Source organism: Kosakonia sp. PSU_27 (genome assembly GCF_039409795.1).
In the GTDB taxonomy this organism is placed as follows: domain Bacteria; phylum Pseudomonadota; class Gammaproteobacteria; order Enterobacterales; family Enterobacteriaceae; genus Kosakonia.
This window is the reverse complement of record NZ_JBCIVK010000006.1, coordinates 229332-343919: the sequence shown is the minus strand read 5'-3', so window position 1 is coordinate 343919 and position 114588 is coordinate 229332. Positions and strand designations below refer to the sequence as shown.

106 protein-coding genes, 2 tRNA genes, 1 other RNA gene and 1 pseudogene (2 of these 110 running past the window's edge) are annotated in these 114588 nt (G+C 55.1%); 48 read left to right on the top strand and 62 right to left on the bottom strand.

All coding sequences use genetic code 11. The features are described from left to right. From AAIG26_RS17320 to AAIG26_RS17310, 3 genes are all read left to right on the top strand, one after another. Positions 1–387 carry the end of an oligopeptide/dipeptide ABC transporter ATP-binding protein gene (locus tag AAIG26_RS17320; RefSeq protein WP_313626997.1) on the top strand. It extends 591 nt beyond the left edge of the window, so only the last 387 of its 978 coding nucleotides appear in the window; its start codon lies beyond the left edge, outside the window; it ends in the stop codon at positions 385–387. A gap of 52 nt (positions 388–439) precedes the next feature. Further along, the gene (locus tag AAIG26_RS17315) at positions 440–970 is read left to right on the top strand and encodes a hypothetical protein (protein ID WP_343181082.1); all 531 of its coding nucleotides are present in this window, start codon (positions 440–442) and stop codon (positions 968–970) included. 186 nt (positions 971–1156) lie between these two features. Further along, complete coding sequence (locus AAIG26_RS17310) at positions 1157–2350, top strand: zinc-dependent alcohol dehydrogenase (protein ID WP_020455784.1); 1194 nt, start codon at positions 1157–1159, stop codon at positions 2348–2350. A gap of 88 nt (positions 2351–2438) precedes the next feature. Here AAIG26_RS17310 and nfsB read toward each other — a convergent pair whose 3' ends face one another. Further along, the gene (gene nfsB / locus AAIG26_RS17305) at positions 2439–3092 is read right to left on the bottom strand and encodes an oxygen-insensitive NAD(P)H nitroreductase (protein ID WP_020455783.1); all 654 of its coding nucleotides are present in this window, start codon (positions 3090–3092) and stop codon (positions 2439–2441) included. 203 nt (positions 3093–3295) lie between these two features. Here nfsB and AAIG26_RS17300 point away from each other — a divergent pair, with 203 nt between their 5' ends. The 3 genes from AAIG26_RS17300 (at position 3296) to AAIG26_RS17290 (ending at position 6640) form a co-directional block, all read left to right on the top strand. Further along, on the top strand, positions 3296–4231 hold the full coding sequence (locus AAIG26_RS17300; protein WP_343181081.1) for a LysR family transcriptional regulator: 936 nt from the start codon (positions 3296–3298) through the stop codon (positions 4229–4231). 79 nt (positions 4232–4310) lie between these two features. Then, the gene (locus tag AAIG26_RS17295; RefSeq protein ID WP_020455781.1) at positions 4311–5264 is read left to right on the top strand and encodes an aldo/keto reductase; all 954 of its coding nucleotides are present in this window, start codon (positions 4311–4313) and stop codon (positions 5262–5264) included. Between the two features lie 482 nt (positions 5265–5746). Then, the gene (locus tag AAIG26_RS17290) at positions 5747–6640 is read left to right on the top strand and encodes a WYL domain-containing protein (RefSeq protein ID WP_160268369.1); all 894 of its coding nucleotides are present in this window, start codon (positions 5747–5749) and stop codon (positions 6638–6640) included. A gap of 102 nt (positions 6641–6742) precedes the next feature. On the opposite strand, the gene AAIG26_RS17285 is transcribed toward AAIG26_RS17290, so the two are convergent. The 3 genes from AAIG26_RS17285 to AAIG26_RS17275 all read right to left on the bottom strand — a co-directional run bounded on the left by AAIG26_RS17285 (position 6743) and on the right by AAIG26_RS17275 (position 9238). Next, the gene (locus AAIG26_RS17285) at positions 6743–7138 is read right to left on the bottom strand and encodes a cupin domain-containing protein (RefSeq protein WP_086872338.1); all 396 of its coding nucleotides are present in this window, start codon (positions 7136–7138) and stop codon (positions 6743–6745) included. 223 nt (positions 7139–7361) lie between these two features. After that, positions 7362–8525, bottom strand: coding sequence for a multidrug effflux MFS transporter (locus AAIG26_RS17280; protein WP_343181080.1), 1164 nt, complete (start codon positions 8523–8525; stop codon positions 7362–7364). A gap of 110 nt (positions 8526–8635) precedes the next feature. Continuing rightward, positions 8636–9238: an XRE family transcriptional regulator gene (locus AAIG26_RS17275; RefSeq protein WP_343181079.1), complete on the bottom strand. Its 603-nt coding sequence runs from the start codon at positions 9236–9238 to the stop codon at positions 8636–8638. A gap of 45 nt (positions 9239–9283) precedes the next feature. On the opposite strand from AAIG26_RS17275, the gene AAIG26_RS17270 reads away from it, so the two are divergent. Together AAIG26_RS17270 and AAIG26_RS17265 are read left to right on the top strand one after the other, a co-directional pair. After that, positions 9284–9976 (top strand): B3/4 domain-containing protein, encoded by a 693-nt coding sequence (locus AAIG26_RS17270; RefSeq protein ID WP_343181078.1) that lies wholly within the window; start codon positions 9284–9286, stop codon positions 9974–9976. A 10-nt stretch (positions 9977–9986) separates the two neighbouring features. Beyond that, positions 9987–10868 (top strand): dihydrodipicolinate synthase family protein, encoded by an 882-nt coding sequence (locus tag AAIG26_RS17265; protein WP_343181077.1) that lies wholly within the window; start codon positions 9987–9989, stop codon positions 10866–10868. A gap of 74 nt (positions 10869–10942) precedes the next feature. On the opposite strand, the gene AAIG26_RS17260 is transcribed toward AAIG26_RS17265, so the two are convergent. Next, positions 10943–12001, bottom strand: a complete 1059-nt coding sequence (locus tag AAIG26_RS17260; protein ID WP_343181076.1) for an AbrB family transcriptional regulator — start codon at positions 11999–12001, stop codon at positions 10943–10945. Between the two features lie 883 nt (positions 12002–12884). On the opposite strand from AAIG26_RS17260, the gene AAIG26_RS17255 reads away from it, so the two are divergent. Further along, a complete protein-coding gene (locus AAIG26_RS17255; protein ID WP_343181075.1) occupies positions 12885–13565 on the top strand; it encodes a LuxR C-terminal-related transcriptional regulator in 681 nt (226 codons plus the stop codon). Positions 13566–13673: 108 nt separating this feature from the next. Further along, a complete protein-coding gene (locus AAIG26_RS17250) occupies positions 13674–14777 on the top strand; it encodes an alkene reductase (protein ID WP_343181074.1) in 1104 nt (367 codons plus the stop codon). A gap of 48 nt (positions 14778–14825) precedes the next feature. Here the strand turns inward: AAIG26_RS17250 and AAIG26_RS17245 are convergent, their stop codons facing one another. Together AAIG26_RS17245 and AAIG26_RS17240 are read right to left on the bottom strand one after the other, a co-directional pair. Next, on the bottom strand, positions 14826–15107 hold the full coding sequence (locus tag AAIG26_RS17245; protein ID WP_343181073.1) for a hypothetical protein: 282 nt from the start codon (positions 15105–15107) through the stop codon (positions 14826–14828). Between the two features lie 240 nt (positions 15108–15347). Continuing rightward, a pseudogene (locus AAIG26_RS17240) lies at positions 15348–15661 on the bottom strand (SymE family type I addiction module toxin). A 133-nt stretch (positions 15662–15794) separates the two neighbouring features. Here AAIG26_RS17240 and AAIG26_RS17235 point away from each other — a divergent pair. Both AAIG26_RS17235 and AAIG26_RS17230 read left to right on the top strand, forming a co-directional pair. Then, complete coding sequence (locus AAIG26_RS17235) at positions 15795–15986, top strand: toxin-antitoxin system HicB family antitoxin (protein ID WP_020455768.1); 192 nt, start codon at positions 15795–15797, stop codon at positions 15984–15986. 295 nt (positions 15987–16281) lie between these two features. Further along, positions 16282–16857, top strand: coding sequence for a hypothetical protein (locus tag AAIG26_RS17230; RefSeq protein ID WP_343181072.1), 576 nt, complete (start codon positions 16282–16284; stop codon positions 16855–16857). 15 nt (positions 16858–16872) lie between these two features. On the opposite strand, the gene AAIG26_RS17225 is transcribed toward AAIG26_RS17230, so the two are convergent. The 8 genes from AAIG26_RS17225 to gmk all read right to left on the bottom strand — a co-directional run bounded on the left by AAIG26_RS17225 (position 16873) and on the right by gmk (position 26770). Next, positions 16873–16967: transfer RNA gene (locus AAIG26_RS17225), tRNA-Sec, on the bottom strand. A gap of 566 nt (positions 16968–17533) precedes the next feature. Further along, positions 17534–19270, bottom strand: a complete 1737-nt coding sequence (locus tag AAIG26_RS17220; RefSeq protein ID WP_343181071.1) for an AsmA family protein — start codon at positions 19268–19270, stop codon at positions 17534–17536. Positions 19271–19391: 121 nt separating this feature from the next. Next, complete coding sequence (locus AAIG26_RS17215; protein WP_020455765.1) at positions 19392–20777, bottom strand: uracil-xanthine permease family protein; 1386 nt, start codon at positions 20775–20777, stop codon at positions 19392–19394. 124 nt (positions 20778–20901) lie between these two features. Then, on the bottom strand, positions 20902–22983 hold the full coding sequence (gene recG, locus AAIG26_RS17210) for an ATP-dependent DNA helicase RecG (RefSeq protein ID WP_160268375.1): 2082 nt from the start codon (positions 22981–22983) through the stop codon (positions 20902–20904). Positions 22984–22986: 3 nt separating this feature from the next. Next, the gene (gene trmH / locus AAIG26_RS17205) at positions 22987–23676 is read right to left on the bottom strand and encodes a tRNA (guanosine(18)-2'-O)-methyltransferase TrmH (RefSeq protein WP_020455763.1); all 690 of its coding nucleotides are present in this window, start codon (positions 23674–23676) and stop codon (positions 22987–22989) included. Between the two features lie 4 nt (positions 23677–23680). Continuing rightward, entirely contained in the window at positions 23681–25798 is a 2118-nt protein-coding gene (spoT, locus tag AAIG26_RS17200; protein WP_020455762.1) for a bifunctional GTP diphosphokinase/guanosine-3',5'-bis pyrophosphate 3'-pyrophosphohydrolase, read from the bottom strand. A gap of 18 nt (positions 25799–25816) precedes the next feature. Beyond that, positions 25817–26092 (bottom strand): DNA-directed RNA polymerase subunit omega, encoded by a 276-nt coding sequence (gene rpoZ, locus AAIG26_RS17195; RefSeq protein WP_007369481.1) that lies wholly within the window; start codon positions 26090–26092, stop codon positions 25817–25819. Between the two features lie 54 nt (positions 26093–26146). Beyond that, positions 26147–26770, bottom strand: a complete 624-nt coding sequence (gmk, locus tag AAIG26_RS17190; RefSeq protein WP_020455761.1) for a guanylate kinase — start codon at positions 26768–26770, stop codon at positions 26147–26149. A 257-nt stretch (positions 26771–27027) separates the two neighbouring features. Between gmk and ligB the strand changes: the two genes are divergently transcribed. Next, complete coding sequence (gene ligB / locus AAIG26_RS17185) at positions 27028–28707, top strand: NAD-dependent DNA ligase LigB (protein ID WP_343181069.1); 1680 nt, start codon at positions 27028–27030, stop codon at positions 28705–28707. Here ligB and AAIG26_RS17180 read toward each other — a convergent pair. Further along, positions 28701–29318, bottom strand: coding sequence for a trimeric intracellular cation channel family protein (locus AAIG26_RS17180; protein ID WP_343181068.1), 618 nt, complete (start codon positions 29316–29318; stop codon positions 28701–28703). The genes ligB and AAIG26_RS17180 overlap by 7 nt on opposite strands. Positions 29319–29582: 264 nt before the next feature. Further along, on the bottom strand, positions 29583–30446 hold the full coding sequence (locus AAIG26_RS17175) for a YicC/YloC family endoribonuclease (protein WP_020455758.1): 864 nt from the start codon (positions 30444–30446) through the stop codon (positions 29583–29585). 122 nt (positions 30447–30568) lie between these two features. Here AAIG26_RS17175 and rph point away from each other — a divergent pair, with 122 nt between their 5' ends. Next, entirely contained in the window at positions 30569–31285 is a 717-nt protein-coding gene (gene rph, locus AAIG26_RS17170) for a ribonuclease PH (protein ID WP_017458165.1), read from the top strand. Between the two features lie 183 nt (positions 31286–31468). Beyond that, positions 31469–32110 carry an orotate phosphoribosyltransferase gene (pyrE, locus tag AAIG26_RS17165; protein ID WP_097406395.1) on the top strand — a complete coding sequence of 214 codons (642 nt, stop codon included), beginning with the start codon at positions 31469–31471 and terminating at the stop codon, positions 32108–32110. Positions 32111–32143: 33 nt separating this feature from the next. Here the strand turns inward: pyrE and AAIG26_RS17160 are convergent, their stop codons facing one another. From AAIG26_RS17160 to coaBC, 4 genes are all read right to left on the bottom strand, one after another. Continuing rightward, positions 32144–33160, bottom strand: a complete 1017-nt coding sequence (locus AAIG26_RS17160) for an SMP-30/gluconolactonase/LRE family protein (protein ID WP_343181067.1) — start codon at positions 33158–33160, stop codon at positions 32144–32146. A gap of 179 nt (positions 33161–33339) precedes the next feature. Next, on the bottom strand, positions 33340–33936 hold the full coding sequence (gene slmA, locus AAIG26_RS17155) for a nucleoid occlusion factor SlmA (protein ID WP_017458168.1): 597 nt from the start codon (positions 33934–33936) through the stop codon (positions 33340–33342). Between the two features lie 124 nt (positions 33937–34060). Continuing rightward, positions 34061–34519 (bottom strand): dUTP diphosphatase, encoded by a 459-nt coding sequence (gene dut / locus AAIG26_RS17150; RefSeq protein ID WP_045507484.1) that lies wholly within the window; start codon positions 34517–34519, stop codon positions 34061–34063. Beyond that, positions 34497–35708, bottom strand: coding sequence for a bifunctional phosphopantothenoylcysteine decarboxylase/phosphopantothenate--cysteine ligase CoaBC (gene coaBC, locus AAIG26_RS17145; RefSeq protein ID WP_343181139.1), 1212 nt, complete (start codon positions 35706–35708; stop codon positions 34497–34499). Before coaBC ends, dut begins: the two co-directional genes overlap by 23 nt. 173 nt (positions 35709–35881) lie before the next feature. Here coaBC and radC point away from each other — a divergent pair, with 173 nt between their 5' ends. The 4 genes from radC to mutM all read left to right on the top strand — a co-directional run bounded on the left by radC (position 35882) and on the right by mutM (position 38076). Beyond that, complete coding sequence (radC, locus tag AAIG26_RS17140; RefSeq protein ID WP_020455753.1) at positions 35882–36550, top strand: DNA repair protein RadC; 669 nt, start codon at positions 35882–35884, stop codon at positions 36548–36550. Between the two features lie 216 nt (positions 36551–36766). Then, entirely contained in the window at positions 36767–37003 is a 237-nt protein-coding gene (gene rpmB / locus AAIG26_RS17135) for a 50S ribosomal protein L28 (RefSeq protein WP_002436699.1), read from the top strand. Positions 37004–37023: 20 nt separating this feature from the next. Further along, the gene (rpmG, locus tag AAIG26_RS17130) at positions 37024–37191 is read left to right on the top strand and encodes a 50S ribosomal protein L33 (RefSeq protein ID WP_003024094.1); all 168 of its coding nucleotides are present in this window, start codon (positions 37024–37026) and stop codon (positions 37189–37191) included. 75 nt (positions 37192–37266) lie between these two features. Continuing rightward, entirely contained in the window at positions 37267–38076 is an 810-nt protein-coding gene (gene mutM, locus AAIG26_RS17125; protein WP_045507493.1) for a bifunctional DNA-formamidopyrimidine glycosylase/DNA-(apurinic or apyrimidinic site) lyase, read from the top strand. Between the two features lie 12 nt (positions 38077–38088). Here the strand turns inward: mutM and coaD are convergent, their stop codons facing one another. From coaD to AAIG26_RS17090, 7 genes are all read right to left on the bottom strand, one after another. Next, positions 38089–38568 carry a pantetheine-phosphate adenylyltransferase gene (coaD, locus tag AAIG26_RS17120; protein WP_343181066.1) on the bottom strand — a complete coding sequence of 160 codons (480 nt, stop codon included), beginning with the start codon at positions 38566–38568 and terminating at the stop codon, positions 38089–38091. A 3-nt stretch (positions 38569–38571) separates the two neighbouring features. Beyond that, positions 38572–39342 carry a glycosyltransferase family 2 protein gene (locus AAIG26_RS17115; protein ID WP_343181065.1) on the bottom strand — a complete coding sequence of 257 codons (771 nt, stop codon included), beginning with the start codon at positions 39340–39342 and terminating at the stop codon, positions 38572–38574. After that, positions 39342–40616 (bottom strand): lipid IV(A) 3-deoxy-D-manno-octulosonic acid transferase, encoded by a 1275-nt coding sequence (gene waaA, locus AAIG26_RS17110; protein ID WP_020455749.1) that lies wholly within the window; start codon positions 40614–40616, stop codon positions 39342–39344. The genes AAIG26_RS17115 and waaA overlap by 1 nt, the downstream gene beginning before the upstream one ends. 172 nt (positions 40617–40788) lie before the next feature. Further along, positions 40789–42423 (bottom strand): sulfatase-like hydrolase/transferase, encoded by a 1635-nt coding sequence (locus AAIG26_RS17105; protein ID WP_343181063.1) that lies wholly within the window; start codon positions 42421–42423, stop codon positions 40789–40791. Between the two features lie 19 nt (positions 42424–42442). After that, positions 42443–43414, bottom strand: coding sequence for a glycosyltransferase family 1 protein (locus tag AAIG26_RS17100; protein WP_343181062.1), 972 nt, complete (start codon positions 43412–43414; stop codon positions 42443–42445). A gap of 7 nt (positions 43415–43421) precedes the next feature. Further along, positions 43422–44405, bottom strand: coding sequence for a glycosyltransferase (locus tag AAIG26_RS17095; protein ID WP_343181061.1), 984 nt, complete (start codon positions 44403–44405; stop codon positions 43422–43424). Between the two features lie 159 nt (positions 44406–44564). Continuing rightward, positions 44565–45932, bottom strand: a complete 1368-nt coding sequence (locus AAIG26_RS17090; RefSeq protein WP_160268383.1) for an O-antigen ligase family protein — start codon at positions 45930–45932, stop codon at positions 44565–44567. Between the two features lie 245 nt (positions 45933–46177). Between AAIG26_RS17090 and AAIG26_RS17085 the strand changes: the two genes are divergently transcribed. Beyond that, the gene (locus tag AAIG26_RS17085; RefSeq protein ID WP_160268384.1) at positions 46178–47281 is read left to right on the top strand and encodes a glycosyltransferase family 4 protein; all 1104 of its coding nucleotides are present in this window, start codon (positions 46178–46180) and stop codon (positions 47279–47281) included. Here the strand turns inward: AAIG26_RS17085 and AAIG26_RS17080 are convergent. Genes AAIG26_RS17080 through rfaD form a run of 5 tightly spaced genes read right to left on the bottom strand, consistent with a single transcriptional unit; the run spans position 47260 to position 52430 of the window. Next, positions 47260–48369 carry a glycosyltransferase family 4 protein gene (locus AAIG26_RS17080; RefSeq protein ID WP_343181060.1) on the bottom strand — a complete coding sequence of 370 codons (1110 nt, stop codon included), beginning with the start codon at positions 48367–48369 and terminating at the stop codon, positions 47260–47262. The genes AAIG26_RS17085 and AAIG26_RS17080 overlap by 22 nt on opposite strands. Beyond that, positions 48366–49469, bottom strand: coding sequence for a putative lipopolysaccharide heptosyltransferase III (gene rfaQ / locus AAIG26_RS17075; RefSeq protein ID WP_343181058.1), 1104 nt, complete (start codon positions 49467–49469; stop codon positions 48366–48368). The genes AAIG26_RS17080 and rfaQ overlap by 4 nt, the downstream gene beginning before the upstream one ends. Beyond that, positions 49462–50445, bottom strand: coding sequence for a lipopolysaccharide heptosyltransferase RfaC (gene rfaC / locus AAIG26_RS17070; RefSeq protein ID WP_343181057.1), 984 nt, complete (start codon positions 50443–50445; stop codon positions 49462–49464). Before rfaC ends, rfaQ begins: the two co-directional genes overlap by 8 nt. 3 nt (positions 50446–50448) lie before the next feature. Then, positions 50449–51495, bottom strand: a complete 1047-nt coding sequence (gene rfaF, locus AAIG26_RS17065) for an ADP-heptose--LPS heptosyltransferase RfaF (RefSeq protein WP_343181056.1) — start codon at positions 51493–51495, stop codon at positions 50449–50451. 2 nt (positions 51496–51497) lie between these two features. Then, on the bottom strand, positions 51498–52430 hold the full coding sequence (rfaD, locus tag AAIG26_RS17060) for an ADP-glyceromanno-heptose 6-epimerase (RefSeq protein WP_017458185.1): 933 nt from the start codon (positions 52428–52430) through the stop codon (positions 51498–51500). 216 nt (positions 52431–52646) lie between these two features. On the opposite strand from rfaD, the gene kbl reads away from it, so the two are divergent. After that, positions 52647–53843: a glycine C-acetyltransferase gene (gene kbl / locus AAIG26_RS17055; RefSeq protein WP_343181055.1), complete on the top strand. Its 1197-nt coding sequence runs from the start codon at positions 52647–52649 to the stop codon at positions 53841–53843. Positions 53844–53852: 9 nt separating this feature from the next. Beyond that, positions 53853–54878, top strand: coding sequence for an L-threonine 3-dehydrogenase (tdh, locus tag AAIG26_RS17050; RefSeq protein WP_020455738.1), 1026 nt, complete (start codon positions 53853–53855; stop codon positions 54876–54878). 35 nt (positions 54879–54913) lie between these two features. Here tdh and AAIG26_RS17045 read toward each other — a convergent pair whose 3' ends face one another. From AAIG26_RS17045 to gpmM, 3 genes are read right to left on the bottom strand one after another with little or no spacing between them, the layout of a single operon-like run. After that, the gene (locus AAIG26_RS17045) at positions 54914–55855 is read right to left on the bottom strand and encodes a divergent polysaccharide deacetylase family protein (RefSeq protein ID WP_343181053.1); all 942 of its coding nucleotides are present in this window, start codon (positions 55853–55855) and stop codon (positions 54914–54916) included. 3 nt (positions 55856–55858) lie between these two features. Then, a complete protein-coding gene (envC, locus tag AAIG26_RS17040; protein WP_343181052.1) occupies positions 55859–57124 on the bottom strand; it encodes a murein hydrolase activator EnvC in 1266 nt (421 codons plus the stop codon). Between the two features lie 9 nt (positions 57125–57133). Further along, the gene (gpmM, locus tag AAIG26_RS17035) at positions 57134–58681 is read right to left on the bottom strand and encodes a 2,3-bisphosphoglycerate-independent phosphoglycerate mutase (protein WP_020455734.1); all 1548 of its coding nucleotides are present in this window, start codon (positions 58679–58681) and stop codon (positions 57134–57136) included. A 245-nt stretch (positions 58682–58926) separates the two neighbouring features. On the opposite strand from gpmM, the gene AAIG26_RS17030 reads away from it, so the two are divergent. The 5 genes from AAIG26_RS17030 (at position 58927) to cysE (ending at position 62064) form a co-directional block, all read left to right on the top strand. After that, positions 58927–59358, top strand: a complete 432-nt coding sequence (locus tag AAIG26_RS17030) for a rhodanese-like domain-containing protein (RefSeq protein ID WP_017458191.1) — start codon at positions 58927–58929, stop codon at positions 59356–59358. Positions 59359–59389: 31 nt separating this feature from the next. Beyond that, positions 59390–59641: a glutaredoxin 3 gene (gene grxC / locus AAIG26_RS17025; RefSeq protein ID WP_017458192.1), complete on the top strand. Its 252-nt coding sequence runs from the start codon at positions 59390–59392 to the stop codon at positions 59639–59641. 39 nt (positions 59642–59680) lie between these two features. After that, a complete protein-coding gene (secB, locus tag AAIG26_RS17020) occupies positions 59681–60148 on the top strand; it encodes a protein-export chaperone SecB (RefSeq protein ID WP_017458193.1) in 468 nt (155 codons plus the stop codon). Then, positions 60148–61158: an NAD(P)H-dependent glycerol-3-phosphate dehydrogenase gene (gene gpsA, locus AAIG26_RS17015; RefSeq protein WP_017458194.1), complete on the top strand. Its 1011-nt coding sequence runs from the start codon at positions 60148–60150 to the stop codon at positions 61156–61158. The genes secB and gpsA overlap by 1 nt, the downstream gene beginning before the upstream one ends. Positions 61159–61242: 84 nt before the next feature. Further along, complete coding sequence (gene cysE, locus AAIG26_RS17010; protein WP_017458195.1) at positions 61243–62064, top strand: serine O-acetyltransferase; 822 nt, start codon at positions 61243–61245, stop codon at positions 62062–62064. A 230-nt stretch (positions 62065–62294) separates the two neighbouring features. Here the strand turns inward: cysE and trmL are convergent, their stop codons facing one another. The 8 genes from trmL to AAIG26_RS16970 form a co-directional block, all read right to left on the bottom strand. Further along, positions 62295–62768 (bottom strand): tRNA (uridine(34)/cytosine(34)/5-carboxymethylaminomethyluridine(34)-2'-O)-methyltransferase TrmL, encoded by a 474-nt coding sequence (gene trmL, locus AAIG26_RS17005; RefSeq protein ID WP_020455732.1) that lies wholly within the window; start codon positions 62766–62768, stop codon positions 62295–62297. A 36-nt stretch (positions 62769–62804) separates the two neighbouring features. Next, positions 62805–63992 carry an FMN-dependent L-lactate dehydrogenase LldD gene (lldD, locus tag AAIG26_RS17000; RefSeq protein ID WP_343181051.1) on the bottom strand — a complete coding sequence of 396 codons (1188 nt, stop codon included), beginning with the start codon at positions 63990–63992 and terminating at the stop codon, positions 62805–62807. Then, positions 63989–64765, bottom strand: a complete 777-nt coding sequence (gene lldR / locus AAIG26_RS16995; RefSeq protein ID WP_045507534.1) for a transcriptional regulator LldR — start codon at positions 64763–64765, stop codon at positions 63989–63991. Before lldR ends, lldD begins: the two co-directional genes overlap by 4 nt. Then, positions 64762–66417, bottom strand: coding sequence for an L-lactate permease (gene lldP, locus AAIG26_RS16990; protein WP_020455729.1), 1656 nt, complete (start codon positions 66415–66417; stop codon positions 64762–64764). Before lldP ends, lldR begins: the two co-directional genes overlap by 4 nt. Before the next feature lie 263 nt (positions 66418–66680). Beyond that, complete coding sequence (locus AAIG26_RS16985; protein WP_313626945.1) at positions 66681–67043, bottom strand: YibL family ribosome-associated protein; 363 nt, start codon at positions 67041–67043, stop codon at positions 66681–66683. Between the two features lie 55 nt (positions 67044–67098). After that, entirely contained in the window at positions 67099–67686 is a 588-nt protein-coding gene (gene mtlR, locus AAIG26_RS16980; protein WP_044489524.1) for a mannitol operon repressor MtlR, read from the bottom strand. Continuing rightward, positions 67686–68834 carry a mannitol-1-phosphate 5-dehydrogenase gene (mtlD, locus tag AAIG26_RS16975; protein WP_020455726.1) on the bottom strand — a complete coding sequence of 383 codons (1149 nt, stop codon included), beginning with the start codon at positions 68832–68834 and terminating at the stop codon, positions 67686–67688. Before mtlD ends, mtlR begins: the two co-directional genes overlap by 1 nt. Before the next feature lie 107 nt (positions 68835–68941). Then, positions 68942–70852 (bottom strand): PTS mannitol transporter subunit IICBA, encoded by a 1911-nt coding sequence (locus tag AAIG26_RS16970; protein ID WP_020455725.1) that lies wholly within the window; start codon positions 70850–70852, stop codon positions 68942–68944. Between the two features lie 514 nt (positions 70853–71366). Between AAIG26_RS16970 and AAIG26_RS16965 the strand changes: the two genes are divergently transcribed. From AAIG26_RS16965 to AAIG26_RS16950, 4 genes are all read left to right on the top strand, one after another. Continuing rightward, positions 71367–71975 (top strand): glutathione S-transferase, encoded by a 609-nt coding sequence (locus tag AAIG26_RS16965; RefSeq protein ID WP_343181050.1) that lies wholly within the window; start codon positions 71367–71369, stop codon positions 71973–71975. Positions 71976–72066: 91 nt separating this feature from the next. Beyond that, on the top strand, positions 72067–73443 hold the full coding sequence (gene selA, locus AAIG26_RS16960; RefSeq protein WP_343181049.1) for an L-seryl-tRNA(Sec) selenium transferase: 1377 nt from the start codon (positions 72067–72069) through the stop codon (positions 73441–73443). Further along, positions 73440–75284 (top strand): selenocysteine-specific translation elongation factor, encoded by a 1845-nt coding sequence (gene selB, locus AAIG26_RS16955; protein WP_020455722.1) that lies wholly within the window; start codon positions 73440–73442, stop codon positions 75282–75284. The genes selA and selB overlap by 4 nt, the downstream gene beginning before the upstream one ends. 353 nt (positions 75285–75637) lie before the next feature. Further along, the gene (locus AAIG26_RS16950; protein WP_343181048.1) at positions 75638–76111 is read left to right on the top strand and encodes a 4Fe-4S dicluster domain-containing protein; all 474 of its coding nucleotides are present in this window, start codon (positions 75638–75640) and stop codon (positions 76109–76111) included. 184 nt (positions 76112–76295) lie between these two features. Here the strand turns inward: AAIG26_RS16950 and avtA are convergent, their stop codons facing one another. Together avtA and AAIG26_RS16940 are read right to left on the bottom strand one after the other, a co-directional pair. Then, positions 76296–77588: a valine--pyruvate transaminase gene (avtA, locus tag AAIG26_RS16945; RefSeq protein WP_343181047.1), complete on the bottom strand. Its 1293-nt coding sequence runs from the start codon at positions 77586–77588 to the stop codon at positions 76296–76298. A 107-nt stretch (positions 77589–77695) separates the two neighbouring features. Beyond that, the gene (locus AAIG26_RS16940; RefSeq protein ID WP_343181046.1) at positions 77696–79732 is read right to left on the bottom strand and encodes an alpha-amylase; all 2037 of its coding nucleotides are present in this window, start codon (positions 79730–79732) and stop codon (positions 77696–77698) included. A gap of 315 nt (positions 79733–80047) precedes the next feature. Here AAIG26_RS16940 and AAIG26_RS16935 point away from each other — a divergent pair, with 315 nt between their 5' ends. Beyond that, on the top strand, positions 80048–80875 hold the full coding sequence (locus AAIG26_RS16935; RefSeq protein ID WP_044489523.1) for a protein bax: 828 nt from the start codon (positions 80048–80050) through the stop codon (positions 80873–80875). A gap of 47 nt (positions 80876–80922) precedes the next feature. Here AAIG26_RS16935 and xylR read toward each other — a convergent pair whose 3' ends face one another. The 4 genes from xylR to xylF all read right to left on the bottom strand — a co-directional run bounded on the left by xylR (position 80923) and on the right by xylF (position 85975). Beyond that, a complete protein-coding gene (gene xylR, locus AAIG26_RS16930) occupies positions 80923–82101 on the bottom strand; it encodes a D-xylose utilization transcriptional activator XylR (protein WP_160268392.1) in 1179 nt (392 codons plus the stop codon). Between the two features lie 102 nt (positions 82102–82203). Continuing rightward, positions 82204–83385, bottom strand: a complete 1182-nt coding sequence (gene xylH, locus AAIG26_RS16925) for a xylose ABC transporter permease XylH (RefSeq protein ID WP_343181044.1) — start codon at positions 83383–83385, stop codon at positions 82204–82206. Then, complete coding sequence (locus AAIG26_RS16920; protein WP_097406417.1) at positions 83363–84904, bottom strand: xylose ABC transporter ATP-binding protein; 1542 nt, start codon at positions 84902–84904, stop codon at positions 83363–83365. The genes xylH and AAIG26_RS16920 overlap by 23 nt, the downstream gene beginning before the upstream one ends. Before the next feature lie 78 nt (positions 84905–84982). Further along, positions 84983–85975, bottom strand: coding sequence for a D-xylose ABC transporter substrate-binding protein (xylF, locus tag AAIG26_RS16915; RefSeq protein WP_343181042.1), 993 nt, complete (start codon positions 85973–85975; stop codon positions 84983–84985). A 350-nt stretch (positions 85976–86325) separates the two neighbouring features. On the opposite strand from xylF, the gene xylA reads away from it, so the two are divergent. The 4 genes from xylA to AAIG26_RS16895 all read left to right on the top strand — a co-directional run bounded on the left by xylA (position 86326) and on the right by AAIG26_RS16895 (position 90738). After that, positions 86326–87648: a xylose isomerase gene (gene xylA / locus AAIG26_RS16910; RefSeq protein ID WP_020455710.1), complete on the top strand. Its 1323-nt coding sequence runs from the start codon at positions 86326–86328 to the stop codon at positions 87646–87648. 49 nt (positions 87649–87697) lie between these two features. Continuing rightward, positions 87698–89152, top strand: a complete 1455-nt coding sequence (gene xylB, locus AAIG26_RS16905) for a xylulokinase (protein WP_343181040.1) — start codon at positions 87698–87700, stop codon at positions 89150–89152. 129 nt (positions 89153–89281) lie between these two features. Continuing rightward, complete coding sequence (locus tag AAIG26_RS16900) at positions 89282–89818, top strand: isochorismatase family protein (protein ID WP_020455708.1); 537 nt, start codon at positions 89282–89284, stop codon at positions 89816–89818. Continuing rightward, positions 89818–90738: a helix-turn-helix domain-containing protein gene (locus tag AAIG26_RS16895; RefSeq protein WP_343181039.1), complete on the top strand. Its 921-nt coding sequence runs from the start codon at positions 89818–89820 to the stop codon at positions 90736–90738. The genes AAIG26_RS16900 and AAIG26_RS16895 overlap by 1 nt, the downstream gene beginning before the upstream one ends. Here the strand turns inward: AAIG26_RS16895 and AAIG26_RS16890 are convergent. Continuing rightward, positions 90731–91726 carry an acyltransferase gene (locus tag AAIG26_RS16890; RefSeq protein ID WP_343181138.1) on the bottom strand — a complete coding sequence of 332 codons (996 nt, stop codon included), beginning with the start codon at positions 91724–91726 and terminating at the stop codon, positions 90731–90733. The genes AAIG26_RS16895 and AAIG26_RS16890 overlap by 8 nt on opposite strands. A gap of 172 nt (positions 91727–91898) precedes the next feature. Here AAIG26_RS16890 and AAIG26_RS16885 point away from each other — a divergent pair, with 172 nt between their 5' ends. From AAIG26_RS16885 to glyS, 3 genes are all read left to right on the top strand, one after another. Beyond that, positions 91899–92198, top strand: coding sequence for a YsaB family lipoprotein (locus tag AAIG26_RS16885; protein WP_020455705.1), 300 nt, complete (start codon positions 91899–91901; stop codon positions 92196–92198). A gap of 136 nt (positions 92199–92334) precedes the next feature. Further along, positions 92335–93246 (top strand): glycine--tRNA ligase subunit alpha, encoded by a 912-nt coding sequence (gene glyQ, locus AAIG26_RS16880; protein WP_020455704.1) that lies wholly within the window; start codon positions 92335–92337, stop codon positions 93244–93246. 9 nt (positions 93247–93255) lie between these two features. Then, the gene (glyS, locus tag AAIG26_RS16875; RefSeq protein ID WP_020455703.1) at positions 93256–95325 is read left to right on the top strand and encodes a glycine--tRNA ligase subunit beta; all 2070 of its coding nucleotides are present in this window, start codon (positions 93256–93258) and stop codon (positions 95323–95325) included. Positions 95326–95375: 50 nt separating this feature from the next. Here glyS and AAIG26_RS16870 read toward each other — a convergent pair whose 3' ends face one another. From AAIG26_RS16870 to AAIG26_RS16860, 3 genes are read right to left on the bottom strand one after another with little or no spacing between them, the layout of a single operon-like run. Next, entirely contained in the window at positions 95376–96353 is a 978-nt protein-coding gene (locus AAIG26_RS16870) for a GGDEF domain-containing protein (RefSeq protein ID WP_045507571.1), read from the bottom strand. Between the two features lie 2 nt (positions 96354–96355). Beyond that, positions 96356–96997: a chemotaxis protein CheC gene (locus tag AAIG26_RS16865; RefSeq protein ID WP_045507574.1), complete on the bottom strand. Its 642-nt coding sequence runs from the start codon at positions 96995–96997 to the stop codon at positions 96356–96358. Then, positions 96994–97365 carry a response regulator gene (locus AAIG26_RS16860; protein ID WP_020455700.1) on the bottom strand — a complete coding sequence of 124 codons (372 nt, stop codon included), beginning with the start codon at positions 97363–97365 and terminating at the stop codon, positions 96994–96996. Before AAIG26_RS16860 ends, AAIG26_RS16865 begins: the two co-directional genes overlap by 4 nt. A 412-nt stretch (positions 97366–97777) precedes the next feature. Here AAIG26_RS16860 and AAIG26_RS16855 point away from each other — a divergent pair, with 412 nt between their 5' ends. Further along, positions 97778–99397: an ATP-binding cassette domain-containing protein gene (locus AAIG26_RS16855; RefSeq protein WP_343181037.1), complete on the top strand. Its 1620-nt coding sequence runs from the start codon at positions 97778–97780 to the stop codon at positions 99395–99397. Between the two features lie 45 nt (positions 99398–99442). On the opposite strand, the gene AAIG26_RS16850 is transcribed toward AAIG26_RS16855, so the two are convergent. After that, positions 99443–99736, bottom strand: coding sequence for an HTH-type transcriptional regulator (locus AAIG26_RS16850; protein WP_020455698.1), 294 nt, complete (start codon positions 99734–99736; stop codon positions 99443–99445). A 390-nt stretch (positions 99737–100126) separates the two neighbouring features. Here AAIG26_RS16850 and AAIG26_RS16845 point away from each other — a divergent pair, with 390 nt between their 5' ends. Continuing rightward, positions 100127–100840, top strand: a complete 714-nt coding sequence (locus AAIG26_RS16845) for a DUF3053 domain-containing protein (protein WP_020455697.1) — start codon at positions 100127–100129, stop codon at positions 100838–100840. Between the two features lie 58 nt (positions 100841–100898). Here the strand turns inward: AAIG26_RS16845 and ghrB are convergent, their stop codons facing one another. The 5 genes from ghrB to AAIG26_RS16820 form a co-directional block, all read right to left on the bottom strand. Further along, positions 100899–101873 (bottom strand): glyoxylate/hydroxypyruvate reductase GhrB, encoded by a 975-nt coding sequence (gene ghrB, locus AAIG26_RS16840; protein WP_343181035.1) that lies wholly within the window; start codon positions 101871–101873, stop codon positions 100899–100901. Next, positions 101870–103159 (bottom strand): MFS transporter, encoded by a 1290-nt coding sequence (locus AAIG26_RS16835; protein ID WP_020455695.1) that lies wholly within the window; start codon positions 103157–103159, stop codon positions 101870–101872. Before AAIG26_RS16835 ends, ghrB begins: the two co-directional genes overlap by 4 nt. A gap of 81 nt (positions 103160–103240) precedes the next feature. Further along, positions 103241–104182, bottom strand: coding sequence for a sugar kinase (locus AAIG26_RS16830; protein ID WP_097406422.1), 942 nt, complete (start codon positions 104180–104182; stop codon positions 103241–103243). After that, positions 104175–104936, bottom strand: a complete 762-nt coding sequence (locus AAIG26_RS16825) for a sugar phosphate isomerase/epimerase (RefSeq protein WP_343181033.1) — start codon at positions 104934–104936, stop codon at positions 104175–104177. Before AAIG26_RS16825 ends, AAIG26_RS16830 begins: the two co-directional genes overlap by 8 nt. Before the next feature lie 112 nt (positions 104937–105048). Next, entirely contained in the window at positions 105049–106065 is a 1017-nt protein-coding gene (locus AAIG26_RS16820; protein WP_045507585.1) for a LacI family DNA-binding transcriptional regulator, read from the bottom strand. A 190-nt stretch (positions 106066–106255) separates the two neighbouring features. On the opposite strand from AAIG26_RS16820, the gene AAIG26_RS16815 reads away from it, so the two are divergent. Beyond that, the gene (locus AAIG26_RS16815) at positions 106256–108586 is read left to right on the top strand and encodes a molybdopterin guanine dinucleotide-containing S/N-oxide reductase (RefSeq protein WP_343181031.1); all 2331 of its coding nucleotides are present in this window, start codon (positions 106256–106258) and stop codon (positions 108584–108586) included. On the opposite strand, the gene AAIG26_RS16810 is transcribed toward AAIG26_RS16815, so the two are convergent. Both AAIG26_RS16810 and tag read right to left on the bottom strand, forming a co-directional pair. Next, a complete protein-coding gene (locus AAIG26_RS16810; protein WP_343181029.1) occupies positions 108549–108995 on the bottom strand; it encodes an N-acetyltransferase in 447 nt (148 codons plus the stop codon). The two genes, AAIG26_RS16815 and AAIG26_RS16810, sit on opposite strands and share 38 nt — an antisense overlap. Next, positions 108976–109554 carry a DNA-3-methyladenine glycosylase I gene (gene tag / locus AAIG26_RS16805; RefSeq protein ID WP_160268403.1) on the bottom strand — a complete coding sequence of 193 codons (579 nt, stop codon included), beginning with the start codon at positions 109552–109554 and terminating at the stop codon, positions 108976–108978. The genes AAIG26_RS16810 and tag overlap by 20 nt, the downstream gene beginning before the upstream one ends. Before the next feature lie 148 nt (positions 109555–109702). Between tag and AAIG26_RS16800 the strand changes: the two genes are divergently transcribed. The 6 genes from AAIG26_RS16800 to AAIG26_RS16775 form a co-directional block, all read left to right on the top strand. Continuing rightward, positions 109703–110392: an autotransporter domain-containing protein gene (locus AAIG26_RS16800; protein ID WP_020455688.1), complete on the top strand. Its 690-nt coding sequence runs from the start codon at positions 109703–109705 to the stop codon at positions 110390–110392. 242 nt (positions 110393–110634) lie between these two features. Then, positions 110635–111837, top strand: a complete 1203-nt coding sequence (locus AAIG26_RS16795) for an MFS transporter (protein ID WP_343181027.1) — start codon at positions 110635–110637, stop codon at positions 111835–111837. 115 nt (positions 111838–111952) lie between these two features. Then, positions 111953–112384, top strand: coding sequence for an organic hydroperoxide resistance protein (locus AAIG26_RS16790; protein WP_017458241.1), 432 nt, complete (start codon positions 111953–111955; stop codon positions 112382–112384). A gap of 213 nt (positions 112385–112597) precedes the next feature. Continuing rightward, a complete protein-coding gene (eptB, locus tag AAIG26_RS16785; RefSeq protein WP_343181026.1) occupies positions 112598–114280 on the top strand; it encodes a kdo(2)-lipid A phosphoethanolamine 7''-transferase in 1683 nt (560 codons plus the stop codon). Positions 114281–114371: 91 nt separating this feature from the next. Then, positions 114372–114448: transfer RNA gene (locus AAIG26_RS16780), tRNA-Pro, on the top strand. Between the two features lie 56 nt (positions 114449–114504). Continuing rightward, positions 114505–114588, top strand: a non-coding RNA gene (locus tag AAIG26_RS16775) — RtT sRNA (it continues 14 nt past the right edge of the window).

Here is a 114588-nt window from a genome sequence, read left to right as displayed (position 1 = left end):
CTCTTTGCCGACCTGCGCGACGATCGCGGCGTGACGTTCCTGTTTATCTCCCATGATTTAGGCGTGGTGGAACACCTGTGCGATGACGTCGCGGTGATGTACCTCGGGCAACTGGTGGAAACCGCCAGCCGCGACACGTTGTTTAACCGACCGCTGCACCCTTACACCCAGGCGCTGCTGGCGGCGGTGCCAACGCTCGACCCGAATAGCGAACCCGTCGCTGTGGTGCAGGGGGAAATTCCCGATCCGTCGCGCCCGCCGTCCGGCTGCCGTTTCTCGTCACGCTGCCCGCTGGCAACCGCCCAATGCCGCGCTGAAATCCCGGCGCTGCGTGAAGTGGAACCAGGGCATCATGTGGCGTGCCATTTGGTGGAAAGGATTGAGTGACAGCAAACGTGAGGGGTATTATTGAGCACTCTTCGTCAATCTGGCACTCGTGATGCAACATCCATTCGACATGATAATAAAGGGGGCGAATCTTCCTGGCCCCCTTTTTACACAGAAATTTTCCCGCTATTTCTTTTTTGATAACGACATCTGTACATCAGATTGGTTGATAACAGCAACGCAGCAAATTATTCGTGCCTGCTTTGGCGCGACAGGTTGCGCGCATGTTTTCGCCAGCACCAGCTATACGTATTTAGGCGTAATAGGTTCTCGCGAAGACTGGCTGGTGAACATCGCCGGGTTGTGCAAACAGATGCATGATAGCCGCGAGTATGGCGGCTTTATCATCGTGGATGCGCAGAAGCAGTGGGCACTATTTCAAAATACCCCTGTCGAAAACGGCGTGCTGGGGATTAACGGTGATAAGGACTTATCGGCGCTGAATGACACGATTTATGACATCTTTGTCGATTGCGAGATCATCAAAGGTTGGCTAAATGGGAGCGGTCAGCGAGAGAGAAGTTTAGTCGAGAGTATTGGCTTTGATTATTTAACCGCATTACTAAAATATTACGATAAATAACTCTCTGCCCGGCGATAACTATTTTTATTTTCTCCTGGCAAGCGAAACGGTAATTTCACAGGCAATGTTTTTGTGACCCCAAATAACCGTTTCGCTGACATTAAGAATTACTGCCTATTTTATTTTTCTGCTCTGGTCTGTTCTATGCTTATCAGTTCTGTCTGAACCTTATAAGGACCAGGATATATGAGAGCACTGACTTATCACGGCGCGCATAAAGTTAGCGTTGATAACCGCCCCGACCCGGTTATCGAATCTTCAGACGATATTATTCTTCGCGTTACCGCAACGGCAATTTGCGGCTCGGATCTGCATCTTTATCACGGGAAAATACCGGGCACCAATCACGGCGATATATTCGGCCATGAATTTATGGGTGAAGTGGTGGAAACCGGGCCGGGTGTTCATGCCGTCAGTAAAGGCGACCGGGTGGTGATCCCTTTTGTCATTGCCTGTGGGGAGTGTTTCTTCTGCAAACTTCACCAGTACTCGGCCTGTGAGCAAACCAATTCCGGCAAAGGCGCGGCGCTGAACCGCAAAGGCATCACGCCGCCTGCGGCGCTGTTCGGTTACAGCGATTTGTACGGCGGTATTCCCGGCGGCCAGGCCGAATATGTGCGCGTGCCGAAAGCGAACACCGGGCCATTTAAAGTGCCGGACACCCTGACCGATGAGAAAGTGCTGTTTCTCTCCGATATTCTGCCTACCGCCTGGCAGGCGGTGAAAAATGCCGAGGTGAAACCCGGCTCCAGCGTGGCGATTTACGGTGCCGGGCCGGTCGGTTTACTGACGGCGGCCTGTGCGCGTCTGGAGGGAGCCGAACAGATCTTTATGATTGATGACAGCGATTACCGGCTGGCTTTTGCCCGCGATCGCTATGGCGTGATACCGATTAACTTCGATAAAAATGACGATCCCGCGGCCTGGATTATTGAAAACACGGCGGGTCACCGTGGTGTGGACGCCGTTATCGATGCCGTGGGATTCGAAGCCAAAGGCAGCACTACCGAAACGGTGCTCAGTACGCTGAAAATCGAAGGCAGTAGCGGGAAAGTGCTCCGTCAGGCGATCGCCGCTACGCGACGCGGCGGGATTGTCAGCGTGCCCGGCGTGTATGCCGGTTTTATCCACGCGTTTATGTTTGGCGATGCCTTCGACAAGGGGCTGACATTCAAGATGGGCCAGACGCATGTGCATGCGTATCTGCCGGATTTGCTACCGCTGATTGAGTCTGGTCATTTGAAACCGGAAGAGATCGTCACACACCATCTGCCGCTGGAAGAGGCCGCTCGCGGCTATGAGATCTTCGATAAACATGCCGAAGATTGCCGCAAAGTGATCCTCGTGCCGGGCCTGAATGCAGAAAAAGCGACGATTTAACCTGTCGCTTTTTCGCTAACACCGGCGGGAAGTCGTGTGACGTGCCATGCCTCTCCCGGCGGGGAGAGGCATGCCGTAGCGCAGGTGCTTAAATAAAGGTGAAAATCTCGTCGCGCGGCAGACGTGATTTTGGTAGCGCGGCGTTGAAATCGCTGTCGCTGCGAACACCGAGCGACACCAGTACCACGCTGGTCAGCCCTTTTTCACGCAGGCCGAGGGCAAGATCCAGTTCGCGCTGGTCGAACCCTTCCATTGGTGTGGCGTCAATACCCAGCATCGCCGCACCGAGCAGCAGGCCGCCCAGCGCCAGATAAACCTGTTTTTCCATCCACTGCGGCAGATCGCGCTGCTCATAACGGTGAATCGCTACGTACGAACGGCGGCCCTTATCCTGGCCCGCTTTTGCCGCTTCGTCTTTAAAGCGACCATCTTTCTGCTCCTGCTCCAGCACATTTTGCAGGTGCTGCTCATCAAGATCGCTGCGGATGCACAAGGCAATAACGTGAGACGCATTGACGATTTTCGGCTCGTTATAGACGAACGCCGCGGTGGCGGATTTTGCCATTGCCGCGCGGCCTTCCGGTGTGGAGGCGACAACAAAGTGCCACGGTTGTGAGTTCACCGAAGAGGGGCTGTTTCGCAGCACGTTGAGCAAGGTATCGATTTTATCCTGCGGCAGCGTTTTGCCAGGTTCAAAGGCTTTCACGGTATGGCGGGCAATTACCGCATCATCAAGTGTCATTGTCGTTCTCCTGCGCAATAGATGAAAAATTCGGGGCGGACCGTCCCGTAGAGTGTGACGAGAATAAACAGAAAGCGACACAAGATAAATCGGTGTAAAAAGGCAGCACTTTCACTCACCGAGTGAAAATGGAGTTTGCCAGGGCGATGTTTTCTGGCAAAACAGAGGAGCCACTCGCCTGTTATTAATCCTGCGGAGAAACCATGATTCGGCTGGAAGATGTCACGCTGTTCGTCCGTTCAGCGCTACTGGGAAGTTTTTCAAACGCGGCGCGCGAAGCCGGGCTGTTGCCAGGCCAGGTGAGCGCGGCGGTACACCGGCTGGAGCGCGATCTGGATAAACGGTTGTTTGTACGATCCACACGCAGTTTGCGCCTTACCGCCGAAGGGGAAAAATATCTCCCTTTCGCCCAGGAGATGCTGGCGGTTGTCGCCGCCGGTGCGGAGAGTTTGCACAGCGGCGATAAAGAGATTCAGGGTGAACTGCGCGTGGCGGTGCCTTCCGATATTGGCCGCAATTTGCTGCTACCGCTGATTACGCGCTTTTGCGAGCAGTACCCCAAAGTGTCGCTGCGGCTTTCGCTTTCCGATCAAATCAGCGATGTCTTTCGCGATCCGGTCGATATCGCCATTCGTTACGGCGTGCTGGACAACAACAGTTATGTCGCCTTGCCGCTGGCGGAAGATAACCGTCGTGTGCTGGCGGCGTCACCGGCTTACCTGGCGCAGCACGGACGCCCGCACACCCTCGATGACGTGGTTAATCATCACTGTTTACTCTTCACCATGAACAGCCAGGTGTATGACAAATGGAGCTTTCCGGAAAACGGCATGCGCCGCCAGTTGATCGTCAAAAGCCGGATGCTGTGCGACGACGCCGATGTTGCCCGGCGTTGGGCGCTGGAAGGCATGGGTATTATTTATAAATCGTGGATCGATATCAGCGCCGATGTGCTGGCAGGCCGGCTGGAAGTATTGTTGCCGCAGCATCCCGGCGAACCCACGCCGCTGAACCTGATTTGCCCGCATCGCAAACAGTTTTCCCCGGCAATTCGCCATTTGCATAGCGTGCTGCGTGAACATCTACGGCCGATCACCGCGTTGCTGCAAACTCACCCGGCCTTTAAACCGCACGGATGACCAAAAAATGTACGCCACTGCGCGCCAGGATTAACCTCTTTGCACAGGACATTACGCACGCTTACGGAGGTATCAGCACATGGCTTTACGTTCACTGGGTACAACAGGGTTACAGATCCCGACACTGGTTTTCGGCGGCAACGTTTTTGGCTGGACGGTCGATGAAAAGCAGAGCTTCAGCTTGCTGGATGCGCTGCTGGAAAGGGGTTTTACCGCTATCGACACCGCCGATGTTTACTCGCGCTGGGCACCGGGCAATAAAGGCGGCGAATCGGAAACCATAATTGGCAACTGGCTGGCGGCGCATCCTGGCACGCGCGACAAAGTCACGCTCTTTACCAAAGTCGGCGCCGATATGGGCGAAGCGGGTAAAAAAGGCCTTTCCGCGCGCTGGATCACGCAGGCAGTGGAAGATTCATTACGCCGTCTGCAAACGGACTATATCGATCTCTACTTTTCACACTGGCCGGACAGCGAAACCGCCTATGACGAAACACTCGGCGCGTATGAAAAACTGCTGAAAGCCGGGAAAATCCGCGCCATTGGCGCATCCAACCTGAATGCTGAGCAACTGAGCGAATCGCTAAAAGTGGCAGACGCCAACGGCCTGCCGCGCTACCAGGTGCTGCAGCCGGAATACAATCTTTATGACCGTTCCAGCTTTGAAGGCGCGTTGCAGGATTTAACGATACGGGAAAACATTGGCGTGGTGACTTATTACAGCCTCGCGTCCGGTTTCTTGTCCGGTAAATACCGCAGCGAAAAAGATTTGAGCCAAAGCCAGCGCGGCCAGGGCATTGCCAAATATCTGAACCCGCGTGGTTTCGCCATTGTTGAGGCGCTGGAAAGCGTGGCGGCCAGCCATAACGTGAAACCCGCCGAAGTGGCGCTGGCGTGGCTGATTCAGCAACCGGGCGTTACCGCGCCGATTGCCAGTGCCACCAAACTGGCGCATATCGACAGCTTTGTCACCGCCGTGTCGTTAAACCTCTCTACCGATGAAATCGCCGCGCTGAATAAAGCGGGTGCCTGATCCCATCGCCCGGCGGCGCCTGCTGCCGGGCTGTATAACCTTGCGCAGTTGCGCGATAACCGCGCGCCATCCCAGACTCGCATACTTTTTAAAAAACAACGCAAAGCAAACCGCTTACTGGCGGCGCGAGCGGCACGGGTGTTGCGTTTTTTGCAAACGCCGGATCTTAGCCCTGAACCCTCATGTTTCTCATCGAACCGGCGTCGGTCACGCGGATACCTGCGTCATGAGCGCAGCGGTAACGCCCAAAAAACACCTGAGTGACACGCCCTGTCAGGGCGATCATTTATCTTTCCCTGAGCGAAATCATGGCATTGTGTAATTGTTGCGCTTTGGGCAGAAATTTCATTTTAGTTTTTCGCGTTCCTGCCGTTAACCACTATGAAAAAACAAGGTTTTACCTGAATAACAGGGCCGTGGCGCGAAGGTCAGGCCGTAACCGTTAACGTCTTCTGAGACTTTGTATTCCGGAACCCGTCACAATGAAGGAAAGTCACGACAGAAAACACGACCCGTTGATTGAGCGGCTGTGCGAGATCTTCGCGGCGTTGTATCAGGGAAAGATCATCGATAAGGCGTGGTTGTGCGAAAAATTCGGTATTACTGAACGTACGGCTTATCGCGATCTGGCTCGGCTTGGGCATATTCTCGATCAGGTTTCGCCGGGGCGGTATAAACTCAGCGTCCATCTTCTTCCTGCCTTACATAACGGCCATTTGGCGGAGTTCGCCGATTTTACCGGCGTAGCGCACCTTTTTCCGCGTAATGACGGTCAGTCACTGCGCAACAGTATGCAGCACCGCGGCAATATTACCTTTCACGCGCCGAGTAGCCGGGAGAACCGGCAAATCGAAGATCTGCTTAATCAGCTTAATCACGCGATTACCGGCCATTGCGAAGTGGAATATCACTATCGCGATAAACCCCGGTGCGCACAGCCCTATCGGCTGATTAACCAGTACGGTCTCTGGTATCTGGCGGCGGTGGAAAACGGGCGGCTGAAAGCGTTTGAAGTGGCGCGAATCGAAAACCTGAAAAGCACGACGCTTAATTTTGAACCCCACGCCGAGGTGCTGGCGGAGCTGGAAAACAGCGTCGGCATTCGCTTCGGTTCAAGGGTTGAAGCACTGCTGCGCGTTTCAGCCCACGCCGCCGAATATGTCACCCGTCGGGCGCTGTTTCCGGCACAACGCATTGTTGAACAGCATGATGACGGCAGCTTGACGCTTGCCACCGCCATCACCGATCCGCACACGCTGTTTCGCTGGTTGCGCTACTGGCTGCCGGATATTGGCATTCTTTCTCCGGCGTCGCTGCGCGAACAGTTCGAGCAGGATCTGCACCTGCGCTACGCCCACGGCGTGGCGCAGAGATAGCGTCCGCGTTTATCGCTCTTACTGGCTGGCACCTTACGATGTTGGGCCAGTAATCACGGGCCACGCCGCGAATACGCCACTAAGCGGCGGTTGTTCAGGTGCTCAACCGTGATACTGCTCGTCGGTAACATGCTCAAGCCAGGTAACCGGGCTGCCGTTGAGTGATTCGGCAATGGCGATATGGGTCATTGCGTTTGTGGCTGTTGCGCCGTGCCAGTGCTTCACATTTTCCGGGATCCAGACGATATCGCCCTGGTTCATCTCCTGGACGGCTTCGCCTTCGCACTGAATCCACCCTTTACCGTGGGTAATAATCAGCGTTTGGCCCAGCGGATGGGTGTGCCACGCGGTACGAGCGCCGGGCTCAAACGTCACCGTCGCACCGCCAACGCGTGCGGGTTCATCGGCTTTAAATGGCGCGTCGATACGTACGCGGCCGGTGAAATAGTCCTGCGGCCCTTGCGCAGAGGGAACCGATGCACTGCGGATGATTTTCATGCTGCTCTCCCGTGTTTGAATACATTTTAAAGCGTAGCTGGCAGGTGAGAAACCGTTGCAGGCAGACAGCGCCCGTGCCACCGGAACCGCGACTGACGCCGGTCATTACCCCGCTTGTCTGCGCCCTGTCCACTCCGCCAGGAAAAGTGACCGGGCGATGATAATCCTCACCGACTACCGGCACTATTGGGCTAAATCGGCATGAGCCTATGAGTAACGCTCATCAATGGCGGCGCAGCGCCATGACGGCACTGGCAAGGGTAAACAGCGCCATGATCCACGCCATCGTCCACGGCGTTCCGTCGCGAAACCACGTCAGCAGCAGCGACGAGATAATACCGCTGCCATATTGCAGCGAGCCAATCAACGCCGAGGCGGAACCGGCGATAGAGGGAACAGCGTCGAGCGCGGCGGCGGTTGAGGTGGCGGCGATGATGCCGTTCATCGAGAAGAACAGGAACACCGGAATGATCACCGCAGCAATACCGCCGAACTGCAACTTCACCGCCAGCGCCAGAGTCACCATTGCCAGCGCGGCAATGCTAACGGCAATTTTCAGTAACTTATCCAGCGGATGGCGCTGTACCAGCCGCCGGTTCAGAAAGCTCACCCCCATTAAGCCGACAATATTGATGGCAAACAGCCAGCCGTAATATTGCGGATCAATACCGTAATAGCGGATGTAAACGAATGGCGAACCGGTAATAAAGGCATAGGCAGAGACGTAGAAAAAAGTCACACACAGCGTGTAACGCATAAACGCGCGGTTACGCAGCAGCGCGAAGTAGTTACGAAACGCGCCAGGCAGCGAGGCTTTGGTGCGCTTTTCAGCGGGTAAGGTTTCCGGCAGGAAATAGAGCGAAAGAAACATCAGCGCGCCAATCCCCGCCAGTAACCAAAAAATGGCATGCCAGCTGGTGATTTGAATGATCTGCCCGCCTGCCAGCGGCCCAACGATTGGCGCAATCGCCATGATGATGGTTAACGTTGAGAGCATTTGTGCCGCGCGGGTGCGGGCAAACAGATCGCGGATCATCGCCCGCGCCAGCATTGGGCCGGTACAGGCACCGAAAGCCTGAAACACGCGCCAGAACACCATCTGATGGATTTCTGTGGCGAGCGCGCAGCCGGCAGAACCGATGACAAACAACAACATGCCAATAAACAGCGGCGTGCGGCGACCAACCGCGTCGCTAATTGGCCCCCAAACCAGCTGCGCCAGTGCGAAGCCGACCAAAAAACCGGTGATGGTCAGTTCGATATCACCCCGGAGCGCTTTCGCCATCTGGGGCATCGCGGGCAGGTAAATGTCCGTCGACAGGGAGGTAAAGGCCATCAGCGCGCTGAGGATCGCGAGAAATAGCGGCCCGTGGAGCTTGTTGTTCATAAGATCCTGATTAAGTCATGAAGGGAACGCCGACAAAGGCGGAACGGTATCTTAATCAGTGCGGCACAAATGATAACGCCATTAAATCATAATGACGTTATGAGCCAGATTCATGAATGGCGCTCGCTGACCGTCATGGTGAAAATAACGGGTTGGATGCTTTCATTAGCATAGTGGTGCGCGGTGTCGGTTTGCGCCACGGCGGAACAACCTTCGCCAATAATAAGCGCCGTTTGCCCAACCTGAATGTGCAGCGTGCCGCGCTCAACATGCAGAAGCTCAACGGTACCGGAAGGGTGGCCTGGCGAGGCGAACCGTTCGCCGGGGAACATCTCCCAGCGCCACATCTCCAGCATATCCGGCCCGCTGGTGCCTGCCAGCAACCGCGCAGTGCCGCCATTTTCACCCTGCCACAATGTGGGGATCTCATCTTTTGCTATCAGGTGCGCGGTTGGTTTACTGGCGACATCGACAATATCCGCCACGGAAACGCCCATCGCGGCGGCGATTTTACACAGCAGGGCGATGCTCGGGTTGGCGAGACATTTTTCGATCTCAACCAGCATGCCTTTGCTGACGCCCGCGCGGCGCGAAAGCTCATCCAGCGAAAGTTTTTGTTGCTTACGAAACGCTTTAATACGCGTTGCCACCGCTTCACTGACGCGATGAACATCGGCGCCGGAATCGGTCGGTTTATTGACTTTTTTGGTCATTGGTCGATACTGTGTAATAAAATGGTCACTAAAAAGGATTATCCGATGCTTTCCGTTCAGCCGTCAATCGATGCTCGTCTTGCCGTCATCGCCCCTGGTTTTCGCGCGCTTAGCGTTTATGTTGATGCCGCGCAGCTACTGAACCCGCAAGTGGGCGAAGCGGCACTGGCAAGTGCGTGTGAATTTGTCGCGGCGGGCGGCCCGGCTTGGGCGGAGGCGCATCTGACGGCATGGGATGAGGTCTTTAAGCGCTTTGGCGCGAAGCCAAAACGCACGCCCTGTTCGGCGCTGGCGCTGCGAAAACGCGTGCAGCGCGACGGCGTGGTACCTGCAATTGACCCGGTGGTGGATCTCTATAATGCCATCAGCCTGCGTTACGCTATTCCGGTCGGTGGCGAGAACATTGCGGCTTATCACGGCGCGCCGCGTCTGACGCTTGCGGACGGTACGGAGCTGTTCGACGTGATGAAAGAGGGTGAGCTGGCGCACGAGTCACCGGAGCCGGGGGAAGTTATCTGGCGCGATGACACGGGCGTAACGTGCCGCCGCTGGAACTGGCGGCAGGGCGTGCGCACCCGCCTGAGCGCTGCCGACAGCCAGATGTGGTTTATCCTCGAAAGCCTGCCGGAAATGCCGCTGGACGCATTATGTGAGGCAGGCGACGAACTGATCGCCGGATTGCAACGTATGATGCCGGGCTGTCGTGTTGAAAAAACCAGGCTCGGGTTTGATCTCTGAAGGGGGAAGAATGGATTTCACAGGATTGAGCGCATTTCCGCTGTCGCCGCTGCGCGACGAACGGCTGGATGAAGCGGCTTATGTGGAGTTGATTGAACGGCTGCGTGTCGCCGGAGTCGATTCGATTGGCGCACTGGGTTCGACGGGGTGCTACCCCTATTTCAGCCGTACGGAGCGGGCCAATGCGCTGCGCCTGGCGACGGAACACTCCGGCGCGATTCCGGTGATTGCCGGGATTGGCGCGTTGCGCACGCGCGATGTGCTGTGGCTGGCGGAAGACGCGCAGAAAGCGGGCGTTAGCGCCGTGCTGCTGGCACCGGTCTCCTACCACGCGTTAACCGAAGAGGAAGTGTTCAGCCTGTTTGCCGCCGTCACGCGCGAACTCTCCGTGCCGCTCTGCGTGTACGATAATCCCGGCACCACCCATTTCACCTTTAGCGACGAGCTGCTGCTTCGTATTGCGCAGTTGCCCAACATTGGCTCAATCAAAATCCCCCCGATTTCCGCACCCGAGCGGGCTGCGCGCCTGCGCCCGCAAATTCCGCAGAGCATTACATTGGGTATCAGCGGTGATGCCGTCGCGGTTGACGGTCTTAGCGCCGGATGCGGCGTCTGGTATTCGGTGCTGGGCGGCCTGTTCCCGCAAGCGGCGCTGGCCATTTCCCGCGCGGCGCAGGCCGGTGATTTAACGCAGGCGCGTGCGAACTCTGATGCGCTGCAACCCTTGTGGGATCTCTTTAAACGCTATGGCGGCAGCTTGCGGGTGATGGCTACCGCGGCAGAACTGCTGGGCTTAGCGGGTGCATCGTGTTTGCCTGCACCATTGCGGACGCTCACCGGCGATGCGCGCCGCGAGGTGGCGGAAGTGATCGAGCAACTACGGTTAGCCTGATGATTACTCTTTGAACGTTTCTTTTTGGTTCGTTGCAGGGGGTATTTTGTATATCCCATTGGTTAACCTGGAGATTACGCCCCCAGCCGTTTCGCCACAAAGCGGGAAATCGCCGGGCCGGTTATCAGCACCAGGATAAACCGCCCGGTCTGCATCGCCATCACAAACGAGATATCCACCTGGCTTGACGAGGCGATAATCGCCACCGTATCCGCCCCGCCGGGGCTGGTGGCGAGGTAGGCGGTGAGCGGATCGATCCCCGCGAACTGCACCAGTAACCAGGCAAAACCGCAGCACACCGCGACAAGCGTCAGCACCGACAGCAGCACACGTGGCAGCGCGCGGGCGGCATAGCAGACAATTTCCCGCGTAAAACGCAAACCGATACTCCAGCCAATCAGCGCGTAAGAGAGCGCCAGCAACCACGGCGGTAACTCAAGCGTCAGCAAACCGCTATCTTCAACCATTATCCCCAGCGCTAACGTTATCAACATTGGCCCGGAGGGAATTTTGACGCAGCGGGCAATCAGATAACCAACCGCAATCACCAGTAATGTTGCGGCAAACGGCAGCCAGCGCACCGGGGCAAACAGGGTAAAGGTGGCGATTGCGTGATCCGCGCCCTGTGTCCCCATCCACATGCGCGTCACCAGCACCGCGACCAGCGCCACGATCATCACCCGCAGATACTGCATAAACGCCACCAGGCGGACATCCGCGCCAAAGCTCTCGGCCATAATCGTCATAGCCGCCGCCGCGCCTGGCGACGATCCCCAAATCGCTGTTGAACCCGGGAAAACCTGCAATTTCGCCATGATCCAGCCAAGAATGGCGCTGGCGAAAATAACGGAGAAAATACAGCTAATAAACAGTGGCCAGTCGGCGGCGATGCGGCCAAACACGGATGGCGGGATCGCATGCGCAATCATCGCACCGACCACCGCTTGCGCGGCGGCGAAGCATTTTTTACTGACGGTAACGGGCCGGTTAAAGATGGCGAGAAGAATGCCGGAAAACATCGGGCCCAGCAGAAGCGCGGCGGGCAGATGGATCAGTTCCATCAGAGCAACGAAGAGCAATGAAAGGACGATAAGCTGTAACCAGTTGCGAAACCAGGGCGCGTGAGTCGCCATCAGCGGCACTCCCTGCACGCCACAGCAGCGGCGGTAAGATCAATCAACGGCATAGCGCTTCCCGAAAATAACATGTTGAAAAGCAAGGTACGGTCTTTGAATGTAAGGGTTCTTTATCAACCCTGCAAACATGTCAGTACAAAAACCATTTTTTATTTATGGTTACTGCCAGTGAATTTATGATTTTCAGCCACGCTGCGTCGATATACCGTCTAAAATGATTACCAGACAAAACGGAAATTCAGACACTTTTTAAGGTACTGCTAAATGTGCCTTTTTTAGCAGGCTGATATTTATCGATTATGAGAATATATTATATTTTACAAAAATACCGATACGTTTAAATATTAATTTAAAGGTATAGACTTTACTGCTATTGCGCATTTTTATGAAAATTCCTAAACTGTTACAAACAGCCTTGCGTTATCCATCCTGAGTAGCTAATTTTTTATTATTCTCTGCCATGGAAATATTTCACAAGTAGTCATTTGATTTACTTGGTTTTTTTTATATTTCATGGGGGTTGTTTTTACGTAAATTTTTTAAAGCGCAAAAAATAATACTTTTAGGTGATTGTTTAGAAAGATTTCATTCTTCCTGAACGTAACCTTTTATTCTTGTCATCATGCTTGATTCATGGATTTTATTGCTTTATTTATGGACTAATTGGCTATAACTCAGACTTGGGCGTTTGCTCTCTGTGGGTAAAGACCCATGGCGGTAGCGTGTGCTTTAATTAATGTCTGTAGTTAATTATTAGTGCAAATATTATTGAATATAAAAGGGGTCTTTTTATAACGTATCTTTAGATATATGAACCACGGGAATATAAGTGAGCGTACAATCGCTGTCGCTGACAAGTTACATGGTCTGGAGGTTGGTTATGTATATCATCTCTCAGGATAGCTATTTTGTCATGGGCATGGATAAGCTATTAAAAGCCATTAATCCTCATGCAACGCATACGTTAGTTGCATTTGATCGGGGAGATGGCAAGATATTATTTTTTAGTATGAACTCTCTGTTATATATTTTAGGTGATGAACAAGGATTTAACTCTTTTATCTGTACGCGTTTTATTGCGATTGATAAAAATTCTTCAGTATCATTGCTTCGTCACGAGATCAGAAAAATACTTAATTTCCTCAAGAGTCATGAGGATATTTATTCTTTTCGCGAAATCCATATTAGTGCGACAGAATATAAAATTATGGTACGTTTTCTGAATTATCAGTCCAGCGATACGATTGCAAAAGCGCTGGGACTTGATAAGAAAATTGTCAGCAATTACAAAAATGCCATTCTGCGTAAATTGGGTCTAAACAGCATGGCGGATCTCATTCATATCTATAACAACTGGAACGATTGTTTCTGCTGTATGGATGGAAAGATTATGCCGGATGCAACTTTTTTGCCCCGGATGGATACCAACGAATTAAAGATGATTAGGCGCGGGAATAAACCGACTCCTGATCCTGTTGCTCTGCATCTCTGTGCTGATAATTCATGGCGGATGCCAGCGATGAGAACAGACATGTGTTCTTTATTGATTAATGAGCAATAGTGAATTGCTTTTATTGCCGTATATTGAAAATTTCTTTGCGCTTATCCTGCTTCGCATCGGGTTGTTAACCGCAACCACACTGACCGAATCAAGAAAGGATAAGCCACCATGCTATTCGATAAATACGCCCTGAATGCGCTCGCATTGACTAACCGTATCGTTATGCCACCGATGACCCGCTCCCGCGCCGGAACGGGTGATGTGGCAACCGATATGATGGCGGATTACTACGCGCAGCGCGCCAGTGCCGGGCTGATTATCAGCGAAGGCACACAAATCAGCCAGCAGGGTCAGGGCTACGCCTGGACCCCCGGTATTTACAGCGATGCGCAAATCGCTGGCTGGAAAAAAGTGACCGATGCCGTGCATCAGGCTGGCGGCAAAATTTTTGCTCAGTTATGGCACGTGGGGCGCGTTTCCCACACTGTTTTGCAGCCCGGTAACGCGGCGCCGGTTTCTTCGTCGGCGATTCAGGCCGAAGGCGTAAAAGTGTTTGTCGATGTGGAAGGGCGCGGGCCGGAAAATGGCGTGGGTGATATGGTGCAGCACTCCATGCCGCGTGCGCTGTCAGTGGATGAAATTCCCGCTATCGTCAACGATTACGCCCAGGCCGCGCGTAATGCGATTGCCGCCGGTTTTGATGGCATCGAACTACATGGCGCGAACGGCTATCTGATTAACCAGTTTATTGATTCTCAGTCTAACCTGCGCGACGACGAATATGGCGGTTCGCTGCAAAACCGCCTGCGCTTTATGAAAGAGGTGGTGGAAGCCGTTTCGGCGGCGATTGGTAAAGAGCGTGTCGGTATTCGCCTGGCGCCGCTTACCACGCTGATGGGGTCTCGTGACGATACGCCGGAAGCCACTTATCTCGCGGCGGCGAGCGTACTGAATGCGATTGGCATTGCATACATTCACATCGCCGAAGCGGACTGGGACGACGCGCCGGTTATGCCGGCTGCGTTTAAAGAAGCGCTGCGCATTATTTTCCATGGCACGCTGATTTACTCTGGCAAATACACGCCGGAACGCGCCGAAGAGGCGCTGGCGAAAGGCTGGGCAGACTTAATTGGTTTTGGCCGACCGTTTATCGCCAACCCGGATTTGCCGTACCGCCTGCAACATAACCTGCCGCTGAACGAACCGATCAGGGAGAAATTCTTTGGCGGTGGCGCAGAAGGCTACCTGGATTATCCGCTGCTGAAAGCGTAATAACGAACGGGGGCAAATGCCCCCGTTTTTACGTGCTGCAAACCGCCGTCAGAAATCATAGGCATTAATAACTTTCATTAATGCCGCGTCATTCTTGTATTTTTCCCGCAGCGTTTTAAGCTGCACCACAGCTTTGCCGCAGGTGGCTTGCAGGCTGGCATCCAGCTCTTTCTGACGCTGCTCGTCGAGGTCTGAATCCTGCTCGCCGGCGAAATGCTCACACTCGTCAGCAAGGTTGCGAAAATCCTGAACGTCTTTCGGCAACGGGGCGGCAGCAAAGCTGGTGTTGAAAATAAAGGCGGTGGAGAGAATAAAAAGGAAACGCTTCATCGGTTGTTGTCTGTGGAATGTCGAGGCGCTTATCTTACTCCTTAATAATGGTGTTGCAGAGAGGGGAACGAACGACTTTTTACGCGTTGTTTGGCGGGCAATATTTAACCGATGCTGCTGCTTTTTACCGCGTTCTTCCCATCGTAAGACAACTTACTGGTTGGTCTTTTTATTTCCTTCCGCCCCGGCAAATACAGCCCGTGGGCAGGCTGTATTTGGCATGCTGCAAATCGACAGGATTTAGTCTGGCCGTGATTGCAGATACGCCTTTTTCATGACGTCCTTCACTTCCCTGAGCTGCTTGCGCGTTTTATCCAGCGCCGTCGCCAGCCACTCCTCTTTATCACTGTATTTCACCAGCACGATGCAGCCCTGCATCACTTTCACCAGAATATGTTGCCCGGTATTAAACCCGGCATCGCGTAACCACTTGCCGGAAAGCGTGATGCTCGGCGTGCTCGCATCACCCTACCCTGATTCGGGCGATATCGCACAATTACGTTGTGCTCGGTTCCGGCGATGGTGAAGTCTGAGGTAGAATGCGGATCAGCCATTATCAACTCCTTGATAGTTGGGGATGGTTAGACGCTCCGGTTGTGTTCCTGCACTTTCGGAGCGTTGTTTAGATAGGAAGGATTCCTTTTAGGTGGCCTCCTATAAGGTGAGAATAGTTAAATAGGTGGCTCCATGTCAACCATATCTCGCGAGAAAAAACCGAAAGGTGGCGGCCAGTCACCGCAGTTTAAAATGCGCATCGATCCGGCCTTGAAAGAACAGCTTGATGCCGTGGCGGCAGAAGAAGGGGTAAGCCTCGCCAGTTGGTTAAAGGAACTGGCGAGGGAGGCTTTACGGGCTAAGGGGATAGAGCCGAAGGGATAATACCTTCGATATCCTCATATCATTATTTTTGCTTCCATTCTATCATTGAGGGCAGTTCATACTACTTTTTGAGCAGGTCTCTCTTCATATTAAGAGAGAAATTATTATTTCCTGGTCGGCAAGGTAGTAGAAAATCAATTGCTTTAATTGCGTTAGATGTTTTGATATCTAATTTAGAAAATATAGTGTTTTTAATGGCTATTTTTATTGCTACGTGTCGACTGAAATTATGTGTGATATAGTGATTCGGTTTTTTCAATATAATCACTACATTAATGTATATTGAGGATGTGTCATGGATAGTAAAGAATTTATTGAAGCGCTAAAGACAAAAAAAGCGTTAATTGTTCACTTTTCAAATCTCGCCACCATGTCAAGAAATCCTCGATTTCCTGATGACCTTAAAACAGTGATCGATTCGCCCAGTTCAAATCCATTATCTTGTTGCATTGTCTGGCCTGGCCATACGATGAGTCTACCCGGTAGCGTTGGTGTAATAATTGATCCTGCTTCATCTAATATATATGGAATATGTGCAACAGATGCTGGAACTTCAATTAATAATGGGGAAATAAATTCATTTACAAAACCCCCTTCGCAGGAAGTTTTAGAAGAAATATATGCTTTTTCAGATCCGTATAACGAATGTGTCGTTATGAACCCTAAGGTCATAGGTATTTATATTGATAATATTAATCATATAACTGTCAGGAGGGAACAGATATTGCGATGTGATGATTATATTGAAACTAATATCGGTCCAGTGGGGGGATGCTTATCAGAAATTTTCGATTCTTTTGAAGATCTCAATATTTTTACTTTCATAGATGGCGAAATCGTTTCGCTCAACAGGCAAACGCCGTATTTATAATTCATCTCTAACTTTTGGCGGAAGATCACAGGAGTCGAACCTGCCCGGGACCGCTGGCGGCCCCAACTGGATTTGAAGTCCAGCCACCTCACCGGAGATGACGATCTTCCGCGCCTGCATTGCTACATGGAGGCGGGGCGCATTATAGCTACTTTCAGGCATTTACCACATACCTCCGTCATAAATTTTCTCATTGTGCTTCCGCCGCAAACGGTTGTTTAAGATAAATCCTCATCTTTTCCAAGGCTTAGCAATTCCCCCCTTCTCAGATAATCGCGATCGCAGAAAAGAATAAGGCTCATCGGCTCGCTCAATTTCGCCAAATCTGGCTTAAATTCCGTCGCTTAACGGCATCTGAAAATGCTTTCTGCCTGCTTTTCCGCCGGAAAGGAAACAAAAGTGGACAGTCAGATTTTTATCGTAAAAAAAGGTGGACTGCGGGATAAGCGATGCTAACGACCATATCGTTTTCCGGGAGAAGCGCGAGGCAAATACCATTCCTGCAGGCCGAAGCCAATCGGCATTACCTGAACAATACCGCGCCAATCGCGGATGGGCAGGAAGCCCGGAGGGCTCAGCAGAGAAACGTTGCGGTGAGCAAACCGCAACGCGCTAAGTGATGAGTGTGTGCTTTGCATAGCCCCTCTCCCGTGCGGCAGAGGGAAATATGAGGTATTTAAGGAGCGGGCTGAGGAGCGGGGGTCGGTGTGGATTCCGCCGGAGGCGCAACAACGCCGCCGGATACCACACCGCCATGCATGCTCTGTTTGATTTGCTGTTTTTGCACGTTAATGGCAGAAAGTTCGGCGTTCACCGACGGTTTAAGCGGCGCATCGGCGCGCACACTGCCGCTGGCGGTGAGCTGGAGATTACCGTCGCCGCTGATGGGCAGCGCCGGCCAGCCCCACTCCTGCAATACATTCACCGGCACGCCGCGACCGTTCAGGTTGAGGTTCACGCTACGATCCGGCGTTTGCGCAACCACCGCTTTGGCTTCCAGCAACCCTTGCCCGGTAAAGGCGCTTAGCTCGCTGATGGTGACGACATTGCTGTTGGCGTTCAGCGCCAGCGACGGGCGGCGCACGTCAACGCGATTAAATGTTGCGGCAGCGGCGTTCAGCTTCGCCGTTCCGCCCCATACGCCCCATTTGCGCTCGCGCACCAGTTGCAGGTTATCGCCGTAACCGTCCAGCGCCGTTATCTGCCACGGGAAAGCCGGGTCGATATCAATCACCAGATTGCGGCTGGCGCTGAATTTTTTCAGCGTCACGGTGTTCAGCCACGCGGGCAAATCATCCATCCATAGCTGCTTCCAGTTTTCCGGCAGCGTATATTCCAGCCCGGCAAAGGCGGTGTCGTCCAGCACCAGCGCGTGACCTGCGCGATACCAGTTGCCGGACGTGCGCACCATGCCGTTTTCCCAGCGCGAGGTGAACTGTTGCAGCGCAATGCCCTGCGGTGAGAAGTTGGCATTGAGGATCGGGTCGAACAGGTGCAGCGAGCCGTAAATAAACTCGCTGGCGTTCATCGACAGCCTGCCGTCCTCGCTTTTCCAGTCGCCATTCATCAGCGTCAGGTTGCGCAAACTCAAATCGAGATCGGTGACCGCCCAGCCAGGCCCTTGCAAACGGGCATCGGTCACTTCAACGCGGCCAATTTGCAGCGACGGCAATGTCGTCAAGGGAGTAAAGAAATCGAGCAACGACTTGTCGCTTTGCAGGCGGATATCATTCAGCCGCAAATTATTCACCACCCAGCTGCCATCGGCGGCGCGCTGCGCATCCCCGGTCAGAGAGCCACGCGCCATATCCGCACCAATGGTGGTCAGCGTGACGACATCTTTATCGATACTGCCCTGAATGAGCACATTACTGGCGGGAACGCCGTTTAACGTCAGCGAACCGGCGCTCATCTGAATTTGCGCTTTGCTGCCCAGTACACTTCCCGCGACGGGCTGCCACGGCGCAACACCGCCGGTGACACGCTGGGCGCTGAGATCCCAGCCGGTGGTCGGGCTGTTAAACGCCATATTGTTTAATTGCAGGCGGTCGGCCTGGAATGGCAGCGGTGCGGCCGCCGGGGAGAGGTTCAGCGTGCCGTCCTGCAACAAAATGGTATCGACATGCAGAGGGTCGGTAATTTGTCGGCTGCTCAGCCCGATATCCACCGTTTTGGCGACCAGCGTAGCCGGTTTGCCTTTACGGCCAAAATTCACGCCTTTCAGCAACACGTGGGAAGGGGAGGAGAAGCGGTGATCCATTGCTTCGAAAGTGAGGTGATAGTCACTGTTGTCGTTTACCCACTTGCTGACCTGCGTTGCGCCCCAGCGGGTTTGCAGCAGGAAATAGCAGGCGATGACCGCCACAAGCAGGGCGATAACAACGACAAGGAGCAGCTTTCCAAGAAATTTCATGATCTTCCATCCCCAGTTGCCAGTCTGGCAGTTATGCACGATTTATGCGCAATGCTCAAGGGCGGAATGATGAAAGGGCGTTACGGCGGCAACGGTTTTCGCCCCGTTGCCGCCGGGTTTATCAGTTTTTCTCTGGTGGAAAAATCAGATTCAGTACAATCGCGGTGATCCCGCCTGCGGCGATACCGGAAGAGAGCAGGTTTTTCAGCCAGTCCGGGGCAAATTGCAGGATTTGCGGCTGCTGAGAAACACCGAGGCCAACGGCCAGCGACAGCGCGATAATCAGGATCGCGCGGCGGTTCAACGGCTCGCGGGAAACAATGCGCACACCGGATGCGGCAATCGTACCGAACATCACCAGCGTTGCACCGCCCAGTACCGGCTCAGGCAGTTGCTGTACAAAAGCGCTGACCGCCGGGAACAGGCCGAGCACCATCAGCATCACCGCAATGAAGAAACCGATATAGCGGCTGGCAACACCGGTCAGTTGAATAACGCCATTGTTCTGGCCGAAGCAGGAGTTCGGGAAAGTGTTGAAAACAGCGGAAACAAACGAGTTGAGACCATTTGCCAGTACGCCGCCTTTCAGGCGTTTCATATACAGCGGGCCAGCGACGGGCTGCTCGGAAACGTCAGAAGTGGCGGTGATATCACCGATGGTTTCAAGCGAGGTGATCATAAATACCAGCATTAGCGGCAGCAGTAGGGTCCAGTCAATGCTCAGACCGTAGTAAAGCGGCGTCGGCACCATAAAGGACGTTGCCGGTGCGCTATATGCCGGCAGCATGCCCATAAACATCGCCAGCACATAGCCAACGGCCATGGCGATCACCAGCGACGCGATACGTAAATAGGGGTTGCGCTGACGGTTAAGCAGAATAATCAGTCCCAGCACCACGCCTGCCAGCAGCAGGTTTTTCGGCGCGCCAAAGGTGTGGTTGCTCATCGCGGCAAAACCGCCGCCTACGGATGTCAGACCCACCTGAATCAGCGACAGGCCGATAATCATGACCACCACGCCGGAAACCAGCGGGGTAATAATGCGACGCGCAAACGGCAGGATGCGGGAAACGACCATTTCGGTGCAGCTGGCCAGCATCAGGGTGCCGAACAGCGCAGCCATCATCGTGGGCACATCCGCACCGCCGGTTTTCAGCGCGGTACCACCCATGATCAGTGGCGCAACAAAGTTAAAGCTGGTGCCCTGAATCGAGAGCAATCCGGAGCCAACAGGTCCCCAGGCTTTGATCTGGATAATAGAGGCGACGCCAGAGGCGAACAGCGACATGCTGATAATGTGCTGAGTGTCCTGAGCCGGTAAACCCAACGCCTGGCAGATAAGCAGCGCGGGCGTGATAACGCCAACAAACATCGCCAGCAGGTGCTGGAGCGCGGCAAACAGGGTCTGCGGCAGCGGCGGGCGATCTTCAAGGCGGTAGATCAGTTCGCTGGGTTGAGTCTGCGCAACCGGTTGCGCACTTTCTGACTCGATGGTGTTTACGGACATCTCAAGCAATCCCCTGATGGAAAAGCGCTGATTTTATCGGACTGTTTGGTAAAAGCAAACGGTTGCTATGCTAAAAACATACTTTTCTAAGGGGTGTTCGTTTTGCGGGATAAGGTTCTAAAACTCAGGCGTTGGAGTAGCGTTCTGTTTCCGGCATCCAGCGGTCGATCAGCGCTTCGGCAAGCTGCGGATAACGCTCATGAATATGGCGGGCTACGCGCTGTACTTCCGGGATCATCGCCTGATCGCGCAGCAGGTCGGCAACTTTAAATTCCGCGTTGCCGGTCTGGCGGGTACCAAGCAGTTCGCCGGGGCCGCGAATTTCCAGATCTTTTTGCGCAATCACAAAGCCATCATTACTGTCGCGGAGCACTTGCAGGCGTTTTTGCGCGGTTTTTGATAATGGGGATTTGTAGAGCAGTACGCAATGGGAGGCCACTGCACCGCGCCCAACGCGGCCACGTAGCTGGTGGAGCTGCGCAAGTCCGAGCCGCTCCGGGTTTTCGATAATCATCAGGCTGGAATTTGGCACATCCACGCCCACTTCAATCACCGTAGTAGCGACCAGCAAATGCAGCTCGCCCTGTTTGAATGCCTGCATTACCGCCTGTTTTTCTGCCGGTTTCATGCGGCCATGTACCAAGCCAACATTCAGCTCCGGCAACGCCAGTTTCAGCTCTTCCCAGGTCGCCTCCGCCGCCTGTGCTTCCAGCAGGTCGGACTCTTCGATCAATGTACAAACCCAGTAGGCCTGGCGGCCTTCGCCGGTACAGGCGCTGCGTACGCGATCGATAATCTCGTTGCGGCGCGTATCGGGGATAGCGACGGTAGTGACCGGCGTACGGCCCGGCGGCAGTTCGTCGATCACCGAGGTGTCGAGATCGGCGTAGGCGGTCATCGCCAGCGTGCGTGGGATCGGTGTTGCCGTCATGATCAACTGGTGCGGGTGAAAACCCTGCTGCTGGCCTTTTTCCCACAGCGCCAGCCGCTGATGAACGCCAAAGCGGTGTTGTTCGTCGATAATTACCAGCGCAAGACCGTTAAACTGCACCTGTTCCTGGAAAATGGCATGGGTGCCCACCACCATTTGCACCTGACCGCTGGCAATTGCCTCTTGCTGTGCCTGGCGCGCTTTGCCTTTTTGCTTGCCCGCCAGCCAGCCCACTTCCACGCCGAGCGGCGCAAACCAGTTGCGGAAATTGTTAGCGTGCTGCTCTGCCAGCAGTTCGGTGGGTGCCATCATCGCCACTTGTTTGCCATTGGCTATCGCCCGCAGCGCTGCCAGCGCGGCAACCAGCGTTTTACCGGAGCCCACATCACCCTGCACCAGGCGCATCATCGGCATATCCAGCGCCATATCGCGCTCGATCTCCGCGACCACGCGCGCTTGTGCGCCGGTTGGTTTAAACGGTAGCGACGCCAGCAGGCGGTTTTTCAGTTCATCTTTGGCGCTGAGTGGTTGCGCATGATAACGCTGCGCGCCGGCACGCAACGCCAGCATACTGAGGTTGTGCGCCAGTAATTCTTCAAGGATCAAACGGCGCTGCGCCGGGTGCTGCCCGCTTTCCAGATCGCTTAATTGCAGTGACGGCGGCGGGCGATGCAGCGTATGCAGCGCCTCTGGCAGGCTCATCATGCCTTGCGCCAGCTCCGGCGGCAGCAGTTCGCTGATGGCGCACGTCGCCAGTAGTTCCAGCGCCTGGTCGGTGAGCTTTCGCAGTGTCGCTTGTTTGATGCCTTCGGTGGTGGGGTAAACCGGCGTCAGGGTTTCCTGTAATTCCGGGGTGCTGAGATCGCCCTGTACACGGTATTCGGGATGGATCATTTCCGCGCCATACTTCCCGCGTTTCGCTTCCCCATAGGCCAGCACACGGCGGCCAGTGGCGAGGCTGTTTTTCATCGCCGCGTTGAAGTTGAAAAAGCGCATGGTGAGAATGCCCGTACCATCGCTAATCTGGCAGGTCATCATCCGGCGACCGCCGAAGGTGATATTACAGTTCAGCACCTCGCCCTCCACCGTGGCGTAAACGCCCGGCAGCAGGTCTGCAATCGGATAAAGCTGGGTGCGATCTTCGTAGCGCAGCGGGAGGTGAAGCAGAAGATCCTGAACGGTATGCAGGCCGATTTTCGCCAGCTTGCTGCTCTGCGCCGCGCCGACACCGGTCAGCGAACTTAATGGCACCGCATCGAGCAGCTTACCTTTCATCGGTTATCCCGCCGCCTGCATGGTTGCCCACCACGTCGGGTCGGCTTCGATTTGGCCTTCCGTATTTACGTGGGGGTAAGGCAGGCCCTTGCGTTTCGCGACTCTCGCCAGCACCGGGTAGCCCCCCTCAAACAGCAGGCGTTGCTGAACTTCATCCGGCAACATGCTGTTTTCACGCTCATACATACCGGCGTTTTGCCGCTGGCGCTGTGCTTCGTAAAGGATCAAGGCAGACGCCACGGAAACATTCAGCGACTGCACCATGCCGATCATCGGGATGATAATGTCCCGATCCGCCAGATCCAGCGCTTCCTGAGTGATCCCGGTTTTCTCCTGACCCATCAGAATGCAGGTCGGGCGGGTGTAATCGATCTCGCGGAAATCAACGGCGTTATCAGATAAGTGGGTCGCGAGGATCTGCATGCCGCGCGCTTTCAGCACGCCGACAGCATCGCCAATGGTACGGTGGGTTTTCACTTCAACCCAACTGTTGCTGCCCGCAGCAGAGGAGGCCATGGTGCGCATGCGGTTGCCTGGCCAGACGGCATGAACTTCATGCACGCCGACGGCGTCCGCAGTACGGATAATGGCGGAGACGTTATGAGGTTTGTGAACCTGCTCCATGCAGACCGTCAGGTCCGGCTGACGCCTGGCGAGCATCTCGCGGATACGCGCATAACGCTGAGAATTCATAAAGTTAGTTTCGGTTGCGGGTGACTTTAATCACATCCGGCATCACGCGGATTTTGCGCATGATATTCGCCAGATGGACGCGATCGCGCGCCGTCAGACGGATAAACGCGCTGTAGACGCGGCCATCTTTTTCTTCGGTATTCAGGCTTTGAATGTTCGAAGAGGCCGTATTAATCGCTGCCGTCAGATTCGCCAGCGCGCCCTGATGGTTGAACATATCCACCTTGATCTCGGTGATAAATTCCTGCGCGGTCTCTTTATCCCACTCGACAGCCATGAATTTCTCTGGCTCTTTCTGGTAGCCACGAATGTTGCGGCAGGACTCATGGTGAATAACCAGCCCTTTGCCGGGGCTGACGTGCGCGACAATCGGGTCGCCAGGAATGGGGCGACAGCATTTGGCAAAGGTGATCAGCACGCCGTCTGCGCCTTTAATCGGCAGATGACCGCCGTTTGCGCCAGTCGGTGTTGGCGTGCTCTGTACGGCTTCCCCTTGCTGCAGGTTTTTGGCAACCACAACGCTCATGGCGTTGCCAAGACCAATTTCTGCCAGCAAATCGTCGAGCGACGCGAGCTTCATGCGATCCAGTTCGCGCTGCACATGTTCCTGCGGGATTTCGGCCAGTTTACGGCTTCCGCCCAGCGCGTGATTCAGCAGACGGCGGCCGAGGCTCACCGAGTCGTCACGCTTGAGGTTTTTCAGCATCTGGCGGATTTTGGCGCGTGCTTTCGAGCTGACGACAAAGTTCAGCCATGCGGCATTCGGGCGCGCGCCCGGTGCGGTGATAATTTCTACCGTCTGGCCGCTGGAAAGCGACTGCGACAGCGGATACGGCTGGCGGTCGACGCGCGCGCCAACGCAGGCATGGCCGATATCCGTGTGTACCGCGTAGGCGAAATCCACCGGTGTGGCGCCAGCGGGCAGCTCGACAATGCGGCCTTCCGGAGTGAAAACATAAATCTCATCGGGGAAGAGATCAGATTTAACGCTCTCGATAAATTCAAACGAACTACCGGCGCTCTGCTGCAGCTCCAGCAGGCTTTGCATCCAGCGCTGAGCGCGGATTTGTGCGGTGGTACTGCTTTCGCCATGCTCTTTATATGCCCAGTGCGCGGCAACCCCCATCTCTGCCATCTGATCCATATCTTCGGTACGGATTTGCACCTCGACCGGTACGCCGTGCGGGCCAATCATTGAGGTGTGCAGAGATTGATAGCCGTTCGCCTTGGGGATGGCGATATAGTCTTTCACGCGACCAGGACGTGGCTTGTATAAGCTGTGCATCTGGCCCAGAACGCGATAACAGGTATCCAGATCGTGAACAATTACGCGAAAGGCGTAGATGTCCATAATCGAGTGGAAACGCTGCTCTTTCAGCACCATTTTGCAGTAAATAGAGTACAGGTGCTTTTCGCGACCGCTAACGCGGCAGGGAATGCCCGCTTCCTGTAAACGCCCTTCGATTTCCGAGAGGATTTTTTGAATCATCTCTTTGCGGTTGCCGCGCGCGGCTTTGACCACTTCTTTGATCACGCGATAGCGGTTCGGGTATAGCGCTTCAAAGCCCAGCTCTTCAAGCTCGGTTTTGATGTGATGAATACCTAAACGGTGCGCCAGCGGGCTATAGATTTCGAGGGTTTCACGGGCGATGCGACGACGTTTGTCCGGGCGAAGAGAGCCCAGCGTGCGCATATTGTGGGTGCGGTCGGCGAGCTTGATAAGAATGACGCGGATATCCTGCACCATCGCCATAATCATTTTGCGAAAGTTTTCGGCCTGCGCTTCTTTCTTATCCTGAAACTTGAGCTTATCAAGCTTCGACACCCCTTCCACCAGCTCGGCAACGCTTTTGCCAAACAGCTGTTCCATATCCTGGTAGGTGGCTGGGGTATCTTCAATCACGTCGTGCAATAGCGCAGCCATCAGCGTTTCGTGGTCGAGTTTCATCTCGGCCAGAATGCAGGCAACCGCTACCGGGTGCGTGATATAAGGTTCACCGCTTGAACGTGTCTGGCCCTCGTGAGCGTCACGTGCAACGAGATACGCCTGCCTGAGACGTTTGATTTGATCTTCAGGCAGATAGTGTTGAATCAGCTGATTCAGGCTTTCAAACAGATACAAGGGTGACCTGCAGGTTAATTAACGACGACCTTCAGCAATGGCGGTTACGGCCTGCAGTTCTGCGGCTTCCTGCTCTTGCTGTTCCTGGCGCTCACGGACGTCGAGGATCTGGTTGTTGATCAGACCTTCTTCGATTTCGCGCAGCGCGATAACGGTGGTTTTATCGTTTTCTTCCGGGACTAACGGATCTTTACCGCCAACCTGCATCTGACGAGCGCGACGCGCGGCGACCAGCACCAGGTCAAAACGGTTACCAACTTTCTCTACAGCGTCCTGAACAGTTACGCGTGCCATACTTAAAATGCTCCACAGGTGAAGAAATGACTGGGCATGATACTGAAACCAGGCTCAGTCTGCCAATAGTTTGCTGATTAAAGCGTCATGTCGCTGCTTTTGGCGGCTCATGCGCAGACGTTCGGCGCGAATAATGGTTTTCAGATCGCCCAACGCGGTATCGAAATCATCATTCACAATCAGGTAATCATATTCCGCGTAATGGCTCATTTCCGCAACTGCCTGCGCCATACGTTTCGCAATGACCTCTTCGCTATCCTGGCCGCGCCCGCGCAAGCGGCGATCGAGCTCCAGCTTCGACGGCGGCAGAATAAAGATGCTGCGCGCCTGCGGCATTCGGGCGCGAATTTGCTGCGCACCCTGCCAGTCGATATCAAGAAACACATCTACGCCGGTTGCCAGCACTTGCTCAATGGCTGCGCGCGAGGTGCCGTAATAGTTACCGAAGACTTCGGCATGCTCAAGAAACGCATCCTCGCCAATCATGGATTTAAATTCATCATGATTAACAAAGAAATAGTGTTCACCGTGCACTTCACCCGGACGCGGAGCGCGCGTGGTGTGCGAAACAGAAACCTGCGTATCGTATAACGGTTGGGTTTTTAGCAAAGCCTGAATGAGGCTTGATTTACCCGCGCCGCTAGGGGCGGAAACAATATAGAGCGTGCCTTGAGCCATGAGAGTCTTTTGTATGTGAATTGCGAAAGGAAACTTACATACGTGCCTATTATACACATCGCCGCTATGTGACGTAGCCTTTGTCACACTTTTTCCCGCTGAGTTTGACATTTTGCGGCCTGCTTTCCTGTTTTATTTGCAAATTTTCACAGTAACCGTGAATTGCCGGAACCCTCCTCGCAATCTCTCTCTTTCCTTGTCGTCAGCACTGCGTAGGCCACGCTATAACAGCGGCGCTATCACAAGGAGAAGGGACAATGTGGAAAAGAACCGGATTCGCGGTGTGTCTGTTGCTATGGAGCCTGTCCAGCCAGGCGGTTTGCCCTGTCTGGTCGCCATCAAGAGCGCAAGACGAGGTTAACCGTCTTCAACAACAGCTTGCCCGGTGGAATGAGCACTACTGGAAGCAGGGAGCAAGCGAGGTAAGTGACACGGTTTACGACCAGCTCAGCGCACGGCTGGCGGCGTGGCAACGCTGTTTTGCGCTTGAACCAGCCAATTCAGCACCTGTCTTACCCGGCGGCAGTGTGAAACATCCTGTCGCACACACAGGGGTACAAAAATTGGCGGGTAAGCAAGCGCTGCAGCGCTGGATGTCAGGAAAAACCGATCTTTGGGCGCAACCAAAAGTGGATGGCGTCGCGGTGACATTAGTCTATCGCAATGGTGAACTGACGCAGGCAATCAGTCGCGGCGATGGTCTGGCTGGTGAGGACTGGACGGCAAAAATACGCGCTATCCCATCGATCCCTGAAAAGGTGAGTGGTGCGCTGGCGAACAGCGTATTGCAGGGTGAACTGTTTTTACGCACGGAAAACCATATTCAGAAACAGGCCGGTGGGCTTAACGCCCGTGCAAAAGTAGCCGGTGCGATGATGCGACGCGATGAGTCCGCCATTCTCAATGATTTGGCGTTTTTCGTCTGGGCATGGCCAGACGGCCCCGCAACGCTGGCGCAAAAGCTGGTGGAACTCAGCAAAGCCGGGTTTAGTGACGAAATGCAATACAGCGTGCCAGTGAGCACGGTAGAAGACGTCGAAAACCTGCGCAGCCGTTGGTTTACCTCTGAATTGCCTTTTGTCACCGATGGCGTGGTGGTGCGCTCGGGAACCGAACCCGCGGGAAATACGTGGCTACCGGGGCAGGGTAATTGGGTGGTGGCATGGAAATATGAACCGCCCGAGGAAATTGCAACCGTAAAAGATATTCAGTTTGCCATTGGACGCACCGGTAAAATCTCCGTGGTGGCTCTGCTGGAACCGGTGCAACTTGATGACAAACGCGTCCAGCGAGTCAATTTGGGTTCTGTCCGGCGCTGGCAAGAACTGGATGTTGCGCCTGGCGATCAAATCGCTGTCAGCCTTGCAGGACAAGGGATCCCGCGCATCGACAGTGTGGCGTGGCGTTCACTTGTTCGCGATAAACCTGTCCCACCAGCGCCACGTTTTACCGCGTTGACCTGCTTTTATGCTTCTGCAGAATGTCAGGAGCAATTCATTGCTCGCCTGGTGTGGTTGAGTTCGGCAAAAGCGCTGGGGATTGAAGGGGTTGGCGAAAGTAGCTGGCGGGGGTTGAATCAGGCGTATCACTTTGAACATCTCTTTTCATGGCTGGCGCTGACAAAAGAGCAATTACAGTCGACGCCCGGCATTTCGCCGGAACGCGGTTTACAGCTCTGGCATCGCTTTTCGCTGGTACGAGAAAAACCGTTTATTCGATGGCTTATTGCACTTGGAACACCGTTACCTCAGCCTGCTCTGAAAGTCACTGGCGACACAACGTGGCAGCAAATGCGCACGCGTAATGAAAAAGAGTGGCAACGTTTTCCGGCAATAGGTGCTGAAAAAGCCCGGCAGATCGTTGCCTTTATGCATGCTCCCGAGATTGAACAACTTTCGGCTTGGTTAGGCGAACAAGGAATAAAAGCGTTTCAGTGAGCGCTGTGCTTGTAGTGGAACACGGGCAAGCCAAGCTTCCAGCGGATAGCCAGTAACCGCGTAATGAAGCCAAACAACAACGTTGCAATTACCACCGTATCGTGGCTGGGAATCATATGACTAAGAACGATATAGAGCACGGCAGAGGCGAAGGCGATCCCAGCGTACAGCTCTTTCTGGAACACCAGCGGGATACGTTTACAAAACATATCCCGCAACACACCGCCGAACACGCCGGTAATCACCGCGGCAATCACGGCGATAACCGGGCTTTCACCCATGTCGAGAGCAATCTGCGCACCGATAATGGAAAATACCACCAACCCAAGCGCATCAAGCACCAGAAACAGACGGCGCAGATGCGGCATCACCGGCGCGAAGATCGTCGTTAATACTGCCGCGACGGCAACAATAACGACATATTCCGGGTGCTTTACCCAGCCGAGCGGGTAGTGCCCAAGCAGGATATCGCGTACCGAGCCGCCGCCCAGCGCCGTTGCTGTGGCGATAATTATCACGCCAAAGGTATCCATTCTGCGACGGCCTGCCGCCAGTGCGCCGGTCATTGCCTCGGCCGTGATGCCAATCAGATAGAGAATATGTAACAGCATGCCCGCTCCCGTAAATCAGAAGCGGCAGGGTAGCGATTTATATACAGGCAGACGATTGAGATTTTCTAAGGTGCGTTGTTTTGGATAAGTTTGACTAATGCGATATGGATGATTTGAATTGTTTTATATTATTGATTTTATTACTTAAATAGAGATTGTAATTGCTGGTAAATGGCAGCGTTTAATAAAATTAAGCATAAGTTAATTACAGGCGGCGTGATAAATAAAAAGGCCCTGCTGGGCCTTTTCAACATGCTGCAGAGATTACTCGATGTTCTGGATCTGCTCGCGCATTTGCTCAATCAGGACCTTGAGCTCGATAGCGGAGTTAGTTACCTCTGCGTTAATCGACTTGGATGCCAGCGTGTTCGACTCACGGTTGAACTCCTGCATCATAAAGTCGAGACGGCGACCCACCGCTTCTTTTTTCTTCAGAATGTTGTAGGTTTCTTTAACATGCGCTTCAAGGCGATCCAGCTCTTCGGCGACATCGATGCGCTGTGCCATCAGCACCAGTTCTTGCTCAAGGCGATTATTCTCAAGCTGCACCTGCGCCTCTTCCAGCTTGGCGACCAGGCGTTCGCGTTGCCATTGCAGGATTTCCGGCATATGGGCGCGGACTTTGCTGACTTCGGTGCTCACGCCTTCCAGACGCTGTTCGATCAGCCCTTTCAGCGCCTGACCTTCAGTTTCACGGGCGACGATAAAATCATCCAGCGCGCCGTCAAGTGCGGCGAGGATCTGCGCGGCGATGGCGTCCAGATCCTGCTCTTGTGCAGCCATTACGCCTGGCCAGCGCAGAATATCAACCGGGTTGATTTCCCCTTCGTCGCTCTGCATTTTGACCCAGTTCGCCGCATTCACCAGCTGTTTAGCCAGTTTTTCGTTCAGGATCAGTTCGCCCTGCGCACTGGCATCAGGCTCAAAACGGAGATTACACTCCACTTTACCGCGCGTCAGACGGCTACGGAGACGTTCACGGACAACCGGCTCGAGGCTGCGAAATTGCTCCGGCAGGCGGAAGTAAGTTTCCAGATAACGCTGGTTAACCGAGCGCAGTTCCCAGGAGGCAGAGCCCCATTCACCCTTGATTTCACGCCGGGCATAGGCGGTCATACTGCGGATCATAGACGTTCCCGTTTTCAAAGAGAGATGCGGGGATTATAGCTTTCGTGGCCTTATCAGGATAGGAATAACCTTGGTAAGCCAGTATAATGCGCAGCCACATTCGATAAGCCGGAGAAATTATCATGCGTCCAGCAGGCCGTAGCGCCAACCAGGTGCGCCCCGTCACCCTGACCCGTAATTACACAAAACACGCAGAAGGCTCCGTGCTGGTTGAATTTGGTGATACCAAAGTGCTGTGCACCGCGTCCATCGAAGAGGGTGTTCCGCGCTTTCTGAAAGGTCAGGGCCAGGGCTGGATCACCGCCGAATATGGCATGTTGCCGCGCTCGACTCACACCCGTAACGCGCGTGAAGCCGCGAAAGGCAAGCAGGGCGGGCGTACCATGGAAATCCAGCGCCTTATCGCTCGCGCGCTGCGTGCGGCGGTTGATTTGAACGCGCTGGGCGAATTCACCATTACGCTTGACTGCGATGTCATTCAGGCCGATGGCGGCACGCGTACCGCGTCAATTACCGGCGCGTGCGTTGCGCTGGCGGACGCGCTTAACAAACTGGTTGCCGCCGGTAAGCTGAAAACCAATCCGATGAAAGGCATGGTGGCGGCGGTTTCCGTGGGTATTGTTAATGGCGAAGCCGTTTGTGATCTTGAATATGTGGAAGACTCCGCAGCCGAAACCGACATGAACGTGGTGATGACCGAAGACGGTCGCATGATTGAAGTTCAGGGTACGGCGGAAGGCGAGCCTTTCTCCCATGAAGAGTTACTCACCCTGCTGGCGCTGGCCAGAGGGGGGATCGAATCGATTATCGCGACGCAGAAGGCGGCGCTAGAGAATTAATTTTAAGGGCGACTGATGAGTCGCCCTTTTTTTTGCGCTTTATACTTCATGCGGCTTCTTTGTCGGCTGTCGCGAGTCATGCCTGCGCTATTCACCAGGTATGATTTACGTGGTCTGCGCGAGGTCGCGCGACATATGTGGCGTAATCTGTAAATAATGAAAAGTGAGATGAGGAGCGGATCCATGAAAGCGTATCAGCGTCAGTTTATTGAATTTGCGCTTAACAAGCAGGTACTGAAGTTCGGCGAGTTCACGCTGAAATCCGGGCGCAAAAGCCCCTATTTCTTCAACGCCGGGCTGTTTAATACCGGGCGCGATCTGGCTCTGTTAGGGCGTTTTTACGCCGAAGCGCTGGTGGATTCCGGTATCGATTTTGATCTGCTGTTTGGCCCGGCTTACAAAGGTATTCCTATCGCGACCACCACGGCCGTAGCGCTGGCGGAGCACCACGAGCGCGATGTGCCTTATTGCTTTAACCGTAAAGAAGCCAAAACCCACGGCGAAGGCGGCAATCTGGTGGGCAGCGCCTTGCAGGGGCGTGTCATGCTGGTGGATGACGTGATCACTGCCGGAACGGCGATTCGCGAATCGATGGAGATTATCCAGGCTAACGGCGCAACGCTTGCCGGCGTGCTGATCTCTCTGGATCGCCAGGAGCGTGGTCGCGGTGATATTTCGGCAATTCAGGAAGTAGAACGCGATTATGGCTGTAACGTGATTTCGATTGTCACACTCAAAGACTTGATCGCCTACCTCGAAGAGAAACCGGAGATGGCCGATCATCTGGCCGCTGTGCGCGCCTATCGCGAGCAGTACGGCGTTTAAATGTATTCCCGGCAGGCGACTGCCGGGTCCGTTTTACACCAGCTTCGCGCCCTGAGTGTTTACATAAAGTGAATAGACCGAGGTGCTGGAAGCCATAAACAGGCGATTGCGCTGTTCGCCGCCAAAGCACAAGTTAGCGCAGCGCTCCGGCAGGTGGATCATTCCAATCGCTTTGCCTTGCGCATTGAACACGCGCACGCCGTCCAGCTCCTCGGTACCCATTCCCCACCCGCACCACAGGTTGCCATGTACATCGATGGCGATGCCATCTGCCGTGCCGTTACCGCAGTCGATATGTACCCGCCGGTTTTTAAGCTGATTACCTTCGATATCCCACGCCAGAATTAAGCGATTGGGCGTCGCGCGGCTTTCCACCACAAACAGCGTTTTTTCATCCGGCGAGAAGCAGATGCCGTTTGGCCCTTTAACATCGCCCAGCACCACTTCCAGCTTGCGGGTTTCAGGCTCCAGTCGATAAACGTTTTGCGGCAACTGCGGGGTAGCTTTATGCCCTTCATAAAAACCGGCAATACCAAATGGCGGATCGGTAAACCAGATGGAGCCGTCGGATTTCACGGCAATGTCATTCGGTGAATTCAGCGGCTTGCCGTCGTAGCTGTCTGCCAGCACGGTGATGGTGCCGTCGTATTCTGTGCGCGTAATGCGGCGGGTATCGTGCTCACAGCTGATTAGACGCCCTTGTCTGTCGCGAGCGTGGCCGTTAGCGTTATTGGAAGGCTGGCGAAAAACACTGGTTGTACCGGTGGCTTCATCCCAGCGCATGACCGCGTTGTTGGGAATATCGCTCCACAACAGCATGCGGGTATCGCCAAACCAGACGGGCCCTTCTGCCCAGCGGCATCCGGTCGCGATCTGCTCTACTTTGGCGCTGGAAACCATATAGTCGCGAAAGCTGTCATCCAGCGCCACGATGCTGGGATCGGGGTAGCGGGCTGAGGGTGCCCATGCGGCGATACTCTTCTGGCTTAGAAGCAGTGATGCGGTGGCGATACCGCTGAGTTTAAGCAGTTCCCGACGTGATGTTGCCATCAAGCGTCTCCTTATTTGTAGGGTTTTTATGAGGATATTTCGCTTAAGTGGAAAGATACTGCCAGAGGGAGGGTAGGGGATCCGCGACGCCACAACATCTGGCATCTTAACGAATTACGTTGGGCTTTTTTACAGAGTGCGGGGAAATGAGAATGCAGCCGCAAGGGCTGCATGAGGAATTACTGTAATTGTGCGGCCAACAGCGGCCAGCGGGCGTCGAAATCTTCGGTCGGGCTGTATTTAAACTCGCTGCGCACAAAACGTGACAGCATCCCTTCGCAAAACGCCAGCAACTGGCTTGCCAGTAACGTTTCATCGGTCGCGTAGGCTTCGCCTTCGCGCATCTTGCGTTCGCGCAGCACCTGGCGCAGCTGCGCTTCAATGCGTTCGAACAGCTGGCTAATGCGCCCTTGCAGGCGGTCTTGTTCGAACATCAGCGCATGGCCGGTCATAATGCGTGTCAAACCCGGATTACGTTCACCAAAGCCCAGAATCAGCAGCACAATCAGACGCAGACGCGCGGTTGTGTCTTTCTCGTCTTTTAAAATCAGGTTGATACGGGTAATCAGGCTATCTTCGATAAATTCAATCAGGCTGTCGAACATGCGCGTTTTACTGGGGAAGTGGCGGTACAGCGCCGCTTCAGAAACGCCAACGGACGCCGCCAGTTTTGCCGTCGTAATACGCTGGCTTCCATCGCTGGATTCCAGCATCAGCGCCAGAGATTGAAGTATTTCCTCGCGACGATTCCTTTTCGCAGTTTGTTTTTCTGCCATGTTCCAAAATACCCCTGAAAATAAGCACTTGTCAGGCGAGCAACCACAGGGCGGCCGCAAACGGAGTGCGTTTGCGGTGATGTTATCGCGTTATTTCGCCGTGTGATGCGTTAAATAGGGCTGCTTATTGGCGCCCGGAATGGCCGAAGCCGCCTTCGCCGCGCTCGGTCGCGTCAAAGGATTCCACCAGGTTAAATTCTGCCTGAACGACCGGCACAAAGACCATTTGCGCGATGCGTTCACCCGGCACGATGGTAAAGCTGTCCTGGCCGCGGTTCCAGACGGAAACCATCAATTGCCCCTGGTAATCCGAGTCAATCAGCCCCACCAGGTTGCCCAGCACGACGCCATGTTTATGGCCCAGACCGGAACGCGGCAGAATGACCGCAGCCAGTGTTGGATCGGCAATATGGATTGCCAGACCGGTCGGCAGCAACGTCGTTGCGCCAGGTGCCAGCTCTACGGCGTCATCGAGACAGGCACGCAGGTCAAGTCCGGCAGAACCGGAGGTGGCATATGTCGGCAGCGGGAATTCCTTGCCAACGCGCGGGTCCAGAATCTTAACGTCGATTTTTTTCATCATAACGGGTAACGATCTCGTCCAGTAATAGGTGTCCCAGAAGTTCTTTGCGCTCCAGCGGCAAGCGTTTGTCGCCATCCTGCCAGAAAAGGTGTAATGCATTGTTGTCGCTGTTAAATCCCTGATTTGATTGCGAAACATCGTTGGCGCAAATCAGATCCAGGTTTTTGCGGGCGCGTTTTTGCCGGGCATATTCTTCCACATTATTTGTTTCGGCAGCAAACCCAACAACATAAGGTCGATGAGCAGAAAGTGCGGCAACGCCAGCGACGATATCCGGGTTTTTCACCATTTTTATCGTGATTTCATCGCCTTGCTTTTTGATTTTTTCTTCAGCGACGCGGGCGGCGCGATAATCCGCAACGGCGGCGCAACCGATAAAAATATTCTGCTGCTGAACGCGGCTCTGGACCGCAGCCTCCATCTCCAGTGCCGTAGTCACATCCACACGTTGCACCAGCGGCGGCGTTGCCAGCGAGACAGGGCCGGAGACCAGCGTGACATTCGCACCGCGGCTTGCAGCAGCGGCGGCAATGGCGAAGCCCATCTTACCGGAACTGAGATTAGTGATGTAACGCACCGGATCTAACGGTTCACGCGTCGGACCGGCGGTAATCATGATGTTCAGATGTTGCAGATCTTTGACCGGCGAGAAATGCGCGGCGGCCATATCCACAATGGTCAGCGGATCGAGCATTCTTCCAGGACCAACATCGCCACAGGCCTGGCTACCGCTGTCCGGGCCCCACAGCAACAGCCCGCGCGAGGCCAGCACCTGCAAATTATGCTGGGTGGCGGCGGCGCGGTACATCTGCTGATTCATCGCGGGAACAACGGCGACAGGCGACGGTGTGGCAAGGCAAATCGTGGAGACCAGGTCGTTTGCCATACCGGCAGCAACGCGGGCGATCAAATCCGCGGTGGCGGGGGCGAGGATCACTAAATCAGCCCATTTGCCCAGCTCAATATGGCCCATTGCCGCTTCAGCGGCGGGATCAAGCAGGCTGTCGGATACCGGATAACCGGAAACGGCCTGCAGGCTCATCGGCGTAATAAAGGCTTTTGCCGCCTCGGTCATTGCGACACGGACTTCTGCTCCGCGATCGCGCAAACGGCGCACCAGTTCGGGCGCTTTATAGGCCGCAATACCGCCGCTCACGCCGAGGACAATCTTTTTACCCGCCAGACTGATCATGATTCTTTCCTGTTGGATTTCACCAGAAGCTGGGCATTTTATCACAATCCTGGTGTTGTCGTGCTGTTGCCCATAAACCACTTTGCGAGGCACTACGCAGAGATATGACTCCCTGGTCGAAGCGAGATGGCAGCTATGGCAGCATTGGCGGGAGCGAAGGAGAAATGAATATGGATATTGTTTTTACGCCTCAAAAACCGCGTGAAAAAATGATGAAGTTCGGTATTGAGTCACTGACTGACGTGGAACTCCTGGCGCTTTTTTTGCGCACCGGAACACAGGGAAAAAGCGTGCTCACCGTCGCGCGTGAAATGCTCAAGCAGTTTGGTTCGTTGTATACACTGCTCTCCGCCGATCTTGATGATTTTAAAGAGGTGCATGGCATTGGCCTTGCCAAATACGCTCAACTGCGGGGTATCGGCGAACTGGCGCGGCGCTATTATAATGCGCGCCTGCTGGAAGAGAGCTCACTGCTGAGCCCGGAAATGACGCGCGAGTTTTTACAAAGCCAGCTTGCGGGCGAAGAGCGCGAGATCTTTATGGTGATCCTGATGGATAACCAGAACCGGATACTTAAACATTGTCGGCTTTTTACCGGCACGATTAACCAAGTTGAGGTGCATCCGCGAGAAATTTTGCGTGAAGCGTTAAAAGTCAATGCGGCCGCCGTGATCCTCGCGCATAATCACCCCTCTGGTAACGCTGAGCCGAGCAAAGCGGACAGGCAGATCACTGAGCGGGTAATAAAATGCTGCCAGTTCATGGATATCCGGGTGCTCGATCATCTGGTTATTGGTCGCGGTGAGTACGTTTCTTTTGCCGAACGTGGCTGGATTTAGACCACTTTGCGCGATCCATCGGGATCTTTGTCTGTTCGGGACTTGAGCACACCGCCGACTCAGCGTATACTACGCCACCTTTGAGAATCTCGGGTTTGGCATTTGGGCCTGGCAATCGAGAGTTCACATAGAACTGCGATGACCGGGCTGTAAAGCCTGACGAGGCGCCGATACCCCATACGAAGCTCGAGCTAATTTGATTTTTGGAGAATAGACATGTCCCGAGTCTGCCAAGTTACTGGCAAGCGTCCGGTGACCGGTAACAACCGTTCCCACGCACTGAACGCGACTAAACGCCGTTTCCTGCCGAACCTGCACTCTCACCGTTTCTGGGTTGAGAGCGAAAAGCGTTTTGTCACCCTGCGTGTATCTGCTAAAGGTATGCGTGTAATCGATAAGAAAGGCATCGATACAGTTCTGTCTGAACTGCGTGCCCGTGGCGAAAAGTACTAAGTACTTAAAGGATATAAATCATGGCTAAAGGTATTCGTGAGAAAATCAAGCTGGTTTCTTCCGCTGGTACTGGTCACTTCTACACCACCACGAAGAACAAACGTACTAAGCCGGAAAAACTGGAACTGAAAAAATTCGATCCAGTTGTCCGTCAGCACGTGCTGTACAAAGAAGCTAAAATCAAATAATTTTAGTTTTCTTGCACAAAAACCCCGCTCTGTCGGGGTTTTTGCATTTCTGACCACCCATAAACCGGAGACGAGATGCCTGAATTACCCGAAGTCGAAACCAGCCGCAGAGGTATTGAACCGCACCTTGTTGGCGAAACCATTCTTCATGCGGTGGTGCGCAACGGGCGATTGCGCTGGCCGGTTTCCGAAGAGATCCACAGCCTGAGCGACAAACCGGTACTGAGTGTTCAGCGCCGCGCCAAATATTTGCTGCTCGAATTGCCCGACGGCTGGATCATTATTCACCTTGGCATGTCCGGTAGCCTGCGTATTCTTCCCCATGAGTTACCTGCTGAAAAACACGACCACGTCGATTTGGTGATGAGCAATGGCAAAGTGCTGCGCTACACCGATCCACGTCGTTTTGGCGCGTGGCTGTGGACGAAAGAGCTGGAAGGCCACAATGTGCTCGCGCATCTCGGCCCGGAGCCGCTCAGCGACGCTTTCAACGCTGAATATTTCCAGCAGAAATGCGCGAAGAAGAAAACCGCCATTAAACCCTGGCTCATGGATAACAAGCTGGTGGTCGGCGTGGGAAATATCTACGCCAGCGAATCGCTGTTTGCCGCCGGGATCCATCCCGATCGGCTGGCTTCGTCACTCTCGGCGCAGGAGTGCGAAATTCTGGTGCGGGTGATCAAAGCGGTGCTGCTGCGCTCTATCGAACAGGGCGGAACCACGCTAAAAGACTTTTTACAAAGCGACGGTAAACCGGGCTATTTCGCCCAGGAGTTGCAGGTATATGGTCGGGAAGGGGAACCGTGTCGCGTCTGCGGCACGCCGATTGTTGCCGCAAAGCATGCACAGCGCTCAACGTTTTACTGCCGACGCTGCCAGAAATAAGAGCCAGAAAGCTTACTTAAGCTTCTCTAACAGCGCCCGGTGAACATCAGGCGGCAGAAAGTGGGTGACATCGCCCTGATGGCGCGCCACTTCTTTGACCAGCGTGGACGAGATAAACGACCACTCTTTCGACGGCATAAGAAAGACGCTTTCCAGCTCCGGCATCAGGTGGCGGTTCATATGGGCCAGCTGCATCTCATATTCGAAATCCGCTACCGCCCGCAAACCGCGAATAAGGATATTTGCCTGCTGGGCACGGGTAAAATTGGCCATCAAATCGCTAAACCCCACCACGGAAACATTCGGTAGATGTGCCGTCGCTGCTTGCGCCAGTGCCACGCGCTCTGGCAGGTCAAACAGCGGTTTTTTGCTTGGGCTGGCGGCAATCGCTAATATCACCTCATCAAACATCGTGGCGGCGCGGGTCACAATATCAATATGCCCGTTAGTGATGGGGTCAAAGGTGCCGGGATAAATCGCTTTTGTGCTCATCGCTTATTCTTTCTCTGAATAACCGTGGTTCAGCGCCCACAGCTCGGTGTATTTATTGAAAGTATACTGCGCATTAACCACTGCCAGCAGCCAGCCCTGTTTGCCATCCAGCACGCCGCCACGCAGTAACAATGTTTTGACGAAGGCGCCCAAAGTATGCGCGAAAATTCCCGGTAGCGACGTTTTTTTACCGCACTGATGGCGTTCCTGCGCCCACGCCGTGGCGTAATTGAACTGTTTACGCTGAAAGCTGGCGAAATCCCGGCAGGTCAGATGCAGCAAATCACCACTGAGCGCAATGACCGGCGCTTGCGGCGCATCCAGCGATTCATGCACCAGATTACCGTTGTACTGATAGCGCTCGCGCTCGTACAGGCGGGTAACGCGATCCGGATACCAACCACTGTGGCGCATAAAGCGGCCAAGGAAATAGTTACGGCGGGCAATGCTGTAAACGGCGCCCGGCTGCGGTGCGGCGAGTGTCGCGCGAATGTGCTCTGCGAGTTCCGGAGTGACGCGCTCGTCGGTATCGAGCATCAGGATGTAATCGCCGCTGGCGTAGCGCTGTGCCAGCTGGCGCTGTACGCCGTAACCCGACCAGTCAGTATGGGTGAAGACTTTGGCGCCCGCGCGGCTGGCAATGCCCACTGTATCGTCGCTGCTGCCGGAATCCAGCAGCACAATTTCATCCGCCCAGGCAACGGATGCCAGACAATCGGGCAGCAGATCCGCCGCGTTTTTGGCGATCATCACCACCGACAAACGTTTGGACATTAATGGCTCCGCTGAGGCAAATACGGTTGCAGAAGTTGCAGCAGGCGCGCCAGCGCGCCCTGGTTCTGGTGCAGCACTTCCACCGCGTGGCGGCCGTACCATAAACGGTAATCTTCATCCGTCAGCAGGGTCGACACCTCTTTCACCAGCGAATCCGCATCGGTGACGGTGATCAACCCTTCCGCTTCCTGCAGACGTGCGCAGATATCTTTGAAATTAAACGTATGTGGCCCCATCAGCACGGGAATCGCGTGCGCGGCGGGCTCCAGCGGGTTGTGGCCGCCGCGTTCAACCAGGCTGCCGCCGACAAACGCCAGATCGGCGATACCATACAGCAACATCAGTTCACCCATCGTGTCGCCGATCACTACCTGTGTGCTGCTGGAAGGGATTTCGCCCGAGCTGCGCAAGGTGTAGCTGAAACCGGCTTTCTGCGCCAAATTGCGCGCATCCGGGAAGCGTTCCGGGTGGCGGGGCACCAGAATCAACAGTAAATCAGGGAAGGTTTCCAGCAGCTTGCGGTGCGCTTGTAAAATAATCGCTTCTTCGCCGTCGTGCGTGCTGGTAGCAATCCACACCTGGCGGCGTGGTGCCCACTGGCGGCGCAGCGTTATTGCGCGTGCAGCGAGTTCTGGCGTTACGGAGATATCAAATTTCAGGCTGCCGGTCACGGTCAACTGGCTGCGCTTTAAGCCTAATTGCAGAAAACGGTCGGCATCTTCCTGGTTTTGCGCGGCAATTAGGGTGATTTTGCTCAGCAGGCGGCGCATAAATTTGCCCAACTTGCCGTAACCTTTTGCCGAGCGTTCTGACAGCCGTGCATTAGCGATAACCAAGGGGATTTGGCGCGCTTTCAGCGCGGAAATCATGTTCGGCCACAGTTCGGTTTCCATCACGATCACCAGCTTTGGGCGAACATTGTTGAGAAAACGGTTCATGGCGCAGGGCAGATCGTAAGGGAGATAAACATGATGTACGTCTTTGCCGAACGCCGACATCACCCGTTCCGAGCCGGTTGGCGTCATGGTGGTCACAGTGATGGGCAGCGAAGGGTAGCGATGGCGCAGTGCGCGCACCAGCGGGATCGCCGCCAGCGTTTCTCCCACGGAGACGGAATGCAGCAGAATACCGTCCGGCTTCACTTTGTTACGACAAAAACCATAGCGTTCAGCCCAGCGTTTGCGGTAAGCGGGGGCTTTGCGGCTGCGAAGTAATAATCGCAACCACACCAGAGGCTGAATTAAGTAAAGCAGGGTGGTATACAACAATTCCAAGCGACTATCCGTTTTTTTAAGATTCGGCGGGCAAATTCTAAGCATTTAGGGCGGCTAAAGCTATACCTTTGGCGCGCCAGCCACTTCTTTTGAGGGTGTAACGTCCAGTAGGGAAATGATTCTGGTAGGAAATTAAGAAAAGACGGGCATTTCTGCCCGTCCCGGGCGGTGATTATGGTTTAACGTCCGAAAGTGAATCCAGATGATAAGTCACTTTTTCGGAAAGGCCGCGGATATCGCCGCCGGTGATGTAGTAGCTGTCATCTTTTTGGTTGGGGTTGCTCACATCAAAACCGATCATTTTGTTTATCAGGGTTGCCAGTTGGTAATGGTTGCGTGGCGTTTGTGGCGAAATAGCGCTTAGCGACATTGTGGGGTCGTTACTGAAATAGATAAATGGCACCTCAGCGATCGGCATTTCAACGACCGAATGCCCAAATAAACCACCTTCTCCAACCCGCTCGCCGTGGTCGGAAGTAATAAAGACCAGCACAGGTAGCTTCGATTTCGCCATAACAGTACGGATGGCGGATGCCAGCTCTTTGTCATAGAAGCGCACAGCGTCGTCATATTCATTTTTTTTCTGTGTCACGGTATCGCTAAGCGCTGGCGTCGAGAATTTAGCAAACCCTTGCGGGATATTGCTATCGTAAGGAATATGCGGTGCACGGCTGTTTAAGACCATTAAGAACGGCTTATCCCAATTCATTCCAGCGTCTTCAACCGACGGAGTTAACACTTGATCCGCGCCGATATCGGGTGCCGGGCGAATCTGCGTGTCTTCCCAGAGATCGATATCGTGTATACCGATCCAGTTACTCAAGCCTTCAAGTCCCTGCGCCGAAATAAACGCTGTTTCAAACCCCTGCTTGTTCGCATTAGCGAATATATTGGTCGCTTTCGACTTGTATGCAAAATAGTTATCTGGCTCGCGCAAATTATTCACCAGCATCGGGATCGCGACACGGGTAGAAACGGCATTGGAGACGATCAGTTTGCTACTGCCATGATATTGCTCCATCAATGCCTTCAACTCTGGCGTGGTATCGCGCTCATAGCCGAGAGCACTGATACGGTGCGGGTTCAGGCTTTCGCCAATCGCCAGAATGATTGAGTATTTACCAAACTGGAAATCACTTCTTGGTGTCACCTGATAAGGCTCGTAACTCGCGATATTCTGATTCTCACCGGATATAGCTTCAGGGATCAGGCGCATGGCGCTGAAGCTTACGGCAGACAAACCATTACGTAGCAATGAGTGGCGCAGATCCGGGTTGAATTTGTACATCTGCCCATCTTTGGCCTTATAAAACTGACCGACAAACATCACCGTAATAACTAACAGGCACGGTACCGCCAGTGAATTTCGCCACTGCGGCGCAAGGCGGCGAGCAAAACCGAGAATGAAGACAAGCGCGATCGCCAGGATAGAAAAGAAAATTCCCAGTGAACCCAGGCTGTCAAGCATGCCTCTGGCGATATCGTTTGTTTCAACAAAAGCCAACCAGACTTCGCTTGGCCCATAGAACTGACCGTAAAATTGGTAGTAAATGGCCTCTGTAACCTGAACGATAAAGGTTACGGACAGCAATAAACGCGTAATGATGAAACGCGCGCTGATAGCGGCCAGCAGAGCAATGATGAGATAAAGCGCAATATCATCACTTTTGGGGCGATAGACATGATCCTTCGCGATAACAATGAGTTCAGAAAAAGAAAAAAGCAGTACAAAAGATAACGTCAGGAGCAGAGTCCGTACGCTATCGCGCCCCACTTTTCCGTGGGCCGATAAAGAGTTACTTAACATTTAACTACCTGACTTCTTATTAAAACTTCCTGGTAAGCGGACGAATCGCCTTACTCAATACGAAGCGCAAAGCGCGCCCGGCGGTAGTGCGGTTGTGTAGCCCTTTTTTCCAGATACTTTCAAACAAGGCATTCCAGTTAGCTGCAACAGCTTCATGTGAATGCGCAAGTCGCCGTTTTTCTCCTTGTTCACGCATGCGGGCAAACAAGTCAGGAGAATTTTTCAACTTCATAATGGCGGCAAAGGTTTCATCGGGCGTTTTGGCGATCAAATAATCCAGTTCGCTTTCGCGTATAGCCCGAAAAGAGGGTTCGTCATCGCAGATCATGACGGTTTTGCCCAGCCAACTATTAATTAATTTACTGGCCGGTTTACGCGCCAGCCGGTGATCGTGGTGTTTGCGAAAACTCAAACATACGTCCACATCGCGGTAATCTGTCCAGTTATCAAACGAGATGCGCAGCGTAATACCTTGATCCGCCAGCCGCTGTTTAAATTCTTCGGTCTGGTACGCATCCGGAAGGCTGTCTTTACTGCCGAAGTAGGCAACGGTACGCACGGTGTTATCGTCACGTTCACGTGGTTGCAAACCCGGTTGAGGCCAATGTGGGATGAATATTCGTCCTGGTGTCGATAAGACGGCCGGATTTTGTTCAACCACATAATCTGCGCCGAGCACGGGTGGGCGATCGGTTCGGGCGACCACGGTGAGACCATTCCACGGTTTTATCCGGTAACCGAAATGATCGTTATGCAGCAAATTAATGGCGTCTGCACGACACTGAGTGCCCCATGAAAATCCTATTTCACCAGGGTAGTAATAATTCAGGCTGAGCATGGTTTGAAATGTCCATACGCCCCGGCCCCCACAATAAAACCGTTGGGGTATATCATCCGGATTGACGCTTTCATCCATCAGGGTCTGAAAATCGGCAAAATTTGCTGCGATAAAGTCGTCATGTGAGACGATATGTAACCTAAATCTGGTCATGGTTTAGTTATTTAATAAGTTTTTTAAGCCGAAAGTAGCGACGCCCAAGTCGCCAGTGTTGGCGGAATCCACGTGCGTTCTGCCAAATCATTGACCAAATCCCACGATCAAAAAGCTCCTGCGTGATCTCACGTTTTTTTGCCAGATCATCAATGTTGTTAATCTCATGCAAAATGCCCAACCCTTCTTTGGCGATTTGCCACTGACAAGCCGGAACACGTTTGACTTGTTCCGGATATCGACGGTTAATCGCGTCGAGCATTTCGAGGATTTTCATATAATGACGCGCTGAACGCATGCGCGTGTCATTGGTACCAGGAATATGTGATACCGATGCAGAATGGATCAAATAGTCGTAAAACGTTTCATCCACATATTGAACACGCTTCGCGGTAAGCAATATTTCAGTTGTCCAGGGAATATCCTGATGGCGCAAACCGTGTTCAAACGTAAAACCATGCTCTTTGATAAACGCATGACGGTAAATATTCAGCCAGGTGACATGCAGAAATTTGCGTGACGAGAGCGCCATTTGCAGCCAAACCGGCCCTTCCAGTACGCCTGTTGAGGAGAGTTTATCGGACGGAAAAATTTTCTTTGCCGGACGGCCGTCATCATAGATGTAAGTGCCATTACAGGTAGCGACATCCAGATTACCTTGCGTCGCTATCTCCAGCAGACGCGGATACATGCCGGGATAGATCACATCATCGATATCGGGGAAAGCAAGATATTCACCGCGCGCGACGGCAAGGCCAGTATTTCTCGCCGCTGAAACGCCCTGATTCGCCTGGTTGATCACCTGAAAGTGAGCAAACTCACTGGCGTAACGCGCGATCACTTCGGCAGAACCATCGGTTGAACCGTCGTTAACAACAATCATCTCGAGACTTTCAAGCTGTTGCTTCTTGATACTGTCAAAGAATGCGCTGAGGAATTTTTCGCCATTATAAACAGCAATAACGAGGCTCAGTTGCGGTGTATCAGACATGCTTTCTCCGTTAAAAGCGGGCTGTGCGAGGGATTTACCCTGATAGTTAATGGCCTTTTAAAGACCATCGAAGCGGCAGATTTGTTCCGTGGTGGTTGCGCCAGCGGTGCTCATTATCTACGAAGCGATAAAGAAAGCTACTGGCGCACGGGGAGACTGTTAGATTTTAGGGGGATCAGAGCGCAGCTGCTGTAAAGCACACATGCCAATCAAGAGGCCAGTAAGAAACATATATTGCTCAAGGTAGTGATCCAGCAGGTTATGATCAACCAACGTGCGTGAGAAGAAACCAATGGTAAACAGCAGCAAAAACATACCGATCATCGTGTTGCCATGACGAAAATGCCGCCAACCGATATACCAACATCCCGCCAACAGAATTAACCAACCCGCGATGCCCGCGAAGCCATTTTGCAGACCGAATTCAATCAAACCGTAATGGCTGTGTGGGATGGTAATGCGATCGGTATGTAAATCGCGATTCAAAATATAGTTGAAAGCTTCTTTGTGGGGACCCATCCCTGCAGGATACTTGAAGACCAATTTCCATCCCTGATGGAAGAAGCTGGCCCGGCAACCATTAGAGTGGTTCATCGGCGTATCCATGTCGTTTATGGGTGCTGCTGCGCTCTTGATATAGCAGAAACTGTCAAAAGGGGCATTCCAGCCGGTAATCGCATCGCTTTCCAGACTTTGCCAGCGCGGGTCTGTTTTCCACGAGGCGTAGCCCAGCGCCGCGGATGCTGCGATAATGGCGACTAAAATGCCACAGGTCAGCACTACCCGGCTGCGTTGCATATTGTGCAGCGTGATAAGGATGAAGGCAGAAAACAGGCCGCCAACCAGGCCGATAGTCCCCCAGCGTGTGTCCACTAATGCGGTACAGACAAGGTTAGACAGCAGTAATAAGCCAAGCACCGGTGTGTTAAGACGTAGAAAACGCTGGTGCATTAAACCGCGCGCCAACAGTTCTGCCAGAATAAAACCGGTGATCATATTGATCTGGAAACTCATGCGCGTGCGGTTAAACACAATACGTGTCTCACCCCAATGGATTATCCCATCACGCCAGTAAAGCCAAACCGTATCCAGCAAGTGAATGAGAATAACGCCCCAGAAAGAGAGCACGATCAACGTAAATAGCCGGGCAGCGGAAAAATTGGGGAAAGCCGATTGTACGGCTGGCAACAACACGATACCTGCACAAAAAAGTAGTGCAGGACGCACCCATTGCCCATCCCAGGTACCGATCATCTCTTTCAAATCTGGTGCGACAAACAAGCCGTTGATCAGCAGGAACAGGGTTAACGCGCCAAGCGTATAAAGGACAAAGCGCAACTGTTTGCCGTGCAACTGAGCGCGAGCTTGTGGGGAAGTGAAAAACAGGCCGAGTGAAAGCGCGATAACCGGATAGATGAATCCATTTCTGTGGAAAGGTAATTGACCGTTAGGCATTGGCCAGACAAAACACAAAGCCAGGGTAAACAGGACCAGGATCCCTGCCAAAAAAGTGCGAGTTTTAGTCATAATTCTCAGGCTGATTAATAAATTTGTGGCCTTATCGGCAAATTAACGTTCCAGAATGCATTCCCCAGGATCGCCAGGTCAGTGTGATGAAGCCCGGGGAAAACTACCACAGAAAAATTATGTTAAGAAGTGGCTTCTTTGTAACCAGGGCTTTCTCCTGGAAATAGCTCGCCGTGCACTTCGGCGCTACCGATGTATATAATGCCCCCATTTATGGCGTCTGTAAGCCAGGTTACAGGAAATCTATGCATATTGTTCACACCGAAGCAGATGGCGGGAAAGGCGGGCAGCCGCTGCGGATTATCAATGAATCGTTAGGCATGCTGGAACGCGGCCATCAGGTGACTATCCTGTGCCCGGAAACCGCGCCGCTGCACCAGATGGCGAGCGATGCCGGGCTAACGGTAGTGACCATGCCGCTGAAACGTAAGAATATCGCCAACCTGCTTGCGCTGCGCCGCTGGTTGCGAGCGAACCGCGACAGCATTGATGTGATTAATAGCCATAATTCTGCCGATACCTGGCTGGTGGCGCTGGCGAACCTCACGCTGTCCCGCCCGGTGCCGCTGGTGCGTACCCGCCACGCTTCCGGTACGCCGCGCAATAACTGGACCACGCGCTGGCTGTTCCGCCGTGCCTGCGCGCATATCGTCAGTACCGGAGAAGCGCTGCGCTATCAAATGGTCGACCTCGGCGTGCCGCTGGAACAAACCACCTCCGTGCCAAGCGGTGTTGATACCCGACGTTTTCATCCGGCTGATAAAATGGCTGCGCGTGAACAGTGCGGGTTAGCGCAGGATGCCCTGTGGCTGGGTGTGGTGTCCCATCTGCGCCCGAACAAAGGGCATAGCGTGTTGCTCAAAGCGCTGGCGCAAATTAACGACCCGGCGATCAAACTGGCGATTGTCGGTGAAGGGCCGCATCGGGCGACGCTGGAACAGGAAATCGTTCAGCTTGGTTTGCAGGATCGCGTGGTGATGGCGGGCCATCAAAGCAATCCTTCGCAGTGGTTTCCGGCGTTCGATATTGCGTTAAGTCCGTCGCACGATATGGAAGGTGTACCGCAAGGCGTACTGCAATCGCTGGCTTGCCGCATCGCGACTATCGCCACAGATGCAGGGGGCACGGCGGATGCCATTATCAATGAACAAACCGGCTTGCTGGTGGCACAGCGCGATATTGAAGCCCTGCGCGGCGCGATTGTTCGCCTGGCTGGCGACGCCGCGTTACGCGATACGCTGGCGCAACAAGGTTATGATTACCTGTGCGCGCATTTAACGCGAGAATGTATGCTGGCGGCGATGGAAAAGGTGTTCGCCGACGCCGCTCAGCGCAGCAGGTCGCGGTAAAGCGCCTGCAACTCCTGGGCCATCCGGTCCAGCGTCCAGGGTTCAGCGGTGGCGCGCGCCGCCGCCGCATAATCCACACCGCGCGTACGGCCAGTCAGCCACTCACCGACAGACGCGCTGTAACCTTCGCTATCCAGCGCATCGCGCACCCAGCCGTTTTCCCCTTCGACCACCCATTCGGCAGCACCGCAGCCAGGGCTGGTAAACAGTGGCAGCCCGCAAGCCAGCGCTTCAACGCAGACGTTCGGGAATGGATCGTAGAGCGTTGGCAGGATCAACGCGTCCGCTGAACCGTAGACCTGGCGAATATCCGCCACCGGGCCAAGAAAACGCACACGCTTCGCCACGCCCAACTGGCGCGCCAGCTTTTCAAACTTACGGGCGTGTTTATCGCGACCAGCTATCAACAGCCAGACGGATGGATGCGCGACAATCGCACGCAGCGCCGTCGCGACACCTTTACGGGTAAAACCGGAACCGACATACGCCAGTACCGGCGCGTCGGTAGGAATTGCCAGTGCCGTTCGCAGGGACAACTCACGCACGCTGGGGTGGAAATGGGCAGTATCGACACCGTTATAAATCACCGTCAATTGATCGTCGCGCAATTGAAAACGACGGGCGATATCATCGCGCACCATCCGCGAATTACAGATAACCTTGCGCAGCGCAGGATGCGCGAACATCTGGCGCTCCGCCTGCAAAATGTAGTGGTGATAGGGGCTGAAATTCTGCGACCAGCGTTTTAGCGGTGACAGAATGCGGCTGTACTGCTCAAGCCAGGTGGCATGTACGCCGTCTCCGGCGCGGAAAATGGTCGCACCGGGAATGCGCTCATGGCTTTGCACAATATCGAAATCGGCAAAGTGCGCCGCTGCGGCGTCAGCAAAACCCGCTTCGCGCATTTTGCGGTTACGAAACGGTGGATTGACCGTCAGGGTGTGCCAGCCAGCGGCGTTTTCCCATTCGCGGGCGATCAGGGTGACATCCAGCGAGGTATCCTGCGCCAGCACATTCAGGGCGCGGGAAACGAAACGTTCTGCGCCGCCGTTCGGGTTATAGGTTTGTCTGACGATAGCCAGCTTCATGCGGGGTTTTCCAGCAGTAAGGTATCAATCGCGCCGAGCACCTGCGCAGGCGTAATGGCGGTAATGCAATCAGAAACCTGGCTGTCGCCGCAGCCCGCTTTGCCGCAAGGCTGGCAGGTGAAACCGGCGGTAATGACCCGGTAAGTGACACCCCAGGGCGCCCATTTTATCGCGCCCGTCGGGCCGAAAATGGCGATGGTGGGCGTACCCACGGCGCTGGCCAGATGCATTGGCATGGAATCCACGCCGAAGTAGAGCCGCGCATGTTTCATCAACGCGCCTAGCTCTTTCAGATTTAGTTGCCCGCTTAAATCAAACACCGGCTGCGTCAGTGCGGCGCGCAGCTTATCCATATAATCGCTCTCTTCTTTCGACGGCGCGGCCGAGAGAATGATTGGTAAGCCACGGGCTGCCAGCGTGTCGATGGTCGCCGCCAGCTTGTCGATTTGCCAGGCTTTGAACATCCAGCGCGATGTCGGGTGCACCAGAATGTAGGATTTGCTGGCGAGACCAAAGCCCGCCAGTTTTTGCAAAATGGTGTTTTCCGCTTCCTCGCCTGGCGTAAACAACGTGCGTTTGTCCTCGGCGCTGGCCGGGTGGATGCCAATGCGGCGCAGGGCGTCCAGGTTCACTTCCACCATATGGCGGCTGTTATCCTGAATTGCCGGGTAGAGCGTGGTGAAGGATTTCACCCAGCGCCAGCGGGCGAGACCGCCGCGCTTATCCGGTTTGAAGCCGACAGAGACGCGGGGCTTCAGCTTGCGCGCCAGACGCGCACCGTGCCAGTGTTCAGTGAGATTTATCAGTACATCGTAATTGCGCGCTTTGAGCCGGTTGCGCAGACCGCGATAGAGGCTTAACTGCTTCAGCCAACCCTGTTTGCGCCATTTGCGCCCGATGGTATGCACCTGATCGATATACGGATGGTTGGTTAACATCGCCTGAGTATCGTCGTACACCAACGCATCCACTTCGACGCCGGGCCAGTTTTTCTTCAATACGGTAAACATCGGCGAGGTCAGCAAGACATCACCGTGGTGACGCAACTTGATAATCAGCACCCGTTTCGGCGGGCGTTCGGGCGAGAAAAAATCAGACATGGACACGCTCAGCTGTCAGCAAAGGCTGTATTTGGCGATAAACCGCAGCGGCAGAAAGGCTGCTCAACTGCGAAGAGTTTTCCGGGCGGCAAATGGTTTGGTTTTTTCCGTAGCCACCGATAAGGCCAGGATCCGTTGGGCCATAAAGTGTGACGTTCGGCCTGTCCAGCGCGGCGGTCAGATGGCTTAAACCGGTATCAACCGAGACGACAAACCGCGCGCCGGCCAGTTCTCGCGCCACATTCTCAAGGCTCATCCGCGGCAAGACGTCGACAAAATCCAGCCCTTGCGCCAGCCGTTTCGCGCGGGCTTCTTCATGCGGCGCGCCCCACGGTAATTTTATGCGTAAGCCGCTGTCAGCCAGCAAATTAAGTAGCTCGCGCCAGTGCGCTTCCGGCCAGTGTTTATCATCGCGGGTGGTGGCGTGTAAGAACACGGCATAGGGCGAATGCGCCGCGTCGGCGACGGCAAAATGGCGGGCGATGGCGTAATCACCCTGCGTTTGCGGTTTGGTATAACCGAGGCTTTTGGCGAATAATTCGCGGGTGCGCTCAACCGCATGTTGCTGTTTAGCAATGTGATGACGGCGATTGTAAAACAGGCTCGCTAAGGGCTCGCGCGCGGTGCGCCAGTCCATGCCGTGCTTCACACCATGCGCCAGTCGGGTGACCAGCGCGGCGCTTTTCACCAGCCCTTGCGCATCAATAATCGCGTCGTACCGCTCAGCCTGTACCGCCTGGCGAAAGGCTTTACGCTCGGCGGCAATGGGGGCGGAAAACCAGGCTTTGCGCCAGCGGCGGATCGCCACCGGAATAACGCGCTCAACGGCGGCGTGCCAGGCGGGGATCTGGGCGAAACCCTCTTCCACCACCCAGTCAAAACGGATGCCGGGAATCGCCTGCGCGGCGTCGGTGAGCGCGGGCAGCGTATGCAGTACATCACCCATCGACGAGGTTTTAACGATCAATACCCGCATCGGTTATCCTTCCGCGTCCAGCAACAGCGCGTTCAACTCTTCCAGTACGCGCTGCGGGGTAATGTCGATCAGACTCTGGTGATAACCTTCAGCGGCGTCGCCTTTGCGCACTTTGTGGTAGCCGGAAATCAGGCGGATCACGCGGGCTTTGTGCGACAACGGCGGAGTGAAATCCGGGCTGCTTGGGCCGTAAAGCGCCACCAGCGGACGATTAAGCGCGGCGGCGACATGCATCAAACCGGAATCATTGGTAACGATCGCTTTACAGGCAGCAATCAGCACAACGGCTTGTTCCAGCTGCGTTTCACCGGCCAGATTGCGGCACCAGGCTTGCTGCTCGGTGCTCAGCGAGGCCAGAATCTCGTTGCCCGCTTCGTGATCTTTCGCCGAACCAAACAGCAACACCTGGTAGCCTTCATCAATCAGTTGCTTGGCCAGTTCTGCGTAATGGTAGTGCGGCCAGCGTTTGGCCGGGCCGAATTCTGCGCCGGGGCAAAAACCAATAACCGGGCGTTCGGCAGAAATATCAAACGTCGCGCAAACTTGTAATTTCTCGCTGTCGTTAACCTGCAACTGCGGCCACAGCAGCGGCTGCGGCAGATCCTGCGCCGAGCGCATCACACCTTTGTCATAGGCCAGCGCCACATAGCGCTCCACCATTAACGGCCAGGCTTGTTTATCCAGTATGCGAGCGTCATTGAGCAGACCGTAACGCATTTCACCGCGCCAGCCGGTACGGTGCGGCACGTTGGCAAAGAACGGTACCAGCGCGGATTTAAACGAATTGGGCAGCACGTAGGCGCGGTCATAGCGGCGCTCGCGCAGGTTGTGGCCCAGCTTACGGCGTACGCCAATTTCCAGCGCACCGTGGCCGAGCGGCATTGGGATCGCTTCGTTGACTTCCGGCATGCGTGATAAAAGTGGACGGCACCACGCGGGTGCCATCACATCGATTATCGCCTGGGGAAAGCGCGCTTTGAGCGTGCGGTAAAGACTCTGCGACATCATCATGTCGCCGACCCAGGACGGGCCAATGACCAAAATTTTCATACTTACGCGTCGCGGTTCAGCCAGGCCATATACTCGGTTACGCCTTCGGCGACGGTTTTAAACGGTTTGTCATAACCCGCCGCGCGCAGGTTGGTCAGATCCGCCTGGGTAAACGCCTGGTAGCGGCCTTTCAGTTTGTCCGGGAACGGAATGTATTCGATGCTGCCTTTTTTGTGGAAAGCCAGCGTCGCATCAGCCACAGCCTGGAAAGATTCCGCGCGACCGGTACCCAGATTGTAGATACCGGAAACACCGTTTTCCCAGAACCACAGGTTGACCGCCGCGACATCGCCCACGTAGACGAAATCGCGTTTGAAGTTTTCGCTGCCTTCGAACAGTTTCGGGCTTTCGCCGTTGTTCAACTGGGTATTGAGATGGAAGGCCACGCTCGCCATGCTGCCTTTATGCCCTTCGCGCGGGCCATACACGTTGAAGTAGCGGAAGCCGACGATCGGGGAGTTCGCTTCCGGCAGGATGCCGCGCACATACTCGTCGAACAGCATTTTTGAGTAGCCGTAAACGTTAAGCGGCTTTTCGTATTCACGGGATTCGATAAAGTCCGAAGTCCGGCCACCGTAAGTCGCGGCAGAAGATGCGTACAGGAACGGGATTTCGCGCTCCAGGCAGTAGTGCAGCAGCTCTTTGGAGTACTGATAGTTGTTATCCATCATGTATTTGCCATCCCACTCGGTGGTGGATGAACACGCACCTTCGTGGAATACGGCTTCAATATCACCGAACTCTTCACCAGACATAATCTGGATCAGAAAGTCTTCTTTATCCATGTAGTCGGCAATGTGCAGGTCGACCAGATTGACGAATTTGGTGCCGTCTTTCAGGTTGTCCACCACCAGAATATCGGTGATGCCTTTATCATTCAGGGCCTTAACGATGTTGCTGCCGATAAAACCCGCGCCGCCGGTCACGATGATCATAACTGTACCTTTGAAAAGTGGAGCGTTGAGACGATCTCAGACACTAATGTCTCTTATCATATCATCACATTGACGACCCTTCAGCCATTCACCCAGTGAACGATATGCCTATGCGTGATTTATGCTACAAAATGAAGAATGGATGCTGTGTCATCTCGTATCACCGTATACCTTTCGGTAATATGTGCCGAAATTTGCCCAGTCTGGAGAATTGCGATGCGTGGGGATTTTTATAAACAGTTAACGAACGACCTGGAAACCGCGCGTGCGGAAGGGTTGTTTAAAGAAGAACGCATTATTACGTCGGCCCAGCAGGCTGATATCACCGTGGCCAATGGCGACCATGTTATTAACTTCTGCGCCAATAACTATCTTGGCCTTGCCAATCACCCTGATTTGATTGCTGCCGCGAAAGCCGGTATGGACAGCCACGGCTTCGGTATGGCCTCCGTGCGCTTTATCTGTGGCACGCAAGATAGCCACAAAGCGCTGGAGAAGAAGCTGGCCGATTTCCTCGGTATGGAAGATTCCATTCTCTACTCCTCCTGCTTTGATGCGAACGGCGGCCTGTTTGAAACGCTGCTTGGCGCGGAAGACGCCATTATTTCCGACGCGCTGAACCATGCTTCTATTATCGACGGTGTGCGTTTGTGTAAAGCGAAGCGCTATCGCTACGCTAATAACGATATGCAGGAGCTGGAAGCCCGCCTGAAAGAGGCGCGTGAAGCGGGCGCGCGTCATGTAATGATTGCGACCGATGGCGTGTTTTCCATGGACGGCGTGATCGCTAACCTGCAAGGCGTGTGCGATCTGGCGGATAAATATGACGCGCTGGTGATGGTCGATGACTCTCACGCGGTCGGTTTTGTTGGCGCGAATGGTCGTGGTACGCATGAATATTGCGACGTGATGGGGCGCGTGGACATCATCACCGGCACGCTCGGCAAAGCGCTTGGCGGCGCGTCCGGCGGTTACACCGCGGCGCGTAAAGAGGTGGTGGAGTGGCTGCGTCAGCGTTCCCGCCCGTATCTTTTCTCCAACTCACTGGCACCCGCCATTGTTGCCGCGTCCATTAAAGTGCTGGAAATGCTTGAGTCCGGTGCTGAGCTGCGCGATCGCCTGTGGGCAAATGCCCGTCTGTTCCGCGAAAGAATGACCGCCGCAGGCTTTACGCTGGCAGGGGCAGACCACGCCATTATCCCGGTGATGCTGGGCGATGCAGTGGTGGCGCAAAACTTCGCGCGTGAGCTGCAAAAAGAGGGGATTTACGTCACCGGTTTCTTCTTCCCGGTGGTGCCAAAAGGTCAGGCGCGTATCCGCACACAGATGTCTGCGGCGCATACGCCTGAACAAATTGAGCGTGCGGTTGCTGCCTTTACCCGCATTGGTAAACAACTGGGTGTGATTGCCTGAGGGCGTGAAATGAAAGCGTTATCCAAACTGAAAGCAGAAGAAGGCATCTGGATGACCGACGTACCGGAGCCGGATGTTGGTCATAACGATCTGCTGATTAAAATTCGCAAAACCGCGATTTGTGGCACTGACGTGCACATCTATAACTGGGACGACTGGTCGCAAAAAACCATTCCTGTACCGATGGTCGTCGGCCATGAATATGTCGGCGAAGTGGTGGGCATCGGCCAGGAAGTGAAAGGTTTTAAAATTGGCGATCGCGTTTCCGGTGAAGGCCATATTACCTGTGGTCATTGCCGTAACTGCCGCGCCGGGCGTACGCATCTGTGCCGTAACACCACGGGTGTGGGCGTCAACCGTCCGGGCTGTTTTGCCGAATACCTGGTGATCCCGGCGTTCAACGCTTTCAAAATCCCCGACAATATTTCTGACGATTTGGCGTCGATTTTCGATCCGTTTGGTAACGCGGTGCACACGGCGCTCTCCTTTGATTTGGTAGGAGAAGATGTGCTGGTCTCCGGCGCAGGCCCGATTGGTATTATGGCCGCGGCGGTGGCAAAACACGTTGGTGCACGCCATGTGGTTATCACCGATGTGAATGAGTACCGCCTCGATCTGGCGCGCAAAATGGGTGTTACCCGCGCGGTTAATGTCGCCAAAGAGAATCTGGCGGATGTGATGGCAGAACTGGGTATGACCGAAGGGTTCGACGTGGGTCTGGAGATGTCCGGCGCGCCGCCAGCGTTTCGCACGATGCTCGACACCATGAACCACGGTGGCCGTATTGCGATGCTGGGTATTCCGCCGTCCGATATGTCTATCGACTGGACTAAAGTCATCTTCAAGGGGCTGTTTATCAAAGGCATTTACGGCCGTGAGATGTTCGAAACCTGGTATAAGATGGCGGCGTTAATCCAGTCTGGTCTGGATCTTTCGCCGATTATTACCCATCGTTTCAGCATCAACGAGTTCCAGCAGGGCTTCGACGCGATGCGCTCGGGGCAGTCCGGCAAAGTGATTCTGAGCTGGGATTAATAACGAAAAAGGCGCCTGTGGCGCCTTTTTAATGCTTAAGGGTGGGTTGTTTTCCACCCTTGCCACTGATTCTGCATATAACGCACCAGCGTACTCTCGCCAACACTTTCACTGATTACGCTAAAGAAGCGGCTAGCGTAAACCGGTTCAGGTTTGTGCTTCGCTTTACACAGTTTTGCGCCGCGAAACGGATTACGCGGTGGCTGAACGGTACCGCCTGGTGGTGTGGCGTTGGGCGTTGAGGTATCTGTCTGCGGTTCATTGAGCAGATCGCTCGGGCGCACCAGCGTAATATCCGCCGGCAAATTGTAGAGAGACTGTTGCAGAACACGAACAGTGGCGGGATGCGGGTGACCAATAGCAATGGCGGAACCATTGCGACGCGCTAACTGTACGGCGCGGTCAAACTGACGGCGGATATCGCCTTCGTTTTGCGTATCGTCGAGGAACACCTTGCGCTTAATGACTTTTACCCCGGTACCGGAAGCGGCGCGCAGCGCCTGGCTATTGCCGATAGTCATGCTATCAAGGAAATAGAGGTTATAGCGCTCCAGCGCCTGCATCACTTTCTGCATGCCAAACAGACTGGACGTCATGGCGCTACCCATATGGTTATTCAGCCCGACGGCATACGGCACTTTGTTGACGGCGTCGCTGATGATGCGCTCAATCTCTGCGCTACTCATCTCCGGGCGCAGCGTGTCTTTTTCCAGCGGCTGTTTACTCAGCGGTGCCATTGGAAGATGGATCAACACTTCATGGCCACTGTTGTGCGCTTTGGTCGCCATTTCGTGAGCATGCGTTGCATTGGGCAGCACCGCGACGGAGACCGCCTGCGGCATGGCCAGCACCTGGTTTTCAGTTTGTGGGCGGTAGCCGAAATCGTCGATCACGATGGCCAGTTTCCCGGCGAATACCGGAGCGGAAAACGCCAGCGCACTGGCGAGCGTCAAAACAATACGACGAAATTGAAGCAAACCTTATCTTCCCAACCACGGCTGTGGATTGACCGCCTGACCCTGACGGCGAATTTCGAAATAGAGTGAAGGCCGGCCCTGACCGCCACTGCTCCCTACGAGGGCTATCGGCTGACCGGCGCGAACCTGGGTGCCTACGCTCACCAGCGCGCTCTGGTTGTAACCGTAAAGGCTCATGTCGCCCTTGCCGTGTTCCACCACCACCACCAGGCCATAGCCTTGCAGCCAGTCGGCGAGGATCACACGCCCGTCGGCGATAGCTTTCACTTCACTGCCTTCAGACGCGCCGATAACAATCCCTTTCCAACGTAGCTCACCCTGCAGTTGTTCGCCATAACGATGCAGCAACGGGCCGCGAACCGGCCAGACGGCCTGGCCAGACGGCGAACCTAAACCGCCGGTGCGGGACATCAGTGAGCGTTCGCTCTCGGTAGGTTTATACGTGGTGCCTTTGCGGCTGGCTTCATTTTGGCGGTCACGCACGGCTTGCGCTTCGCGGGCTTCACGTTCGGCACGGGCTTTAGCTGCCGCTTCCGCGCGGGCGAGGCGATCGCGCAAGCGAGATTCGTTGGCGCGCATTTCACCGAGCTGTTGCTGGCCTTCCTGAATGGAGGATTCCAGACCAGAAAGGGTTTTCTGCCGCTCACTGCGTGCTTGTTCAAGTTTGGCCTGCTGCGCTTTTTGCTCATACAGCAGCGTTTGTTGCTGGCTCTGCTTCTCTTCCAGCTCGGATTTTTGCGTGGCGACCTCTTCGCGTGTCTGTTTCAACTGAGCGATGGTTTCCTGTCGCGCCTGGTTGAGATAACCAAAGTAGGCCTGCAAACGCTGGCCGCGCTGGCTCTCTTCACCACTCAGAATCAGCTGGATCCCGGTGTGTGGCCCCTGCCGAAACGCCGCATCAAGCTGCGCCGCCAGGTTGTGTTCCTGCGTGGTGCGCTGACGTTCCAGTTTGGCAATCGAGGCGTTCATCTCGTCGATCTGCTTATTGAGCTGGGCGAGGGTGTTTTGCGTTTCCCGCAGTTGGCGAGTGGCGGCAGAGATGGCTTCTTCCTGTGCCTTTAACTGGGCAAGAAGGCCCGCGCGTTGCTGTTGTTGCTGGCGTACCGCGCGCTCTTTTTCAGCGATATCGGCCTGAATAGATTTGAGCTGATCGCGGTCATCCGCGTGGGCGGAAACGGCGCACAGCAATGCGCCAGCGCTGAGTGCGCTGGCGCAAAGAAAGGGTCGGAGCCCGACCCATGTAATTGAAAAAATCGCCTTTCCCCTCATGGGGAGCGATTATTCCACGATGAACAGCGGCTTACCAGTCATCTCTTGCGGGATTTCCATGCCCATCAGCGTCAGCATAGTCGGCGCGATGTCGGAAAGTTTACCGCCGGAAACGGCTTTCAGCGCTTTGTCGCCAACATAGATCAGCGGCACCGGCAGGTTGGTATGCGCAGTGTGTGCCTGACCGGTTGACGGGTCACGCATCTGCTCAGCGTTACCGTGGTCGGCGGTGATCAACATCTGACCACCTACGGATTCCACCGCTTTGCTCACCTCTGCAACGCAGTGATCCAGCGCTTCAACAGCGGCGACAGCAGCTTCAAACACGCCGGTATGACCGACCATATCGCCGTTCGGGTAGTTACAAATAATGGTGTCGTACTTCCCGCTGGTGATCGCACCCACCAGTTTCTCGGTCAGCTCTGCGGAGCTCATTTCCGGTTGCAGATCGTAAGTCGCCACTTTCGGCGAGTTGATCAGAATGCGGTCTTCGCCCGGGAACGGCTCTTCTACGCCGCCGTTAAAGAAGAAGGTGACGTGGGCATATTTTTCCGTTTCGGAAATACGCAACTGAGTTTTGTTGTGCTTCGCCATCCACTCACCGAGCGTATTCGCCAGAGAAGCTGGTGGATAGGCGACGGCAGTTTTGATGTCGGCGGCATATTCGGTCAGCATGACGAAATCGCCCAGCTTAACCACTTTCTTACGTGCGAAACCGTCGAAGTCTGCGTTAACGAACGCGCGGGTAATTTCACGTGCGCGGTCGGCGCGGAAGTTCATGAAAATCAGCGCATCGCCATCTTCCATTGCCGCATCGGGCTGGCCTGCGGCGCGAATAACCGTCGCTTTTACAAACTCGTCATTTTCGTCGCGAGCGTAAGCCGCTTGCAGACCCGCAACGGCGCTATCAAAGGTGAACTCGCCTTTGGCCTCGGTCATCAGGTTGTAAGCTTGTTCCACGCGATCCCAGCGGTTGTCACGATCCATCGCATAGTAACGACCAATAATGCTCGCAACACGGCCTTTACCCAGCGCGGCGAACTTGTCTTCGAATTTTTTCAGCGAGGATTCAGCGCTGCGCGGCGGCGTGTCACGCCCATCGAGGAAAGCGTGCAGATAGATTTTTTCCGCACCGCGTTCTGCGGCCAGTTCCACCATCGCCATAATATGATCTTCATGGCTGTGCACGCCGCCTGCGGAGAGCAGACCCATAATGTGCACGGCTTTGCCAGCGGCAACCGCTTTGTCTACCGCACCGGCCAGTACCGGGTTGCTAAAGAACGTACGCTCTTTGATCTCTTTATCCAGGCGAGTCAGATCCTGGTAAACAATACGTCCTGCACCCAGGTTAACGTGGCCGACTTCGGAGTTGCCCATCTGGCGATCCGGCAGGCCGACTTCGAGGCCTGACGCGTCAATCAGCGTATGCGGGCGGGTTGCCCACAGTTTGTCCATCACCGGGGTTTTAGCGTTGAAAATAGCGTTATCCTGCTGGTCTTCACGGTAGCCGTAGCCATCCAGAATCACCAGTACCATAGGTTTTTTAGAAACCGACATTGCGACAACCTCATGCTCAGAAGACAAAAAATTTGCGTAATTTTACTACAGCTGAATCGATAAAATAGCCGCAGAAGATCAAAGAAAGCGGCTGACCAGCCCCTTGTTTGCGCAGCGAGTATTTATTTTTTTTGTAACACTCCGCAGAAAATGCATTCCGTCGCGCTGGCTGGCTGTATTTGCCCCACTGCGCAGGTATACTCCTTGCTGGTTTTTAATCACTAAGTCCGGAGTTGTAACCCCAGATGCAAGAAATTATGCAATTTATTGGCCGCAACCCAATCCTGTGTATCGCCTGGATTGCGTTGTTCGGTGCTGTGCTGTTTACCACTTTCAAGGGCATTGCGTCTAAAGTGAAAGTGATTTCTCGCGGCGAAGCTACGCGCCTCATTAATAAAGAAGATGCCGTGGTAGTGGACTTACGCCAGCGTGATGATTTCCGTAAAGGTCACATCGCAGGCGCGGTGAATTTGCTGCCAAACGAGATCAAAGCCAATAATGTAGGTGAGCTTGAAAAACACAAAAGTGCGCCGATTATCGTTGTTGATGGTACCGGCATGCAGGCCCAGACCCCGGCGAACGAGCTGGTGAAAGCCGGTTTCGAGAAGGTCTTTGTGCTGAAAGACGGTATCTCTGGCTGGATGGGCGAAAACCTGCCGTTAGTTCGCGGTAAATAATTTACCTACGGGTAAACATCGGAGAAGAGATATGGCCAATATTGAGATCTACACGAAAGCGACTTGCCCGTTTTGCCACCGCGCAAAAGCGCTGCTGAAAAGCAAAGGTGTTGCTTTTGCTGAGCTGCCGATCGACGGTGATATGGTAAAACGCGAAGAGATGATTCAACGTAGTGGCCGTACGACGGTTCCGCAGATTTTCATTGATGCGCAGCACATTGGCGGCTGTGACGATTTATATGCGCTGGACGCGCGTGGCGGGCTGGATCCGCTGTTGCGTTAATGCTTTTAGAGCACTACAACACTTAAGGGTTATTCACTCATGTCTGAACAAAACAACACCGAAATGACTTTCCAGATTCAGCGTATCTACACGAAAGATATCTCTTTCGAAGCGCCGAATGCGCCACACATCTTCCAGAAAGAGTGGCAGCCGGAAGTGAAACTGGATCTCGACACCGCCTCCACCCAACTGGCGGAAGGTGTTTATGAAGTGGTTCTGCGCGTTACCGTGACCGCTTCTCTGGGCGAAGAAACTGGCTTCCTGTGCGAAGTACAGCAGGGCGGTATCTTCTCTATCGACGGTATCGAAGGAACGCAGATGGCGCACTGCCTGGGTGCATACTGCCCGAACATTCTGTTCCCGTATGCCCGCGAGTGCATCACCAGCCTGGTTTCCCGCGGTACTTTCCCGCAACTGAACCTTGCGCCAGTGAATTTTGATGCGCTGTTCATGAACTACCTGCAACAGCAGACTGGCGAAGGTGCCGAACAACATCAGGATGCCTGATGAACGCACTTAATGCTGCAATGACTGTGATCGGTGCCGGCTCTTACGGCACCGCTCTTGCCATCACGCTGGCAAGAAATGGCCACCCGGTTGTGCTGTGGGGCCATGACCCAAAACATATCGCGACCCTGCAACACGACCGTTGCAACGCCGCGTTCCTCCCCGATGTGCCTTTCCCCGACACGCTGCAATTAGAGAGCGATCTGGCCCGCGCGCTGTCCGCCAGCCGTAATATCCTGGTGGTGGTGCCAAGCCACGTCTTTGGCGATGTGCTGGCGCAAATCAAGCCGCTTATGCGCGATGACGCGCGTATCGTCTGGGCGACAAAAGGGCTGGAAGCCGAAACCGGGCGTCTGCTCGAAGAGGTGGCGCGCGAAGTGTTAGGCCCGGATATTCCGCTGGCGGTGATTTCCGGCCCGACATTTGCCAAAGAGCTGGCGGCGGGTCTGCCAACGGCGATTTCCCTCGCTTCTGCGGATCCCCAGTTCGCTGAGGATTTACAGCAGCTCCTTCACTGCGGCAAAAGTTTCCGCGTCTACAGCAACCCGGATTTCATCGGCGTGCAACTGGGCGGCGCGGTGAAAAACGTCATTGCGATTGGCGCGGGCATGTCCGACGGCATTGGCTTTGGCGCCAATGCGCGTACAGCGCTGATCACCCGTGGTTTGACCGAAATGTCACGTCTCGGTGCCGCGCTGGGTGCCGATCCAGCCACCTTTATGGGCATGGCGGGTTTAGGCGATTTAGTGCTGACTTGTACCGACAACCAGTCGCGCAACCGCCGCTTCGGCATGATGCTTGGCCAGGGCATGGACGTACAAAGCGCCCAGGACAAGATTGGCCAGGTGGTCGAAGGTTACCGCAATACCAAAGAAGTGCGCGCGCTGGCGCACCGGTTTGGCGTCGAAATGCCAATAACCGAGGAAATTTATCAGGTATTGTATTGCGGAAAAAATGCGCGCGAGGCAGCATTGACCCTATTAGGTCGTGCCCGCAAGGAAGAGCACTAACCCCTTAGTCGCAGGGACTCTTTTTGAACTCACGATAAGGCTGGCGCAGACCAGCCTGTCGTCTTATCACGTCTGGAGTAAGCAATGCCGTGTGAAGAACTGGATCTGGTCTGGAAAAATATTAAAGCCGAAGCCCGGGCACTGGCGGAATGTGAGCCAATGCTGGCCAGTTTTTACCACGCGACATTACTCAAGCATGAAAACCTCGGCAGCGCACTGAGCTATATGCTGGCGAATAAACTTGCCTCGCCGATTATGCCCGCGATTGCCATTCGTGAAGTCGTCGAAGAAGCCTATGCTGCCGACCCGGAAATGATCGCCTCCGCCGCCTGTGATATCCAGGCCGTGCGCACGCGCGACCCGGCGGTGGATAAATATTCCACGCCGCTACTCTATCTGAAAGGTTTCCACGCGTTACAGGCATACCGTATTGGGCACTGGCTGTGGACGCAGGGACGCGAGGCGCTGGCGATTTTCCTGCAAAACCAGGTGTCGGTCAGTTTCCAGGTCGATATTCACCCGGCGGCGCGAATTGGCCGTGGGATTATGCTCGACCACGCAACAGGCATCGTGGTGGGCGAAACGGCAGTCATTGAAGATGACGTGTCGATCCTGCAATCGGTCACGCTTGGCGGGACCGGCAAAACCAGCGGCGATCGCCATCCGAAAATCCGCGAAGGGGTGATGATTGGCGCGGGTGCCAAAATTCTCGGCAACATCGAAGTGGGCCGTGGGGCGAAAATTGGCGCGGGTTCGGTGGTATTGCAACCGGTGCCGCCGCATACCACGGCAGCAGGCGTGCCGGCGCGGATTGTCGGCAAGCCGGAAAGCGACAAACCGTCAATGGATATGGATCAGCATTTCAACGGGATCAACCACGGGTTCGAGTACGGCGACGGGATTTAATTGCCTGGCTATTTTACTCGCCAGTCTGAACCAGAGCCGTGCGCGAAACGCGACAGCGCGTTGAACATCCGCAGGAGGCGCGAAGCAAATAATCCCCAGGATTCTGTGTTCGCGCCGGTTTTCTTCGCTGCGCGTTTCGCCAGTAGCGCAGAAAAATAAATGCGTCCGTCATGACAGGCATCGCTATCCGCAGGTCGGATAACGTGTTGACGTCGCCCGTTAATTTCCCTTCAGCTACGCAGCACCGCGCCCGGGTAACCGAGCTGGCGCCAGGCTTCATACACCACCACCGATACGGCATTCGACAGGTTCATGCTGCGGCTGTCCGGCATCATCGGAATGCGGATTTTTTGCTCTGGCGGCAGTGCGTCAAGGATAGTCGCTGGCAGGCCGCGCGTTTCCGGGCCAAACATCAAATAATCACCATCCTGGTAGCTCACCGCACTGTGTGCTGGCGTCCCTTTAGTTGTGAGGGCAAATAAGCGTTGCGGCTGTTCGGCGTCGACAAACGCGGCGTAATCGTGATGGCGTTTTACCGCGGCGAACTCATGGTAGTCCAGCCCTGCGCGGCGCAGGCGCTTGTCGTCCCAGGTGAAGCCCATCGGTTCAATGATATGCAGACGAAAACCGGTATTGGCGCACAAACGGATGATATTCCCGGTATTTGGCGGGATTTCAGGTTCGAATAAAACGATGTTTAACATACTGCCCCCTTAATAGCGGGGGCAGGATAGCACTCTCTAAGCGGCGTCGCCATGCGACAACGGTGCCAGCCCGGCAGGTAACTGGTTCAGCCCCTGTACCAGCGAATCTTTGCTGATGTCGCGAATCGATTTCGCGCTGGTCAGCGTCATCGCTACGCGCATCTCTTTCTCAATCAGATCCAGCAGATTCGCCACGCCCTGGCGACCATGCGTTGCCAGCGCATACAGATACGCGCGGCCCAGCAGGACGGAATCTGCGCCAAGCGCCAGCATGCGCACCACATCCAGCCCGTTACGGATGCCGCTGTCGGCCAGGATGGTGATATCGCCTTTCACCGCATCGGCAATCGCCGGAAGCGCGCGGGCGGAAGAGAGCACACCGTCGAGCTGGCGGCCGCCGTGGTTAGAAACCACAATGCCGTCTGCGCCAAAACGTACCGCGTCGCGGGCATCTTCCGGGTCGAGGATCCCTTTGATCACCATCGGGCCATCCCAGAATTCACGGATCCACTCCAGGTCTTTCCACGAAATCGACGGATCAAAATTCTTCGCCAGCCAGCCAATGTAATCCTCCAGCCCGGTCGGCTTGCCGAGATAGGCGGAGATATTCCCCAGATCGTGCGGGCGGCCATTAATGCCGACATCCCACGCCCACTGCGGATGCAGCACCGATTGCAGATAACGGCGCAGCGCCGCATTCGGGCCGCTCATACCGGAATGGGCATCGCGGTAGCGCGCGCCTGGGGTAGGCATATCCACGGTGAACACCAGTGTTGAGCAACCGGCGGCTTTCGCCCGCTCCAGCGCATTACGCATAAAGCCGCGATCGCGCAGCACATATAACTGGAACCACATCGGGCGCTTAATCGTCGGCGCGACCTCTTCAATCGGGCAGACGGAAACTGTCGAGAGCGTAAAAGGAATGCCTTTCGCATCCGCCGCGCCCGCTGCCTGCACTTCACCACGCCGGGCGTACATGCCGCATAAGCCAACCGGGGCCAGCGCCACCGGCATCGATAACTTTTCATTAAACAACGTGGTTTCGAGGCTCAGTTCAGACATGTCTTTCAGCACCCGCTGGCGCAGCGCCACCTGGGACAGGTCTTCAACGTTGCGGCGCAGGGTGTATTCGGCATACGCGCCGCCATCGATATAGTGAAACAAGAACGGCGGCAAAATGCGTTTAGCCGCCGCGCGATAGTCGCTGGCTGCGGAAATAATCATGCTTTTTTCTCCCTGGAGTGAATGTGCTGCTCGTCGGGCAGGCGGGTGATGCGTGCCTGGCGGGCCTGATCTTCATCGAATTTGCGAATAGTGGTATGCACGAAGCCGAGATGCGCCATCATCGCCTGGCGCGCGCCATCGGCGTCTCCGGCAAGAATGGCGTTCATCACCGCCTGGTGCTGTTCGGTCAGTTGTGAAAACACTGGCGGAACGAGATACATACGCTGGCGGCTCTGTTTTACCGAGGATTGCAGCAGGTCGAAGAACCCGCGCATGGTTTGCAATAACACCACGTTATGTGAGGCCTCGGCGATGGCGAGATGGAAACGCACATCGGCCTGGGAGGCGAGATCCGGGTCGTCGGATTGTGTGGCTTCAAAGCACAGCACAATTTTCTCTTTATCGGCCTCGGTGGCGCGCATCGCCGCGTGCCAGGCGGTACTGGCTTCAATGGCGTGGCGCGCTTCAAGAATATCGAAACTGTAATCCGGGTCATCATGCAGCAGCGTTTTCAGCGGCTGGACGATGTTTTGCTCCGACCAGTCGTCATGCTGCCAGCGCACAAACGTACCGCCGCCGCGACGGCTGAGCAGCAGGCCTTCGCTGACCAGTTTTGATAACGCTTCACGCAACGAGTTGCGCGACACGCCAAGCTGTACGGCGAGCTGGCGCTCTGCGGGCAATTTCATGCCCGCTTCCAGTTGTTGTTCAGCAATCAGCGCCCGCACACGATCGGCAACCTCGTCTGTCAGGCGTCTGGGTAACACTTTCATGGGATCATCCAGGTCAGAACATAGGCCTGAAGTGTAGTAATCACCCCCACCATGCAGGTGAAAATCAGGCTGTGTTTAACAGTAAAACGGAACAGGTCGGACTCTTTGCCCACCAGCCCCACCGCCGCACAGGCAATGGCGATCGACTGCGGCGAAATCATCTTGCCGGTAACGCCACCCGTGGTATTCGCCGCCACCATCAGCACATCCGACACACCAATTTGCTGCGCCGCCGTGGCTTGCAGCGCCGCGAAGAGCGCGTTGGAAGAGGTATCTGAACCGGTCAGGAAGACGCCCAGCCAGCCGAGGAATGGCGAGAAGAAGGGGAAGGCACTGCCGGTGTGCGCCAGTGCCAGTGCCAGCGTCGATGACAGCCCGGAGTAGTTAGAGATAAAGGCGAAGGCCAGCACCATACCAATCGAGTAAATCGGCAGCGCCAGATCGCGCAGCGTGCTGGTAAAGGTCGTGACGGCATCTTTCGGCTTCATGCGTAGCCAGATAATCGACAAAATAGCGGCAAACAGAATGGCGGTGCCAGTGGCGGAGAACCAGTCAAATTTATATACCGCAGCGTAAGGCGTGGCGGCGCTCACCACCGGCGGCATACGCGCGACCAGCTTGTCGAGGTGCGGTACAGAAAGGGTCAATACCCAGTCATACAGTGCACCACCAGGGGCGAACAGCGCCTTAAACGGCGGCACGCTCCACAGCGTCACGGTAGCGGTCAAAAACAGGAACGGTGACCAGGCGCGCAGGATCTGCCCGCCGCTGTATTGGGTGCGTTTTAAATCGAGATCCACCTGCGATGCGCCCATATCGCCGAAGCGGAAGATGCGCACCGGACGCCAGCGTTTGAGGAACAACGTCAGGCAGACCAGCGAAACCAGCGATGAGATGATGTCCGGCAGTTCCGGGCCGATAAAGTTGGAGCTCAGATACTGGGCGATAGCAAACGAGCCACCCGCGACAATCACCGCCGGCCAGGTCTCTTTAATGCCGCGCCAGCCGTCCATAATCGCCATGATCCAGAACAGCACGATAATGGTCAGGAACGGTAACTGGCGGCCAACCATCTGGCCGATTTCAAAACTGTCCAGCCCGGTAACCTGTCCGGCAACCAGGATTGGAATACCCATTGCGCCAAAGGCGACCGGCGCGGTGTTGACGATCAGACACAAGCCCGCGGCATACAGCGGGTTAAAACCTAAGCCCACCAGCAACGCGGCGGTAATGGCGACCGGCGCGCCAAAGCCCGCTGCCCCTTCCAGAAACGCGCCGAAAGAAAAGCCGACAATCAGCATTTGCAGGCGCTGGTCGGGGGTAATCGACAAAATCGAAGACCGGATAATGTCGAACTGCCCGGTTTTGACCGAGATTTTGTAGACAAAAACGGCGGCGATAATGATCCACGCAATCGGCCATAGTCCGTAAAAGAAGCCATAAACCACCGAGGCCAGCGCGTGATCAAGCGGCATATGGTAAAACATCAGCGCCACGCCAAGGGCGATAACGACAGTCCAACTGGCGGCCACATAGCCTTTCAGTTTGAGCTTTATCAGCGCAAAAAAGAAAAACAGGATCGGTAGCGATGCAATTAAGCTGGAAAGCCAAAGGTTGCCAGCCGGGTCGTAATTCTGTTGCCAGAGATTCATGCAGGTCTCCTGAGAACCACAACAAAACCGGCGAGCGGCAAGTCTGCGCTTAGCTCTGCGTCACATGTTCTGTAAAAGTGGTCCTGCCAGTTGGGTTGTGTAGGGGTTGTGATAACGAATGGTTATCCAGATGTTGCTGGCAAGCAATATATCTGTGACGGGATTTGATGGATTTGTGAACCAGGGAGAGGAACAGCAGGGATTGGTAGGGCCAATTAAACAGCCCTGGCGCTAGCGTGTGGCCAGGGCTGTTAAAGAAAGGATCAGAACTCGCTGTTGGCGAAGCCGGTCATTGCATCAAGACCCATTTCGCGGCCCAGCGCAGTCATCGGGTGTACGACCACCAGACCACGGATGCTTTTCTTCAGCTTGCCGAGGTCGGCCTGCTCTTTTTTGCTGATGGCGCGGCGAAACGGCATTTTCATCAGTTTCTGCGCTTCTTTGCTCAGCTTTTGCGTGTACTGCTCACGCAGACGGGCGATTTCGCTTTCCAGCGTGGTTTTCTCTTTTTCCAGTTCCGCGTATTTTTCTGCTGCGTCAACTAAGGAGAGATCCGCCTGCTGGTGGCGAATTGCATCGAGGCGGTCGCTCAGACGCTTGATTTCGTTTTTTTCGACTTCTTTCATGGGGCTCAATTCGTTGGGGAGTAAAACGATAAGGATACAGTATTTATGGCGCAGGTTATTTCTGGAATGCTTTTTTTAAGCTGATACGGGAAATAAGCTCGGTCAGAGAGAGCACCATGGTTGAACGCACGACTTGCTGGTAGCGCTGTTTTTGCATGGCTAAAAGCCTGGCGTCACTGGTATCAAACACCGGCGTTGGCGGCAGGGCGGCAACACAGTGCAGCTCACCAAATGGCCCGAGGATCTCATCATCGGTAAATGCGTACTCTGTGCCATCGTGGTTGAGCTCTTCACGCAGCGCCATCAACAGCTCTGCGTCTTCGTATTCCGGGCGGGAAATGACACCCAGACCGTAAATCAGCTTTAAACGCACGGACAAATTGCCCAGCGGTCCATCTCCGTCAAGCAGCGGCTCTACAGCGTATTTCACCGCGTAGTCATCTTTGCGAAATACCTGCAACACCAGAATATTGATAGCTTCGTTGAGTAGCTCAACGGCGGCGATCAAAAAGCTTCGCACGGTTTTGCCAGCATTCAGACGCTCGAGAACACGGTTTTCGAAAGCCTGCGTTTTTTCCATTATTGCCTGCATATCTGACAATTTCGTTAACTGGCGCGGGATCTCCCGCGCCATCGTCGGCATCATGCCATGGCGTTATAGGCGCTGACGGCTTCGTTAACGACCGGACTGTTAGCATCCAGGCCGGAAACCTGCGCCAGCGCGGCTTGCGGGCCTTTCTCTTCGATAAGCTGAGCCAGCTCCTGCGCCTGCGGATCCTGCTCACTGCGGTAATGCATGGCAGCGGCAATGCCTTTCACCAGGTTGGCGTGCGGCAGGTTGTACTCCAGCGTGCCGAGCAGGGGTTTGATCAGGCGATCGCCCGCACTCAGTTTACGCAGCGGTTGACGACCAACGCGCTCAACATCGTCTTTCAGATAGGGGTTTTCAAAACGGCCCAGGATTTTCTGAATGTACGCAGCATGCTTGTCGGCATCGAAGCCATAACGTTTGATCAGCACCGCGCCGCTCTCTTCCATTGCGCCTTTCACAACCGCACGGATATTGGCATCCAGAATTGCGTCGCGAATGGTTTGATGGCCGGTCTGTTTTCCAAGGTACGCGGTTATAGCATGCCCGGTATTCAGCGTGAAGAGCTTACGTTCAACAAATGCCATCAGGTTATCAGTTAATTCCATACCCGGAATGTTCGGCAGCGCACCTTTGAACTGGGTTTTGTCGACAATCCACTCGCTGAAGGTTTCAACCGTTACTTCCAGCGGATCGTTAGTCGCGGATGCCGACGGCGGAACAATACGGTCAACGGCGGAATCTACGAAGCCAACGTGTTCTTCAACCCAGGCTTTGTCGGCGTCCGCCAGTGCGTTGATGACATGCCCTTTCAACTGCGTGGTGCCGCGCACCATATTTTCACAAGCGATAATGTTCAGCGGTGTGTTAATGCCCTGCGCTTTACGTTTTGCCAGACCTTTGGCGATAGCCGGGGCGATGCGTTCCAGCACCACCGGGCCGACCGCCGTGGTCACCAGATCAACGTGTGCAATCAGGTCGACAACTTCGTCGCCAATGCTGCTCACGGCGTTAACGCCGGAGACGGTATCGACCTGCTCTTTTTCACCAACCACATGCACCTGATAGCTATGACGGGCATTAAGGGCGTCGAGCACCACCTGATTCACATCGGCGAACGTCAGTTCAATCCCCGCGTCGGCGAGCAACTTGCCGATAAAGCCACGTCCGATATTACCTGCGCCAAAATGTAATGCTTTCATAGTCTTAACCTTTATCAATGTTTTTACCCGAGAGGGCTGGGGTGAGGAACCGCAAATATTTCCCCTCACCCTAGCCCTCTCCCCGTGGGGAGAGGGAGGAAAACCGATTACTTGCCGAGCAGTGCCAGCACTTCTTCAACGCTGGTGGTGTGCGCCAGACGCTGAATCACGGTCTCGTCATCCAGCGCGTTAGTGAGGCTGGTGATGACCTGAATGTGCTCATTGTTACGTGCCGCGATGCCGATCACCAGACGGGCGATGTCATCTTCGTCTTCACCGAAGCGAACACCTTCCGGATACTGGCAGAACACCACGCCAGTTTTCAGTACGCGATCTTTCGCTTCCACTGTGCCGTGCGGTACCGCGATGGACTCACCCAGATAGGTCGGGGTCAGTTTTTCGCGTTCCAGCATCGCATCAACATATTCCGGCTGAACGTAGCCGCCTTTCACCAGTTGCTCACCGGCAAAACGGATGGCTTCTTCTTTAGTGCTCGCCGTGCGGCCAAGGAAGATGTTATCCGCGCTCAACTTGAACAGGTTGCTGTCAGGCGCATCAAAGCTGTCCTGCAGGCTGCTGGTCACTTTGGCTTCGTTGTCCGTATGGCGCTGAGCAGCAACCAGACGTTCGGTCAGGCTGGTGTACAGGCCACTGTCGAGGAAGTTGGTCAGCGAAATATGCTGGGCCTGCGGCGCCTGGCGCATTGCGCGTTCGGTCAGATCGCGGTGCGTAATCACTAGGTCAACGTCAGACGGCAGGCTGTTAATCGCGCTGTTGGTGACAGAGATGTTGCTCAGACCCGCATCCTGCACTTTCTTACGCAGCACGCCCGCGCCCATGGCGCTGGAACCCATACCGGCGTCACATGCGACGATGATTTTACGCACGTGGCTCAGGTCGTTGGTCACGTCGCCAGCCGCCAGCGGGGTTGCGCCTTTAGACTGTGCTTTCATGTCCTGCATACGACGGGTTGCCGCTTCGATGTCTTCGTCTTCTTCTTTCACTTTGCTGGTTTTCAGCAGGATAGAAGAGATGACGAAAGAGACAATCAGGGCAGCAAAGATTGCCGTCAGGTTCGCGAAGTACGCGCCTTTTGGCGTCATCGCCAGCACCGCCAGGATGGAACCCGGAGAAGCCGGAGAGACCAGGCCGCCGTTCAGTACGCTCAGGGTGAACACGCCAGTCATACCACCGAGGATTACGGCAAGCAGCAGACGCGGGTTCATCAGCACATACGGGAAGTAAATTTCGTGGATACCCCCCAGGAAGTGGATGATAGCCGCGCCGCCAGCAGACTGTTTAGCGCTGCCGCGACCAAAGAACATATACGCCAGCAGTACGCCCATCCCTGGACCCGGGTTCGCTTCGATCAGGAAGAAGATGGACTTGCCGAGTTCATGCGATTGCTGAATACCCAGCGGCGAGAAGATACCGTGGTTGATGGCGTTGTTGAGGAACAGGATTTTCGCCGGTTCAACAAAGATAGACGCCAGCGGCAGCATTTCGTGCGCCACCATGAAGTTAACGCCGGCCGCCAGAATTTTGGACAGCACTTCAACCGCAGGGCCAATGCCGAGGAACGCCAGAATGGCGAGGATCATACCGATGATGCCAGCGGAGAAGTTATTCACCAGCATTTCGAAACCGGATTTGATCTTACCGTCGACCCAGCTATCAAAGTGTTTAATCGCCCAGCCGCCCAGCGGACCTGCGATCATCGCGCCGAGGAACATCGGCATATCCGCACCAACGATAACGCCCATGGTGGTGATCGCGCCGACAACGCCGCCACGATCGCCGCCCACCAGACGACCACCGGTGTAACCGATGAGCAGCGGCAGCAGATAAGTAATCATTGGGCCAACGAGTTTCGCCAGCGTCTCGTTAGGCAACCACCCTGTAGGAATAAACAATGCGGTGATGATCCCCCACGCGATGAACGCGCCGATGTTCGGCATCACCATATTGCTGAGAAAACGACCAAAGCTTTGCACCTTGATCTTGATATCGGATGACATAAAACACCCCTTCTTATGTTTGCTATCGCACAGGCCGGAAGCCCGAGGTTTGTTGTTAACGTGGCGGCAGAGGTAGCCGGACCTGGGTTATCTGTGAGGCGAAATCTCGCACCGAATCACGTGACTGTCCAGATGGTGGGTTTTTATGTGATTCAGATCACAATAAAGCAGGGGGTATGCCACCATTTTGTGTGATATTCATCACATAAAATCAGTGTAAAAAAAGAACAAAGCGCAAAATCTGGACGTTATGAGCCTGTAAGTGTGATGTTATTCACATTTTATGCTCGACGGTTTGTTATGTATTTGTGATATAGATCACAAGATATTTTCGTCAGGACTTTTCCGAATGTGATCGCCAGCAAACTGTGTTTTTGACGACCAGCAGAACCTGTAACTTCCTTTCACAGCCTGCGGCAATACGTACGTTAGCGGCAGAAGTTTTCATCGTGATGAAACATTCTGCGCCCGCTCGTTCATACTTAGGTTTTTGTTGGCGGAAACGGAGAAGGCAATGAAACTGATCGGCAGCTATACCAGCCCTTTTGTACGCAAAATATCGGTGATCCTGCTGGAAAAGGGCATCACCTTCGAATTTATCAATGAACAGCCTTATAACGCCGTTAATAGCGTGGCGCAGTACAACCCGCTTGGCAAAGTTCCGGCTCTGGTAACCGATGATGGCGAAGTGTGGTACGACTCGCCGATCATCGCGGAATACCTTGATTTACTGAATATCGCTCCGGCCATTCTGCCCACTGATCGCAAAGCGGCATTGAAAATTCGCCAACTCGAAGCGCTGGCCGATGGCATTATGGATGCGGCGCTGGTCTCGGTTCGCGAGCTGGCGCGCCCGGTCGAACAGCAGTCGGAGACTGAACTGTTACGCCAGCGGGAAAAGGTTTCGCGCGGGCTGGATGCGCTGGAAAACTATCTTAAAGATGGCACGCTGGGCGTGGACGACCTGAATCTGGCGACAGTGGCAATTGCCTGCGCCATTAGTTATCTCAATTTCCGCCATGTTTCACCCGGCTGGTGTGTTGATCGTCCACTGCTGGTAAAGCTGGTGGAAAATCTGTTCCAGCGCGAGAGTTTCGCCCGCACCGAACCGCCGAAGGCTTGATAAGCATGATGTTCGCCTGAGCAAGTCACTGTACAATCCCCTCACGTCAAACCCCCTGACGGGAGGGGGCAACTCATAGCCAGGCCTTTTCATGACAACTCTTTACAGCCAGATCCCTTCGACCGATCGCCTGTTACGTGACGAGGCGTTCGCCACTTTATTAGCCACTTTCGGCCACAGTCGCGTGGCGCAAACGCTGCGTCAGCTTCAGGACGAGGCGCGCGCGCAGATCCGTGAAGCACAAACGTTACCCGCCTGGTGCTCCGACTGGGCAGCGGCGGCGCAACAGCGGCTGGAACAGCGCGACAGCAGCGCGCTGCGCCCGGTGTTTAACCTGAGCGGTACGGTGCTGCACACGAATTTAGGCCGCGCGGTACAAGCGCAGGCCGCTATTGATGCCGTCGCGCAGGTAATGGGCTCGCCGGTGACGCTCGAATATGATCTCGACGGCGCGGGGCGTGGTCATCGCGATCGCGCCCTGGCCGATCTTCTCTGTCAGCTTACCGGCGCGGAAGATGCCTGCATCGTTAATAACAATGCCGCAGCGGTGTTACTGATGCTGGCAGCCACGGCGGCTGGCCGCGAAGTGGTGGTGTCGCGCGGCGAACTGGTGGAAATTGGTGGCGCGTTTCGCATTCCGGACGTGATGCGCCAGGCGGGCTGTGTGCTGCACGAAGTCGGCACCACCAACCGCACGCATGCGAAAGATTATCGCCAGGCGATTAACGACAGCACCGCGCTGCTGATGAAAGTCCACACCAGTAATTATTATATTGAAGGCTTTACCAAAGCGGTGGATGAAGCGGAGCTGGTGGCGCTGGGCGAAGAGCATGCGCTACCGGTGATTGTCGATCTCGGCAGTGGTTCGCTGGTCGATTTAAGCCGCTACGGTTTGCCGCAGGAACCGATGCCGCAAACGCTGATTGCCGCTGGTGTCAGCCTGGTGAGTTTCTCCGGCGATAAGCTGCTCGGCGGCCCGCAGGCGGGCATTATCGTGGGTAAAAAAGCGCTGATTGAGCAGTTGCAGCAGCATCCGTTAAAACGCGCGCTGCGGGCGGATAAAATGACGCTGGCGGCGCTGGAGGCGACGTTACGCCTCTATCTGCACCCGGAAAAACTCGCTGAGAGCCTGCCGACGCTGCGTTACTTAACCCGCCCGGAGGCGGAAATTCGCGAGCAGGCGCAGCGCTTATGCACGGCGTTGACGGCGCGTTATCACGAATTTGAGTTGCGCGTGGAAGCCTGCCTGTCACAAATTGGCAGCGGTTCGCTGCCGGTTGACAGGTTGCCGGGCGCGGCGCTGACGTTTACTCCGCGCGATGGCAGTGGCCGTCGTGTGGAGGCGCTGGCTGCGCAGTGGCGGGCGCTGCCGCAGTCGGTGATTGGCCGTATTTACGATGGTCGCCTGTGGCTGGACTGTCGCTGTGTTGATGATGAATCCCGCTTGCTGGAGATGTTGCTGAAATGATTATTGCCACTGCCGGGCACGTCGACCACGGCAAAACCACCCTGATTGAAGCGATTACGGGCGTGAATGCCGATCGCCTGCCGGAAGAGAAAAAACGTGGCATGACCATCGATCTCGGTTATGCCTACTGGCCGCAGCCGGATGGCCGCGTGCCGGGCTTTATTGATGTGCCAGGACATGAAAAATTCCTCTCTAATATGCTGGCGGGCGTTGGCGGCATTGACCACGCCCTGCTGGTGGTGGCGTGTGACGATGGCGTGATGGCGCAGACGCGTGAGCATCTGGCGATTTTACAACTGACCGGCAACCCGGCGCTGACGGTAGCGCTAACGAAGGCCGATCGCGTGGATGAGGCACGCATTGCCGACGTGCGCGCGGAAGTACAAAACACGCTCCAGGCCTTTGGTTACCCACAGGCGACGCTGTTTGTCACCGCCGCCACGGAACAGCGCGGCATTGCTGAGCTGCGTGAACATCTGTTGCAGTTGCCAGAACGCGCCCATCCTGAGCATCAGCGTTTCCGCCTGGCGCTCGATCGTGCTTTCACGGTGAAAGGTGCGGGGTTGGTGGTAACGGGAACGGCGCTTTCCGGCGATGTCCGCGTAGGCGATACGCTGTGGCTGACCGGGGCGAATACACCGATGCGCGTGCGTGGGTTACATGCGCAGAATCAACCAGTTGAACACGCTCATGCCGGGCAACGCATCGCGCTGAATATTGCCGGTGATGCGGAAAAAGAGGCGCTCAGCCGCGGTGACTGGCTGTTGTCGCAGCAGCCCGACGAACCGACCGAGCGGCTGATTGTCGCCCTGCAAACTCACGTTCCGCTGACGCAATGGCAGCCATTGCATATTCACCATGCCGCCAGCCACGTTACCGGGCGCGTGTCGCTGCTGGAAAATGGCCTTGCCGAACTGGTGCTCGATACGCCGCTGTGGCTGGCGGACAACGATCTGCTGGTGCTGCGCGATATCTCCGCGCGCACGACGCTTGCGGGGGCGCGCGTGGTGACGCTGAACTCGCCGCGTCGCGGTAAACGCAAGGCAGATTATCTGGCGTGGATTGGTGAACTGGCGCAGACCAAAGACGACGCCCAGGCGCTGGCCGTGCATTTATCGCGCGGCGCGGTGGATCTGCGCGCGTTTGGCTGGGCGCGCCAGTTAAGCAGCAGCGGTCTGGCGGCGTTACTCGATAACCCCGGTTTTATCCGGGCGGGTGATAACCTGCTTAATGCGCCGGTGGCGGCGCGCTGGCAGCGTAAGTTGCTGGACACGCTGGCGACTTACCATGAACAGCACCGCGAAGAGCCGGGTCCAGGGCGCGAACGCCTGCGACGTATGGCGCTGCCGATGGAAGATGAAGCACTGGTATTAACCCTGATTGAACTGATGCGGGAGAGCGGCGATATCCACAGCCACCACGGCTGGCTGCACTTGCCGGAGCATAAAGCGGGTTTCAGCGACGAGCAGGCCCAGCTTTGGCAAAAAGTCTCACCGCTGTTTGGCGACGAACCCTGGTGGGTGCGGGATTTAGCCCGTGAAATCGGTGTGGATGAACAGGTGATGCGCGGCGTATTACGACAGGCGGCACAGCAGGGGCTGATTACGGCGATCGTCAAAGATCGTTATTACCGCAACGATCGCATTGTGACTTTTGCCAGCATGATCCGCGATCTTGATGAAGCGCGCGGCTCGACCAGCGCGGCGGATTTTCGCGATACGTTGAATGTGGGGCGCAAACTGGCGATTCAGATCCTGGAATATTTCGACCGCATTGGTTTTACCCGCCGCCGTGGCAATGACCACATCCTGCGCGACAAGGCGTTATTCCTCAAAGAGTGATCAACTCTCAGGCTGGCGATTTTTCGCCAGCCGCATCCCCCTCGCAAAAGCGCCTCACCGACAGGACGCGCCGATTATCACCTTCAATCATTCCCCCCGATCCCCACGGAAAATCTGACGTTAAGCGCAACTAAGCCGGTATCGGGGGCGAATTCTCTGGAACGTGATAAGCAGGTGCCAAGCATACTGGCGAACGTTTTCTGCGTACATTTAGCAACATTTTGAGCGCGTGATACAGATTGCCGGAAATGTTCAGGCAAATGACAAAACTGGCGGCTTTCCCGCTTGCGATCAAAGCATTGCGGCGGTTTTTTCTGGCACCCTTGTCGTTTTCGTGCCCGGTGGAGTGGGGAATGAACCGTTTTATTATCGCTGATGCGGCCAAATGCATTGGCTGTCGCACCTGCGAAGTGGCGTGTGTGGTGTCGCATGAAGATAATCAGGACTGCTCGGGTGTGAAGCCCGCGACCTTTTCTGCACGCATCCGCGTGGTGAAAACAGGCGATTTCTCCACTGCCGTCACCTGCCATCATTGCGAAGACGCACCCTGCGCCAATGTCTGCCCGGTCGGTGCGATCGGTCGGGCCAATGGTGCGGTGCTGGTTGAGCAATCGCGCTGTATCGGCTGCAAAAGCTGCATGATTGCCTGCCCGTTTGGTGCCATGCAGGTGATGCGCGTTGAGAACCGGGCGCAGGCGCTGAAATGCGATCTGTGCCAGCATCGCGAAAACGGCCCGGCCTGTGTCGAAGCCTGCCCGACCAACGCGCTGTGTTGCATAAACCCGGCACAACTTCGCGAGAACCGGCTACAAAGCCAGCGGCTCTAGCCAGCAAATCGGTGTGAATGGCGCAAAGCAGCGGAAAACCCGCCAACCGTAAAGAAAAGCTGCTGCCAGTTCTGCGCGCGTTAAATCCGCAGACGTCAGGCAAAGCAAACTCGGTACTGATGCGCCCGTTTTCGTTAGTGATAAAAAAAGCCCTCGACAGAGGGCTTAATTCAGCATGTTTGCTTTAGTTTTCCTGCCAGGCTTTTTCAATCTCTTCGGCGAGGATCTTCACGCCCGCTTCGATAAGCTCCGGCTCCGGCACATAGTTCATGCGCATGCACTGATGCGTGTGCGGCCAGGGTTTATCCAGCCCCGGGAAGAAGTAATCGCCGGGTACCATCAGCACGCCGCGTTTTTTCAGCCGTTGATACAGCAGCTCGGTGCTGATCGGCAGGTCTTTAAACCACAGCCAGAGGAAAATCGCCCCTTCCGGTTTGTGAATAAGGCAGCGCTCTTCCGGTAAATAGCGACGCAGCGTGGCGATCGTTTCCTGTACCCGCTGGTAGTAAAACGGTTTGATCACCTCTTCAGAAAGGCGCAGCAAATCTTTACGCTTAATCATTTCGCACATCATCGCCGGGCCAATGCCGCCTGGCGCGAGGCTGATAATGCCGTTCATATTGCGAATGGCGGAGATGATTTTTTCGCTGGCGATGATGATGCCGCAGCGGCTGCCCGGCAGACCCAGCTTCGACAGGCTCATGCACAGAATAATGTTCGGATTCCACAACGGGCGCGCTTCGCTAAAGATAATGCCCGGGAAAGGGACGCCGTAAGCGTTATCAATCACCAGCGGAATGTTGTGCTGATTCGCCAGCATATCCAGCTTCATCAGCTCTTCGTCAGTGATCACGTTGCCGGTCGGGTTGGTCGGGCGTGAGACGCAGATCATGCCGGTCTCTTCGCCAATATGCAGGTGTTCAAAATCGACATGGTACTTAAACTGCCCGTCCGGCAGCAGTTCAATATTGGGGCGTGCGGAGACAAACAGATCTTCTTCCAGCCCGGAATCGGCATAGCCGATGTACTCCGGTGCCAGCGGGAAAAGCACTTTTCTGGTGCTTCCATCGGCGCGACGGCCAGCGAACAGGTTGAACAAGTAGAAAAACGCGCTCTGGCTGCCGTTTGTTAGTGCAATATTCTGTGGCTCAATATCCCAACCTAACTCTTCACGCAGCATACCTGCCAGCGCCGTCAGTAGCTCCGTTTTACCCTGCGGGCCGTCATAATTGCACAGCGCATCAGTCGCTTTGCCGTTTTCCACCATGTCTGCAAGCAGGTTGTGGAAGTAATCGGTCATCGCCGGGATTTGTGCCGGGTTACCGCCGCCGAGCATGATAGCGCCAGGGGTGCGTAAACCGTCGTTGAGATCCTCCATCAGGCGCGTAATGCCTGCATGGCGGGTAAATTTGTCGCCGAAAAGTGAAAATGTCATCGCTACTGCTCTGTCGGGCTGCGGATCAAAGTGGCTAACCATAGCGCTCCGGACGGCGAGGTGCAAATCGCCGCCGATGCGCCTTTTCCACTCTTAATTCTTATCGATAGCAGTTTAGCGATATATTATGCTGATATTTGTTTTATGGCTCAGTGGCGAGCCGCGCCCGCCCAGACCACCATCACTTTGTCATCACCCTGTTCACGCACAAAACCGTAGCCCTGCGGCAGCGTAAGCGTGGTCTGTTTGCCCATGCCCAGCGCCGGGTGGCGCGCGCGGAACTGGCCCAATGTTTGCCAGTGCCGCAGGCCGGCGGCACTTTTGCCGTCGAGATCCTGCCAGTTCATATCCGATCGCGTACCTTGTAGCGGATCGGATCCTGTCGGGCCAAACGGCCGCGCGCTTTCATCACCGTAAAAGATCTGCACCGCGCCGGGGGCGAGCAGCAAAAGCTCTGCGGCTTGCTGACCGCCCTCACGGAACAAGCGGGTATCGTGCGAGGAGAGATAGCTCAGCACATTAAAGCTTTGCAGTTTGTCGGCCATCTGTTGCCAGACAGTATCCATATTCGCCAGACACGATACCGCGTCGGCGGCCTGTTGCTGATAGTCAAAATTGATCATCGCATCAAAGCCATGGCGGTAGTAATCACTCTCCATCACACCGTGGCCCCAGGATTCGCCGGTCATCCAGAAAGGGGCGTCATCGATTTTTTTCTGCGGATTGGCCTTTTTCCATTCGGCGAGCGCCGCCGTGGCCTGCGTTTTTAATTGTTGCCAGGCTGCCAGCTCGACATGTTTAGCCGTATCAACGCGAAAACCGTCAATGCCGTACTCGCGCACCCACTCGCTGAGCCAATGGGTAAGGTAATCACGCGGTGTAAACCCTGCGATTTCGCGTGCGCGCGTATCCGGTTTGTGGCGATAAAACACCGGCAGTCCGGAAGGGGTGGCGGATTCGGTTTTCAAATCCGGCAAAAACGCCAGCGATATGGTGAGGTCGTCAAAACCGGGGTTGTCATAATCGCCGATATCGGTGCGGATCCAGTTTTTGCCCCACCAGTTCTGCCAGGCGGTTTTATCGCTAAAGTTGATGTAATCATTGAAGCTGTGCCAGCTTTGCCCGGCGGCGGGACGCCAGTCTGTCCAGTGCTCGCCGAGGATTTTCTTGCGCTCCTCGTCTTTCAGATACAGCGCGCCGAACTGGAAGGTTTGCATATCGGCCAGCGTCGCATAGCCGGTGTGATTCATCACCACATCAAACAGCACGCGAATGCCGCGCTGGTGCGCTTCATCAACTAGTTTACGCAGATCGTCTTCGCTGCCCATATTGGCGTCGAGGCGCGTCCAGTCCTGCGTGTAATAACCGTGGTAGGCATAGTGGGGGAAATCCCCTTTTGTACCACCGCCAACCCAGCCGTGGATCTGCTCCAGCGGCGAACTTATCCATAACGCGTTGACCCCCAGTTGCTGCAAGTAATCCAGTTTGCTGGTTAGCCCTTGCAGGTCGCCGCCGTGAAAAGTGCCAATCTCCTGCATCCCATCTTTATGCCGCCCGTAGCTGTTGTCATTGGCGGGATTACCATTCACAAAGCGATCGGTAAGCACGAAATAGACCGTGGCGTTATGCCACTCGAACGGAGCTGCACCCTGCGTTTGCGCTTTTTCCAGCAACAGAAGACCGTCACTTTCCGCTGCGGGTTGCAGGGTAATTTTCCCGTCGCGTACCGTGGCGGTTTGCTGGCTGTAGAAATCGCGTACCAGGCTGCCTTCCGGGAAGGTGTTGCCAACAGGCACGGTCAGCGGCTTATCGTCACGCACCGGACACTGGCGCGCTAGTTTGGCAGGTGTATCGCTGGCCTCGCTTTTGACACTGAGCAGCAACGTTGGTGTGCCGGAGCGGGTATCGAGCTGTATCTGGTAATCGCCATCACGGAATATCCGCCACTGCGGCGCGCGCCCACTGCAAGGCTTCAACGAAAGCATTTGGTTCAGCTTGATGTCGCTGGCGGGCTGCCAGCACTGCTGACCCTGCTGTAACGCGATTGGATGCTCGCCTTTTTTCAGCGCGGCCTGGCTGCGCCAGAGGCCGGTGCCGTCGTCAGTTAAAGGGGGAAAACCAGCGGCGGACCAGTCGGCGAGAGCGATGCCGGGAAGCAACAGCAGTAAAAACGCGGAGTGTTTCATTGGATGTCCCAGTGATGGCGATTTTCCCCAGTTTGCCACTCCGTTTAGCGGGGAAACTCCTCCCTGGTCGTAATCGCCAGGGAGGAGGGCGCAGGGTGAGCGATCGCGCATAGATTGTCGGTTTAGATTTGCGATAACCGCCACATTTATAAGAGATTGTCCGTTTTGTGTGCAGTTTCCTGGTGACATGATTTCAGAATTGGATTATTTCTGTACGTGCTCTTGCAGGCTATTTTTGGTATGATTTGAGATTCAGCTCTCAAAATCATGCAAAAAAGAAGGTGTTGGAATGTTCATATCCGACCAGGAGACCTAATGATATCGATACCCATGCGACGACTTGGGGCCACGATACTCATGTTTTCCACCTTGATATTTTCAGGTGGGGTGCTGGCGAAGACGCACACAGAAACAGCGAGTCACAAAGCCCACGTCACTAAGGCAAGCGTAAAAAAACAGGCAAGCAGTAAACAAGAGTATTCTCGCAATAGTGTAAAAAGTAGTTCACTTCCTGATTTGCGAAAATACCCTTCCGGAACACCAAGGAAAAAAGCGTTTCTCCGGACGGTAATGCCTTATATCACCAGTAAAAACTCTGCGATTACCGCCGAGCGTAACTGGTTGTTGTCAAAACAGTACAATAGCCAATGGTCGCCTGCCGAGCGCGCGCGTCTGAAGGATATTACGCAACGCTACAAAATCAGCTGGAACGGGAATACGCGCCGTATTCCATGGAACGCCCTGCTGGAGCGTGTAGACATTATCCCGGACAGCATGGTTGCGACTATGGCGGCAGCGGAAAGTGGTTGGGGCACGTCAAAACTGGCGCGTACCAACAACAATCTGTTTGGCATGAAATGTGCGAAAGGTGCCTGTAAAAACGGGGCTGGCAAAGTGAAAGGTTACTCTCACTTTAACTCCCTGCAGGAATCGGTGGATGCTTACGTCACCAACCTGAATACGCACACGGCCTATGCGTCATTCCGTAAATCCCGTGCGCAGCTGCGCAAAGCGGATCAGGAAGTGACGGCGACCAACATGATTCACAAGCTGAAGGGTTACTCAACCCGTGGCGAGAGTTACAACAACTACCTGTTTGCCATGTATCAGGACAATCAGCAGTTAATCGCCGCCCATATGTAATATCAGCTCTGTAAACGCCTTCCAGCCGGAAGGCGTTTTTCTTTGTGCTAGATAAGGATTTCGCTATAGCGGTCGCGATAGTCTTTTGGTGTGCTGTCGTACTCTTTACGAAACACCGAATAGAAATATTGCAGCGACGGGTAGCCGCACATCTGTGAGATTTCATTGATCGAGAGCGATGTCGATATCAACAGGCTACGCGCCTTTTCCAGTTTCTCCGCATGAATTACCGCGTGAATCGTCTCACCGACCTCTTCTTTAAAGCGCTTTTCCAGGTTTGAACGCGAGATGCCGACAGCATCCAGCACCTGATCCACTTTGATGCCTTTACAGGCGTGATTGCGAATGTAATGCATCGCCTGAATCACCGCCGGGTCGTTCAGCGAGCGGTAATCCGTCGAGCGCCGCGCCACCACACGTACCGGTGGCACCAGCAACCGCTGTAACGGCATGGTTTCGTTATCCAGCAGACGATGCAGCAGCTTCGCCGCCTGGTAGCCCATTTGCCGGGTTCCCTGTGCCACGGAAGAGAGCGCAACGCGCGAGAGATAACGGGTGAGTTCTTCGTTATCGATGCCAATCACGCACAGTTTTTCCGGCACCGGAATATGTAAATGGTCACACACTTGCAGAACATGACGTGCGCGGGCGTCGGTCACGGCGATAATGCCGGTCTGCGGCGGCAGCGTTTGCAGCCAGTCCGCCAGCCGGTTTTGCGCATGTTGCCAGTTCTCAGGCGCTGTGGTCAGCCCCTGGTAAACCACGCCGCGGTACTTCTCTTGCGCCACTAACTGGCAGAAGGCGTGCTCACGTTCTGCCGCCCAGCGTTTGCCGCTGGAGGACGGCAGGCCGTAGAACGCAAAACGGTGCACGCCTTTCTCTTTCAGATGCAAAAACGCGCTCTCCACCAGCGCGTGGTTGTCGGTCGCGATGTAATGCACCGGCGGGTAGTGCTCCGGGGTGTGATAAGAGCCGCCCACGCCGACAATTGGCACGTCGACATCCGCCAGCAGACGCTCAATGTCCCGATCGTCATAATCGGCGATCACGCCATCGCCCAGCCACTCTTTGATATTTTCAATGCGGGCGCGAAAATCCTCTTCAATGAAAATATCCCACTCGGATTGCGAGGCTTGCAAATACTCGCCGACCCCTTCGACAACCTGGCGGTCGTAGGCTTTATTGGCATTAAATAACAATGTGATGCGATGGCGCTTCTCAAACATGTTGGTTTGCTTCCTGACTTTCCATCCGATCTCATTATCATATTCATCAAACTGATGAATAAAAAAGATCCGGCCGTGTGATCGCGCCTTAATTCACAGTTTTCAGGCCCGCCGTTTGGTGGCGGAATCCATCCACACAGCCAGCAGCAAAATGGCCCCTTTGACGATGTATTGCCAGAACGTCGGCACATCCATCATGCTCATGCCGTTATCCAGCGACGCCATAATAAACGCGCCCATTACCGCACCCGCGACGCTACCAATACCGCCTGCAAGGCTGGTGCCGCCAATCACACAAGCGGCAATGGCGTCCAGTTCGGCGATATTCCCGGCGGAAGGTGAGCCTGCCCCGAGGCGCGAACTGAGGATCAAGCCGGCAATCGCCACCATCAGCCCGTTAATGGCAAATACCGCAAGTTTGGTGCGCTCGACGTTAATGCCGGAAAGCCGTGCCGCTTCCAGGTTGCCGCCAATAGCGTAAATACGGCGGCCAAACGCGGTGCGCGTCGCCATAAACATGCCCGCCAGCAGTAAAAAGGCCAGCAGCAGTACCGGAGTGGGGACACCCCGGTAATCATTCAGCAGCCAAATGGCTCCCAGCACGATCACTGCGATAATTGCCTGACGTCCAACCGCTGTTGATGAGGGTGACGTTGCCAGCCCCAGCGTCTGCCGACGCATACGCCCGCGCCACTGCCAGAGTACAAAAGCCACCAGGCCCAGCAAGCCTACGCCGAAACCTACGCCGTCTGGTAGATAGCTTTGGCCAATCTGCGACATTGCCGCGCTGGTGGGGGAAACCGTGGTGCCGTTAGTAATGCCGATCAGCACGCCGCGAAAAGCCAGCATCCCGGCCAGCGTGACGATAAATGAAGGGACTTTGCGATACGCCACCCACCAGCCGTTCCAGGCGCCAAGCAGCAGGCCGAGCACCAGTGTTACCGCCACGGTTAGCGGCAGCGACCAGCCCAGCCAGACATCGAAAATCGCCGCCGCACCGCCGAGCAACCCCATCATGGAGCCAACGGAGAGGTCAATTTCGGCAGAGATAATGACAAACACCATTCCCACCGCCAGGATGCCGGTGATCGCGGTTTGGCGCAGCAGGTTAGAGATATTACGCGCGCTCAGGTAGGCGCCATCGGTCATGCCGGTGAAAAACAGCATGATCACCACAATGGCGGCAATCATCACAAATACTTGTAAGTTAAGGGACTTCAGCCCGGAAAAAGCCCCTTGTGAGGCGGTAGTTAATTTAATTTCAGACGGGTTGCTTTTCGACATGATGTTCGCTCCTCAGCGCCGCTTCCATGACCTGCTCCTGGGTCAGATTACGATTGATGAGATCGGCTTTTAGCTTGCCTTCATGCATCACCAGCACCCGATCGCTTAATCCCAGCACTTCGGGAAGCTCGGATGAGATAACGATGACGGCGATCCCCTGCTGCACTAATTGGTTAATCAGTTTGTAGATTTCGTATTTCGCGCCGATATCGATACCGCGCGTAGGTTCATCGAGGATCAGGATGCGCGGGTTGAGCAACAGGCAGCGGGCGAGAATCGCCTTTTGCTGGTTGCCCCCGCTCAGGCGGCCGATTGCCAGCTCCGGGGAAGACGTTTTCACTTTTAGCCGCTGGAGCGACTGTAAAATGCACGCCTGTTCGGCGGCGTCGTCCAGGCTGCTTAACGCGCCGGTAAACTGGTTAAGCGCCGCCAGCGTGATGTTCTTACCCACCGCCATCACCGGCACGATGCCGTCTTTTTTGCGGTCTTCCGGCACCATGGCAATGCCAAAGTCGATAGCCTGCTGGCAGTTGTGAATCTGTACCGCTTTGCCATCAAGGAAAATTTGCCCTTCCCAGCGCCCCGGCCAGACGCCAAACAGGCACTGCACCGCTTCGGTCCGCCCTGCGCCGACCAGCCCGGCGATGCCAAGGATCTCGCCGCGCTTCAGGCTGAATGAAATATCGTTCACCCGTTTGATATGGCGGTTTACCGGATGCCAGGCGGTAAGATGTTCAACGCGCAGGATCTCCTCGCCTGTCGCATGCGGTTCATTGGGGTAGAGCGCGGTCAGTTCGCGACCTACCATCATCGTGATGATGTCGTCTTCGCTCATGCCAGCGGCATCACGCGTACCGATATGCTTGCCATCACGGATAACGCAGATGGTGTCCGATATCGCTTTGACTTCATTCAGCTTGTGGGAAATGTAAACGCAGGCGATATCGTGGTTGCGCAGGTCGCGGATGATATCCAGCAACACGGCGGTTTCCTGCTCGGTCAGCGAAGCGGTGGGTTCATCAAGGATAAGCAGCCGCACCTGTTTGTTCAGCGCTTTGGCGATTTCGACCAGTTGCTGTTGCCCGAGCCCTAAATCGCCCACCCGGGTATCCGGCGAAATCGACAGGCTCACCTGTTTGAGCAATTTTTCGCAGCGCAGCGTCATTTGGTCGTAATCCATCACACCGTGACGGGTGATTTCCGTACCGAGGAAAATGTTTTCCAGCACGGTTAAATGTTTCACCAGCGCCAGCTCCTGGTGAATGATGGCGATACCTTTCCGCTCGGTGTCGCGGATATGGCTGGCTTGCAGGGTTTCGCCCGCAAAAATAATTTCTCCCTCGTAACTGCCAGCCGGGTAAATCCCACACAGCACTTTCATCAGCGTGGATTTACCCGAACCGTTCTCACCGCACAGCGAGAGCACCTCACCCGCGTTAAGGTGCAGGCTGACGTTATCTATCGCCTTTACGACACCAAAAGTTTTGGTGATATTTTTCATTTCAAGTAAATAAGGCATGGCTGCTCCACGTCATTCGCTGATATACAGCGCCTGAAAGAGATGGCAGCCGACGCGCCCGCAGGCGCGCCGACGGTTTTAGAGCTGATTTTTCTGATGGAAGCCGTCTTTGATGACAGTAGCGTCGATGTTGTCTTTGGTGACTTCAATTGGCGTCAACAGGCGGGCAGGGACATCTTTCATGCCGTTATTCAGTGAAGCGTCCGCTTTTGGCGTTTTGCCGTTACCCAGTTCGACAGCGATTTCCGCCGCCGTATTCGCCAGTTGGGTGATTGGCTTATAGACCGTCATGGTCTGGCTGCCGTTAATCAACCGTTTCACCCCTGCGAGGTCGGCATCCTGGCCCGAAATCGCCACTTTTCCGGCCAGACCCTGGGCGCTCAGCGCCTGAATCGCGCCGCCAGCGGTGGCATCGTTGGAAGCAACCACCGCATCAATTTTGTTATTGTTGGCGGTGAGGGCGTTTTCCATAATCTTCAGCGCGTTTTCCGGTAACCAGCCATCGACCCATTGATCGCCGACAATTTTAATTTTCCCGCTATCAATATAGGGTTTTAATACCTTCATTTGCCCGGCGCGGAATAACTTGGCGTTATTATCTACCGGCGATCCGCCCATTAAAAAGTAATTTCCCTGCGGGACTTTGCTTACCAGGCTTTGCGCCTGTAATTCCCCGACTTTTTCATTATCGAAAGAGATATAGAAATCGATATCGGCATTATTAATCATGCGATCGTAAGCCAGGACTTTAATTCCTTCCTGTTTGGCTTCTTTTATTACGTTACTTAACACCTGGCCGTTGTAGGGAATAATAACCAGTACGTCGACGCCACGGTTGATCATATTTTCAATTTGCGACATCTGCGTTTCTTCATTTCCGTTTGCGGATTGAACAAACACGTTAGCGCCGAGCGACTCGGCTTTTTTCACAAAGATATCGCGGTCTTTTTGCCAGCGTTCAAGGCGCAAATCGTCAATCGCCATGCCGATTTTCACCTCTTTGGCATGGCCGAAAGCGCTTGCCAGCAGCAGGGAGGCGCAGAGTGTAAGGCAAAGGTTCTTTATCTTCATAATAGTAATACCTTTTGTAGGGTGAAGGGCGAGATAAAAGAAACATGCACTGCTATAGACGAGCAAATTCTTAACGCAGAATTCTGCTCTGGCAATTACAGATTTTTATCCGGGCATTACGTTTTTTGGTTTATTTGCTGATTTATGACCGCGATCTTATTTTAAAAAAAGCAAAACCGATTTTGCATAAAAAACAGGAAGGCGCCTCGCAGCCGCAGATATCATTATTTTGCGAGCCAGCGCACGTTTGTGCATTCTCTTAATAGCAGTGTGAAATAACGTAATTGAGCGAGTCAGAGAGAGAATCCAGTATTAACGTCAGATTTGTACACTCGCCAATGGAGCTCATTATGCAAGCTTATTTCGACCAGCTGGATCGGGTTCGTTTTGAAGGTCCAAAAACCACGAATCCTTTAGCGTTTCGTCATTACAATCCGGATGAGCTAGTGCTCGGTAAGCGCATGGAAGATCACCTGCGTTTTGCTGCCTGCTACTGGCATACCTTCTGCTGGAACGGCGCAGATATGTTTGGTGTGGGCTCCTTCGATCGCCCATGGCAACAGCCTGGCGAAGCCATTGCGATGGCGAAGCGTAAAGCCGATGTCGCGTTTGAGTTTTTTCATAAACTCAATGTGCCCTATTACTGCTTCCACGATGTGGACGTTTCGCCGGAAGGCGCGTCGCTGAAAGAGTATCTGAACAATTTTGCGCAGATGGTGGACGTGCTGGCGGAAAAACAGCAGCAGAGCGGTGTGAAGCTGTTATGGGGCACGGCGAACTGCTTTACCAACCCGCGCTATGGTGCGGGCGCGGCGACCAACCCGGACCCGGAAGTATTCAGCTGGGCGGCGACGCAGGTGGTGACCGCCATGAACGCCACTCACAAACTTGGTGGCGAAAACTACGTGCTGTGGGGCGGTCGCGAGGGTTATGAAACCTTGTTGAATACCGATCTGCGCCAGGAGCGCGAACAGATTGGCCGCTTCATGCATATGGTGGTGGAACACAAACACAAAATCGGTTTTCGCGGCACGTTGCTTATCGAACCAAAACCGCAGGAACCGACCAAGCACCAGTACGATTATGACGCCGCTACCGTTTATGGGTTCCTGAAACAGTTTGGTCTGGAGAAAGAGATTAAACTGAATATCGAAGCCAACCACGCCACACTTGCCGGTCACTCCTTCCATCATGAAATCGCCACGGCCATCGCGCTGGGGCTGTTTGGTTCAGTGGATGCAAACCGCGGCGACCCGCAGCTCGGCTGGGATACCGACCAGTTCCCGAACAGCGTCGAAGAGAACGCGCTGGTGATGTATGAAATCCTCAAAGCGGGTGGTTTCACTACCGGCGGCCTGAATTTTGACGCCAAAGTACGCCGTCAGAGCACCGATAAATACGACCTTTTCTATGGTCATATTGGCGCGATGGACACCATGGCGCTGGCGCTGAAAGTGGCGGCTCGCATGGTGGAAGAGGGCGAGCTGGATAAACGCGTAGCGAAACGCTATGCGGGCTGGAATGGTGAGCTGGGCCAGCAAATTTTGCAGGGGCAGCTTAGCCTCGCGGAGCTGGCGAAGTACGCTGAACAGCAGAACCTGGCACCGCGGCACCAGAGCGGTCATCAGGAGCAACTGGAAAACCTGGTTAACTACTACCTGTTTGATAAGTAAACCGTTCTGCGCCGCCGATAACGCGGCGCACTAAAAAGGAGTGGTCACTATGTATATCGGGATCGATCTCGGCACCTCTGGCGTGAAGGCGATTCTGCTCGGTGAGCAGGGCGAGGTGCTGGCCTCGCATACGGAAAAACTCAGCGTGTCGCGACCGCACCCGTTGTGGTCGGAGCAAGATCCCGAAGCGTGGTGGCAAGCGACGGACCGTGCCATTCTGGCATTGGGCGAGGCGCACTCGTTACAGTATGTAAAAGCGATGGGCCTCGCCGGGCAGATGCACGGCGCGACGCTGCTTGATAAAGATAACCAGGTGTTGCGTCCGGCCATTCTGTGGAATGACGGTCGCTGCGGCGAAGAGTGCGCGCTGCTGGAAGAAAAGGTCAAAAATTCCCGTGCGATTACCGGCAACCTGATGATGCCCGGTTTTACTGCGCCGAAACTTTTGTGGGTGCAGCGTCACGAGCCAGAAATATTTGCTCGTGTGGCGAAGGTCTTGCTGCCTAAAGATTTTCTGCGTTTGAAAATGTCTGGCGTATTCGCCAGCGACATGTCCGACGCGGCGGGAACCATGTGGCTGGATGTGGCGAAACGCGACTGGAGCGATGACATGCTGGCTGCCTGCTCGCTTTCACGTGCGCATATGCCTGCGCTGTTTGAAGGCAGCGAAATTACCGGCGAACTGTTACCCGAGATCGCCCGGCGCTGGGCGATGCCCGTCGTTCCGGTTGTCGCGGGCGGCGGAGATAACGCCGCCGGTGCTGTCGGCGTCGGTATGGCAGACGCAGGCCAGGCGATGTTGTCACTGGGCACATCCGGGGTCTATTTTGCCGTCAGCGAAGGGTTCCTCAGTAAACCCGAAAGCGCGGTACACAGTTTTTGTCACGCGCTGCCTGGCCGCTGGCATTTGATGTCGGTAATGCTTAGCGCGGCGTCGTGCCTGGACTGGGCGGCGAAGCTAACGGGGCTGGAGTCAGTTCCGGCATTGATTAACGCCGCGCAACAGGCGGACGATAACGCCGGGGATCTGTGGTTTTTACCCTACCTTTCCGGCGAGCGTACGCCGCATAACAACCCACAGGCGAAAGGCGTGTTCTTTGGTCTGACGCATCAGCATGGCCGCGAAGAACTTGCCCGCGCCGTGCTGGAAGGTGTCGGTTTCGCGCTGGCGGATGGTATGGATGTCGTCCACGCCTGTGGCGTCACGCCGCAGAGCATTACGCTTATCGGGGGCGGGGCGCGCAGCGCATGGTGGCGGCAAATGCTGGCGGATATCAGCGGATTGCAGCTCGATTACCGCACCGGCGGCGATGTTGGGCCAGCGCTTGGCGCGGCGCGGCTGGCGCAAATCGCCGTCAATCCGCAAACGCCTCTGGCGACGCTACTGCCGCAACTGCCGGTTGAGCAACAGCATGCGCCGGATGCTACCCGACATGCTCATTACGCGCCACGCCGCGAAACGTTCCGCCGTATCTATCAGCAGCTACTGCCGCTGATGTCCTGATTTTTCCTGCTTATCCGGCCCGCTGTTCAGGTGGGCTGGAATCACCATGATGTTGTCCTTTTTTGGTCTTAGCAGGCGCAAAACTCCTTGCCACAATAGCGTTAACCCTACTGAGCAAGGAGTCCTGAAATGTCCCGCACCGCGCTGATTAACATCGACACACAGCAATCTTTTTTCCATCGTGACTACTGGCAAGATACGGATTTCGCTGCGTTTCAGCAGGCCATCTCCACGCTTATCGCTGGCTGTGAAGCACGTGGCGTACCGGTAGTCGATATCTTTCATGTCGCTGACAGCGGGCCGTTTTCGCTGGAGAGCGGTTTTGTCACGCCGATGCCCTTCCTGCAACACCGCGCCGCCGTAACGTTTTATAAGCATGTGCACAATGCGTTTACCGATACCGGGCTCGATCACTGGCTGCGCAGCCGCGACATCAACCATCTGATTATTTGCGGTATTCGCACCGAGCAGTGCTGTGAAACCACCGCGCGCGTCGCATCGGATCTGGGGTATCGCGTGACCTTTGTCAGCGAAGCGACACTGACCTTCCCGATGACGCATAAAGGGGTTACGCTGGATTGCAACGCGCTGCGCCACCGCACTGAAACCGTGCTGGAAGGCCGCTTCGCTGCCATTAAAACCGTCCACGAAATTCTGGAACTGTAATGACCATAGATGTCTGGTTTGTGATGTTGCCCGGCGTTCTGGCGCTGGATATGACCGGCCCGGCGGAAACCTTCGTGCTGGCAGGGAACGCTTTTCGCCTGCACTACGTTGGGCCGGAAGCGAGTGTGTCGACCTCGATTGGCCTGACGATGGGCAATATTGCACCGCTACCGGATACCTTGCCGGAAGGCAGCCTGCTGGTGCTGCCAGGTGTGTCAGATTCCTCACGGTTATTTGATACGCCGCAGGCGAACGCGGTGCGGCACTGGCTGATGCGCCTGCAACCGCTGATCCACAGCCAGAGCATTACGTTGATGTGCGTCTGTTCCGGCGCGGTGCTGGCGGCGAAGGCCGGTCTGATGAACGGCATTCAGTGCACCACTCACCATGATGTCATTGCCCGTTTACGCGCGGTGGCGCCTGCGGCGCTGGTTAAAGAGAACCGTATTTTCATTGAGGATCGCAGCATCTGGACCAGTGCGGGCATCACCTCCGGTATTGATCTGGCGCTGCATCTGATTAACCGGTTTTGCGGGCCGGAGGCGGCGCTGGCGGTAGCGCGGGAAATGGTGGTCTGGTTCCGTCGTTCCGGGGAAGATCCGCAAATTTCACCGTGGCTGCGCTACCGTAACCACCTGCATCCGGCGGTGCATCGCGCGCAAGATGCGTTGACGGCGGAGCCGCAAAAAGCCTGGCAACTGAGCGACATTGCCGAGCGGGCGCACGTCAGCCCCCGACATTTAACGCGCCTGTTCCAGCAACATCTCGGGATCAGCGTGCGTGATTATCTGGAGCAGCTGCGGCTGGTGATTGCCGAACAGTATCTGTTGCAAGGGCGCGGCACCGAGCAGGCCGCGCTTGCCGCCGGTTTCTCCTCGCCGCGCCAGCTACAGCGTGCGCGCCAGCGTGCCATTAACTGACGAAACGGCGTTTGTCGAGGCGTTGCACCAGCATCGACAGCGCCAGGCTCGCCAGCAGCGTGGCAGTGAAAATCCATACTATATCGAGCAGCGGTGAAGCGTGGATTTCAACGCCGCGCGTGCGCAGGGCGTGAATAATCAGCGCGTGAAAACCGTAAATACCCAGCGAATGGTGAGAAATGAGCGTCAGCCCCGGCAGCGTACGGCTATTTAGCGTGTTTTTGATGAGCGTAAACAGCGCGATGGCGCAAAGAAAGACCATCGGCCCGCAGTAGAGATACCAGGTATCGGCGAAATTGCCGCGCCATTTCAGCTCATTGAGCGTACCGCGTGAAATCACAAACACCGCGGCTAAAAACAGGGCGGCGCAGGCCCAGCTTAATGCCCGTTTTTGCGTCTCCATCATGCCGATAGCGCGCCCCAGCATGCCATACAGAATGTAGTAAAACGTATCCCCGCCAATATAAAGATTGACCGGCAGCCACTCAAAACCGCCGATTTTCTGCGCCACCGTATTCGGGTTGGCCACAATGCCAATCACCACCACTAATGCCAGCAACATTTTGCCGCTGAGCGCTTTCACCTGAATCAATGGCGACACCAGGTAAATGACGATAATGGCGAAGAAAAACCACAGGTGATAAAACACCGGTTTTTGCAGCAGGTTTTTCAACGACAGCTCGCTGTTAATCGAGGTGAACAGCACGATATAGAGCAGGGCGATAAGGCTGTAGAACACCAGACAAAGCGCGATGCGCAAGAAGTGGCGCGGCTGTGCGCTGCGTTCGCCAAAAAAGAGGTAGCCGGAAATCATAAAAAACAGCGGCACGCTGACGCGGGAAGCGGAGTTGAGGATATTGGCGATATTCCAGTCGAAAGTGGTAATACTGGCGGGATTGGTGATGTACCAGGTAGTGGTATGGATCATCACTACCATTAAACAGGCTATCCCTCGCAGATTATCTATCCAGTAAATTTTCGACTGCATCAGTTCCTCTGTGTTCACGTTAAAGACAACTCCCTCAGACTGTAAGATTATCCGCCCATCTCATTAGATAATTCTGAGTTTTACCGCTCTTGCTTGTGCGTTTTGCGCAGATTTGCAAAATTTGCATTCCCCGCCTTTAAAAATAACAGCCCGCGAGCAGGCAGTGATAAAAATGATGAAGTGTATTGTCCCCGCGCTGGTGCTGCTATTAGCTGGCTGCAGCGCCTCTGCAGATATTCCCGCGCAGCAAGCGCAAAAAGCCAGACCTGGCCCCGAACATTCGCTGGATATGGAAAATTTGTGCAGACAAAACGCCGCTCGCCGTTACAACACCGGCGTACAGCAAATTGATGTCACTGGCTTTGAACAATTTCAGGGCAGCTATGAAATGCGGGGCATGACGCCGCGCCGGGAAGCCTTTGTCTGCACTTTTGACGCGGAAGGCCAATTTTTGCACCTTTCGATGCGCTAAACCGCCAGATTCCCGCCCGACGGCGCGTGCTTTCCCCAATTTTCCTTAAACAAACCCGTTTCGTACTGTATATCTTGCAGCCAGCGGGTATACTGGGCGCTTCCTTTAAATCCACACGTATCCAGCACGAAAGAATATGCAAAAGTTTGATACCAGGACCTTTCAGGGTCTGATCCTGACCTTACAGGATTATTGGGCTCGTCAGGGCTGTACCATTGTTCAACCTCTGGACATGGAAGTGGGCGCCGGTACATCGCACCCAATGACCAGCCTGCGCGCGCTGGGGCCAGAACCGATGGCAACCGCGTATGTGCAACCTTCCCGCCGTCCGACCGATGGACGCTATGGCGAAAACCCGAACCGTTTACAGCACTATTATCAGTTCCAGGTGGTGATTAAACCGTCTCCGGATAACATTCAGGAGCTGTACCTCGGGTCACTGAAAGAGCTGGGTATGGATCCGACCATTCACGATATTCGTTTCGTGGAAGACAACTGGGAAAACCCGACGCTGGGTGCCTGGGGTCTGGGCTGGGAAGTGTGGCTGAACGGCATGGAAGTGACGCAGTTTACCTACTTCCAGCAAGTTGGCGGTCTGGAGTGTAAACCGGTTACCGGTGAAATCACCTACGGTCTGGAACGTCTGGCGATGTACATTCAGGGCGTGGACAGCGTTTACGACCTGGTCTGGAGCGACGGCCCGCTGGGTAAAACCACTTACGGCGACGTGTTCCATCAAAACGAAGTGGAGCAATCCACTTACAACTTCGAATACGCGGATGTCGACTTCCTGTTCACCTGCTTCGAGCAGTATGAAAAAGAAGCGCAGCAGCTGCTGGCGCTGGAAAACCCGCTGCCGCTGCCTGCCTACGAGCGCATTCTGAAGGCCGCCCATAGCTTCAACCTGCTGGATGCGCGTAAAGCCATCTCCGTGACGGAACGTCAGCGCTATATTCTGCGCATCCGCACGCTGACCAAAGCAGTGGCTGAAGCGTATTACGCTTCCCGTGAAGCCCTTGGCTTCCCGATGTGTAACAGAAATAAATAAGAGGCGGCCATGTCTGAGAAAACTTTCCTGGTGGAAATCGGCACCGAAGAGCTGCCACCAAAAGCCCTGCGCAGCCTGGCCGAGTCCTTCGCTGCCAACGTTACCGCTGAGCTGGATGCGGCGGGTGTCACCCACGGCGACGTGCAGTGGTTCGCCGCGCCGCGCCGTCTGGCGGTAAAAGTCGCGAAACTGGCGGCTTCCCAGCCGGATCGCGAAGTTGAAAAACGCGGCCCGGCAATTGCCCAGGCGTTTGACGCGGAAGGTAAGCCGAGCAAAGCGGCTGAAGGCTGGGCGCGTGGTTGCGGCATCACTGTCGATCAGGCTGAGCGTCTGACCACCGACAAAGGTGAATGGCTGCTCTATCGTGCGCATGTCAAAGGCGAAAGCGTGGAAACGCTGCTGCCGAACATGATTGCTAACTCGCTTGGCAAGCTGCCGATCCCGAAACTGATGCGCTGGGGCGCGTCGGATGTGACGTTTGTTCGTCCGGTTCATACCGTTACGCTGCTGCTGGGCGACACCGTTATTCCGGCAACCATTCTGGGTATTCAGTCCGATCGCGTGATTCGCGGCCACCGCTTTATGGGCGAGCCGGAGTTCACCATCGATAACGCCGATCAGTACCCGCAAATTCTGCTGGAGCGCGGCAAAGTGATCGCCGATTACGACGCGCGTAAAGCGAAAATCAAAGCGGATGCAGAAGAAGCGGCGCGTAAGATTGGCGGTAATGCCGATCTGAGCGACAGCCTGCTGGAAGAAGTGACCTCGCTGGTGGAATGGCCGGTGGTGCTGACCGCGAAGTTCGAAGAGAAATTCCTCGCCGTTCCGGCGGAAGCGCTGGTTTACACCATGAAAGGTGACCAGAAGTACTTCCCGGTGTATGGCAACGACGGCAAACTGCTGCCGAACTTTATCTTCGTCGCTAACATCGAATCGAAAGATCCGCAGCAGATTATCTCCGGTAACGAAAAAGTGGTGCGCCCGCGTCTGGCGGATGCCGAGTTCTTCTTCAATACCGACCGTAAAAAACGCCTCGAAGATCATCTGCCACGTCTGCAAACTGTGCTCTTCCAGCAACAACTGGGTACGCTGCGCGACAAGACCGATCGTATTCAGGCGCTGGCGGGCTGGATTGCCGGGCAGATTGGCGCGGATGTGAATCACGCCACGCGCGCGGGCCTGCTTTCCAAATGCGACCTGATGACCAACATGGTGTTCGAATTCACCGACACCCAGGGCGTGATGGGCATGCACTATGCGCGTCACGACGGCGAAGCAGAAGATGTTGCTGTGGCGCTGAACGAGCAGTATCAGCCGCGTTTTGCCGGTGATGAACTGCCGTCAAACCCGATCGCCTGCGCGCTGGCGATTGCCGATAAGATGGACACCCTCGCGGGGATCTTCGGTATCGGGCAGCATCCGAAAGGCGATAAAGACCCGTTCGCACTGCGCCGCGCGGCGCTGGGCGTGCTGCGTATTATCGTTGAGAAGAACCTGGCGCTGGATCTGCAAACCCTGACCGAAGAAGCGGTGCGTCTGTACGGCGACAAGCTGACCAACGCGAAAGTGGTCGATGATGTGATCGACTTTATGCTGGGCCGTTTCCGTGCCTGGTATCAGGACGAAGGCTACAGCGTGGATACCATTCAGGCGGTGCTGGCGCGTCGTCCGACCAAACCGGCAGATTTCGATGCGCGTATGAAGGCGGTTTCGCACTTCCGTACGCTCGACGAAGCGGCGGCGCTGGCGGCAGCGAACAAGCGCGTTTCCAATATCCTGGCGAAATCCGATGAGACGCTGAACGATATCGTTCACGCCTCGGTGCTGAAAGAAGCGGCGGAAATTAAGCTGGCGGGTAACCTGGTGGTGCTGCGCGATAAGCTGCAGCCGTACTTTGCCGAAGGCCGTTATCAGGACGCATTAATCGAACTGGCGCAGCTGCGCGAGCCGGTGGATGAGTTCTTTGAGAACGTGATGGTGAATGCCGACGACAAAGACGTGCGTATCAACCGTCTGACATTGCTGTCTAAACTGCGTGAACTGTTCCTGCAGGTGGCGGATATCTCTCTGCTGCAGTAATCGTCATGGCAATAAAAAACCCGCTGCGGCGGGTTTTTTTATGTCTGGCGTCAGGGCTGTGGCGTGTTTTGTTCGCCGGGGTAAGGGTCGAACGTCGTAAACGTCGAATTGACGCGAACGTTGTTACGGCCTGCGCGTTTGGCTTCATACAGCGCATTGTCGGCGCTCTGGATAAGCTGCCCGTACTCAGTGTGGCTTTTCTGGCAAAGACTGGCGACGCCAATACTGACGCTGATGATACCGCCAGGGGAACTGGCGTGGGGCAAATCCAGCAACTGGACGCTGGTGCGGAGTGTCTCGGCGAGCTCAACGGCATCAGCACAGCGGGTTTCAGGTAACAGGGCGCAGAACTCCTCGCCGCCGTAACGGAACAGGACATCGGCAGGGTTTTTCAGCGCGCCGCGCATCGCGGTGGCGATTTGCTGTAAGCACTCGTCACCGCGCTGGTGACCATTGCAGTCGTTATAAAGTTTGAAATAATCCACATCAATCAGCAGCAGCGACAGCGGCTTGTTATTGCGCTTGCTGGCGCGCCATTCACGCTCAATGCACAGATCGAAATAACGGCGGTTACCCACGCCGGTAAGCCCATCGGACAGCGATTGCGATAAAAGCTCATGCGCCTGTTCACGCAGTAAGGATTCGCGGCGCACGGCGGCGGTAACATCGACTATCTGAATCAGGCAATAACGTTCCGTCTCGCCTAACGGCACAATGGTGACCGCCTGGCTCAGGCGCGCGCCGGGGCGTGACGGTTCGGCGTAGAGCGGGAAGGGTGAACGGTGCAAAGATTGCGAAAGCAGGGCAGATAAATTGTGGCCAATAGCCTGACGAATCGCATCGCCGACACGGTGATACACCAGGTCGGGAAATACGCTAAAAAAATCCTCACCAACCGTGTCGCAGGCCGCACGCCCGGTGTGCGTTTCTAACCACGCGTTCCACAGGGCGATACGGTAGTGTGCATCAACAATGATCACACCGAGGCTTAAAGATGAAAAGGCATCAAACAGCAACGTATCTTTCATTTTCAATGCATTCCGTCTGGAACACTGCCGGTTTCTACGCGGCTGATATAAAGCCGGATCTGTTCACGTAAGTCACGCAGCGCGGACATATCAAGGATAAAGGCGAGATATCCCTGAATCTGCTGGCGCTCAAGCGCAAAATCGATACGCAGCATCATCACCAGCGGGTCGTTGTCATCTTTATTCGGATTGAGGATCTGCTTGCTGCTGCCCACACGAACGACGGGCAGCGAACCTTGCAGCTCTTTCTGGAACATATTGGCCAGCGTCCCTACGCAGGCGTTGAGCACAATATTGCCGATTTCGCTTATCGCTTCGCGTTCCATCTCGCCCAACTCATGCGCGGGGATCAGGTCGCCGACCATCATGCGCACAATTTCAAAACTGGCGGCTTCAGGAAACATCAAAATCGCTTCGGTGGCATACGCGCCCTGATAGTGCTGGCTAATACCGAATAACGAGATGCCCGCGCCTAACTCTTCAGCGGCTTCAGAGCGCGGCGTAAAGCGGATCGTCGGCACCGACATACGCACTTCTTCATTGACGATATTGCTCATCGCGGCGGCGGCCTGACCGACACCGATGTTGAAAATCTCCATCAGGCTGTCGGTTTCAATTTCGCTGATATCCGGCAATTCGCTCATGGATGTGCCTCCAGATCGTTCAACAACGCGTGGAGTTGCGGCTCTTTCAGCGGTTTTGGCAGGAAGCCAAGACCGAGCGTTTGCGCAGCGGTTTGTATGGAGTGCTGAACGTTGGCGGTGAGCAGAATGATATGCGTGCCTGGGTGCGTCTGGCGGATGCGCGAAGCGGTTTCCATGCCGCCAATACCCGGCATGTTTACATCCAGCAGGATCGCAAAAGGTGTGTGCGCCGATGCCAGTTCGATCGCCTCTTCGCCCGTTCCGGCTTCGTCGATTTTCCAGTCCTTGTGCAGGCTGAGCACATACTGGCGTGAAATCATGCGTGACAGGCGGCTGTCATCGACAATCAGGATATATTTCGACATCATTCATTCTCGTCTGGTGATTCATTGCCTGAAAAGGACAATGCACAGCGCCCGGGGTGGCTCTCTTCCCTGATGAATGCGGCTTCACGTCTCAACATCGTTATGTTTCACATAACGCGCTGTTTCGTATTTTCCTTTGTTAAATTCTCTTCCCGGTTTACACGCACGGCCTGCTGCTTTTGGTTAAGTCACCATATTCATCGGCAATAACATGCAAATGATTAGCCTCTTTATGACGAGATGGTGAAAATTTAGCCTTGAAGAGGGCAGATGATGCGGCTATTCTTTGCCGCGACGAACTTCTCGTCTCACCGGAGCGCTTTCTGAAAATGAACAAACACGACTGATGAACTCGGATCCTTGCTAAACGCGCAGGCGTCGGCAGGGGATGTATTGATTTCATTCAGGAGTGCTTATGGCTCATTGCGCCCAGATCCCCGCTTTTATTTTGCATCAGCTCACCTGTCAGTTCGCGACGGGCGAGACGCTTTTTGGCCCGCTTACCCTCTCCCTTGAACCGTCACTGTGCGGCCTGGTGGGGCGCAATGGCGTGGGCAAAACACAATTACTCCGTCTGCTGGCCGGGCTAGCCACGCCTGCCGGCGGGCATATCGAACGCTTCGGCACGCATACGTATGTTGCACAGCAGCACGCGGTTTCCGCGCATACCACGCTTGCGGAACTGCTTGGTTACACAGACGTTTTCGCGGCCCGCGAGCGCGTCGAACAGGGCGCTTACCAGCCCGACGATCTCGACAAACTTGAAGGCTACTGGGATCTGCCGGAACGCCTGGCAGCGGCTTTTTCTGACGCCAGACTTCCCGCTTTTGACCCGAATAGGCCTGCCATTACGTTGAGCGGTGGCGAGCGCGTGCGGGCACTGTTATGCAGTGCGTTTATCGCCAGGACAGGTTATCTGCTGCTGGATGAACCGACCAACCACCTCGACAGGCAGGGGCGTGAGTGGTTTTACGCACAGCTGGCGCAGCGAAACGGTGGGGCGCTGGTGGCGACTCACGATCGCGAATTGCTGGCGCTGATGCCGCGCATTCTTGAGCTCACGCCAGCCGGGTTGCGCAGTTATGGCGGTAATTATGACGACTATCAGCGCCAGCGCGATGCGGAACAGCAAGCCGCGCGGGCAATGCTTGAACACGCCGTCAACGAGCGTCGCCGTACCCGCAGCAGGATGCAAAAAGAGCATGATGCCAGCCAGCGGCGCTCGGCGCAGACGCTGCGAACGGTGGATTCGTTAAATATCGCCTCGTTTGAACGCGTGAAATACAAGAACGCGGCGAAAGAGCGCCCCGATAGCTGGCGCAAGCAGCACCGCGACCAGAATGACACCCTTAACACCGCCGTTAACCAGGCGCGCGAGCGGGTGGAAGAGGAGATGCCGGTACTGTTTACGCTGCCTGGCAGCCATCTTCCTGAAGGTAAGCAGGTGCTGGTGATGGAGGATGTGCTGCTGCCGCACGTAGCGCTTCCTCCGCTTAACTGGCGAATGGACGGCCCGATGCGCGTAGCGGTGCGCGGGCCGAATGGTTGCGGTAAATCGACGCTGCTGAAAGTGATCCTCGGTGAGCTGGCTCCCCGCGCCGGGCTGTGCCAGCGCGCGGTTACCTGCGCGTACCTCGATCAGCACTTATCGCAGCTCGATCTCTCGTTGTCGGTGCTGGCACATCTCAATTCTGGCGATACGCCGATGGAGGAGGGCCTGCTGCGCACCCGCCTGGCGCAACTGCAACTGGGGGCAGATAAAGTGGTGTTACCGATGGCGGCGCTGAGCGGCGGGGAGCGTTTAAAAGCGGCGCTGGCGTGCGTACTGTGGCGGCGTGATGCCACGCAGTTGCTGCTGCTGGATGAGCCGACGAACCACCTCGATCTGGCGTCAACGCAGGCGATTGAAGCGGCACTCGCGACATTTTCTGGCGCGATGCTGGTGGTGTCTCATGATGCGTCATTTCTTCAGGGATTAAAGCTTACGCACAGTCTGGTATGGCGGCAAGAGGGCTGGTACTGCGAAGCGGAGTAAGGTGGACATTAACCCCCGGATTATCGGGGGTTCTACCATCACTATTTATTCAATTAACTGCTTACTGAGCGTTGGGTTCGCATGAATCAGACGCATCAGTTTCATCTCGGTGGCAGTGGGTTTTATACGTTGTGATTCCCATTCATGCACCATCGATACTGAGACTCCCATGGCACGAGCGAAGTCATCAATTTTAAGCCCGGTTCCACGTCGCAATTGTTCAAAGTCACTAAAGTAATTCTGCTTCTTGCTCAGGGTTACCGGCTGCGTTACGTCATTTTTAAAAACAATTTGTTCCAGGCTGCTCAACAGCTCAAATTCTGGATCTTTATATTCCATCGAGAACTCCTCGTAAAATCACACAGCGGGATCGTGATACAGCTCATTAAGAATAGTCGTGAAAATTCCTGGTGTGGTGGTTGCGCCAGTGATTATTTATGCGTCGAAACGTTTTGATGCTGTTGAAATGCACGTTTTGACTTTCCGTTACCGCTTAATTGCTTGATTACGCTCAGGCTGCTTTTATTCAGTATATTTTTGTAAACCTTCAGCAGAATTTTCGATTAAGAATAATCTGTACCGATTCGCGGAAAATTTCATGCCAGGTCGGTTTCGCGCGTTTAAGAATGCATTGAAGGGGTATCTTGCGAAGCAGACCTGGACTATTCTTGTAAGCCTTCAGGCACGCGTGTGCCGGTATGCGCTTTTATGGGTGAAAGGAGTAACAAAATGGCGACAGGAAAGTCCTGCTCTCGCTGGTTCGCGCCTCTTGCGGCGTTATTAATGGTAGTAAGCCTGAGTGGGTGTTTCGACAAAGAAGGCGATCAGCGCAAGGCGTTTATCGATTTCCTGCAAAATACGGCCATGCGCAGCAGCGAACGACTGCCCGCGCTGACGGCGGATCAGAAGAAACAGTTTGGTCCGTTTGTCTCTGATTATGCTGTGATTTATGGCTATTCCCAGCAGGTTAACCAGGCGATGGACTCCGGTCTGCGTCCGGTGGTGGACAGCGTTAATGCTATCCGCGTGCCGCAGGATTATATGACGCAGCGTGAACCGCTTCGCCAGGCCAACGGTTCGCTGGGCGTGCTGAGCCAGCAACTGCAAAACGCAAAAATGCAGGCCGATGCGTCGCATGCCGCGTTAAAACAGGCTGACGATCTGAAACCGGTTTACGATCAGGTGTTTACCAAAGTGGTCACTAATCCGGCAAATGCTTTGCAACCGCTGATCCCGGCGGCGCAAGTATTTACCCAGCAACTGGTTCAGGTAGGTGATTTTATTGCTCAACAGGACACACAGGTGAGCTTTGTTGCCAACGGCATTCAGTTCCCGACGTCGCAGCAGGCCAGCCAGTATAACGCGCTGATTGCGCCGCTGGCCGCGCAGCATCAGGCGTTCAACCAGGCCTGGACAGCAGCCGTTACCGCCACGCAGCAGTAATCCGGCGCAGGCAAAAAAAAGAGGCGACAGGTTCGCCTCTTTTTTATTGCGCTTTGCGTTAGCGCGCCACTTGCGGGTTAACGCAGTTTTTCTCAACCTTACCGTTCAGCGCGTCGATCAGGTTATCTACCGCGCACTCCGCCATGTTGTAGCGCGTTTCATGAGTTGCAGAACCGATGTGCGGCAGCGCCACGACATTGGGCAGCGACAGCAATGGCGAATCAACCGGCAGTGGCTCTTGCTCAAAGACATCCAGCCCGGCGGCGTGGATCTCGCCGTTTTTCAGCGCGTCGATCAGCGCCGCTTCATCAACTACCGGGCCGCGCCCGGCATTAATAAAGATGGCCGATTTTTTCATCATCTCGAACTGCTTCTTGCCAATCAGATGATGCGTCTCGTCCGTCAGCGGCAGCACCAGGCAGACGAAATCGGACTCTTTCAGCAGCGTGTCTAAATCGCAATAGCGGGCCTGGAAGCGCTCTTCCGCCTCGGTGTGGTGGCGACGCGCGTTGTAGAGGATCGGCATGCCGAAACCGAAGTGCGCGCGCTGTGCCAGCGCAAGCCCGATGCGCCCCATGCCAATAATACCCAGCGTTTTATGGTGCACATCAACACCAAACCAGTCTGGTCCAATGCCGGATGTCCATTCGCCCACTTTCACCCGCTCAGCCACTTCCACCACGCGGCGCGCGCTGCTCAGCACCAGCGCCATAATGGTATCGGCGACCGTTTCCGTCAGCACGGTCGGGGTGTGCATCAGCAGGATTTTACGCGCGTTCAGCGCATCCACATCAAAGTTGTCATAGCCTACCGAGACCGTCGACGTGGCACGTAGCTGCGGCATTTTCTCCAGCAGTTCGCTGTCCACTTTTTCGCTGGAACCCAGCAACCCTTGCGCGTTGGCGAAGGCTTCAGCGTGTTGCGCCACCGTTTCTGGTTTCAGGTTCGCCACGCGGGTCACGGTGAAATGCGTTTCCAGACGTTGCAGCAAATCATCGGGCAAGGCTTTGTACAGGATGATGGATGGCTTCATGCGGTTCTCCCTTGTGATGGTGCGCCTGCCGGAATCTGCTTATTGTTAGCAGGCTTAACAATTAAAGTAAGCCATACGGAGGCGAAAAGCGCCACCCCCATAAAAATGTACGATGCGGACGGGCTGCCGGTGGCGCCGTTGAGATAACCCACCACCCAGGAGCCGCAGAAGGAGCCCAGCGCGCCCATACTGTTGATGAGCGCCATCGCCCCACCGGCGACATTGCGCGGCAGCATTTCAGGAATAATGGCGAAGAAAGGTCCATAAGGGGCGTACATCGCCGCGCCAGCAACCACCAGCAGTGAATAAGAGACCCAGAAGTGGTTCGCGCCAACCGCCCATGAGCCGATAAAGGCAAACGCGCCAATCAGCAGCAGCGGCCAGACGAACAGTTTGCGGTTTTGCAGCTTGTCGGATGCCCACGAGGCGAGGATCATCGCCAGCGTCGCCGCCAGGTAAGGCACGGCGGAGAGCCAGCCGACTTCCACCATGCCCAGGTTTTCACCACCGCTGCGAATAATCGATGGCAGCCACAGGACAAACCCATAGACGCCAATACTCCAGGCGAAATATTGCAGGCACAGCAGTACCACATTGCGTGAGCGGAAGGCTTCGCTGTAGTTGCGTACCGCTTTAATGCCCTGTTGTTCTTTATCAAGCTGGGTTTGCAGCGCGGTTTTCTCACTGTTCGACAGCCAGTTCACCTGCGCGGGTTTATCTTTTACCAGCACCCACCAGCAGAACGCCCAAATCACCGCCGGAATACCTTCGATAATGAACATTTCGCGCCAGCCGAAGGACTGGATCAAATAACCGGACACCACCGACATCCACAACACGGTCACCGGATTACCGAGGATCAGGAACGTGTTCGCGCGTGAACGTTCGGACTTGGTGAACCAGTTGCTGATATAGATAAGCATCGCGGGCATCACGGCGGCTTCCACCACGCCGAGGATAAAGCGGATGGCGGCCAGCATCGGGATATTACTCACCATGCCGGTTAACGATGCACACCCGCCCCACAGGATCAGGCAGATAAAGATCAGCTTGCGCACGCTGCGGCGTTCGGCGTACACCGCACCCGGGATCTGGAAAAAGAAGTAGCCAAGAAAGAACAGCGCGCCTAATAGCGAGGAGACGCCTTTGGTGATGCCTAAATCGTCGTTAATCCCGGCAGCGGAAGCAAAGCTAAAGTTGGCGCGATCGAGATAGGCCAGGCTGTAGGTAATGAACACGATCGGCATGATATACAGCCAGCGTTTTGTTGAATTTGTAGCGTTCATAAGGTTGCCTCTGTGGTTGAGGTGGTAACCGCCTGTTTGTAGGGTACAGAGCGGTGAATCATGTTTTGGCGGCAGGGTGCGTTACAGCGCGCCCAGTTCCGCACGGGTTGGCAATCCTTCGCTGTCGCCCGGCACCTGGATAGCCAGCGCGCCGATGGCGTTACCGCGGCGTACCGCTTCGGGCAAGGTTTTGCCTTCCAGCAGGGCGCTTATTACACCCACGGCGAAGCCGTCCCCGGCACCGACCGTATCGACGACGTTCTCCACTTTTACTGGCGCAACGGCGCCCTGTTCTCCGCTGGCGGTTTTAAACCACGCGCCATCGGCACCGGTTTTGATCACCACCGCTTTGACGCCGCGTTGCAGATAGAAATCGGCAATCCCTTGCGGCGTGTTTTCGCCCGTCAGAATCATCCCCTCCTTCAACCCTGGCAGAACCCAGTCGGCCTGAAAGGCGAGGCGGTTGAGCTTTTCCACCATCTCCGCTTCGCTTTTCCACAGCACCGGTCGCAGATTAGGGTCAAATGAAATGGTTTTGCCCTGCGCTTTCATGCTTTGTGCAGCATGTTCCAGCAGTGCGTAAGAGGAGGCGGACAGCGCCGCCGCCACACCGCTGAGGTGTAAATGGCGGGCTTCGTTAAACAGCGCCGCGTGAAAATCGTCTGTCGAGAGGTGGCTGGCCGCCGAGCCTTTACGGAAATACTCTACGATGGGATCGGTTCCATTTTCGGCTTTAGATTTCAGTTGAAAGCCGGTGGCATAACGCCCGTCGAGCGTCACGCCAGCGGTACTGATATTTTCTTTACGCAGCGTATTGAGGATAAAGCGCCCGAAGCTGTCATCGCCGACGCGGCTTACCCAACTGACCTGCAAACCCAGGCGCGCCAGCCCGGTGGCGACATTCAGCTCCGCGCCTGCCGCCCGCTTGATAAACTGTCCGGCATCGGCCAGATCGCCGGTTTCGCTGGCGACAAACATCGCCATCGCTTCGCCAATCGTGATGACATCCAGCGGTTTATGCATGATGGGACTCCTCGCGTAACAAATTAACGTAATGACGGGTAACGGCGGTCAGATCCTCGCCCTCAAGCGGGAATTCGATACCGCGCGGCGCATCGGCCGGTAAGTTATTCAGCAGCGCCAGCCAGCGGGCATCGGCAGTGTCCGGCGGTACGGCGCGGAAACTGTCGCCATGGGTCACAGCGGCTTTGACATGGATATAACTGACCGCAGGCGCAAGCTGGCGTGCGGCGTTTTCAGGTGTTTCACCAACCCACAGCCAGTTACCGGTATCGAAGGTTAAACTCACCGGCAGAGCCAACGTATGACAGGCGGCTTTAAAGCGCAGCATCGGCGCGAGCTTGCCGCAGGCGGTCTGGTCGTTTTCCACCACCAGCGGCACCGGGCTGGTCGCCAGCCAGTCGCGCAGCGTTTCGAGCGTAGCGTGATGGCGAAAGTGGCCGAGCGAGACTTTTAACCACTGGGCTTTCAGCGTCTGCGCTTCTGCCAGCAGGGCCGGTAAGCGCGGGTTCAGTGCGCCATCCGCTTCGAACAGCGCTTCCGGCGCGGAATAACAGACTTGCAGGTTGTGCAGGTCGATGGCGAAGGCCAGCGAGGCCAGATGGGTTAACGCCTCTTCGCTTAACAGCTCGCGGCGGATCTCAACGCCGTCGGCTCCGGCTTCGGCAATAATCGGCAGCAGGGCAATTTGCCCACCCAGCGCCTCGATGCGCGTGTGGCCGTAAGCGGCGGTGACGACGATAATTTTTCTCTGCATTGTCCGACTCCCGGGCGACTTTCTCGCTTTCGTATGTCTTTAACGCTAGATGGAACCGGTTCCAAAGAAAAGTGCACTGTGCCGGAATTATGATCGTCATCACGAAGGATATTTAACGCGCTGTAGAACCGCGCACGATCAGTTCGCCGGAAAAAACGTGCTCGCGAACCGTGTCGCTATGGCCTTCAATGCGCCGCACGACTTGCTCGACGGCGGCAAAGCCAATTTGCCAGGTCGGTTGTTTGAGGGTGGTGATGCCAACGCCTGCCAGCTCGGCCCACTCCAGCTCATCGAAACCGAGCAGACCAATGTCGCTGCCCCAGTTCAGGCCGATACGTTTTAGTGAACGCGCCACTTGCAGGGTGAGCGCGCCGTTGGCGGAGATAACAGCTTTGCGCATTCCCCGGTGGCTGGCATGGAACTGGCGCAGGGTATTATCGAGCTGCGCGGCTTCATGCAGCACAATTTCGGCGTTTTCCGCCACCATGCCGGGGTAACGGGCAAGCGTTGCGCGAAACGCGGCCAGCCGTTCGCGGCGGGTATTCACCGAGCCCAGCGGTTCACTCAGGAACAACAGCGCTTCGAAGCCCTGTTCAATCAGGTGCTCAGTGGCGGTGGTGGCAGCCTGGGTGTTGTCCAGCCCAACCACATCGCAGGCGAAATCGGGGATTTTGCGGTCAATCAGCACCATCGGCAGCGAGGATTGTTGCAGCCGGTTTAGCCCCTCTTCGCGCATCCCTACAGCGTTAACCACAATGCCCTCCACCTGGTAACTGCGCAGCAGGTCGAGGTAATGCAGCTCCTGATCGACTTCATTGTTGGTGTTACACATCAACGGTGTGAACCCTTTTTCGCGACAGGCGGCTTCAATGCCGCTCAGCACATGCACCGAATAGGGGTTAGTGATGTCAGCAATGATCAGACCAATCAGGCGGGTACGACCGCGCTTTAACCCGCGCGCCATCAGGCTTGGGCGGTAGTCGAGATCGGCAACCGCCTGCTCAATACGTGCCAGCAGCGCGGCGGAAAGCAGATGTTTTTCACCATTCAGGTAGCGTGAAATACTGGTTTTTCCCGTTTTTGCCGCTTTCGCGACATCGCTGATTGTTGGCCGCGCCGTTTTCGCCATGGTTGCTTCCCTCACCGTGAATGGTTGCCCACACCTTAGCGCGAAATAGCGCGCAATCAAGCACTAAGCGAGGCTTATCACCCGCAGTGTGAGCGTAATGACGTTTAATTCTTTGCTATCGCGCTGCTGCTGTGGATGATAGAGCGCAAAACAAAATCGACACCACCTGCAACCTATCCAGGAGCACGCGTTGGCAAACTCTGCAATCAAAACTGTTCTCACGGCTGCCCACTGGGGGCCGATGCTGGTCGACACCGATGGCGAAAAGGTGCTCGCTTCGCGCGGCGCGCTGCCGACGCGTCACCCCAACTCACTGCAAACCGTTGTGCAGGATCAGGTCCACAGCCCAACGCGCGTGCGCTATCCGATGGTGCGTAAAGGATTTCTCGCTTCACCTTCCAGCCCGCAGGGTGTGCGCGGCCAGGATGAGTTTGTGCGCGTTAGCTGGGATGAAGCGCTGACGCTGATTCATCAGCAGCACCAGCGTATCCGTGAAACTTACGGTCCGTCGTCGATTTTCGCCGGTTCTTATGGCTGGCGTTCCAACGGCGTGCTGCACAAAGCGGCGACCTTGTTACAACGCTATATGAGCCTTGCCGGAGGGTATACCGGGCATCTGGGCGATTACTCTACTGGTGCGGCGCAGGCGATCATGCCGCATGTCGTTGGCGGCAACGAAGTGTATCAGCAGCAAACCAGTTGGCCGCTTATCCTCGAACACAGCGAAGTGGTGGTGCTGTGGAGCGCTAACCCGCTTAACACGCTGAAAATAGCCTGGAACGCTACCGACGAGCAGGGCATTCCCTATTTCGATGCGCTGCGCAAAAGCGGTAAGCGGGTGATCTGCATCGATCCGATGCGTTCGGAAACCGTTGATTTCTTTGGCGATAGCATGGAGTGGATTGCGCCACACATGGGAACCGACGTCGCGCTGATGCTCGGTATTGCGCATACACTGGTGGAAAATGGCTGGCAGGATGCGGATTTCCTCTCCCGCTACACTGTCGGTTATGACACGTTCGCGGCCTACCTGACCGGCGAGCGTGACGGCGTGGCAAAAACCGCCGAGTGGGCCGCAGAGATTTGTGGCGTTACTGCCGACAAAATTCGCGAACTGGCGGCACTTTTCCACGAAAACACCACCATGCTGATGTCCGGCTGGGGAATGCAGCGCCAGCAGTTCGGCGAGCAAAAACACTGGATGCTGGTGACGCTGGCGGCGATGCTGGGGCAAATCGGTACGCCCGGTGGCGGTTTTGGTCTCTCTTACCATTTCGCCAATGGCGGCAACCCAACGCGCCGCGCGGCGGTGCTGGCCTCAATGCAGGGCACGGTGAAAGATGGCATTGACGCGGTGGATAAAATCCCCGTTGCGCGCATTGTCGAAGCGCTGGAAAACCCCGGCGCGCCGTATCAGCACAACGGTATGGATCGCCACTTCCCGGATATTCGCTTTGTCTGGTGGGCGGGCGGTGCGAACTTTACCCATCACCAGGATACCAACCGGCTGATTCGCGCCTGGCAAAAACCGGAGCTGGTGGTAATTTCTGAATGCTTCTGGACGGCGGCGGCGAAACACGCGGATATCGTGTTGCCGGCGACCACCTCGTTTGAACGTAACGATCTGACGATGACCGGTGATTACAGCAACCAGCATCTGGTGCCGATGAAGCAGGTCGTCGCGCCGCAATATGAAGCACGCGATGACTGGGAGGTGTTTGCCGAGCTGAGCGAACGCTGGGAAGCGGGCGGTCGCGAGCGTTTTACCGAAGGCAAAAACGACCTGCAATGGCTGGAGACGTTTTACAACATTGCTGCCGAGCGCGGTGCCAGCCAACAGGTGACGCTGCCGCCGTTCGCCGAGTTCTGGCAGGCGAACCAGCTTATTGAAATGCCGGAGAGCGAGCAGAATGCGCGCTTTGTTCGCTTTGCGGATTTTCGCCGCGATCCGCAAGCCAACCCGTTGAAAACGCCGAGCGGAAAAATCGAAATTTTCTCCGAGCGGATTAACAGCTTCGGTTATGCCGATTGCCCGCCGCATCCAATGTGGCTGGAGCCGGATGAATGGCACGGCAACGCACAACCGCAGCAATTACAGGTGCTTTCCGCGCATCCGGCGCATCGCCTGCACAGCCAGCTTAACTATTCCCGACTGCGGGAAACGTATGCTGTTGCTGGTCGCGAACCTGTTACGCTGCATCCTGCGGATGCGAAAGCGCGCGGGATTGTTGCGGGGGATATGGTACGCGTGTGGAACCAACGTGGGCAGGTGCTGGCGGGCGCGGTGGTAACCGATGGGATTAAACCTGGCGTGATTTGCATTCACGAAGGCGCGTGGCCGGATCTTGACCCTGCGGCGGGCGGCATCTGTAAAAACGGCGCGGTGAATGTGCTCACCAAAGATCTGCCCAGCTCACGGCTGGGCAATGGCTGCGCCGGTAATACGGCGCTGGCGTGGGTAGAGAAATATCAGGGGCCGGCGCTTACGCTGACGGCGTTTGATCCGCCTGCCAGTTCATGATCCACGTCGGGTGGCGGGTTTCTTCCTGCCAGGCGCTATCTTCGATACGAAAACCCTGCGCATGATAGAAATTCACTGCCCGCACGTTTTTCTGATACACCTCAAGGCTTAGCCATTTAAAGCGCTGTTTGGCATGATCCATCAGCGCTTTGCCAATGCCACGGCCAATCGCGGCGGGGCGCACAAACAGCGCCCCGATAAACTGCGCGTCCATCACACTGATAAAGCCTTGTAACTCGCCGTTCTCTTCCCAGACCCAGGTTTTTGCCACCGGCAAATAGGCATCGCGCACCAGCGCCTCGCTGTTCTGCCAGTAGCGCACATCAATAAACGGATGGGCAAAGCTTGTGCTCTCCATCCACAGCGCGAGCAACGGCGACAGATCCTTGCTACGCCACGCGCGGATCATGCTTTCCTCCGGGATGACAGAAACAGCCGGTAATATGGTCGTTGACCAGCCCACACGCCTGCATAAATGAGTAACAAATGGTGGTGCCGACAAATTTGAAGCCGCGTTTTTTCAGCGCTTTTGATAACGCATCTGACGCCGGAGTGGAGGTGGGGATTTCCGCCAGCGTGGCGGCCTGGGTGAGTTGCGGGGTGTTATCAACAAAACCCCAGATAAATTCCGAAAATGGCTCGCCGTTTTGCGCCATCGCCAGATAGGCGCGGGCGTTGCCGATGATTGCTTCAATCTTGCCGCGATGACGAATAATGCCGGCGTCTTGCAGCAACATTTCTACCTCTTCGGCGGTCATTGCGGCGACGCGTTCAGGCTCAAATTGATGGAAAGCTTTGCGGTAGTTTTCCCTTTTTTTCAAAACGGTAATCCATGATAACCCCGCTTGTTGCCCCTCGAGGCAGATCATCTCGAACAGCTTTTTACCGTCCTTTTGCGCCACACCCCACTCGGTATCATGGTAAGCGAGATAAAGCGGATCCTGAGTAACCCAACCACAACGCTGCATATCCTTACTCCGTCTGTGATATGTAAAATAAACCTCTGCCTGTCTTGACGCGCACCCCAGAAAGACAATATTTATTAAAGGGTCTTGACCCCAACAAACAACGATAACAATTACGCCGAATTCGGCTCTTCTCTGGAGTCGCAACTTGATGAAAATAAACCGCAGTGGCCTTTCGCTGGTGCTGCTGCCTGCTTGTCTGCTTTTTTGCCAGACGGCAGCGGCCTGGCAACAAGAATACAGTGGCAGCGACAAACTGAATGTGACCGCCGAACGCTACACCTGGGATAGCGATCGGCAGCCGCGTTATAACGACATTCTTGAAGAGCGCATCCGCTCGACGCAAAACTTGCCCGGCGTGGCGTTTAATCTGCCCGATGAAACCCCGCTGGATTCCATCAGCACCATGAGCATTGGCCTGAATATTCCGCTGGCGAGCAGCGTGACCACCGGCCCGGTTGCGGTGTGGCATTACGATGGCTCAATGACCTCAATGTATAACGAATTTGGCGACAGCGCGACCACCATGCAGTACAGCGATCCGCTGTGGCACGCCAGCGTAAGCTCGCTTGGCTGGCGCGTGGATAGCCGCTTTGGCGATCTTCGCCCGTGGGCGCAAATCAGTTTCAACCAGCAATTTGGCGAAAATGTCTGGAAGAGCCAGTCTGGTCTTTACCGCTTAACCGCCGCCAACCAATACGGCAACTGGATGGATGTCACACTCGGCGCGGACATGCTGCTGAATCCACATCTGGCGGCTTACGCAGCAATGTCGCAGTCGGAAAATGCCACCTTTGGGCAAAATTATCTCTACAGTATGGGCGTAAGTGCGCGGTTCTGATCGCTATTTAAAACAAACTTTTTACACTTAAGAAACAATCACCGCGCGTTTTATCGCGATAGTATGTACTAACTCACATTTAGGTTTCGGCGCGTGAAGTGATGCCCGCGCCATTCATTCCCGCTTACGTGCATTTCATTCCTTCTGACGCGCATTTCATGCCTTTTTTAGCCAGGCGTGAAATGCGCTTCGTTATTGTTGTCGGCAGTGAATTCCTTCTCTTTTTTTGCAGGACAACTGCCATGAATACACCATCTGCTCATCACACTCGCTGGCTGACACTGGTCGGCACCATTATTACGCAGTTTGCCTTAGGGTCCGTTTATACCTGGAGTCTGTTTAATAGCTCGCTTTCGGAAAAACTGGGCGAGCCGGTAAGCCAGGTGGCTTTCTCGTTTGGCCTGCTGAGTCTTGGTCTGGCGCTCTCTTCTTCTGTCGCCGGGAAATTACAGGAACGTTTTGGCGTAAAACGCGTCACTATCGCTTCCGGCCTGCTGCTGGGGTTGGGTTTCTTCCTTACCGCGCACTCCAGCAACCTGCTGATGCTGTGGCTGAGCGCCGGTGTGTTGGTCGGTGTGGCGGATGGCGCAGGTTACTTGCTGACGCTTTCCAACTGCGTGAAGTGGTTCCCGGAGCGCAAAGGGCTGATCTCCGCCTTCTCCATCGGTTCTTACGGCCTTGGCAGCCTGGGTTTTAAATTTATCGACAGCCAGCTGTTAGCCAGCGTCGGCCTGGAAAGCACATTTATGATCTGGGGCGCGATTGTACTGGTGATGATCGTTTTTGGCGCGATGCTGATGACCGATGCGCCGCTGCAAAAAGTCACCACTGCAAACGGCGTAGTAGAAAACGACTTCACGCTGGCGCAATCCATGCGTAAACCGCAGTACTGGATGCTGGCGGTGATGTTCCTGACCTCCTGCATGAGCGGCCTGTATGTGATTGGTGTAGCGAAAGATATCGCGCAGGGTATGGTGCATTTAGACTCGCTGACAGCGGCAAGTGCGGTGACCGTTATTGCCATCGCTAACCTCAGTGGACGTCTGGTGCTGGGAGTGCTGTCTGACAAAATTTCCCGCATCCGTGTGATTACGCTGGGCCAGTTGATTTCTCTGGTCGGTATGGCGGCGCTGCTGTTCGCACCGCTGAACGCCATGACCTTTTTCGCCGCTATCGCCTGCGTAGCGTTTAACTTTGGCGGTAATCTCACCGTGTTCCCGTCGCTGGTGAGCGAGTTCTTCGGCCTGAACAATCTGGCGAAAAACTACGGTGTGATTTATCTGGGCTTCGGTATCGGCAGTATCTGCGGGTCGATTATTGCTTCGCTGTTTGGCGGCTTCTATGTCACCTTCTGCGTCATCTTCGCCCTGCTGATTGTTTCTCTGGCACTCTCTACCACCATTCGCCAGCCGCAACGCCGCGTTTACAAAGAAGCGCACGCCTGAAGGTAAAACAGTGCAGAAACCGCCGCAATGTCGGCGGTTTTTCTGTATCTGCCGCACACTCCCGCCAGAGCGACTATCCTTATTGGTCAGGTTCTACCTACTAAAGGAGTCTCAAATGTCTTTAGAAAAAGTGGTTTATCGTGCGAAAGCGAAAGCAACCGGGGGCCGCGATGGTCGTGCAACCTCCTCTGATGGCGTGCTGGATGTGAAGCTGGGCGTGCCGAAAGAGATGGGCGGCGCGGGCGGTGAAGTGACCAACCCGGAGCAGCTTTTTGCCGCAGGTTACTCCGCCTGTTTCCTGGGGGCGCTGAAACATGTTGCGTCGGTAGAGAAGAAGAAAGTGCCGCAGGAAGCCTACATTGAAGGACAGGTAGGCATTGGCCCGTTGCCGACCGGTTTTGGTATTGAAGCGCAGCTGGATATTCACCTGCCGGGCATGGATCACCAGGAAGCGGAAGCGCTGGTACAGAAAGCACACATCGTTTGTCCGTATTCGAATGCGACCCGTGGCAATATTGATGTGAAGCTGAACGTGATCACCTCCTGATAGCCCATTTCTGTTACGGTTTTCTGACCCCGGCCATATTTTTTGTAAAGATATGGCCGGTTAGCACGTCCTCATGACACTTTTCCGCGCCGCTATGGTCTACTTAGCGCGCTTTTGAAGTTTCCAGGAAAACTTCCTTCGCGTTTTATCACCCTGCGGACGTTAGCGAATAACGCTCGCCAGGTGCTTTTTTCTTTCTTCAGAGTTGCTTGCATGACTTATATCAAAGCGATGACGCAGCAGAAGCTCAGCTTCCTGCTGGCGATATATATCGGTCTGTTTATGAATTGCGCTGTGTTCTACCGTCGCTTTGATGGTTATGCACAAGCGTTCACCGTTTTGAAAGGGATCTCGGCGGTTGTTGAACTCATTGGTACGGTGCTGGTCACCTTCTTTCTGCTACGCCTTTTGTCGCTGCTGGGTCGCCGGGTCTGGCGTGTACTGGCGTCGCTGGTGGTTATTTTCTCCGCCGCCGCCAGCTATTACATGACGTTTCTTAACGTGGTGATCGGTTACGGCATTATCGCTTCGGTGATGACCACGGATATTGATCTCTCCAAAGAGGTGGTGGGCTGGCAGCTCATCACATGGGTGGTGCTGGTCAGCGCACTGCCGTTGCTTTCCATCTGGAGTAACCGCTGTCGCGACACGTTGCTGCGCCAGTTGAGCACACCGGGCGCGCGTATTCGCAGCGTGAGCATCGTGCTGCTGGCTGGTTTAATGGTCTGGGGACCGATTCGCCTGCTCGACTTGCAGCAGAAAAACGCGGAGCGGACGTCCGGTGTCGATATGCCAAGCTATGGCGGCGTGGTGGCAAACTCTTATCTGCCATCGAACTGGCTTTCAGCGCTGGGCTTGTATGCCTGGGCCCAGGTAGATGAATCTTCCGACTACAAATCGCTGATCAACCCGGCGAAAAAATTTACTTATGTCGCGCCGAAAGATATCGACGACACCATGGTGGTGTTTATCATCGGCGAGACCACGCGCTGGGATCATATGGGGATGCTGGGCTACTCCCGCGATACCACGCCGAAACTGGCGCAGGAGAAAAACCTGGTGGCGTTCCGTGGTTACTCCTGTGATACCGCGACCAAACTCTCCCTGCGCTGTATGTTTGTGCGTGAGGGCGGGGCGGATGATAACCCGCAGCGCACGCTGAAAGAGCAAAACGTCTTCGCGGTACTGAAACAGCTCGGTTTTTCCAGCGATTTATACGCTATGCAGAGCGAGATGTGGTTCTACAGCAACACCATGGCCGACAACATTGCGTACCGCGAGCAGATTGGCGCCGAGCCGCGCAACCGTGGCAAAAACGTCGATGATATGCTGCTGATTAATGAACTGCAGGCCTCGCTGGATAAAGGTGCTCGCGGTAAGCGATTGATTATTATGCATACCAAAGGCTCGCACTTTAACTATACGCAGCGCTATCCGCGCAATTTTGCGAAATGGACGCCAGAGTGTGTGAGCGTGGATGATAAGTGCAGTAAGGAAGAGCTGATTAACTCCTTCGATAACTCGGTGACATATGTTGATCACTTTATCGATACGGTGATTGATAAGGTGCGCGATCGCAAAGCGATTGTGTTCTATGCGGCCGATCATGGTGAGTCAATCAATGAGAAAGAGCATCTGCACGGTACACCGCGCAAAATGGCACCGCCGGAGCAATTCCGCGTGCCGATGATGGTCTGGATGTCGGACAAATATTTGCAGGATCCGCAGAAGGCGCAGATGTTCGCGCAGCTCAAGCAGCAGGCGGCATTTAAAACGCCGCGCCGCCATGTTGAGCTGTACGACACCATCATGGGATGCCTGGGTTATACCTCGCCGAACGGCGGGATTAATGAGAACAACAACTGGTGCCATTTGCCGTCGCAGACGGCGAAATAAGCCGCTTGCTGGCTTTATCACCAGTCAGTTAGCTTTTTTACACGAAGGGATTGACGGGGCATGTCGGCGGCAGTAAGATGCGCCCCGCATTCGGTGATTGGCGCAGCCTGGTAGCGCACTTCGTTCGGGACGAAGGGGTCGGAGGTTCGAATCCTCTATCACCGACCAAATTCAGAAAAACCCAACCGTAAGGTTGGGTTTTTTGCTTTCTGCACCCGAAAGAGGATGAGAGCCTCCGGGGGCAGAGGTTCGACCCGGGCGTAGCGAGAGAACGTTGCTTCAGCAATGGCCCGCAGGATGAGCCACGC

What these genes read in the sequence shown, in the direction of transcription:
- rfaF (WP_343181056.1), bottom strand. Translation starts at nt 51,495, where the DNA reads ATGAAAATTTTGGTCATTGGCCCGTCCTGGGTCGGCGACATGATGATG.
- xylB (WP_343181040.1), top strand. Translation starts at nt 87,698, where the DNA reads ATGTATATCGGGATCGATCTCGGCACCTCTGGCGTGAAGGCGATTCTG.
- AAIG26_RS17265 (WP_343181077.1), top strand. Translation starts at nt 9,987, where the DNA reads ATGGATTTCACAGGATTGAGCGCATTTCCGCTGTCGCCGCTGCGCGAC.
- AAIG26_RS16830 (WP_097406422.1), bottom strand. Translation starts at nt 104,182, where the DNA reads ATGCATAAACCGCTGGATGTCATCACGATTGGCGAAGCGATGGCGATG.
- eptB (WP_343181026.1), top strand. Translation starts at nt 112,598, where the DNA reads ATGACTTATATCAAAGCGATGACGCAGCAGAAGCTCAGCTTCCTGCTG.
- AAIG26_RS16885 (WP_020455705.1), top strand. Translation starts at nt 91,899, where the DNA reads ATGATGAAGTGTATTGTCCCCGCGCTGGTGCTGCTATTAGCTGGCTGC.
- dut (WP_045507484.1), bottom strand. Translation starts at nt 34,519, where the DNA reads ATGATGAAAAAAATCGACGTTAAGATTCTGGACCCGCGCGTTGGCAAG.
- AAIG26_RS17295 (WP_020455781.1), top strand. Translation starts at nt 4,311, where the DNA reads ATGGCTTTACGTTCACTGGGTACAACAGGGTTACAGATCCCGACACTG.
- AAIG26_RS16820 (WP_045507585.1), bottom strand. Translation starts at nt 106,065, where the DNA reads ATGGCGAAAACGGCGCGGCCAACAATCAGCGATGTCGCGAAAGCGGCA.
- AAIG26_RS16835 (WP_020455695.1), bottom strand. Translation starts at nt 103,159, where the DNA reads ATGAACGCTACAAATTCAACAAAACGCTGGCTGTATATCATGCCGATC.
- avtA (WP_343181047.1), bottom strand. Translation starts at nt 77,588, where the DNA reads ATGGTTAGCCACTTTGATCCGCAGCCCGACAGAGCAGTAGCGATGACA.
- AAIG26_RS16970 (WP_020455725.1), bottom strand. Translation starts at nt 70,852, where the DNA reads ATGTCATCCGATATCAAGATCAAGGTGCAAAGCTTTGGTCGTTTTCTC.
- trmH (WP_020455763.1), bottom strand. Translation starts at nt 23,676, where the DNA reads ATGAATTCTCAGCGTTATGCGCGTATCCGCGAGATGCTCGCCAGGCGT.
- envC (WP_343181052.1), bottom strand. Translation starts at nt 57,124, where the DNA reads ATGAGGGGAAAGGCGATTTTTTCAATTACATGGGTCGGGCTCCGACCC.
- AAIG26_RS16865 (WP_045507574.1), bottom strand. Translation starts at nt 96,997, where the DNA reads ATGAGCGAATTGCCGGATATCAGCGAAATTGAAACCGACAGCCTGATG.
- lldD (WP_343181051.1), bottom strand. Translation starts at nt 63,992, where the DNA reads ATGATTATTTCCGCAGCCAGCGACTATCGCGCGGCGGCTAAACGCATT.
- secB (WP_017458193.1), top strand. Translation starts at nt 59,681, where the DNA reads ATGTCTGAACAAAACAACACCGAAATGACTTTCCAGATTCAGCGTATC.
- selB (WP_020455722.1), top strand. Translation starts at nt 73,440, where the DNA reads ATGATTATTGCCACTGCCGGGCACGTCGACCACGGCAAAACCACCCTG.
- AAIG26_RS17245 (WP_343181073.1), bottom strand. Translation starts at nt 15,107, where the DNA reads ATGAAGCGTTTCCTTTTTATTCTCTCCACCGCCTTTATTTTCAACACC.
- AAIG26_RS17080 (WP_343181060.1), bottom strand. Translation starts at nt 48,369, where the DNA reads ATGAAGCTGGCTATCGTCAGACAAACCTATAACCCGAACGGCGGCGCA.
- AAIG26_RS17275 (WP_343181079.1), bottom strand. Translation starts at nt 9,238, where the DNA reads ATGACCAAAAAAGTCAATAAACCGACCGATTCCGGCGCCGATGTTCAT.
- mtlR (WP_044489524.1), bottom strand. Translation starts at nt 67,686, where the DNA reads ATGCCGACGATGGCGCGGGAGATCCCGCGCCAGTTAACGAAATTGTCA.
- AAIG26_RS17215 (WP_020455765.1), bottom strand. Translation starts at nt 20,777, where the DNA reads ATGTCCGTAAACACCATCGAGTCAGAAAGTGCGCAACCGGTTGCGCAG.
- ghrB (WP_343181035.1), bottom strand. Translation starts at nt 101,873, where the DNA reads ATGAAGCCATCCATCATCCTGTACAAAGCCTTGCCCGATGATTTGCTG.
- AAIG26_RS17100 (WP_343181062.1), bottom strand. Translation starts at nt 43,414, where the DNA reads ATGACCAGATTTAGGTTACATATCGTCTCACATGACGACTTTATCGCA.
- slmA (WP_017458168.1), bottom strand. Translation starts at nt 33,936, where the DNA reads ATGGCAGAAAAACAAACTGCGAAAAGGAATCGTCGCGAGGAAATACTT.
- rpoZ (WP_007369481.1), bottom strand. Translation starts at nt 26,092, where the DNA reads ATGGCACGCGTAACTGTTCAGGACGCTGTAGAGAAAGTTGGTAACCGT.
- radC (WP_020455753.1), top strand. Translation starts at nt 35,882, where the DNA reads ATGGATATTGTTTTTACGCCTCAAAAACCGCGTGAAAAAATGATGAAG.
- AAIG26_RS17115 (WP_343181065.1), bottom strand. Translation starts at nt 39,342, where the DNA reads ATGTCCAAACGTTTGTCGGTGGTGATGATCGCCAAAAACGCGGCGGAT.
- AAIG26_RS17230 (WP_343181072.1), top strand. Translation starts at nt 16,282, where the DNA reads ATGGATAGTAAAGAATTTATTGAAGCGCTAAAGACAAAAAAAGCGTTA.
- kbl (WP_343181055.1), top strand. Translation starts at nt 52,647, where the DNA reads ATGCGTGGGGATTTTTATAAACAGTTAACGAACGACCTGGAAACCGCG.
- AAIG26_RS17310 (WP_020455784.1), top strand. Translation starts at nt 1,157, where the DNA reads ATGAGAGCACTGACTTATCACGGCGCGCATAAAGTTAGCGTTGATAAC.
- AAIG26_RS17280 (WP_343181080.1), bottom strand. Translation starts at nt 8,525, where the DNA reads ATGAACAACAAGCTCCACGGGCCGCTATTTCTCGCGATCCTCAGCGCG.
- AAIG26_RS16810 (WP_343181029.1), bottom strand. Translation starts at nt 108,995, where the DNA reads ATGATCCGCGCGTGGCGTAGCAAGGATCTGTCGCCGTTGCTCGCGCTG.
- AAIG26_RS17285 (WP_086872338.1), bottom strand. Translation starts at nt 7,138, where the DNA reads ATGAAAATCATCCGCAGTGCATCGGTTCCCTCTGCGCAAGGGCCGCAG.
- AAIG26_RS17290 (WP_160268369.1), top strand. Translation starts at nt 5,747, where the DNA reads ATGAAGGAAAGTCACGACAGAAAACACGACCCGTTGATTGAGCGGCTG.
- ligB (WP_343181069.1), top strand. Translation starts at nt 27,028, where the DNA reads ATGTGGAAAAGAACCGGATTCGCGGTGTGTCTGTTGCTATGGAGCCTG.
- AAIG26_RS16870 (WP_045507571.1), bottom strand. Translation starts at nt 96,353, where the DNA reads ATGAAAGATACGTTGCTGTTTGATGCCTTTTCATCTTTAAGCCTCGGT.
- AAIG26_RS17085 (WP_160268384.1), top strand. Translation starts at nt 46,178, where the DNA reads ATGCATATTGTTCACACCGAAGCAGATGGCGGGAAAGGCGGGCAGCCG.
- mutM (WP_045507493.1), top strand. Translation starts at nt 37,267, where the DNA reads ATGCCTGAATTACCCGAAGTCGAAACCAGCCGCAGAGGTATTGAACCG.
- gmk (WP_020455761.1), bottom strand. Translation starts at nt 26,770, where the DNA reads ATGGCTCAAGGCACGCTCTATATTGTTTCCGCCCCTAGCGGCGCGGGT.
- lldP (WP_020455729.1), bottom strand. Translation starts at nt 66,417, where the DNA reads ATGAATCTCTGGCAACAGAATTACGACCCGGCTGGCAACCTTTGGCTT.
- mtlD (WP_020455726.1), bottom strand. Translation starts at nt 68,834, where the DNA reads ATGAAAGCATTACATTTTGGCGCAGGTAATATCGGACGTGGCTTTATC.
- AAIG26_RS17175 (WP_020455758.1), bottom strand. Translation starts at nt 30,446, where the DNA reads ATGATCCGCAGTATGACCGCCTATGCCCGGCGTGAAATCAAGGGTGAA.
- AAIG26_RS16790 (WP_017458241.1), top strand. Translation starts at nt 111,953, where the DNA reads ATGTCTTTAGAAAAAGTGGTTTATCGTGCGAAAGCGAAAGCAACCGGG.
- rfaQ (WP_343181058.1), bottom strand. Translation starts at nt 49,469, where the DNA reads ATGTCTGATTTTTTCTCGCCCGAACGCCCGCCGAAACGGGTGCTGATT.
- glyS (WP_020455703.1), top strand. Translation starts at nt 93,256, where the DNA reads ATGTCTGAGAAAACTTTCCTGGTGGAAATCGGCACCGAAGAGCTGCCA.
- AAIG26_RS16890 (WP_343181138.1), bottom strand. Translation starts at nt 91,726, where the DNA reads ATGCAGTCGAAAATTTACTGGATAGATAATCTGCGAGGGATAGCCTGT.
- AAIG26_RS16825 (WP_343181033.1), bottom strand. Translation starts at nt 104,936, where the DNA reads ATGCAGAGAAAAATTATCGTCGTCACCGCCGCTTACGGCCACACGCGC.
- AAIG26_RS17220 (WP_343181071.1), bottom strand. Translation starts at nt 19,270, where the DNA reads ATGAAATTTCTTGGAAAGCTGCTCCTTGTCGTTGTTATCGCCCTGCTT.
- AAIG26_RS16940 (WP_343181046.1), bottom strand. Translation starts at nt 79,732, where the DNA reads ATGAAACACTCCGCGTTTTTACTGCTGTTGCTTCCCGGCATCGCTCTC.
- trmL (WP_020455732.1), bottom strand. Translation starts at nt 62,768, where the DNA reads ATGTTAAACATCGTTTTATTCGAACCTGAAATCCCGCCAAATACCGGG.
- AAIG26_RS17105 (WP_343181063.1), bottom strand. Translation starts at nt 42,423, where the DNA reads ATGTTAAGTAACTCTTTATCGGCCCACGGAAAAGTGGGGCGCGATAGC.
- rpmB (WP_002436699.1), top strand. Translation starts at nt 36,767, where the DNA reads ATGTCCCGAGTCTGCCAAGTTACTGGCAAGCGTCCGGTGACCGGTAAC.
- AAIG26_RS16920 (WP_097406417.1), bottom strand. Translation starts at nt 84,904, where the DNA reads ATGCCTTATTTACTTGAAATGAAAAATATCACCAAAACTTTTGGTGTC.
- xylF (WP_343181042.1), bottom strand. Translation starts at nt 85,975, where the DNA reads ATGAAGATAAAGAACCTTTGCCTTACACTCTGCGCCTCCCTGCTGCTG.
- cysE (WP_017458195.1), top strand. Translation starts at nt 61,243, where the DNA reads ATGCCGTGTGAAGAACTGGATCTGGTCTGGAAAAATATTAAAGCCGAA.
- AAIG26_RS17270 (WP_343181078.1), top strand. Translation starts at nt 9,284, where the DNA reads ATGCTTTCCGTTCAGCCGTCAATCGATGCTCGTCTTGCCGTCATCGCC.
- tdh (WP_020455738.1), top strand. Translation starts at nt 53,853, where the DNA reads ATGAAAGCGTTATCCAAACTGAAAGCAGAAGAAGGCATCTGGATGACC.
- AAIG26_RS16850 (WP_020455698.1), bottom strand. Translation starts at nt 99,736, where the DNA reads ATGGAATATAAAGATCCAGAATTTGAGCTGTTGAGCAGCCTGGAACAA.
- pyrE (WP_097406395.1), top strand. Translation starts at nt 31,469, where the DNA reads ATGAAAGCGTATCAGCGTCAGTTTATTGAATTTGCGCTTAACAAGCAG.
- AAIG26_RS16965 (WP_343181050.1), top strand. Translation starts at nt 71,367, where the DNA reads ATGAAACTGATCGGCAGCTATACCAGCCCTTTTGTACGCAAAATATCG.
- AAIG26_RS17300 (WP_343181081.1), top strand. Translation starts at nt 3,296, where the DNA reads ATGATTCGGCTGGAAGATGTCACGCTGTTCGTCCGTTCAGCGCTACTG.
- AAIG26_RS17255 (WP_343181075.1), top strand. Translation starts at nt 12,885, where the DNA reads ATGTATATCATCTCTCAGGATAGCTATTTTGTCATGGGCATGGATAAG.
- xylA (WP_020455710.1), top strand. Translation starts at nt 86,326, where the DNA reads ATGCAAGCTTATTTCGACCAGCTGGATCGGGTTCGTTTTGAAGGTCCA.
- selA (WP_343181049.1), top strand. Translation starts at nt 72,067, where the DNA reads ATGACAACTCTTTACAGCCAGATCCCTTCGACCGATCGCCTGTTACGT.
- rfaC (WP_343181057.1), bottom strand. Translation starts at nt 50,445, where the DNA reads ATGCGGGTATTGATCGTTAAAACCTCGTCGATGGGTGATGTACTGCAT.
- coaD (WP_343181066.1), bottom strand. Translation starts at nt 38,568, where the DNA reads ATGAGCACAAAAGCGATTTATCCCGGCACCTTTGACCCCATCACTAAC.
- recG (WP_160268375.1), bottom strand. Translation starts at nt 22,983, where the DNA reads ATGAAAGGTAAGCTGCTCGATGCGGTGCCATTAAGTTCGCTGACCGGT.
- AAIG26_RS17180 (WP_343181068.1), bottom strand. Translation starts at nt 29,318, where the DNA reads ATGCTGTTACATATTCTCTATCTGATTGGCATCACGGCCGAGGCAATG.
- rpmG (WP_003024094.1), top strand. Translation starts at nt 37,024, where the DNA reads ATGGCTAAAGGTATTCGTGAGAAAATCAAGCTGGTTTCTTCCGCTGGT.
- AAIG26_RS16985 (WP_313626945.1), bottom strand. Translation starts at nt 67,043, where the DNA reads ATGAAAGAAGTCGAAAAAAACGAAATCAAGCGTCTGAGCGACCGCCTC.
- AAIG26_RS17160 (WP_343181067.1), bottom strand. Translation starts at nt 33,160, where the DNA reads ATGGCAACATCACGTCGGGAACTGCTTAAACTCAGCGGTATCGCCACC.
- AAIG26_RS16855 (WP_343181037.1), top strand. Translation starts at nt 97,778, where the DNA reads ATGGCTCATTGCGCCCAGATCCCCGCTTTTATTTTGCATCAGCTCACC.
- AAIG26_RS17095 (WP_343181061.1), bottom strand. Translation starts at nt 44,405, where the DNA reads ATGTCTGATACACCGCAACTGAGCCTCGTTATTGCTGTTTATAATGGC.
- AAIG26_RS16950 (WP_343181048.1), top strand. Translation starts at nt 75,638, where the DNA reads ATGAACCGTTTTATTATCGCTGATGCGGCCAAATGCATTGGCTGTCGC.
- AAIG26_RS16860 (WP_020455700.1), bottom strand. Translation starts at nt 97,365, where the DNA reads ATGATGTCGAAATATATCCTGATTGTCGATGACAGCCGCCTGTCACGC.
- glyQ (WP_020455704.1), top strand. Translation starts at nt 92,335, where the DNA reads ATGCAAAAGTTTGATACCAGGACCTTTCAGGGTCTGATCCTGACCTTA.
- xylR (WP_160268392.1), bottom strand. Translation starts at nt 82,101, where the DNA reads ATGTTTGAGAAGCGCCATCGCATCACATTGTTATTTAATGCCAATAAA.
- gpsA (WP_017458194.1), top strand. Translation starts at nt 60,148, where the DNA reads ATGAACGCACTTAATGCTGCAATGACTGTGATCGGTGCCGGCTCTTAC.
- AAIG26_RS16895 (WP_343181039.1), top strand. Translation starts at nt 89,818, where the DNA reads ATGACCATAGATGTCTGGTTTGTGATGTTGCCCGGCGTTCTGGCGCTG.
- nfsB (WP_020455783.1), bottom strand. Translation starts at nt 3,092, where the DNA reads ATGACACTTGATGATGCGGTAATTGCCCGCCATACCGTGAAAGCCTTT.
- AAIG26_RS17090 (WP_160268383.1), bottom strand. Translation starts at nt 45,932, where the DNA reads ATGACTAAAACTCGCACTTTTTTGGCAGGGATCCTGGTCCTGTTTACC.
- AAIG26_RS17315 (WP_343181082.1), top strand. Translation starts at nt 440, where the DNA reads ATGCAACATCCATTCGACATGATAATAAAGGGGGCGAATCTTCCTGGC.
- xylH (WP_343181044.1), bottom strand. Translation starts at nt 83,385, where the DNA reads ATGTCGAAAAGCAACCCGTCTGAAATTAAATTAACTACCGCCTCACAA.
- AAIG26_RS17250 (WP_343181074.1), top strand. Translation starts at nt 13,674, where the DNA reads ATGCTATTCGATAAATACGCCCTGAATGCGCTCGCATTGACTAACCGT.
- gpmM (WP_020455734.1), bottom strand. Translation starts at nt 58,681, where the DNA reads ATGTCGGTTTCTAAAAAACCTATGGTACTGGTGATTCTGGATGGCTAC.
- AAIG26_RS16935 (WP_044489523.1), top strand. Translation starts at nt 80,048, where the DNA reads ATGATATCGATACCCATGCGACGACTTGGGGCCACGATACTCATGTTT.
- tag (WP_160268403.1), bottom strand. Translation starts at nt 109,554, where the DNA reads ATGCAGCGTTGTGGTTGGGTTACTCAGGATCCGCTTTATCTCGCTTAC.
- lldR (WP_045507534.1), bottom strand. Translation starts at nt 64,765, where the DNA reads ATGAAAGTGTTACCCAGACGCCTGACAGACGAGGTTGCCGATCGTGTG.
- AAIG26_RS16795 (WP_343181027.1), top strand. Translation starts at nt 110,635, where the DNA reads ATGAATACACCATCTGCTCATCACACTCGCTGGCTGACACTGGTCGGC.
- AAIG26_RS17030 (WP_017458191.1), top strand. Translation starts at nt 58,927, where the DNA reads ATGCAAGAAATTATGCAATTTATTGGCCGCAACCCAATCCTGTGTATC.
- AAIG26_RS17260 (WP_343181076.1), bottom strand. Translation starts at nt 12,001, where the DNA reads ATGGCGACTCACGCGCCCTGGTTTCGCAACTGGTTACAGCTTATCGTC.
- AAIG26_RS16800 (WP_020455688.1), top strand. Translation starts at nt 109,703, where the DNA reads ATGAAAATAAACCGCAGTGGCCTTTCGCTGGTGCTGCTGCCTGCTTGT.
- AAIG26_RS17235 (WP_020455768.1), top strand. Translation starts at nt 15,795, where the DNA reads ATGTCAACCATATCTCGCGAGAAAAAACCGAAAGGTGGCGGCCAGTCA.
- rph (WP_017458165.1), top strand. Translation starts at nt 30,569, where the DNA reads ATGCGTCCAGCAGGCCGTAGCGCCAACCAGGTGCGCCCCGTCACCCTG.
- AAIG26_RS16900 (WP_020455708.1), top strand. Translation starts at nt 89,282, where the DNA reads ATGTCCCGCACCGCGCTGATTAACATCGACACACAGCAATCTTTTTTC.
- AAIG26_RS16845 (WP_020455697.1), top strand. Translation starts at nt 100,127, where the DNA reads ATGGCGACAGGAAAGTCCTGCTCTCGCTGGTTCGCGCCTCTTGCGGCG.
- rfaD (WP_017458185.1), bottom strand. Translation starts at nt 52,430, where the DNA reads ATGATCATCGTGACCGGCGGCGCGGGTTTTATCGGCAGCAACATCGTT.
- grxC (WP_017458192.1), top strand. Translation starts at nt 59,390, where the DNA reads ATGGCCAATATTGAGATCTACACGAAAGCGACTTGCCCGTTTTGCCAC.